This window comes from Vibrio sp. Vb0349, from assembly GCF_033338975.1.
Genome location: NZ_JAWOTS010000011.1, coordinates 57,672 through 144,285, shown reverse-complemented (window position 1 = coordinate 144,285; position 86,614 = coordinate 57,672). Strand labels below are relative to the sequence as shown.

The 86,614-nt window shown below is 44.7% G+C and carries 81 protein-coding genes and 1 tRNA gene (1 of these 82 running past the window's edge); 43 read left to right on the top strand and 39 right to left on the bottom strand.

Features of this window, described 5'->3' with window-relative positions; all coding sequences use genetic code 11:
* Positions 1 to 5: 5 nt before the first annotated feature.
* The 9 genes from rsxA (at position 6) to R7Q47_RS14245 (ending at position 7,947) form a co-directional block, all read left to right on the top strand.
* Positions 6 to 584, top strand: a complete 579-nt coding sequence (gene rsxA, locus R7Q47_RS14285; RefSeq protein WP_005380762.1) for an electron transport complex subunit RsxA — start codon at positions 6 to 8, stop codon at positions 582 to 584.
* Positions 585 to 587: 3 nt separating this feature from the next.
* Entirely contained in the window at positions 588 to 1,184 is a 597-nt protein-coding gene (gene rsxB / locus R7Q47_RS14280; RefSeq protein WP_005380760.1) for an electron transport complex subunit RsxB, read from the top strand.
* An 8-nt stretch (positions 1,185 to 1,192) separates the two neighbouring features.
* On the top strand, positions 1,193 to 3,829 hold the full coding sequence (rsxC, locus tag R7Q47_RS14275) for an electron transport complex subunit RsxC (RefSeq protein ID WP_248486880.1): 2,637 nt from the start codon (positions 1,193 to 1,195) through the stop codon (positions 3,827 to 3,829).
* Positions 3,829 to 4,875: an electron transport complex subunit RsxD gene (gene rsxD, locus R7Q47_RS14270; RefSeq protein ID WP_005390256.1), complete on the top strand. Its 1,047-nt coding sequence runs from the start codon at positions 3,829 to 3,831 to the stop codon at positions 4,873 to 4,875. The genes rsxC and rsxD overlap by 1 nt, the downstream gene beginning before the upstream one ends.
* A 7-nt stretch (positions 4,876 to 4,882) precedes the next feature.
* On the top strand, positions 4,883 to 5,515 hold the full coding sequence (gene rsxG / locus R7Q47_RS14265) for an electron transport complex subunit RsxG (RefSeq protein WP_047103464.1): 633 nt from the start codon (positions 4,883 to 4,885) through the stop codon (positions 5,513 to 5,515).
* Entirely contained in the window at positions 5,515 to 6,207 is a 693-nt protein-coding gene (locus R7Q47_RS14260) for an electron transport complex subunit E (RefSeq protein ID WP_005380745.1), read from the top strand. The genes rsxG and R7Q47_RS14260 overlap by 1 nt, the downstream gene beginning before the upstream one ends.
* Before the next feature lie 64 nt (positions 6,208 to 6,271).
* Positions 6,272 to 6,913, top strand: a complete 642-nt coding sequence (gene nth, locus R7Q47_RS14255; RefSeq protein ID WP_005380743.1) for an endonuclease III — start codon at positions 6,272 to 6,274, stop codon at positions 6,911 to 6,913.
* Between the two features lie 32 nt (positions 6,914 to 6,945).
* Positions 6,946 to 7,362 carry a lactoylglutathione lyase gene (gene gloA / locus R7Q47_RS14250; RefSeq protein ID WP_005380739.1) on the top strand — a complete coding sequence of 139 codons (417 nt, stop codon included), beginning with the start codon at positions 6,946 to 6,948 and terminating at the stop codon, positions 7,360 to 7,362.
* A gap of 150 nt (positions 7,363 to 7,512) precedes the next feature.
* The gene (locus tag R7Q47_RS14245; protein ID WP_005384886.1) at positions 7,513 to 7,947 is read left to right on the top strand and encodes a DUF2753 domain-containing protein; all 435 of its coding nucleotides are present in this window, start codon (positions 7,513 to 7,515) and stop codon (positions 7,945 to 7,947) included.
* A gap of 120 nt (positions 7,948 to 8,067) precedes the next feature.
* Here the strand turns inward: R7Q47_RS14245 and motY are convergent, their stop codons facing one another.
* The gene (motY, locus tag R7Q47_RS14240) at positions 8,068 to 8,949 is read right to left on the bottom strand and encodes a flagellar protein MotY (protein ID WP_005384887.1); all 882 of its coding nucleotides are present in this window, start codon (positions 8,947 to 8,949) and stop codon (positions 8,068 to 8,070) included.
* A gap of 341 nt (positions 8,950 to 9,290) precedes the next feature.
* Here motY and rnt point away from each other — a divergent pair, with 341 nt between their 5' ends.
* Positions 9,291 to 9,935, top strand: coding sequence for a ribonuclease T (rnt, locus tag R7Q47_RS14235; RefSeq protein WP_005384888.1), 645 nt, complete (start codon positions 9,291 to 9,293; stop codon positions 9,933 to 9,935).
* A gap of 28 nt (positions 9,936 to 9,963) precedes the next feature.
* Positions 9,964 to 11,289: a Na+/H+ antiporter family protein gene (locus R7Q47_RS14230; RefSeq protein WP_248486882.1), complete on the top strand. Its 1,326-nt coding sequence runs from the start codon at positions 9,964 to 9,966 to the stop codon at positions 11,287 to 11,289.
* 78 nt (positions 11,290 to 11,367) lie between these two features.
* Here the strand turns inward: R7Q47_RS14230 and R7Q47_RS14225 are convergent, their stop codons facing one another.
* A complete protein-coding gene (locus R7Q47_RS14225; protein WP_132936849.1) occupies positions 11,368 to 11,997 on the bottom strand; it encodes a DsbA family protein in 630 nt (209 codons plus the stop codon).
* A 74-nt stretch (positions 11,998 to 12,071) separates the two neighbouring features.
* Complete coding sequence (locus R7Q47_RS14220) at positions 12,072 to 12,407, bottom strand: Grx4 family monothiol glutaredoxin (RefSeq protein ID WP_017635833.1); 336 nt, start codon at positions 12,405 to 12,407, stop codon at positions 12,072 to 12,074.
* A gap of 285 nt (positions 12,408 to 12,692) precedes the next feature.
* On the opposite strand from R7Q47_RS14220, the gene sodB reads away from it, so the two are divergent.
* From sodB to R7Q47_RS14205, 3 genes are all read left to right on the top strand, one after another.
* Entirely contained in the window at positions 12,693 to 13,277 is a 585-nt protein-coding gene (gene sodB, locus R7Q47_RS14215; RefSeq protein WP_005396533.1) for a superoxide dismutase [Fe], read from the top strand.
* Positions 13,278 to 13,431: 154 nt separating this feature from the next.
* Positions 13,432 to 13,935: a VC2046/SO_2500 family protein gene (locus tag R7Q47_RS14210; RefSeq protein WP_033907342.1), complete on the top strand. Its 504-nt coding sequence runs from the start codon at positions 13,432 to 13,434 to the stop codon at positions 13,933 to 13,935.
* A 134-nt stretch (positions 13,936 to 14,069) separates the two neighbouring features.
* On the top strand, positions 14,070 to 14,813 hold the full coding sequence (locus R7Q47_RS14205; RefSeq protein ID WP_065274723.1) for an SDR family oxidoreductase: 744 nt from the start codon (positions 14,070 to 14,072) through the stop codon (positions 14,811 to 14,813).
* A gap of 144 nt (positions 14,814 to 14,957) precedes the next feature.
* Here the strand turns inward: R7Q47_RS14205 and adhE are convergent, their stop codons facing one another.
* A complete protein-coding gene (gene adhE, locus R7Q47_RS14200; RefSeq protein WP_005380731.1) occupies positions 14,958 to 17,660 on the bottom strand; it encodes a bifunctional acetaldehyde-CoA/alcohol dehydrogenase in 2,703 nt (900 codons plus the stop codon).
* 650 nt (positions 17,661 to 18,310) lie between these two features.
* On the opposite strand from adhE, the gene R7Q47_RS14195 reads away from it, so the two are divergent.
* Complete coding sequence (locus R7Q47_RS14195) at positions 18,311 to 18,949, top strand: YchE family NAAT transporter (protein WP_065274724.1); 639 nt, start codon at positions 18,311 to 18,313, stop codon at positions 18,947 to 18,949.
* 35 nt (positions 18,950 to 18,984) lie between these two features.
* Positions 18,985 to 19,848 carry an ion transporter gene (locus R7Q47_RS14190; RefSeq protein ID WP_005380728.1) on the top strand — a complete coding sequence of 288 codons (864 nt, stop codon included), beginning with the start codon at positions 18,985 to 18,987 and terminating at the stop codon, positions 19,846 to 19,848.
* Between the two features lie 57 nt (positions 19,849 to 19,905).
* Here the strand turns inward: R7Q47_RS14190 and asd are convergent, their stop codons facing one another.
* Entirely contained in the window at positions 19,906 to 21,021 is a 1,116-nt protein-coding gene (gene asd / locus R7Q47_RS14185) for an aspartate-semialdehyde dehydrogenase (RefSeq protein WP_005380727.1), read from the bottom strand.
* 431 nt (positions 21,022 to 21,452) lie between these two features.
* Here asd and nhaC point away from each other — a divergent pair, with 431 nt between their 5' ends.
* The gene (gene nhaC / locus R7Q47_RS14180; RefSeq protein ID WP_005380726.1) at positions 21,453 to 22,886 is read left to right on the top strand and encodes a Na+/H+ antiporter NhaC; all 1,434 of its coding nucleotides are present in this window, start codon (positions 21,453 to 21,455) and stop codon (positions 22,884 to 22,886) included.
* Positions 22,887 to 22,976: 90 nt separating this feature from the next.
* Here nhaC and R7Q47_RS14175 read toward each other — a convergent pair whose 3' ends face one another.
* The 3 genes from R7Q47_RS14175 to yejK form a co-directional block, all read right to left on the bottom strand.
* Entirely contained in the window at positions 22,977 to 24,140 is a 1,164-nt protein-coding gene (locus R7Q47_RS14175; RefSeq protein WP_017821147.1) for a hypothetical protein, read from the bottom strand.
* A gap of 104 nt (positions 24,141 to 24,244) precedes the next feature.
* Entirely contained in the window at positions 24,245 to 25,573 is a 1,329-nt protein-coding gene (locus tag R7Q47_RS14170; protein ID WP_154205124.1) for an Hpt domain-containing protein, read from the bottom strand.
* An 82-nt stretch (positions 25,574 to 25,655) separates the two neighbouring features.
* Entirely contained in the window at positions 25,656 to 26,654 is a 999-nt protein-coding gene (gene yejK / locus R7Q47_RS14165) for a nucleoid-associated protein YejK (RefSeq protein WP_154205123.1), read from the bottom strand.
* An 85-nt stretch (positions 26,655 to 26,739) separates the two neighbouring features.
* Between yejK and R7Q47_RS14160 the strand changes: the two genes are divergently transcribed.
* The 3 genes from R7Q47_RS14160 to R7Q47_RS14150 all read left to right on the top strand — a co-directional run bounded on the left by R7Q47_RS14160 (position 26,740) and on the right by R7Q47_RS14150 (position 29,043).
* Positions 26,740 to 26,967, top strand: a complete 228-nt coding sequence (locus tag R7Q47_RS14160; RefSeq protein WP_005380722.1) for a YejL family protein — start codon at positions 26,740 to 26,742, stop codon at positions 26,965 to 26,967.
* Positions 26,968 to 26,989: 22 nt separating this feature from the next.
* Positions 26,990 to 28,798 carry a DUF3413 domain-containing protein gene (locus tag R7Q47_RS14155; RefSeq protein ID WP_154205122.1) on the top strand — a complete coding sequence of 603 codons (1,809 nt, stop codon included), beginning with the start codon at positions 26,990 to 26,992 and terminating at the stop codon, positions 28,796 to 28,798.
* A gap of 154 nt (positions 28,799 to 28,952) precedes the next feature.
* A tRNA-Ser gene (locus R7Q47_RS14150) sits at positions 28,953 to 29,043 on the top strand.
* 193 nt (positions 29,044 to 29,236) lie between these two features.
* On the opposite strand, the gene R7Q47_RS14145 is transcribed toward R7Q47_RS14150, so the two are convergent.
* Positions 29,237 to 30,160: a histone deacetylase gene (locus R7Q47_RS14145; protein WP_053304185.1), complete on the bottom strand. Its 924-nt coding sequence runs from the start codon at positions 30,158 to 30,160 to the stop codon at positions 29,237 to 29,239.
* Positions 30,161 to 30,431: 271 nt separating this feature from the next.
* Between R7Q47_RS14145 and R7Q47_RS14140 the strand changes: the two genes are divergently transcribed.
* Positions 30,432 to 31,121 carry an SDR family oxidoreductase gene (locus R7Q47_RS14140; RefSeq protein WP_005384911.1) on the top strand — a complete coding sequence of 230 codons (690 nt, stop codon included), beginning with the start codon at positions 30,432 to 30,434 and terminating at the stop codon, positions 31,119 to 31,121.
* Positions 31,122 to 31,304: 183 nt separating this feature from the next.
* Positions 31,305 to 31,511, top strand: coding sequence for a hypothetical protein (locus R7Q47_RS14135; RefSeq protein ID WP_005380717.1), 207 nt, complete (start codon positions 31,305 to 31,307; stop codon positions 31,509 to 31,511).
* A 44-nt stretch (positions 31,512 to 31,555) separates the two neighbouring features.
* Here R7Q47_RS14135 and R7Q47_RS14130 read toward each other — a convergent pair whose 3' ends face one another.
* Positions 31,556 to 33,523 carry a DNA topoisomerase III gene (locus R7Q47_RS14130; protein WP_017821143.1) on the bottom strand — a complete coding sequence of 656 codons (1,968 nt, stop codon included), beginning with the start codon at positions 33,521 to 33,523 and terminating at the stop codon, positions 31,556 to 31,558.
* A 103-nt stretch (positions 33,524 to 33,626) separates the two neighbouring features.
* A complete protein-coding gene (locus tag R7Q47_RS14125; protein WP_005380711.1) occupies positions 33,627 to 34,175 on the bottom strand; it encodes an NAD(P)H nitroreductase in 549 nt (182 codons plus the stop codon).
* A 173-nt stretch (positions 34,176 to 34,348) separates the two neighbouring features.
* Between R7Q47_RS14125 and R7Q47_RS14120 the strand changes: the two genes are divergently transcribed.
* Positions 34,349 to 35,665: an MFS transporter gene (locus R7Q47_RS14120; protein ID WP_318089174.1), complete on the top strand. Its 1,317-nt coding sequence runs from the start codon at positions 34,349 to 34,351 to the stop codon at positions 35,663 to 35,665.
* Positions 35,666 to 35,724: 59 nt separating this feature from the next.
* On the opposite strand, the gene R7Q47_RS14115 is transcribed toward R7Q47_RS14120, so the two are convergent.
* Positions 35,725 to 37,737, bottom strand: coding sequence for an NADPH-dependent 2,4-dienoyl-CoA reductase (locus tag R7Q47_RS14115; RefSeq protein WP_213901806.1), 2,013 nt, complete (start codon positions 37,735 to 37,737; stop codon positions 35,725 to 35,727).
* A gap of 224 nt (positions 37,738 to 37,961) precedes the next feature.
* Between R7Q47_RS14115 and sppA the strand changes: the two genes are divergently transcribed.
* On the top strand, positions 37,962 to 39,812 hold the full coding sequence (gene sppA, locus R7Q47_RS14110; RefSeq protein ID WP_005380705.1) for a signal peptide peptidase SppA: 1,851 nt from the start codon (positions 37,962 to 37,964) through the stop codon (positions 39,810 to 39,812).
* Between the two features lie 164 nt (positions 39,813 to 39,976).
* On the top strand, positions 39,977 to 40,990 hold the full coding sequence (ansA, locus tag R7Q47_RS14105) for an asparaginase (protein ID WP_005384922.1): 1,014 nt from the start codon (positions 39,977 to 39,979) through the stop codon (positions 40,988 to 40,990).
* Between the two features lie 99 nt (positions 40,991 to 41,089).
* On the opposite strand, the gene R7Q47_RS14100 is transcribed toward ansA, so the two are convergent.
* Entirely contained in the window at positions 41,090 to 41,374 is a 285-nt protein-coding gene (locus R7Q47_RS14100) for a YeaC family protein (protein ID WP_005384924.1), read from the bottom strand.
* Positions 41,375 to 41,475: 101 nt separating this feature from the next.
* Here R7Q47_RS14100 and R7Q47_RS14095 point away from each other — a divergent pair, with 101 nt between their 5' ends.
* Positions 41,476 to 42,297, top strand: a complete 822-nt coding sequence (locus tag R7Q47_RS14095; protein ID WP_005384926.1) for a DUF2989 domain-containing protein — start codon at positions 41,476 to 41,478, stop codon at positions 42,295 to 42,297.
* 117 nt (positions 42,298 to 42,414) lie between these two features.
* On the opposite strand, the gene msrB is transcribed toward R7Q47_RS14095, so the two are convergent.
* Positions 42,415 to 42,822, bottom strand: coding sequence for a peptide-methionine (R)-S-oxide reductase MsrB (gene msrB / locus R7Q47_RS14090; protein ID WP_005380698.1), 408 nt, complete (start codon positions 42,820 to 42,822; stop codon positions 42,415 to 42,417).
* 337 nt (positions 42,823 to 43,159) lie between these two features.
* Here msrB and gap point away from each other — a divergent pair, with 337 nt between their 5' ends.
* From gap to R7Q47_RS14040, 10 genes are all read left to right on the top strand, one after another.
* Positions 43,160 to 44,155 carry a type I glyceraldehyde-3-phosphate dehydrogenase gene (gene gap, locus R7Q47_RS14085; protein WP_005380697.1) on the top strand — a complete coding sequence of 332 codons (996 nt, stop codon included), beginning with the start codon at positions 43,160 to 43,162 and terminating at the stop codon, positions 44,153 to 44,155.
* A gap of 156 nt (positions 44,156 to 44,311) precedes the next feature.
* Positions 44,312 to 45,196 (top strand): D-hexose-6-phosphate mutarotase, encoded by an 885-nt coding sequence (locus R7Q47_RS14080; protein WP_025767193.1) that lies wholly within the window; start codon positions 44,312 to 44,314, stop codon positions 45,194 to 45,196.
* A gap of 199 nt (positions 45,197 to 45,395) precedes the next feature.
* Positions 45,396 to 47,432 (top strand): methyl-accepting chemotaxis protein, encoded by a 2,037-nt coding sequence (locus tag R7Q47_RS14075; RefSeq protein ID WP_151515028.1) that lies wholly within the window; start codon positions 45,396 to 45,398, stop codon positions 47,430 to 47,432.
* 96 nt (positions 47,433 to 47,528) lie between these two features.
* The gene (rlmA, locus tag R7Q47_RS14070) at positions 47,529 to 48,356 is read left to right on the top strand and encodes a 23S rRNA (guanine(745)-N(1))-methyltransferase (RefSeq protein ID WP_005380691.1); all 828 of its coding nucleotides are present in this window, start codon (positions 47,529 to 47,531) and stop codon (positions 48,354 to 48,356) included.
* 98 nt (positions 48,357 to 48,454) lie between these two features.
* The gene (locus R7Q47_RS14065; RefSeq protein WP_318089172.1) at positions 48,455 to 49,402 is read left to right on the top strand and encodes a ChaN family lipoprotein; all 948 of its coding nucleotides are present in this window, start codon (positions 48,455 to 48,457) and stop codon (positions 49,400 to 49,402) included.
* 251 nt (positions 49,403 to 49,653) lie between these two features.
* Positions 49,654 to 50,013: a hypothetical protein gene (locus tag R7Q47_RS14060; protein ID WP_318089171.1), complete on the top strand. Its 360-nt coding sequence runs from the start codon at positions 49,654 to 49,656 to the stop codon at positions 50,011 to 50,013.
* Between the two features lie 398 nt (positions 50,014 to 50,411).
* Positions 50,412 to 51,989 (top strand): alkaline phosphatase, encoded by a 1,578-nt coding sequence (locus tag R7Q47_RS14055; protein WP_318089169.1) that lies wholly within the window; start codon positions 50,412 to 50,414, stop codon positions 51,987 to 51,989.
* A 136-nt stretch (positions 51,990 to 52,125) separates the two neighbouring features.
* Positions 52,126 to 52,425 (top strand): ribbon-helix-helix domain-containing protein, encoded by a 300-nt coding sequence (locus R7Q47_RS14050; RefSeq protein WP_213960456.1) that lies wholly within the window; start codon positions 52,126 to 52,128, stop codon positions 52,423 to 52,425.
* A gap of 140 nt (positions 52,426 to 52,565) precedes the next feature.
* A complete protein-coding gene (locus tag R7Q47_RS14045; protein ID WP_005380685.1) occupies positions 52,566 to 52,961 on the top strand; it encodes a VOC family protein in 396 nt (131 codons plus the stop codon).
* 17 nt (positions 52,962 to 52,978) lie between these two features.
* Positions 52,979 to 53,263 (top strand): putative quinol monooxygenase, encoded by a 285-nt coding sequence (locus tag R7Q47_RS14040; protein WP_025767189.1) that lies wholly within the window; start codon positions 52,979 to 52,981, stop codon positions 53,261 to 53,263.
* Between the two features lie 69 nt (positions 53,264 to 53,332).
* Here the strand turns inward: R7Q47_RS14040 and R7Q47_RS14035 are convergent, their stop codons facing one another.
* Positions 53,333 to 55,012: a mechanosensitive ion channel family protein gene (locus tag R7Q47_RS14035; RefSeq protein WP_005380681.1), complete on the bottom strand. Its 1,680-nt coding sequence runs from the start codon at positions 55,010 to 55,012 to the stop codon at positions 53,333 to 53,335.
* 191 nt (positions 55,013 to 55,203) lie between these two features.
* Positions 55,204 to 55,644, bottom strand: coding sequence for a YcgN family cysteine cluster protein (locus R7Q47_RS14030; RefSeq protein WP_005384948.1), 441 nt, complete (start codon positions 55,642 to 55,644; stop codon positions 55,204 to 55,206).
* A 188-nt stretch (positions 55,645 to 55,832) separates the two neighbouring features.
* Here R7Q47_RS14030 and R7Q47_RS14025 point away from each other — a divergent pair, with 188 nt between their 5' ends.
* The 3 genes from R7Q47_RS14025 (at position 55,833) to aqpZ (ending at position 57,395) form a co-directional block, all read left to right on the top strand.
* Positions 55,833 to 56,081 (top strand): GlsB/YeaQ/YmgE family stress response membrane protein, encoded by a 249-nt coding sequence (locus tag R7Q47_RS14025; protein ID WP_005380625.1) that lies wholly within the window; start codon positions 55,833 to 55,835, stop codon positions 56,079 to 56,081.
* Between the two features lie 137 nt (positions 56,082 to 56,218).
* Positions 56,219 to 56,467 carry a YkgJ family cysteine cluster protein gene (locus R7Q47_RS14020; RefSeq protein ID WP_017820793.1) on the top strand — a complete coding sequence of 83 codons (249 nt, stop codon included), beginning with the start codon at positions 56,219 to 56,221 and terminating at the stop codon, positions 56,465 to 56,467.
* Between the two features lie 229 nt (positions 56,468 to 56,696).
* Positions 56,697 to 57,395 carry an aquaporin Z gene (aqpZ, locus tag R7Q47_RS14015; protein ID WP_005384951.1) on the top strand — a complete coding sequence of 233 codons (699 nt, stop codon included), beginning with the start codon at positions 56,697 to 56,699 and terminating at the stop codon, positions 57,393 to 57,395.
* 51 nt (positions 57,396 to 57,446) lie between these two features.
* Here aqpZ and recR read toward each other — a convergent pair whose 3' ends face one another.
* The 7 genes from recR to R7Q47_RS13980 all read right to left on the bottom strand — a co-directional run bounded on the left by recR (position 57,447) and on the right by R7Q47_RS13980 (position 63,192).
* A complete protein-coding gene (recR, locus tag R7Q47_RS14010) occupies positions 57,447 to 58,046 on the bottom strand; it encodes a recombination mediator RecR (RefSeq protein ID WP_005380619.1) in 600 nt (199 codons plus the stop codon).
* A 30-nt stretch (positions 58,047 to 58,076) separates the two neighbouring features.
* Entirely contained in the window at positions 58,077 to 58,406 is a 330-nt protein-coding gene (locus tag R7Q47_RS14005; RefSeq protein ID WP_005380618.1) for a YbaB/EbfC family nucleoid-associated protein, read from the bottom strand.
* Positions 58,407 to 58,488: 82 nt separating this feature from the next.
* Positions 58,489 to 60,594, bottom strand: a complete 2,106-nt coding sequence (dnaX, locus tag R7Q47_RS14000; RefSeq protein WP_213871950.1) for a DNA polymerase III subunit gamma/tau — start codon at positions 60,592 to 60,594, stop codon at positions 58,489 to 58,491.
* Between the two features lie 8 nt (positions 60,595 to 60,602).
* Positions 60,603 to 61,148 carry an adenine phosphoribosyltransferase gene (gene apt / locus R7Q47_RS13995; RefSeq protein WP_005380615.1) on the bottom strand — a complete coding sequence of 182 codons (546 nt, stop codon included), beginning with the start codon at positions 61,146 to 61,148 and terminating at the stop codon, positions 60,603 to 60,605.
* A 162-nt stretch (positions 61,149 to 61,310) separates the two neighbouring features.
* Entirely contained in the window at positions 61,311 to 61,697 is a 387-nt protein-coding gene (locus tag R7Q47_RS13990; protein ID WP_372584779.1) for a YbaN family protein, read from the bottom strand.
* 33 nt (positions 61,698 to 61,730) lie between these two features.
* Positions 61,731 to 61,862 (bottom strand): hypothetical protein, encoded by a 132-nt coding sequence (locus R7Q47_RS13985; RefSeq protein WP_005380608.1) that lies wholly within the window; start codon positions 61,860 to 61,862, stop codon positions 61,731 to 61,733.
* A 223-nt stretch (positions 61,863 to 62,085) separates the two neighbouring features.
* Complete coding sequence (locus R7Q47_RS13980; protein ID WP_203345859.1) at positions 62,086 to 63,192, bottom strand: response regulator; 1,107 nt, start codon at positions 63,190 to 63,192, stop codon at positions 62,086 to 62,088.
* A 289-nt stretch (positions 63,193 to 63,481) separates the two neighbouring features.
* Between R7Q47_RS13980 and R7Q47_RS13975 the strand changes: the two genes are divergently transcribed.
* The gene (locus R7Q47_RS13975) at positions 63,482 to 64,357 is read left to right on the top strand and encodes a LysR family transcriptional regulator (RefSeq protein WP_005380599.1); all 876 of its coding nucleotides are present in this window, start codon (positions 63,482 to 63,484) and stop codon (positions 64,355 to 64,357) included.
* 66 nt (positions 64,358 to 64,423) lie between these two features.
* Here R7Q47_RS13975 and purF read toward each other — a convergent pair whose 3' ends face one another.
* From purF to fabB, 10 genes are all read right to left on the bottom strand, one after another.
* Positions 64,424 to 65,938: an amidophosphoribosyltransferase gene (purF, locus tag R7Q47_RS13970; protein ID WP_005380592.1), complete on the bottom strand. Its 1,515-nt coding sequence runs from the start codon at positions 65,936 to 65,938 to the stop codon at positions 64,424 to 64,426.
* A gap of 36 nt (positions 65,939 to 65,974) precedes the next feature.
* The gene (locus R7Q47_RS13965; protein ID WP_005380590.1) at positions 65,975 to 66,466 is read right to left on the bottom strand and encodes a CvpA family protein; all 492 of its coding nucleotides are present in this window, start codon (positions 66,464 to 66,466) and stop codon (positions 65,975 to 65,977) included.
* Between the two features lie 61 nt (positions 66,467 to 66,527).
* Positions 66,528 to 67,121 (bottom strand): SPOR domain-containing protein, encoded by a 594-nt coding sequence (locus tag R7Q47_RS13960; protein ID WP_017820797.1) that lies wholly within the window; start codon positions 67,119 to 67,121, stop codon positions 66,528 to 66,530.
* 14 nt (positions 67,122 to 67,135) lie between these two features.
* Entirely contained in the window at positions 67,136 to 68,398 is a 1,263-nt protein-coding gene (folC, locus tag R7Q47_RS13955) for a bifunctional tetrahydrofolate synthase/dihydrofolate synthase (RefSeq protein WP_053349561.1), read from the bottom strand.
* A 46-nt stretch (positions 68,399 to 68,444) separates the two neighbouring features.
* Positions 68,445 to 69,371, bottom strand: coding sequence for an acetyl-CoA carboxylase, carboxyltransferase subunit beta (gene accD, locus R7Q47_RS13950; RefSeq protein ID WP_005380583.1), 927 nt, complete (start codon positions 69,369 to 69,371; stop codon positions 68,445 to 68,447).
* A gap of 197 nt (positions 69,372 to 69,568) precedes the next feature.
* Entirely contained in the window at positions 69,569 to 70,363 is a 795-nt protein-coding gene (gene truA / locus R7Q47_RS13945; protein WP_005380566.1) for a tRNA pseudouridine(38-40) synthase TruA, read from the bottom strand.
* A 142-nt stretch (positions 70,364 to 70,505) separates the two neighbouring features.
* The gene (locus R7Q47_RS13940) at positions 70,506 to 74,801 is read right to left on the bottom strand and encodes a FimV/HubP family polar landmark protein (protein ID WP_248486904.1); all 4,296 of its coding nucleotides are present in this window, start codon (positions 74,799 to 74,801) and stop codon (positions 70,506 to 70,508) included.
* A 197-nt stretch (positions 74,802 to 74,998) separates the two neighbouring features.
* Entirely contained in the window at positions 74,999 to 76,012 is a 1,014-nt protein-coding gene (locus tag R7Q47_RS13935; RefSeq protein ID WP_005380562.1) for an aspartate-semialdehyde dehydrogenase, read from the bottom strand.
* Positions 76,009 to 77,142: a 4-phosphoerythronate dehydrogenase gene (locus R7Q47_RS13930; protein ID WP_017820801.1), complete on the bottom strand. Its 1,134-nt coding sequence runs from the start codon at positions 77,140 to 77,142 to the stop codon at positions 76,009 to 76,011. Before R7Q47_RS13930 ends, R7Q47_RS13935 begins: the two co-directional genes overlap by 4 nt.
* A gap of 340 nt (positions 77,143 to 77,482) precedes the next feature.
* Positions 77,483 to 78,694 (bottom strand): beta-ketoacyl-ACP synthase I, encoded by a 1,212-nt coding sequence (gene fabB, locus R7Q47_RS13925; RefSeq protein WP_005380557.1) that lies wholly within the window; start codon positions 78,692 to 78,694, stop codon positions 77,483 to 77,485.
* Between the two features lie 128 nt (positions 78,695 to 78,822).
* Between fabB and mnmC the strand changes: the two genes are divergently transcribed.
* Positions 78,823 to 80,841, top strand: a complete 2,019-nt coding sequence (mnmC, locus tag R7Q47_RS13920) for a bifunctional tRNA (5-methylaminomethyl-2-thiouridine)(34)-methyltransferase MnmD/FAD-dependent 5-carboxymethylaminomethyl-2-thiouridine(34) oxidoreductase MnmC (protein WP_262651798.1) — start codon at positions 78,823 to 78,825, stop codon at positions 80,839 to 80,841.
* A gap of 75 nt (positions 80,842 to 80,916) precedes the next feature.
* Here mnmC and R7Q47_RS13915 read toward each other — a convergent pair whose 3' ends face one another.
* The 3 genes from R7Q47_RS13915 to R7Q47_RS13905 form a co-directional block, all read right to left on the bottom strand.
* Positions 80,917 to 81,441 (bottom strand): NADPH-dependent FMN reductase, encoded by a 525-nt coding sequence (locus tag R7Q47_RS13915; protein ID WP_005380552.1) that lies wholly within the window; start codon positions 81,439 to 81,441, stop codon positions 80,917 to 80,919.
* Positions 81,442 to 81,587: 146 nt separating this feature from the next.
* Entirely contained in the window at positions 81,588 to 81,851 is a 264-nt protein-coding gene (locus tag R7Q47_RS13910) for a YfcL family protein (protein ID WP_017635933.1), read from the bottom strand.
* A gap of 25 nt (positions 81,852 to 81,876) precedes the next feature.
* Positions 81,877 to 82,407 carry an elongation factor P hydroxylase gene (locus R7Q47_RS13905; protein WP_005380546.1) on the bottom strand — a complete coding sequence of 177 codons (531 nt, stop codon included), beginning with the start codon at positions 82,405 to 82,407 and terminating at the stop codon, positions 81,877 to 81,879.
* A 332-nt stretch (positions 82,408 to 82,739) separates the two neighbouring features.
* Between R7Q47_RS13905 and R7Q47_RS13900 the strand changes: the two genes are divergently transcribed.
* Positions 82,740 to 83,363 (top strand): trimeric intracellular cation channel family protein, encoded by a 624-nt coding sequence (locus R7Q47_RS13900; RefSeq protein WP_005380544.1) that lies wholly within the window; start codon positions 82,740 to 82,742, stop codon positions 83,361 to 83,363.
* A gap of 223 nt (positions 83,364 to 83,586) precedes the next feature.
* Here the strand turns inward: R7Q47_RS13900 and aroC are convergent, their stop codons facing one another.
* On the bottom strand, positions 83,587 to 84,672 hold the full coding sequence (aroC, locus tag R7Q47_RS13895) for a chorismate synthase (protein ID WP_017820803.1): 1,086 nt from the start codon (positions 84,670 to 84,672) through the stop codon (positions 83,587 to 83,589).
* A gap of 179 nt (positions 84,673 to 84,851) precedes the next feature.
* On the bottom strand, positions 84,852 to 85,784 hold the full coding sequence (gene prmB / locus R7Q47_RS13890; protein ID WP_005380541.1) for a 50S ribosomal protein L3 N(5)-glutamine methyltransferase: 933 nt from the start codon (positions 85,782 to 85,784) through the stop codon (positions 84,852 to 84,854).
* A gap of 62 nt (positions 85,785 to 85,846) precedes the next feature.
* Here prmB and smrB point away from each other — a divergent pair, with 62 nt between their 5' ends.
* Positions 85,847 to 86,377, top strand: coding sequence for an endonuclease SmrB (gene smrB / locus R7Q47_RS13885; RefSeq protein ID WP_248486908.1), 531 nt, complete (start codon positions 85,847 to 85,849; stop codon positions 86,375 to 86,377).
* A gap of 96 nt (positions 86,378 to 86,473) precedes the next feature.
* Here the strand turns inward: smrB and sixA are convergent, their stop codons facing one another.
* A protein-coding gene (gene sixA / locus R7Q47_RS13880) for a phosphohistidine phosphatase SixA (protein ID WP_005380537.1) crosses the window boundary here: on the bottom strand, positions 86,474 to 86,614 show its end. Its footprint extends 324 nt past the window's final position; the window shows 141 of its 465 coding nt (coding positions 325-465); the start codon falls outside the window, past its right edge; it ends in the stop codon at positions 86,474 to 86,476.

The following is an 86,614-nucleotide window of genomic DNA, read 5'->3' as shown; positions in this document are numbered from 1 at the left end:
TAACTATGACCGAATATGTTTTGTTGTTGGTCGGCACTGTGCTGGTGAACAACTTTGTACTGGTGAAGTTTTTGGGCCTATGTCCTTTTATGGGTGTGTCCAAAAAACTGGAAACAGCAATAGGTATGGGCTTAGCGACAACTTTTGTGCTAACGCTCGCGTCAGTGTGTGCGTATTTAGTGGAAAGCTACATCCTTCGTCCACTGGGTATTGAGTACCTTCGAACCATGAGTTTTATTTTGGTGATAGCCGTTGTGGTGCAGTTCACCGAAATGGTTGTGCACAAAACCAGCCCGACGCTTTATCGCTTGCTTGGCATTTTCTTACCGCTGATCACAACAAACTGCGCAGTATTGGGCGTGGCACTTCTTAACATTAATGAAAACCATAACTTTATTGAATCGATCATCTACGGCTTCGGCGCCGCTGTTGGTTTCTCATTGGTGTTGATACTTTTTGCATCCATGCGAGAGCGCATAGCCGCCGCCGACGTTCCTGTACCTTTTAAAGGTGCATCAATAGCAATGATTACAGCAGGTTTAATGTCACTCGCCTTTATGGGCTTTACAGGTTTGGTGAAGTAAGCGATGAGTACGATTTTAATTGCGATTATCGCGTTAGCGGTTCTGGCTGCGATTTTCGGCGCGATACTTGGTTTTGCTTCTATTCGCTTTAAAGTTGAAGCGGACCCTATTGTGGATCAAATCGACGCCATTTTACCGCAAACTCAATGCGGTCAATGTGGCTACCCTGGTTGCCGCCCTTATGCTGAAGCAATTGCAAATGGCGACCACATCAACAAATGTCCCCCTGGTGGTCAGGCAACAATCGAAAAGCTCGCCGACTTAATGGGTGTTGAGCCAGAAGAATCTGCGCACGATCTCGACAGCAAAATTCCAACCGTTGCGTTTATTCATGAAGACATGTGTATTGGCTGCACTAAGTGTATTCAGGCGTGTCCGGTGGATGCAATTGTAGGCGGAACAAAGGCGGTCCATACCGTAATCAAAGACGAATGTACGGGCTGTGACTTGTGTGTTGCCCCATGTCCGACTGATTGTATTGAAATGATTCCTGTGGCAACGACCACAGAAAGCTGGAAGTGGCAACTTCACTCCATTCCGGTACTTAACATTACGGATGCTGCCGACAATGCAGCGAACGTGAAAGATTCAATTAAGTAAGGTTTCACATGTTGTCTTTGATTGAACAAATTCGTACAGGCGCGCTTTGGGATTTCCCAGGTGGTGTGCATCCGGCAGAAAATAAAAAGCAGTCCAACAAAACTGAACTCGCTCATGCGGCTATCCCGTCAGAAATTGTATTGCCGCTAAAACAGCACATTGGTAAAGCGGGTAACCTACTGGTTGCCGAAGGTGACTACGTATTAAAAGGTCAGCCATTAACGCAATCGGAGACCGGCTTTACGGTTCCAGTGCATGCTCCAACATCAGGTACGCTCACCGCGATTGAGCCACGAACTGTCGCGCACCCTTCTGGGTTAAGTGAATTGTGCGCTGTCATCACGCCTGATGGTAACGATGCATGGTGTGAAAGAAACCCCGTCGCAGATTACCAACAAGAAACCTCTGACGCACTGATTGATGTTATTCGTCTCGCTGGTATTTCTGGTATGGGTGGCGCAGGCTTCCCTACTGCAAAAAAAATCCAATCAGGTTTTGCTCGTACCGAGATTCTTATCGTTAATGCAGCAGAGTGCGAGCCATACATCACGTCTGATGACAAGCTCATGCAAGAACATGCCGAAGAGCTTATTCAAGGTATCGAAATTGTCGAACATATCCTGACACCAAAGCTCACGATTATTGGCATTGAAGACAACAAACCAGAAGCAATCAAAGCGCTAGAAGCTGCGGCTATAAACAAAGATATCGTTATTCGCGTTATCCCAACTAAATACCCTTCTGGCGGTGAAAAACAGCTGATCAAAATTTTAACCAATAAAGAAGTGCCAAGTGGCGCGATTCCAGCCGATATTGGTATTTTGGTCCAGAATGTTGGTTCTCTTTACGCTATAAAACGCGCAGTCATCGACGGTGAGCCGATGATAAAACGCATCGTGACTCTCACTGGTAAAACCTTCAAACAACCACGCAACGTTTGGGCATTATTAGGGACACCAGTACAAGCACTGTTGGATGAGTTTGGCTATAAAGCAGATAAGAAGTTACAGCGTTTAATTATGGGTGGGCCAATGATGGGCTTTACCCTTCCTCACTCCCAAGTGCCGATTACCAAGACAGCAAACTGTATCCTTGCTCCGACTCGTCGTGAGATCTCTCCGCACCAGTATGAGATGGAATGTATTCGCTGTAGCCAATGTGCCGAAGCATGCCCTGCTTCGCTGCTGCCTCAACAACTGCAATGGCATGCGAAAGCTGAAGAGTATGACAAACTCGAAGAATTAAACTTAAAGGATTGTATCGAGTGCGGCGCTTGTGCGTTTGTATGTCCAAGTGAAATTCCGCTTGTACAGTACTACCGCCAAGCGAAAGCAGAAATTAGAACTAGAACACAAGAAGCGGAAGCTGCAGAGCGAGCAAAACTGCGTTTTGAAGAGAAAAAAGCGCGTATGGAACGCGAAAAAGCAGAACGTGAAAATCGCTTCAAGAAAGCTGCCGATCAACGCCGAAAAGAGATGAAGTCTTCTGGTAGCGATGATGCGATAGCAGCAGCGATCGCACGAGTGAAAGCTCAAAAGACAGAAACCACTGAAAAAGCAGAGCCAGCAGTAAAACCAGCCGTAGCGGCAGCCATTGCCAAAGCGAAGGCTAAACAAGCGGCAGCAGCTAAAGCAGGCTCTAGTGAACCTGATAACTCAGAAATGGCAAAACTGCGCGAAGAACGCAAACGTCTTGCTCGCGAACGTAAAGCGCAAAAAGAACAAGGCGAAACGCCAGACAATAACGCTGATGATAAAAAATCGGCAGTTGCGGCCGCCATCGCCCGAGCTAAAGCGAAAAAAGCACAACAAGAAGATTCAACTGAATCTGTAGAATCGGAAACGTCTGCGCAGCAAGACGGCGATCCGAAAAAAGCCGCGGTTGCTGCTGCCATTGCACGTGCCAAAGCACGTAAAGCGAAGCAAGCAGACTCAACTGAAGCGGAAGAAGCTGACGCACCTGCTGAGCAAACCGACGATCCGAAAAAAGCCGCAGTTGCCGCTGCAATTGCTCGAGCCAAAGCGCGCAAAGCGAAGCAAGCAGACTCAACCGAAGCGGAAGAAGCTGACGCACCTGCCGAGCAAACCGAAGATCCGAAAAAAGCCGCCGTGGCTGCTGCGATTGCACGTGCCAAAGCACGAAAAGCGAAGCAAGCAGACTCAATTGAAGCGGAAGAAGCCGAAGCACCTGCCGAGCAAACCGAAGATCCGAAAAAAGCCGCCGTGGCTGCCGCGATTGCACGTGCCAAAGCACGTAAAGCGAAACAAGCAGACTCAACTGAAGCGGAAGAAGCTGAAGCACCAGCCGAGCAAACCGACGATCCGAAGAAAGCCGCAGTGGCTGCTGCCATTGCACGTGCCAAAGCGCGTAAAGCGAAACAAGCAGACTCAACTGAAGCGGAAGAAGCTGACGCACCTGCCGAGCAAACCGAAGATCCGAAAAAAGCCGCCGTGGCTGCTGCCATCGCTCGAGCCAAAGCGCGCAAAGCGAAGCAAGAAACGCAAACAGAGCCTGTTGAAGAAGCAACCTCCGAAGAACCAGAAGTGGATCCGAAGAAAGCCGCGGTTGCCGCAGCAATTGCGCGCGCGAAGGCACGCAAAGCGCAACAAGAAGCTAATAAAAATAATACTGAGGAGAACGAGTAGTGTCGTTTTTTATTGCCAGTTCACCGCATACCCACAGTCGTCGTAGTACGCCAGATTTAATGAAATGGGTGGCACTTTGCGCACTTCCAGGTTTAGTAGCTCAAACCTACTTCTTTGGCTGGGGTACGCTTATTCAGCTGATTTTTGCCATTGCAGTCGCTGTATCCCTTGAAGCCTTAGTCATGATCTGTCGTAAACGCTCACCAATGAGAGCGCTACGTGATAACAGTGCAATAGTTACCGCTTGGTTGTTAGCCGTTGCTATACCACCATGGTCTCCGTGGTGGATTATGGTGATCGGGCTTATTTTTGCGATAGTAATCGCTAAACACCTCTATGGTGGCCTTGGACAAAACTTATTCAACCCTGCAATGGTCGCTTATGTGGTCTTGTTGATCTCTTTCCCAGTACAAATGACGAGTTGGAGTGCACCGACATCACTCATACCTGATCATGTAAATTTTGCAGATACACTCTCTTTAATTTTTACGGGCTATGATTACGACGGCTTATCACTTCAGCAAGTTCGCTCAGGTGTTGACGGCGTGACAATGGCGACACCACTTGATGCATTTAAGACTGGCATTCTTACAGGTGCCACTCCAAGCGAAGTAATGTCGCAGCCGATATTTGATGGCTTAGGTGGTATTGGTTGGCAATGGGTAAACCTTGCTTACCTTCTTGGCGGCATAGTCATGATCAAAAAGCGTATCATCCAATGGTATATTCCAGCAGGTTTCCTTGCGAGTCTGACTCTGTTTAGCCTAGTGTTCACGTTGCTGACGCCAGGGGAAACTGCGTCGCCAGTTTTACACTTGTTATCTGGTGCAACCATGCTTGGCGCATTCTTTATTGCAACCGATCCCGTTTCGGCGTCTACCACCGTCAAAGGACGTTTAATCTTCGGTGCGCTTATTGGTGCTTTGGTTTTTATCATTCGCAGTTGGGGCGGTTTCCCAGATGGTGTTGCATTTGCAGTGTTGCTTGCAAATATGTGTGTGCCACTGATCGATTACTACACCAAACCTAGAACTTACGGTCACTGAGGTAAACATGTTAACCGCTATTAGAAAAAATGGTCTGACACTCGCGATATTTGCATGTGCAACAACCGGATTAGTCGCCCTTACTCAGTACCTAACAAAAGACCAAATCAAGGTACAAGAGCAAAAACAATTACTTTCTGTTTTGAATCAAGTCATTCCAGAAAACATGCATGACAACGCACTCACGCAAGCTTGTACAATGGTCACGTCTCCAGATCTGGGGACATTACGTGCGATGCCAGCCTACCTCGCCACGAAGAATGGTGAACCAACAGCAATCGCAATAGAATCTATCGCGCCAGATGGCTACAATGGTGAGATAAAAGTGATTACTGGGATTGATAATCAGGGCAATATTTTGGGGACACGCGTCCTAAACCACCAAGAAACCCCTGGTCTGGGCGATAAAATCGATCTTCGTGTCACCGACTGGATCCTGAGCTTTACAGGAAAACAAGTCACGGAAAACAATTGGAATTCTTGGAAAGTTCGTAAAGATGGCGGCGATTTCGATCAATTTACTGGTGCAACGATCACGCCAAGAGCCGTCGTAAAAGTGGTGCGAAATACCGTTAACTACGTAAACCAATCTCGTGAAGACATTCTTAACCAGCCGTTAGGCTGTGAAGGAGAGCAGTAATGAATGAGAATAAATTACTGATGAAAAACGGTATGTGGAGTAACAACCCCGCTCTCGTACAACTGCTGGGCTTATGTCCACTGCTAGCGGTTTCTTCCACGATAACCAATGCATTAGGTCTTGGTATTGCAACCTTACTCGTGCTAGTTGGATCCAACGTAACAGTTTCTCTTATTCGTAACTATGTGCCAAAAGAGATCCGTATACCTGTATTCGTTATGATCATTGCCTCACTCGTTACCTGCGTTCAGTTGTTAATGAATGCCTATGCGTACGGTTTGTACCTGTCTCTAGGTATCTTTATTCCTCTGATTGTAACGAACTGCATTATTATTGGCCGAGCAGAAGCTTACGCGTCAAAAAATGATGTTGCACCCGCTGCGCTAGATGGTTTGTGGATGGGCCTTGGTATGACGAGCGTCTTGGTTGTTTTAGGTGCCATGCGCGAATTGATTGGTAATGGCACACTATTCGACGGAGCAGACCTTCTCCTAGGAGACTGGGCTTCAGCTCTACGGATTCAAGTTTTCCAATTTGACAATAGCTTCCTGTTAGCGCTTCTCCCACCTGGTGCATTTATCGGTGTTGGGCTGTTGATAGCGCTCAAAAATGTCATAGATAATTCAATTCAGGCACGTCAACCAAAAGAAGAAAAACCAACCATAGAACGTGCTCGCGTCACTAACGCATAACAAGATAAGGCTCTGTCATAGGAGCCTTTTTCATAAACCGCAGAGACGGTATTGGAAGTCAGCAATGAACAAAATAAAAAGAATCGAAATTCTTGAGCGATTACGAGAAAACAATCCGAATCCTCAAACTGAGCTTAACTGGAGCTCCCCTTTTGAGCTGCTAATCGCTGTATTACTATCAGCTCAAGCAACCGATGTAAGCGTCAATAAAGCCACCGACAAGCTTTTCCCTGTAGCGAATACACCTCAAAGCATTCTTGATTTGGGAGTCGATGGCTTAAAAGAATACATAAAGACCATCGGTTTGTTTAACTCAAAGGCAGAAAACACAATCAAGACTTGTAAGATCTTGTTGGAAAAACACAATGGTGAAGTTCCTGAAGATCGTGCCGCGTTAGAAGCGCTACCAGGCGTAGGTCGCAAGACCGCAAACGTCGTGCTCAACACCGCTTTTGGTTGGCCAACTATTGCCGTCGATACGCACATTTATCGCGTGTCGAATCGCACTAAATTTGCGATGGGAAAAACGGTTGATGATGTCGAGCAGAAGCTATTAAAAGTTGTGCCAAAAGAGTTCAAACTCGATGTGCACCACTGGCTCATTCTTCATGGTCGTTATACGTGCGTAGCAAGAAAGCCTCGCTGCGGTAGCTGTATTATCGAAGATTTGTGCGAATATAAAGAGAAAGTATACCCAGATAGCTAATGCTATTTGTAAATCAAAGCTAGGAGCAAAAAATGTCAAACGGTCGAATTCTCCACACTATGCTTCGCGTAGGTGATCTAGACAAATCCATCAAGTTTTACACTGAAGTTATGGGCATGCAGCTGCTTCGTACTAACGAAAATAAAGAGTACGAATACACGCTAGCGTTTCTTGGTTATGGTGACGAATCCCAAGGTGCAGTGATCGAACTGACTTACAACTGGGGTAAAACTGAGTATGACCTAGGTACTGCTTTTGGTCATATCGCCATTGGTGTTGATGATATCTACACAACTTGCGACGCTATCAAAGCGGCGGGCGGTAATGTGACGCGTGAGCCAGGTCCAGTAAAAGGCGGAAGCACGCACATTGCATTCGTAAAAGACCCAGATGGTTATATGATTGAGCTTATTCAAAACAAGCAAGCTTCAGCAGGTCTTGAAGGCTAAGCGGCACTTCTAATAATCACTTGTACTGCAAGTTGAACTCCGATTACAGGCAGGTCTGCGATCTGCCTGTCCTTTTATAAACAAAACCCTTTACTTGATAATAGTTATCGTTTAGATTTGTCCGCAACTTCGATATGCGGGATTACGATAATGATCAGTGAATGGGAAAAACACACACTTCTAGCCGATACGGCACTTCAACTAGATGACCCTGTTCGCAGTATTCTTCATTACCAGCAAGCCCTAAGCCTGAGTGAAGATATTAGCGAATGTGTGGAAATTGAGGCGGACGAGCGATTATTAATTTCTGTGATTTCTTGTCATAACTTAGCTCAGTTCTGGCGTTGGGCTGGAGATACTGACTATGAACTCAAATACCTTCAACTGGCCTCTGAGAAAGTCTTAACACTTATCCCACAATGCCCAAATAAAGAGTGTGCAAGCTTTATCGACTCGATAGGATGCTGTACTAAGGCGTTGATAGACTTTATGAAGCGTCACCCTAATCCAGCTATTGCCAAACAGGTTGAAAAAATAGATACCGCAACCAATTGCGAAGTCATTGCCAAATTCCGCTTAAACTAACATTCAAATTATACAGCAGGAATCACCGAAAGGTGCTTGGCAAAATACCACTAAAATATTATTAACAACGTCAGTAAATCAAAAACGCCGAAGCTTTCAGCTTCGGCGTTTTTATATGCATCACACTTGGGTTCGCCCTAGAGATATCACGACTCGGCGGTTTTTGTCTTTTCCTATTGGGGAACCGTTATCTGCAATAGGACGACGCTTGCCGTACCCTTGCACTTGAATTCGATCTTCCGGTAGCCCTAGAGACTGAAAATAGTCACGAAGTGACTCTGCACGTCGCTCTGATAAACTTTGACTCGCACTTTTACCATCGGTTGAATCTGTGTAAGTCGCCACCAGCACGAGATCGATATCTTGATTATGTCGGATATAATCTGCAATTTGTGATAAACGCTTTTTAGAAGCCTTGGTTAACTGATCACCTTGTCTTTCGTAGTGCAAAATCGTAAAAGCAATGTCCTCAAAACTGTATTTCAATAAGTTTGAAATACAGTCGCTAAACGCGTTGTACTTGTTTTGAAATAGTACTGATGACAATGCGACTTCAATTCTCTGATCTCGGCTCTGCCAATCTTGGTAGCTAAAAGTCGGATAACGGCCTTTTTCCAGCTCAGACAAAATGCCCCATGCTGTTTGCCCTCCGACATAACCATCAAACTGTTTAAAAAACTTTAGGTTTGTAATTCGATCGGCGTGTTCACCTGGTCGCCAAGGTGGCGGCATAGAAATGAGACTGACGTTACGTGTTTCTCCCATCGGGCGACGCATTTTTAACTCAAAGTCTAAATTGATTTTTTTATTCGCACGAGATGAAAATACCGCATCTCCAAAGCTTGGAATGGGGTGTACAAGCTGACATTCTAATGGTGTATTGACCACCATTTCCCATTGAGATTGCTGTGGAGTCGCAGCATAACGTTTGCCCATCAAAGCGAAGCTGCTTGTGCTAAACAACGAAAATACAACACCACTGGTAATCAGCCATTTCTTCATCTAATACTGTCTCTTAAACGGCAGTCTGTTGCCGTCAATTTGCATCAATAAAACCACTTCAACCGGCATGCAAAAATCTCGCCAATATAGGGTTATCTGTCACACTGCCATTAATGTGAGCCACCGTGTTCCAATCACCTTAACCGCCACTTAGCGTTTTACTTCCTCATGTTTTATCGGTTTACATGATGCAAAGTATGGCGAATAAACGTCTACATAATATGCAATACAAACTTATTGATTGGATGCAAAATAGAATTCCGGTTTTCTCTTAAATTGCGGTTTTTCTCATCGGTATAATCTGCAATAATGCAGCCTTCGTCACACAAAAATAAGCCAACATGACACTAGAAAATGAAGCTCTAACCTTGAAAAAACGCTTTCGTGGTTATTTCCCTGTGGTAGTAGACGTTGAGACCGCTGGTTTCAATGCTCAAACTGATGCACTTTTAGAAATCTGTGCCGTTACGTTGAAAATGGACGAACATGGCGTGTTGCATCCGGCCTCCACCATTCATTTTCATGTGGAACCATTTGAAGGCGCTAACTTAGAAAAAGAAGCGCTTGAATTCAATGGTATTCGTGACCCTTTCAGCCCTCTTCGAGGTGCTGTTTCTGAGCAAGAGGCGCTAAAGGAAATTTATAAGCTTATTCGCAAAGAACAAAAAGCCGCAGATTGCTCACGTGCAATTATGGTTGCTCATAACGCAGCATTCGACTTGGGTTTTGTAAATGCAGCAAATGAACGCTGTAAACTAAAAAGAGTCCCTTTTCATCCCTTTGCTACTTTTGATACGGCTACATTAAGTGGCCTTGCTTATGGCCAAACAGTTCTCGCTAAAGCATGCAAAACAGCCGGGATGGAATTTGATAACCGTGAAGCACACTCTGCGCTTTACGATACACAAAAAACAGCAGAATTATTCTGCGGTATTGTCAACAAATGGAAGGCCCTCGGCGGTTGGCCGCTTGTCGACGAAGAATAATAAGTAAACACAACATATTAGGAAAAGTATGAATCCTGTCGTTATATCAGTGTGCGTCATGCTCGTGTTAGCATTGATGCGCGTAAACGTGGTGGTTGCCCTCACGTTTAGTGCCATCGTAGGCGGCCTAGTCGCAGGCATGAGCCTTGGGGATACGGTTGCCGCATTTGAAAGTGGTCTAGGTGGCGGTGCAACTATCGCGCTAAGCTACGCCATGTTAGGTACTTTCGCTGTTGCCATCTCGAAATCAGGCATCACGGATCTACTGGCCAAAAGTGTTATCAAGCGCTTAAATGGTAAAGAAAACTCGGCGTCAACTACCGGGTTAAAGTACGCGGTGTTAGTCGCGCTCGTTCTTGTCACTATGTCATCTCAAAACGTAATTCCGGTCCATATCGCCTTTATTCCAATTTTGATTCCACCTCTTTTGGGCGTATTTGCGAAACTTAAGCTCGATCGACGTTTGGTCGCGTGTGTTCTTACCTTCGGTTTGATCACACCTTACATGATCTTTCCTGTTGGTTTCGGCGGTATTTTCTTAAACAACATTCTGTTAAAGAACCTACATGACAACGGTTTGGAGAATGTGGTTGCAAGCCAAGTCCCAACCGCCATGTTACTGCCTGGTGCAGGTATGCTGTTTGGTCTATTACTGGCTATCTTTGTTAGCTATCGTAAACCGCGTGTCTACAAAGAAACTGAGTTGACTGTCGTTGACGAAACCGATCATGTCATCAATAAAAAGCACATCTTGGTTGCGGCACTTGGTATTGTCGCTGCATTGGGTGTTCAGCTTTACACGGGTTCAATGATTATCGGAGCTCTAGCTGGCTTTATGGTGTTTACTTTCGGCGGCGTTATTGCATGGAAAGAGACGCACGACGTGTTCACTAAAGGTGTACACATGATGGCAATGATTGGCTTCATCATGATTGCAGCGGCAGGTTTTGCAGCAGTAATGAAGCAAACTGGCGGTGTTGAAACACTAGTACAATCGCTATCAACCAGCATCGGTGACAATAAGCCTTTAGCTGCACTACTGATGCTGATCGTTGGCCTGTTGGTAACAATGGGCATTGGTTCATCGTTCTCTACGATTCCAATCCTTGCAACTATCTATGTGCCTCTTGCGCTAGCATTTGGCTTCTCGCCGATGGCAACGATTGCACTGGTAGGTACTGCGGCTGCGTTAGGTGATGCAGGCTCTCCAGCTTCTGACTCTACATTAGGCCCTACATCTGGTCTAAATGCCGACGGTCAACATGAGCACATTTGGGAAACAGTCGTTCCAACCTTTATCCATTACAATATCCCTCTAATCATCTTTGGTTGGATTGCAGCAATGGTGCTTTAATACTATTGTTTGGATGGATATACATTTAGTTACGAAAAAGCCGCTCAATGAGCGGCTTTTTGTTATTCATAACTGTGGTTATTGCGCTGGCATATTGTCAATAATACGCTCACGAATCAGCTTCAAGGTTGGTTCTGTCGACAGGTAATCGATGGCAATCGGAAAATAAGCGTCGTTAATTTTAAGAACCAAGCTAGGGTAAGAGCTCACACCTAGGCTCTTTGCAAGGCTCAATTGATCTTCGAACACACCTTCTAAGAAAGAGCCATCCATGTCATTCTTGAATTGCTGAACATTCAAGCCAATTTCTCTCGCTAGTTGCAAGTGAGTGGCTTCTTCATGAGGAGGCATCGCACGTAAGTAATACGCATGCTGAATCGCTTCTAGCATCTGCTCATAAGAATCTTGAAAGCCCGCTGCAATAACCGCACGACAAGATTGGTAAGTGCTTCTTACTGGCGTACAAAGCTTCCAGAAATCGTAGTTAAACTTAGTGCCTAACTGGCGCTCAATCTGCTTCCAAATACCTTCGAGTTTTTGTTGCATCTCGGGCGGCATCGGTAAATTAGTATCTGGCGCAAGACCACCAACCACATACTCAAACTGAATCACACCTGGCAGTTGCTGTTTTAGTTTATCCAGCGTTGGTTTGTAACCCCAACACCAACTGCACATTGGGTCATGCACGTAGTAAAGCTTTATGTTCATTCCACTAACCTAAAAAGAAAAAGGAGCCAGTACGGCTCCTTCGTATTCTATCGCTAAATGTGAGTATTTACGAATTACTCAGCTTGATCTTCAGCGCGCGCTGCTGCTTCTTTGATTAGAGGCTGCAGTTCACCTTTTTGGAACATTTCTAGAATAATGTCACAACCGCCGATAAGCTCACCTTCAACCCATAGTTGAGGGAAAGTTGGCCATTGCGCGTACTTTGGTAACTCAGCACGGATATCTGGGTTTTGCAGAATGTCTACGTAAGCGAACTTCTCACCACATGCCATTAGTGCCTGTGACGCTTGAGAAGAGAAACCACAGCTAGGTAGTTTCGGTGATCCTTTCATGTACAGCAGGATTGAGTTTTCAGAGATCTGCTGTTTGATTTTGTCGATAGTTTCCATCGCTTCCTCATTCATGGGTTTGAACTTTATTTATTTGCCACATTCTACTCAATAACGACAGAATAAAAACCATATAATTAATAAGGCTTAATTTTAGGTTGCTCATTGGCGAGCAATGCAGCACTTCACCACTGCTAACCTCTTAAAATATTTTCATATCGGGGTTTTAATAAAGTAAAAACTTGCTAAAATACTTAGCAAGTCAGCCTTAAAGGCGACATAGCTATAAAAAAACACTGGAAGCAATCGAAAGGTCATCCTTTCAAATCAATGGAGAATCGAGTAATGGCATTTGAACTACCAGCTCTTCCTTACGCGAAAGACGCACTAGAACCACACATCTCAGCAGAGACTCTAGACTACCACCACGGTAAGCACCACAACACTTACGTTGTTAAGCTTAACGGTCTTATCCCTGGTACTGAGTTCGAAGGCAAAACTCTAGAAGAGATCATCAAGACTTCTACTGGTGGCGTATTCAACAACGCAGCGCAAATCTGGAACCACACGTTCTACTGGCACTGTCTTGCTCCAAATGCGGGCGGCGAGCCAACTGGCGCAGTTGCAGACGCAATCAACGCAGCATTCGGTTCTTTTGAAGAATTCAAAGCGAAGTTTACTGATTCAGCAATCAACAACTTCGGTTCTTCATGGACTTGGCTTGTTAAGAAAGCTGACGGCTCTCTAGAGATCGTTAACACTTCTAACGCTGCTACTCCTCTAACAGAAGAAGGTACAACACCACTTCTAACTGTTGACCTATGGGAACACGCGTACTACATCGATTACCGCAACGTACGTCCTGATTACATGAACGGCTTCTGGGCTCTAGTAAACTGGGACTTCGTAGCTGAGAACCTAGCGAAGTAATATACTTCCCCCTAAGTTCAATTTAGTCTTATTCAAAAGCTCGCTATTTAGCGGGCTTTTTTGTTTCGCCTTCCCTAGCACCTTTAAATAATTCCCTCTTTTACTAAAGTTCTTCTTATCCACGCCGTTAAAAGAGCATCGAGCGAGGAACATCATGCAAATTCATACGTTAGACAAAGCTGCAATTATCAACGAACTTCAGTTCGGTAATGGTATTAACCATGCCGTACACGAAGGTCGTCGTGCGGATTTCTCGCTGATTCTGTCTATGTTCTCTAATGATGTTCGCGATGTGGTCCCGGTTGAAGAGGTCCAGGAAGTCATCACCAGTGACAGTATTCTTCGCCAACAATTGGGTTTATCGCAACCTCAAGCTCTTCGTTCTGATAGCAGCAGCTATGAACTCGCAGCTGAACAAGCGAAACAGTTTCACGATGCAGGATTGCCTTCCGCAAAGCTGAGCCATTACCTAAAACCAGATGCGCTGACTTACCTGCCTGAAGACACATTCAACCTACCAGAGGAGGTTTATCACAACCTATCTGGTCATGAGCGACGCAGATTGGGCGAACGAAACAAACAACTGATCCCAGATGCTGGGCTATATAATCAGCTAGTGACGGCTCAACGTCAGCATCAAATTCAAGCTAAAGCATAGAGATCCGCTTTTTATCCAATAGCTTGCAATACCTACACGTCAGAAATGTGACGTCTTACAAATTACCGCACAATAGTCCTCACTCGAAAGCGTTAGTTTGAAGCCTTTCACACTGAACCCAACGAATTTCAACCATGCTATTAGCACAAACCACTGGTGTATTGTTTTTCACATATGGATACAGTGAAGGTGCTATGGATATCAAAGAATCAATTATTCTCGTCACGTCTGCAGGTTCGGTTATAGGAAGAACCTGTGCAAATCACTTTGCTCACCTTGGAGCAACGTTGATTCTTTGTGACCAAAATTCTAGCGCTTTGAGAGCGAGCTATGAGCAAATCAGCGCTTTCACTGACAAAGTGTATGCGATGAATGTGTGTAGTGATAACACAACGTCCATTAACTTATTGTTTGACCAGATAGAATCACAGCTACGTGCGACACCAGATGTGATTGTTAATTGCTGGACCAGCTCCCCTATGCCTGGCTTAATGGCGCCAGAACCGATGAGTACTTACATTGATCACTTGTCGTCTGCGGCACGCTTCCTTTATACCTACGGCCAAGTAGGAGCAGAGCGCTTTCGAGCCAGAAACAAGAAAGGCGTCATTGTTAACGTCATTTCTCATGACAACCATGAAGACTTTACGGGAGTTGAAAGCATGGCGGCGTTGGTGTCAGGTTTTACTTACAGCTGGGCAAAAGAACTCACACCATTCAACATTCGAGTGGGCGGCGTTATTCCCTCGGTAAATCATACAAAAGAAGAGCTCAACGAGAGGCACTGGGCTGAGATCCAAGACGAACTAGTCCGCAACACAGCATACATCGTCGCGAATGAATACTTCAGTGGCCGAGTAGTTGCGACCGAAGTGTAAGCATACACAGCAACTCTGTTTTCCCAAGCCAGATGTAACTCCTGCACCAAAATAAAAAAAAGCCCCAGTCATTTGACTGGGGCTTTAACCTTTTCCCGATTAAGGTTCCGTGCTAGCGAAAACCTTGCTCACTCGATTTTTTAATTACGCGTCAGCTTTTTCTTTCTTTGCTTTAGGTGCTGCTTTTGCTGCTTCTTGGTCTGCTTTCTTCTTGATAACAGTTGTACCTTCGAAAGTTTCGCCTTCAACAAATGCTTTACCGTAGTAAGAAGCCATCAACACATCTTTAAGTTCGCTGATTAGAGGGTAACGTGGGTTCGCACCAGTACATTGGTCATCGAACGCTTCTACCGCTAGCTCATCCAGTTTCGCTACGAAATCTGATTCAGCAACACCTGCCGCTTGGATAGACATTGGGATGTCTAGGTTCACTTTTAGTTCATCCAACCATGCTAGTAGACGTTCAATCTTCTGAGCAGTACGGTCACCTTCTTGGCTTAGGCCTAGGTGGTCAGCAACTTCAGCGTAACGACGACGTGCTTGTGGACGGTCGTATTGAGAGAACGCAGTTTGTTTAGTTGGATTGTCGTTCGCGTTGTAACGTACCACGTTAGAGATAAGTAGTGCGTTAGCTAGGCCGTGTGGCAAGTGGAACTCAGCACCCAGTTTGTGAGCCATTGAGTGACAAACACCTAGGAATGCGTTCGCAAATGCAACACCAGCGATAGTAGCTGCGTTGTGTACTTTCTCACGAGCGATTGGGTCATTTGCACCGTTCGCATAGCTTGATGGTAGGTACTCTTTTAGCATCTTAAGTGCTTGAAGAGCTTGGCCATCTGAGTATTCGTTAGCAAGAACTGATACGTAAGCTTCTAGAGCGTGAGTTACTGCATCGTAACCACCAAATGCTGTTAGAGACTTAGGCATGTTCATTACTAGGTTCGCATCAACGATTGCCATGTTTGGCGTGATTTCGTAGTCAGCTAGTGGGTATTTCGCACCAGTCTTGTCGTCAGTAACAACCGCGAATGGAGTAACTTCTGAGCCAGTACCTGAAGTTGTAGTGATACATACAAGCTCAGCTTTTTTACCCATTTTAGGGAACTTGTAGATACGTTTACGGATGTCCATAAAGCGCATTGCTAGTTCTTCAAAGTGAGTTTCTGGGTGTTCGTACATTACCCACATGATTTTCGCTGCATCCATTGGTGAACCACCGCCTAGCGCTAGGATAACGTCAGGTTGGTAGCTAGCCATTTGAGCCGCACCTTTTTCTACTACAGACAGTGTTGGGTCAGCTTCAACATCGAAGAATGTTTGAACTTCCATGCCTTGAGCTTTTAGTAGGCTTACTACGTCATCTGCGTAACCGTTGTTGAATAGGAAACGGTCAGTTACTAGGAATGCACGTTTCTTACCTTCTAGGTCGCCCAGTGCGATTGGAAGGCTACCACGACGGAAGTAGATTGACTTAGGTAGTTTATGCCACAACATGTTTTCAGCTCGCTTCGCTACAGTTTTCTTGTTGATTAGGTGTTTAGGACCTACGTTCTCAGAGATAGAGTTACCACCCCAAGAACCACAACCTAGCGTTAGAGATGGCGCAACGTTGAAGTTGTACAAGTCACCGATACCGCCGTGAGTAGTCGGGATGTTGATTAGGATACGAGCTGTCTTCATCTTGTCACCGAAGTAACGGATACGGTCAGCGTTAGTATCTTGGTTAGTGTAAAGACCAGATGTGTGGCCGATACCACCAATCTCAACCATAGTTACCGCTTGAGCAACCGCGTCTTCGAAGTTGTCAGCACGGAATAGACCTAGAGTTGGAGATAGTTTCTCGTGAGCGAATGCGTCATCGTGAGATACTTTGCCCAGACCTTCACCAACAAGAACTTTAGTGTCTGCTGGAACTTTAACGCCTGCCATTTCAGCGATTGCTGCTGCTGGCTGACCTACGATTTTCGCGTTTAGCGCGCCATCGATAAGAAGCACTTTACGAACTTTATCAGCTTCTGCTTTGCTTAGGACATAAGCTTTGTGAGAAGCAAAACGCTCTTTCACTTCGTCGTATACTTCATCAACTACGATTGCCGCCTGCTCAGAAGCACATACTACACCGTTGTCGAAAGTCTTGGACATAAGGATAGAAGCAACAGCACGTTTGATGTCTGCTGTTTCATCGATAACAACAGGAACGTTACCTGCACCTACACCGATTGCTGGCTTACCAGAAGAGTAAGCGGCTTTAACCATGCCTGGACCACCAGTTGCAAGGATAAGCGCGATGTCATCGTGTTTCATTAGAGCGTTTGAAAGCTCAACAGAAGGCTGGTCGATCCAACCGATGATGTCTTTTGGTGCGCCTGCTGCTACTGCTGCATCTAGAACGAGTTTAGCTGCATCGTTAGTTGAGTTTTTCGCACGTGGGTGTGGTGAGAAGATGATACCGTTACGAGTCTTCAAAGAGATTAGAGATTTGAAGATCGCTGTAGAAGTTGGGTTAGTCGTTGGTACGATACCGCAGATGATGCCTACAGGCTCAGCGATAGTCATAGTACCTAGGTTGTCATCCTCTTCTAAGATGCCACACGTTTGTTCGTCTTTGTATTTGTTGTAGATAAACTCAGAAGCGAAGTGGTTCTTGATTACTTTATCTTCAACAATACCCATACCAGATTCTTCTACCGCTTGTTGAGCTAGCGGGATACGGGCCTGGTTAGCTGCAAGCGATGCTGCACGAAAGATTTTATCTACTTGCTCTTGAGAGTAAGTAGCGAACTCTTCTTGCGCTTTCTTAACGCGAGCAACCATTGCATCTAGTTCAGCCATATTAGTTACAGGCATAGGGAATCTCCTAAAATTAACAAATATTAAAAACTTTTTACTAAGGCTATTACTTATCGTTTTTACTGTTTATCAGTCACTTAGAAAACAAACGTCTTAGTAAATTGCTTTCAGGACTGAGTATAATATTTCAGAGTGTGAAAAAAATTGACTTGGATCAGTTCTCACCACCTAAATACTACCAAAGTGGTGCCTCATCACACCAAAATTACATAAATCACTGATAAACAAATAAATTAACTTTCATTTTTTATTGAGCAAAAAAGAAGCAAATGGACAAATAAATAAAAGAAACTACAACAATCTGTAAAAAAGTTTCATTTTTGACCAACAAAATTACATGTAGGCCCAATTCTTTGTGCTACTGAGAGTATATCGAACCGAATACATCTCTCTACAAACCACCTTGGTTTTTATCAAAAATGTGCGAATGTTAACGTTTATGTAAAACAGTGCAATTTATCAGCAACTTTATACATAACATTTCCTTTCCAGATTAGATACAGTTTATTAAAGAATTAGTTTTTCTCACTTAAATGGCAGGGAATGCGTTAGTTTTTTTCATTTCTTACAACCTAACTTTTGCCTTACATTACGCCCAAATTACCCCTTCTCCTTTTCACTAATGTGAACTTTGATGAGTACGCAACATGCAAACTTTTGAACTTGCTATCTTCTTGCAGTTTTTTCTCGGTTTGGTCGCCGCAGTAAACCCTGTTGGTATCATGCCTGTGTTTGTGTCACTAACCGGGCATATGACACCAGACGAAAAGCGCAATACGGCAACAACAGCAAATGTGGCTGTTGCGATCATCCTGATCATTTCGCTTTTTGCTGGTCAGTTACTGTTAGACATGTTCAGTATTTCTCTGGATTCGTTTCGTGTGGCTGGCGGGTTGCTATTACTTAGCATCGCATTCTCGATGATGAGCGGTAAACTGGGGGAAGATAAGCAGAACAAACAAGAGAAAACGGAATACGTCAGTCGTGAACAGATTGGTGTGGTCCCTCTTGCAATGCCTTTAATGGCAGGTCCTGGTGCAATCAGTTCGACTATTGTTTATGGTGCACGCTACCCAAGCATGTTCGATACCTTGGGCATTAGTATTACGATTGGTTTGTTCTGCCTTTGTTCATGGCTATTGTTCCGCTCTGCCCCATTGATCGTACGATTTTTAGGTCAAACTGGAATCAACGTCATTACTCGTATCATGGGTTTGATATTGGGCGCGCTTGGCATAGAGTTCATTGCGAATGGCTTACGCAACTTATTTCCAGGATTAGCCTGAGTTTCTATAAAATTGTATGATAGAGCGATTCAACAATGGATCGCTTTGTCATGACGACTGACTCTCTTAAACATACTCTATATGTCACCATTTTTGGTACTCATACCAAAGCTGGTAAAACGTTCGATATTGCTCTCATTATCGCGATCATCAGTTCGTTAATCGTACTGGTGTTAGATTCGATACCCTCCGTTCGGGCCGAGTGGGAAAAAGAGCTGAAGTTTATTGAATACACATTTACTGGCCTATTCACGATTGAATACCTTCTAAGGCTTTATTGCTCCCCCAAACCTGCCGCCTACGCAAAGAGTTTTTATGGTGTCGTCGATTTACTTGCGATTTTGCCCACTTATTTAGCACTCTTCTTCCCATCCGCTTCGTTTATGGGTGTGATCAGGGCGCTGCGAGTGATGCGAATATTCCGCATACTCAAGTTAGTCCGATACCTCCAAGAGTCCAATATTCTCTTACGTTCACTGCTTATGGCGCGCAGAAAGATTTTTATCTTCTTTAGCTCCGTCGCCATTATGGTAACGATTTTCGGCTCATTGATTTTTATCATTGAAGGACCTGAAAACGGATTTACTAGCATTCCTAAAAGTATTTATTGGGCGATCGTGACCATCACAACGGTTGGGTATGGTGACTTGGTCCCTCAAACAGACCTAGGTAAAGGGCTTGCATCACTCACCATGTTACTGGGTTATTCCATTTTGGCGGTACCTACAGGTATTTTCACGGCCGAACTGCACCAAGAGATGCAATCGCACAAAGTATTGGTGAAATGCCCAAACTGCTCCCACGCAGGGCACGACTCTGACGCAATTTACTGTAAACATTGTGGTAGTGAACTAGCCGATCCAGACAAAAGAGTCGTTCGAACGGAAGACGACGCATGAAAAAAGAGCTCCCTAAGGAGCTCTTTTATTTTGTCATCAAATAAAGGATTGATGTGATTATGCTTTCTCAGACAGAATAATTCGCAGAGTACGACGCAATGGCTCCGCAGCACCCCAAAGCAGTTGGTCACCAACAGTGAAAGCATTTAGGAAATCATCACCCATTGCCATCTTACGTAAACGACCCACTGGTACAGACATTGTGCCCGTAACTTTTGCCGGTGTTAGCTCTTGAGCAGTGATGTCACGGTCGTTAGGAATCACTTTCACCCAATCGTTATGAGTGGCGATGATTTCTTCGATTTCGTCCATTGGTACATTTTGTTTAAGCTTGATAGTAAGTGCTTGAGAGTGACAACGCATCGCGCCAATACGCACACAAGTACCGTCAATTGGGACAGGTGAACTTTGAGAACCCAAAATTTTATTCGCCTCGGCGCCCGCTTTCCACTCTTCTTTACTCTGACCATTATCGCGCTTCACATCGATCCATGGGATCAACGAACCAGCTAGTGGCACACCGAATTTATCGGTAGGGAAAGAGCCGCTGCGCATTGTATCCGCGACTTTCTTATCGATATCTAGGATAGAGCTTGATGGGTTTGCAAGTTCAGAGCTAACAGAGTCATTGATAACGCCCATTTGCGAGATCAACTCACGCATATTTTGCGCACCAGCACCAGATGCGGCTTGATAAGTCATTGCGCTTGTCCACTCAACAAGGCCTTTCTCAAATAGACCACCTAGCCCCATTAGCATTAAACTAACCGTACAGTTACCACCGACAAATGTGTTCGTGCCACCGTGGATGCCTTGTTGGATTTGCTTTAAGTTCACTGGATCAAGTGTGATGATCGAATCTTCAGCCATACGTAGCGTAGAGGCCGCGTCAATCCAGTAGCCTTTCCAACCAGCCTGACGAAGTGCAGGGAAAACTTTTTCTGTGTAGCTACCACCTTGACAGGTGATTACCGCATCAAGCTGTTTTAAGCTTTCAATATCATACGCGTCTTGCAGTAAGCCTGCGTCTTTTCCTAAGTTAGGAGCAGGAATACCAACTTGAGAAGTACTGTAGAATACTGGTTCGATTAGGTCGAAGTCTTTCTCTTCAACCATACGCTGCATAAGGACTGAACCAACCATACCGCGCCAACCAACTAAACCAACTCTCATCGTATTAACTCTCCATGTATTAAAAAACCTACCCCATAGTTAATTTTTCACAGCAAAATCTCAACCCCTATTTTGTAAATAAGCGCGTTTTTTAACCTTTTCCTCTGAAAAACCGGGTTACACGAGATTTTTTAGTGTTTGGTTTGCGGTTTTAACCATTTTTCAAGTAGGGAAAGCACTTTAGTCCCCTAATTGGTCTTACCACTCAATGAGAAAATAACACATGAAGCACAATAATTTCACATTACACAACATTTAAAACCAAAAAAGTTAAAACAAACTAACAGTTAATTTCACAAGCAAACGTTTTTACCGACGAACATCAAGATAAAACACCAAATGTTCGAAATATAATTTTTGTTAATGTATGTTATGCGCGATTACAACAAGGAGCGCCTTCCTCTATTGCTCCAAGATTGACAGAGGCACATATGAAGCAAGTTACACCACGCCTACCAAGCTTGATACAGGTATTTATCTCGCTCGGTTTATTTCTCCTGCTGGCATTTTCGTTCACAGCCAAGCTAGACCTACCGATTCAGCTAGCGCTATACATCGGTTGGTTCATTGTCATGATATTGGGCATAAAGCTTGGCCATCAGTATAAAGATCTGGAAAAAGCAGCACTAAATGGCATTTCCAATGGACTTGGAGCCGTTTTAATCCTTTTGGCCGTTGGCGCGCTTGTAGGTACTTGGATCTCTGGTGGTATTGTTCCAACCATTATTTACTACGGCCTTAAAGCAATCCACCCTTCCATCTTTTTGCTCGCGACCATGATCATCTGTTCATTGACTGCGCTAGCGACTGGCACATCTTGGGGTGCGGCTGGCACGGCAGGTATTGCAATGATGGGTATCGGTCAAGGTCTTGGTGTTCCTGCGCCAATCACTGCAGGTGCCGTACTTTCAGGCTGTTACTTTGGTGACAAAATGTCGCCTCTATCGGATTCAGTAATCCTTGCTTCATCTATGTCTAACGTTGAAGTGATGGAACATATTAAAGGCATGTTGCCGATAGCACTCATTAGCTACATTATTACAGGCATTATGTTTACTGCATTTGGCTTCCACTACGCAGGTCAAGTTGACATGAGCCAGGTAGACTCTGTCATTAAAGCGATGGAACAGCAGTTCTACATCACCCCTTACTCATTTGTTCCTGTGATCATCGTATTGTCACTTCTAGCGATGCGTATGCCTTCATTCCCAGTGATCAGTTTTGGTTCTCTGCTAGGTATTATTTGGGCAGTGATGATCCAAGATGTCGATTTCCTAACCGCGTTCAACACGGCTTGGGCTCCGTTTGCAATCTCATCTGGCGTAGATTTCATTGACTCAATCCTTAACCGTGGCGGCATGTCTTCAATGCTTGGGTCGGTAGCGGTTATCGTATTCGGCCTTGGTTTTGGCGGTCTACTAGATAAAGTAGGCGTGCTAGAGACTATCGCGAAGCTGTTTGAAAAACGCGTTCAAAGTGCAGGTTCATTGGCAACAAGCACAATTGGTACGGCCTTTATGGGCAACGTATTTGGTTCAGCGATGTACGTTTCACTTATTCTGACCCCAAAAATCTGTGCGAAGAACTATGACCGTCTAGGCTACAAACGTAAGAATTTGTCTCGTAACGCAGAATTTGGCGGCACGCTAACCTCAGGTATGGTCCCTTGGAGTGACAACGGTATCTACATGGCCAGTATTTTGGGTGTTGCTACACTGTCTTATGCCCCGTTCATGTGGCTGAGTTTTGTATGTATCATCGTAACGATCTTCACTTCTTACATGGGTTGGTTTGTTGATAAGTGCGAACCAACAGCAGAAGCAGTTGAAGAAGCTGAAGGCGAATTAAAGCAGCAAACCGCTTAACTTCGCAGAGATAGGAAGAACCTCCCTTCCGAATTCAATACTAAAAAAGAGCGCTTTAAAGCGCTCTTTTTTTATTTCCAAAACAAATCGTTAGCTTTGTTTGACTGGCGTTTTCACGGCTGCACGCTTCCCAAACCAATAGCCCAATCCAAGCGGTGCAAAGAATATAACGGCAATGAACAGAATAAAGTAGATGATGGTACTTTTGACAAGTTCAATCAGCTTAGTCATGGCGAGATTCACAACCTCTTGCGACACTCGATCCATATCTTGAGCAAACTTCTCGCGCTCATGGGTAATGATCTGTGCGATTTCTTGGCGCTCTCTGGCAACCATCAGCTCTATAGCTTGGCGTTCTTCACCCAACTGAGATAAACGCGCCTCCGTCCTTTGATCGATATCGTCAACCAAAGGTTGTAACTCCAGCGCCATTTGTTCTGCCAAATAGCGCATGTACTCTGGGTTGTTATCGATAAAATCCCTCATCGAATCAGCGGTAACTTGCAAACTATTGAGCGCCGCATTGACTTTTTCGATACTGGCAGAGCTATTCAAGGCCAACAACTGCGCTTTCCACGTCATAATTTTTGGTGTCTGCTCTGATACCAGACTTAGACGATCAGAGACATCCCCGAGTGCTTCTGGCATCGTGCCTAGCGTTGTAACGGCTTCCTCTTCGCTAATTTGGTTTGCATCTAACCACCTACGGTAAGCCGGAGTCCTAATCATGCTTAAATCAGCGAATGGATGCTGCTTGGCGAACTCTGCAACAAACGTTTTTGTCTTGATGTATGCTTCTTTCTTCAATAAAGATTGAGCCAGTTTATCTACCTCTTTCGCTAAATAAACGGAAACTAACTTGGCCTCATCAGACGCAAAGAGCTCATTACCAGAAGCGGTAATAAAAAACTGTTCCATTTGTAGCGTGAAAGTCCATGTATCAATCAGTGCAGCCATTGGGGACACTTGGTATGCAGAAGCTTGGATGCCTTCTTCAGCATTTATCTTCCAAAGTAAAATATAAGATTGATGAACTTTATCATGAGGCTCATATTGTTCGTGTAGTGCATCTGCTGCTTGCTCAACCTGAGCAAAAAACTGCTGCGCGTACTCACGAGTCAAAAGACGCATATTGAGCTCTTGTTTTGTAAGAGGGACGGTTTGACTCTCGATCTTGACTTCGAGCAGGGAGCACCCTGAAAGCATCATAACCAGCCCTATCAACATCATTGAAGACATTCGGCGAACGGACATGAAAACACCTTTAACAAATTGTATAGAACAGGAATAAAGCGAACTAAGTCATATAGTTCGAGCCTTTATTACCTCAACTCTTATGACATTAAGTCAGAGCAATATCAATCTGTTAGCGCTTCTGTTATCTTTTCACTATTGAGAACATTATTAGCAAAAAGTATGGTTTGTTTTAGGACATCATCTAAACATGCCAACTTCTCTTCCGGCACTTTTTGCCCTTGTTTAATCAACAGTTCAATATCACCCGAAATACAGTGCAGTGGCATTGCACCTAAACTCCCTGAGACCCCTTTAAGGCTGTGTGCGGCTCTTTGCGCTTGCTCTTTATCCTCTTCTAACAGCTGATACATTTTAGTGCCATCGCCAGAGTGGTCCTGAATAAAGACCTCCAGTAACATCCGCACAGCGCCCTCGTCACCAGACAGAGAATCTAACATTTTATTGATATCTATGTACGGCTCACGTTCCACTACTTCCACTTGTGATGAATTCACCTCATTACAACTTTTTTCGTTCATTTGGACGTTTTGAAAATTTTCTGACTGATCTGAGGGAACAATGTTAGCTCCATTTTCATCATCGCCAACTTGCTCTGACTTTTTATCATCGGTTCTGGGTAGTGGTATCGGTTGAATCGTTTTTGGGGAGAAGGCTCCCCATGAAATGAGGAAAAGGAGCAAACCACTGATTACAGACAACCAAACAATAAAAGTCATTAGCTTCTGTTCCAACTGATCATTTATCGAAGTTAACTGGTTCGGGAAATCTGGATTAAGCAGTTGATTAGATAAATAACTGCCCTGTGCCTGAGCAGATAGTGCGCTTGAGGTTTGAGCAAGCTGGCGCTGAAGAGCGCTTCGCTCTTCGGGAGAGAGCGTCTCTGATTCAATAAAAAGTCGGTCTAAGTCACGGTAAGTATCGCTATTCGTTGCAGAGTCACTAAAGACAGACTCAAAAACAAGCGCACCTAAGCGATAGTACATTGCCTGAATTTGCTCAGAGTTTTCTGTTCGAGCACGGCTGCTTCGTAACTGTTCTGCTAACGAAACCAATTCACTGTCACTTCTTACAAAAGCTCGAGCACTTTCTAAAAATCGGTCGGTCGTATAAAGTAATTGAGTGATGTCTGGTGTGATTTTCCCTTCAGAAAACTCACTTTCAAGCTGTAAGCGAACTGCATAAGCCAACTGAAGTTTCAGTGAAATTTGGTCGACGTGTTTAACACGGTAAGGCAGATCGAAGTTAAAAAAGTGCCTGACTTCTTCAACTTTACTTCCTAACTCATTTACAGTCGAAATCGTTTGAATCGTTTGTTTGGCTTGCAGCCAAATGCCAAGTGCTAAAACACTCCACAAAACGAACCAGAACCAAACAAACCGCCGTATTCCTTCTTTTAGCTTCAGCAACACTTGCCCCTCGCATATCTCCATTAATTACAAGCATATACTATGGATGTTTCTTATTCACATAAAAAAAGAGAGCCGTTTGCTCTCTTTATTTAACGATATGATTTTAATTGCGACTTAACTGATCTTTTAGATTTGGAGGCGTCCCTTTAATCGTTAAGGTATCCGTCTCTGGATCATAAAAAATACGCTCACCAAGTAAGAGACTATCGAAGCTAATATTCAAACCACCACCAGCTCCAACAAATTTAGTCAGTTTGCGAACCGTCGCACGATCACCTGGGAAAGACTCTTCAAGTTCGTACCCTTGCTCTTTGGTGAAATCCATAAAGCTCGTGCCATCTTGGCTTTGAGGAAGCTCTCCGGAAAGTTCTGAGATTTGAACTTCATCACCGGATTTAATTTGCTCATTGCAGTAGTCGTAAACTTGTTTCTTGTACTCGTTCACTTCTTGCTTTTCTAGCTTCGAGTCAGCACAAAAATCATCCACCGCCTGCATCAACACTAAGTTTTGTTGTTTAGTATCTAAGCCAATATCCGCTTGCAGAAAATCTAGGAAGAAGTCCGCCACTTTACGGCCAACGCGTCCTTTAATGTATTGTAGATAACGATTGGATTCCTTGTCGGTCTCGTAGCTCGACAGGTCGATGCGTGCGGCAATATCCATTTTGGTGATATCTAAGTAATCTGTCGCACTGATGTCCAAACCTTCGGTCACTTTTAAACTTTGATTCATTGGTAGGATACCGATGAACAAGTAGTCCGTTGCTAAACTCTGATACTCAGCGAAAACCAAGATACCTTCATCCGAAAATGGGTACTTAATCAACTCTTCTTTCAAGCGATTTGCACTAATTTGTGAGAAGTCGTAAAAATCTCGCTCTCCTTTGCGCATTTCTTGAAGCCAAAATTGAAATTCGCTGTCTGACTGGAAAGCGCCAAAACCTTTACCAGCTTTAGAATGGAATACTCGGTGAAGCTCAGCGACTAAGTTTTCTGTAGATGCATCGTTCTCTAATGATGCTGGACGAAAGTTTACAACCAGCTCGTCCTGATCGTTTTTGCACAGTTGATGCAGAATAACGTTTGAAAGATGAAGACTCATAGTGATTTTATCTTGCTACAAGGTTTTAGTTGATGGGCATTGTAGGTTATCATAAGCCGCTTTTACTATCATTATTAGAGTCTTTATGCCGATTACATCTAAATATACTGACGAGCAAGTAGAAAAAATTCTTGCTGAAGTAGCAACAGTTCTTGAAAAACACGCTGCTTCTCCTGAGTTGACGCTAATGATTGCCGGAAATATCGCAACCAATGTCTTAAATCAACGTGTTGCTGCTTCACAACGCAAAGCGATTGCTGAAAAATTTGCTCAGGCGCTGATGTCTTCTTTAGAAACACCAAAAACACACTAATCACGGACAATAGAACACATACATGGTAGACAGCGGAAACTCATACGGCGAACGTGTATCTCGACTAGTTGGTTGGGGTCACTGGTTTGCATTCTTCAATATCGTTGCATCGATGTTGATAGGCACACGCTACATTGTTCAGTCTCCTTGGCCCGAGACGTTACTTGGTCAGTTTTATCTGGCGGTTTCTTGGGTTGGTCACTTTGGCTTTCTAGTTTTCGCACTTTACTTGCTTGTTCTATTCCCGTTGACGTTTATCCTGCCATCGCGGAAATTGTTCCGTTTGGTGGCAGTGATTTTCGCAACCGTTGGGCAAACCATATTATTAATTGATACCCAAGCGTATCAGTCGATCAATTTGCACTTAACTCCCGTTGTCTGGGAGTTACTATTCAGCGAAGACAAAAGTGCACTCAGCACTGACCTACAACATTTATTTGTTGTGATGCCGCTGATCTTCCTTATTCAACTCGCACTATCCGAATGGGTATGGCGAAAACAGCGCAAACTATCTCATAAGCACGTAGGACGCCCTCTCGCGGCCGTCTTTTTCCTCAGCTTTATGACCAGCCATTTGGTTTACATTTGGGCAGATGCGTATTTTTATAACCCAATTACTAGCCAGCGTTCAAACTTCCCGTTGTCTTACCCGATGACGGCGAAGAGTTTTATGGAAAAACATGGTCTACTTGACCGTGAGGAATACCTAAAACGTTTAGCAGAAAACGAAGGCAACGTAGAGTTAGTCAACTATCCTCTTGAAAAGCTTGAGTTTAACCGCCGAGTTAATAAGCTCAATGTGTTGATGATCAGCATAAACAATTTACGAGCGGATGCGCTTAACCAAGAAGAGATGCCTAACCTCTATGAGTTTGCTGAAAACAATCAGAACTTCCGTAATCATTACAGCTCAAGTAATGATACATACGGGGCCTTTGGTTTGTTCTATGGCTTACCGACTAGTTATGCATCAAGCATCAAGGCGCAAGGTGCGTCCCCAGTATTGCTCGATGTACTGAAAGAGCAGGGCTACAACTTTGGTTTATTCAGTGGCAGTGGGTTTGAAGATGATCTCTACTCAGAAATTATTTTCCGCGACTTGAACTTAGCGGAAGACCTAGATGGCACGCAAGCTCATACCGATAAACAATCTATCGCAAACTGGAATACATGGTTAGCAGAGAAAGCAAGTCAGCCATGGTTTAGTTACATCGAAGTCACCACCGTTGATAATTTTGAATCGATTCCTTCAAATAATGACGAAGAAATGCCCGCAAGTGAGCGATTCAAAAAAGCTTATGAATATGCAGTGAAGTCGGCGGATAGAACTATCGCCGGTATTATTGATGAACTAGAAACGACGGGACAACTGACAAACACCATCGTAATCATCACTTCTAATCACGGTAGTGAATTTAACGAAACCAATACGAACAGCTGGGGAGCAAACAGCAACTACAGCCGTTATCAATTACAAGTTCCGATGGTGATCCATTGGCCTGGAATGCTGGCTGGCGAATTTAATCACAGCACAAGTCACTTGGACCTCTCGGTTACACTGTTGCAAGATATGCTCGGCGTATCTTCCAACCCATATGATTACAGTAGTGGTCGCAACCTATTCGATGAAAGTCGTCGTCGCTGGATCTTGGCGGGCGATACTCGCGAGCTTGCCTTAATTACTAGCTCGCAAACCACAGTGATCGATAAGTTTGGCAACTACAAGCTGTATGACAAAAACTACAAACGACTTCGAGATGATGCACCTAAGTTGCCAGTTTTGATGCAAGGTTTAACTGAGTTACAGCGTTTTTATTCTAAAAACGATTAATACCTAGCAATCCATATACTATTCAAACTCCCCTTTTTGGGGAGTTTTTGTTTATTTAAACAACACAAACCACAAATTTGCGCAGTAAACATCCAATCAGTTCAACTAGGGGTTTACAACATTTTCAAAGCCTTATATTATGCGCCTCAACAACGGAGAGATGGCTGAGTGGTTGAAAGCACCGGTCTTGAAAACCGGCATACGTTAATAGCGTATCTAGGGTTCAAATGCCTATCTCTCCGCCACTTTTAGAAAAAGCCCGCTAAGAAATTAGCGGGCTTTTTCGAATCTCCAGACTTAAAAGATTTGTACAAATCACTTATCACTTCTTGAACGCAACTAAGCACTCCGCCACACTCCGAAAGAACCCACAAAAAATTAATGCCCTTTTCGTTCGTTCCAGTGTTGAATCAATTTGATATTTACATCTAGTTGTATCTACTCATCAATAAAGACTTCTTTAGCGGCATTGATAAGCTGCAAATGGATTGGGACGAGGTCAGCATGATTCGTTCGATATCCACCTCCAACGACAGCTGCGACAGGGATACCTCGAGATTTCACTGTTTGCATTAAAAATCTATCACGTTCTAAAATCCCTTGAGTCGACACATCAAAATATCCAAGCTCATCGTCTTGATGTATATCGACACCAGCATCGTAGATAACTAAATCAGGGCGATGAAGATTAAGTGCCATATCGACCACTTCTTTAAACGCCATTAAAAAATCCTCATCACCTGTCCCTCGCACCAAAGGCACATCGAGGTCAGACTGAGGCTTCCTCGCTGGGAAGTTTTTATCACAGTGGAAAGAAAGCGTGATGATATCTGGCTCATCGTCACATAAAGTTGCTGTTCCATCCCCATGGTGAACATCACTATCAATGATCAATACTTTATCGACATGCTCGACTTCGAGCGCTTGCCTGGCCGCGATCACTAAGTCATTAAATAAACAAAAACCACTGCCAAACTCTTTGTGTGCGTGGTGATACCCACCACTCAAATGAATGGCCACACCGTACTCAAGTGCCTTTTTTGCGGTCAGAGCCGTGCCCGCTGCTGAAGTTAGCGTTCTGGTAATGAGAGACTCACTCCAAGGAAAACCTATTCGGCGCATCTTCGCAGCTGGCATGTTTCCACTAACAAGTAACTCGACGTATTCCTCGTCATGAACACGTTTTACTTCCCCAACAGTTAATGCTTCGGGCTGGAAAAACTGCGCGTGCTCTTTCCAGTTATCTTTCTCTATATGCACCAATACCGATTCATAGAGGTACTGGTATTTCATAATTGGGTAACGATGCCCCTCTGGCAACTCAAGTTGAGAATAAATCGGGTGGTAGATAAATGGCAGCATGAGAAATTCTTAATAACAATGGTAACGAAATAGTATCAACTTCAAGGGTTGAATAAAACGCAATTTAATTGATAATGATTTTCAATATTAATTAAATTTAATATACATATGAATTCTACTTTCTTTGCTATTCTCGGCGCACTGTTTGGCTCTCTTTGTGCTCTGTCCCTATTTTCATCTCTTGTTGTTAGTGCGTGGTGGTTGGTTGATTTTATTGTGCTTAGCTAACACAATGACTTTCAACTGAAATCAAAAAAACATAGGTGTTTGTATGAGTCAAACCGTCTTTATTACCGGAGCAAATCGCGGCATTGGCCTTAGCTTAACTGAGCTGTACCTGAAGCAAGGCCACCAAGTACATGCTACTAGCCGTTCCTTAGAGAACAGTTCAGAACTACAAACTCTAGCCTCACAATTCAGCAATCTGGTTTTGCACGAACTGGATGTCACGCACTACGAACAAGTCGCTAAGCTTGCCGATAAACTCCCTGCCATCGACTTACTCATCAATAATGCAGGATATTACGGTCCCAAGGGATATGGCTTTGGAAATACTGACGTAGAAGCATGGCGTAAAGTCTTCGAAGTAAACACCATTGCTCCGTTAAAACTGGTTGAGTACTGTTACCCTCGCTTACAACAAGGCAAGATGAAAAAGATTGCTTGTATCTCATCAAAAGTCGGCAGTATGACCGAAAATACGTCCGGCGGCGGCTATATTTATCGCTCATCGAAAGCGGCGCTTAACTCGGTTGTGAAAAGCTTAAGTAATGATTTAACACCTGAAGGATTTACCGTTTTAGCGCTTCACCCTGGTTGGGTAAAAACGGCGATGGGCGGGCCAAATGCTTTGATAGATACGCAAACCTCCGCGCAAGGCCTAGCGAACGTGATAGAACTGAGCACACCGCAGCTTTCAGGTCGATTTATTAACTACGATGGTACTGAGTTACCTTGGTAGCAGCATTAAGACACAACCATCACTAAACCAAATACCATCAAAGCCATGCTTCATAATCGTGACTTGGTTGGCAAACATAATGTTCATCAGTGATCCACCAGCATAATTCGCGCAATCTAACTTGAATTTATCTACATCCAATCCAGACTTAGGAAAAAGTAGAACAAATAAGGAGAAAGCACGATGGCAGCAGATAGGGATTTGGTTAATTTTAGCGAAGAGCACGAACTAAATTACTGCTTGAGAAGTGCTGGTAAACGCCAAACTCAAGCGAATCGAGATACATTAGTTGACTTGGGCAACCAGGTGAAAGAGGTACTGGACAAACGCGTGTTAACTCAAGGTGAAGTAAGAGGCGCGATCCAAAACCACGGTGATCTGTTCGAGTAATCTATTTTCAAGCATGCGCGGAGTTTAATTACGCCGCGCTTGTCCTATGCCTGCTTACCTTTGGTTGCACGAGATTTAGTCGCGCCACCGTTCTTTGAATAACTGCGCTTTTTACGTTTAAACGCAGGACGTTCCACCTTGGGTAGATGACGTAATGAATCAGGGATAGGCCCTGCTTTTACTTGTGCCATCAAGCTATCAATGCGTTGTTCCAGTGCTTGCATGAACGGCTGATATGCTTGATTTCTCTCTGCCATACCTTGTAACTGGTGCTCCCAATGAGCCGTCATATCAGGGTATGTTGAATCTTCTGGCAAGGCATGAATGAGACCTCTTCCCGCAGGAGAACTGAGAATTGACTTACCTTGACGCGTAAGCAGTTGGCGTTTGAACAGCGTGTCCAAAATACCAGCGCGAGTCGCTTCCGTGCCTAGCCCATCAGTGTCACGAAGGATTTTTTTCAGTTCTTTATCCGCAACATAACGGGCGATCCCGGTCATCGCTTGCAACAGCGATGCCTCGGTAAAATGCTTTGGTGGCTCGGTTTTTCGGTCTTTTATTTCCCCTTCACGACAAGTTAACACGGTGCCTTCGGGTAGCGGTGGCACGGCATCAATACCTTCATCTTCCTTGTCAGTTTTGCCCATTAGCGCTTTCCAACCCGGCGAAACTAACTGACGACCTTTCGCGACAAACGTACCACCAGCGATATCGAAAACCAATTTCGCTTCTGCGTAAACCGCCGCCGGATAGAACTGCATGAGGTACTGGCGCGCAATCAATTGATACACTTTCATCTCATTGCCGGAAAGCGCATTCACATTAGCTTGCTTCGGTGTAGGGATAATCGCATGGTGCGCATCCACTTTTTTATCGTTCCAGGCTTTGGACTTTAATGTTAAGTCTGCTCCCTGAACGGCAACTTGCAACTCTTTTGCGTTATTCGCAATAGCAGTTGTCACCGTCCCTGCTTGTGAGTAGTGTTCCATTGGTAAATAGCGACAATCTGAACGCGGGTAAGTGATCAGCTTGTGCTTTTCATACAATGCCTGACAAGTATCTAGTACTTGTTGCGCACTCATACCATAGCGCTTCGCGGCATCGATCTGTAAGGCAGATAACGAATAAGGTAATGGTGCTGATTGCTTGGTTTGCTTTTGTTCCGACTCTGTTACTTTTGCGGGTTGATTTGCGATACGGTTTGCAACATTTTCCACCAACTTACGGTTTAATACTCGACCTTCTTCGTCCTGCCAAGGCTTGCATGCCTCACTTGGCTTCCAACGAGCACGAATATCAAAAGTACCATTGGCATCTTGATATGGGATCAGAGCATGTAGGGTAAAATAGTCCTTCGGGACAAAGTTTTCGATTTCTTCATCACGACGCACCACTAAGCCAAGAACTGGCGTTTGCACTCGCCCTACCGAGAGAACACCTTGATACCCTGCTTTTTGACCAAGCAAGGTATAAGCACGAGACATGTTCATACCATACAGCCAATCAGCCCGAGAGCGGGCCAATGCTGAAACTGAAAGTGGGATAAACTCGCGATTACTGCGCATAGAACTGAGAGCACGTTTAACCGCAGGTAAGTTCAAGTCGGAAATCAACAAACGCTGTGTAGATTCCTTCTTGGTTTTAGATAACTTGCAATAGTCCAGAACTTCATCAACTAACAGCTGACCCTCTCGATCTGGGTCTCCTGCATGAATGACTTCGTTAGCTTCTTTGAGCAATTTACGAATCACTGTTAATTGCTTACTTGCACTTTTCCTCGGTCTGAGCTGCCATTGCTGCGGAACAATTGGTAAATCTGCCATATTCCACTTTTTATAACGCTCATCGTAAGCGTCGGGTTCGACTTGTTCGAGTAAGTGGCCGATACACCAAGTAACGATATCCCCGTTCCCACAGCGGATGAATCCTTGATCTTTCTTTTGAGGGTTTGGCAGTGCAGCGGCAATCGCACGGCCTAAACTTGGTTTTTCAGCAATAAACAGACGAGACATAACGTTTTGGAAATAAATATAATTAGGGCCACATTATCGAATGTAGCCCTAATAAATCAAGAAACACTGTATAAATAAACAGTCAGTTTATTTAAGTTTTTAGTTATAGGAATTCAACAAACTGAGAAAGGTCACGCTCAGGAACTTTCATCGGTGTACAACCAGGCGTGCCTAAGTACAAGAAACCAACAATCTCATCGTCACCCTCTAAACCAAATGCTTGATGAACTTCTGGATGGAACATCCACTTACCTGAGCGCCAAAACCCTTGAAAGCCTTGCGCTACGGCTGCCATTTGCATCGCTTGTACAGCGCATCCCGCAGATAAGTGTTGCTCTAGTGCTGGTACTTTCTCATGTTCTGTTACTTTAGCAATCACCGTGATCACCATTGGTGCGCGAAATGGGGCATTCTTTACCTTTTCGACCACCGCTTCATCACTATTTTCAGCTTCTGCCGCTTTTACCAATATATCTGACAGTTTTTTCAAACCATCGCCCTGTGCGATAACGAAACGCCAAGGGGTTAATCCCGCATGGTCAGGCGCACGAAGGCCAGCACGAATGATGTTCTCAAGTGCTTTACCTTCTGGTGCAGGCGCGGATAACTTCGCGATAGATCGGCGATTGAGCAAAAGATCGAGAGCGTCCATGAAAGAATCCTTATTGAAGATCGTTGTTATTTTGTTTACGCCACTTTAGCACAATCTGCTCCTGCGAATAACAACCGGTTCTCTGTGGGCTTGATAACGTGCTTCACTTAACATCAATCTGGGTTTAATGTTAATTTATTCGCGAAATGAATAAGTTAAACATAGGCAGGTTGATGAACAAGGACAAACAAAACAGCATTTACGAAAAGATCGTTAATGACGAAGATGCCCGTGCCTGTAAGGCGATTCCTGAATCAGCTTGTCATCAAGTTCCCGGCAACTTTCTTAAAATCATTCTCGCTCAGTTTTTAACGAAAGTCGGCGATGCGTTAATCAATCCTAAAGTCACGTTGCCGTGGATACTACAAAGTCTCGGGGCTCCGGTTTACTTAATTGGTTGGCTGGTTCCTATTCGTGAGTCAGGCTCCCTTATCCCACAACTTAGCATCGCGCACTACATCCGACGCATTCCAGTAAGAAAATGGGTCTGGGTAATTGGCAGCATCTTGCAGGCTCTTTCCATATTTGCAATCGGATTGGTCGCATTAACTCTAACAGGAGCAGCTGCGGGTTATGGTGTGATTGCATGTCTTGTGATCTTCAGCCTCTCACGCGGTTTAAATTCCGTCGCATCAAAAGATGTATTGGGCAAAACCATCCCTAAAAACCAACGAGGTCAAGTCAACGGCTGGTCTTCAAGCGCTGCTGGCCTGGTTACGCTGCTTTTCGCTAGCCTTCTGGCACTAGCCTGGTTATGGGACGTAGAGCCGACAGAGCGCTTTTACGGTCTGAGTTTAGGCTTAGCGGGCGTCATATGGCTCATCGCGGCATTAGTCTATGCGCGAATTAATGAGTATGCCGGTGAGGTAGACGGTGGTCGAAATGGCGTCCTCGAAGCATTTAAACAACTCGCGTTACTTAAGACAGACGTGACCTTTCGTCGATTCGTTATCACGCGGACACTATTTTTATGTTCTGCGCTGAGTGCACCGTACTACGTTGTGCTGGCACAGCAATCTCTGGGTGGACAGCTCTGGGTGCTAGCTCTCTTTATGTTTGCGAGTGGCTTAGCCTCCTTTGTGTCAAGTCCTTTCTGGGGAAGAATGTCCGATCGCTCTAGCCGCAGTGTGATGGTCATAGGCGCAATGATGAGCGCGCTACTTGGTGTTGTGTTATTTGTTTACGATACATGGGTCACCGCTAGCCAAAGCTTCCTATTCGTGATTCCTCTGCTTTACTTTTGTGTTTGTATTGCCCACGACGGAATACGAGTCGGACGAAAAACCTATTTAGTTGATATCGCAGAAGGTGACAAACGGACGAGCTATGTAGCCGTGAGTAACACAGTGGTTGGGATAATGCTGCTTCTAATGAGCTCTCTTGGTGTTATGTCGAACTTCTTGAGCCTTTCAGCTGTGGTGTTAGTGTTCTCTTTTATTACTTTTGCTGGCGTGGTAATGGCCAAACAACTGCCAGATATCAGTGACTAGTTCTATACAAAAAAGCTGCGCTCAAAGCGCAGCTTTTATGGTAAACACACATTAAAAGGCTAGAGTTTTACCGCCAATTTAACACCTTGACGAATCGCACGCACAGCATCAAGTTCACCCGCATGGTCAGCTCCGCCAATGATATGAACCTTCTCTCCAAGTTCAGACCATTTATCTTCAAACGGACGTACAGACTCTTGCCCAGCACAAATGATAACTTTGTCTGCATTAAGTACCTGCGCGCTTCCGTCTACATGAATGTGCAAACCTTGATCATCAATTTTATCGTAAGACACACCACCGACTAAATGTACGCCCCGTTTTTCAAGGGTACGTTTATGGATCCAACCTGTCGTTTTACCCGGACCTTTACCTACACGACCTTTACGACGCTGAAGTACCCAGACTTCTTTATCGCTAACCGCATCAGGGTAAGGGTATAAACCACCCGGCTGAGACATCTCCTTGTCGATTCCCCATTCATGCAACCAGTCATCCAACGTTTGTCCAACTGGCTCTGTGAGCATGGTCGCGACATCTACGCCAATGCCACCAGCACCAACGATAGCCACTTTCTCACCGACTGGCGTTTTGTCTCGAATGAGAGTTTGATAGTCGACGACTTTCTCTGGGTTATCAATTCCATCAATATTGACTTTACGTGGCTCAACACCCGATGCCATCACTATCTCATCGTACTCTGTGAGTAAGTCATAGTTCGCTTCCGTCGATAAGTGCAGATTTACGCCTGTTTCATCAATACGGTTAGCGAAATATCGTATCGTCTCTCGAAACTCTTCCTTACCAGGGATCTGCATCGCAAGACGGAACTGACCACCGATGCGGTCGTTCTTTTCGAACAAATCAACCTTATGGCCACGTTCAGCCAGTGTGGTCGCACAAGCCAAGCCCGCAGGTCCAGCACCAACAACTGCAATGTTTTTCTTTTTAAAGGCTGGTTCAACAACAATTTCGGTTTCATAGCACGCTAGAGGGTTCACTAAGCAACTGGCGCGCTTACCTTTAAACACGTTATCTAGACACGCCTGATTACAACCAATACACGTATTAATAAGCTGCGCTTTTTCCTGTTCGGCTTTAGCAACAAAGTAAGGATCGGCCAAGAATGGGCGCGCCATCGAAACCATGTCGGCATGACCTGAAGATAAAATACGTTCTGCTTCATCTGGCGTATTTATACGGTTGCAAGTGATAATAGGAACCGAAACGTGAGGTTTAACTTTTTCCGTAACCCATGTAAACGCACCACGTGGTACTTGAGTCGCAATGGTCGGAATTCGAGCCTCATGCCAACCGATACCCGTATTAATAATCGTGACGCCAGCCTCTTCAAGTGCTTTCGCCAATTCGATAACGTCTTCAAAAGTGCTGCCCTGCTCGACAAGATCCAGCATAGAAAGACGGAAGATGATGATGAACTTGTCACCCACCGCCTTGCGTACCGCTTTAACAATTTCTAGCGGAAAACGCATACGTTTTTTATAGCTGCCACCCCATTCGTCGTAACGCATATTAGTACGTTTACATAAGAATTGGTTTATCAAGTAACCTTCCGAGCCCATTAACTCGACGCCATCATAACCAGCAAGCTGTGCTAACTCCGCACTATTAGCAAACGCGTCGATGGTTTTCTTTATCTGGCGGTCGCTCATTTCACTCGGAGCAAACTTTGCAATCGGCGCTTTAATGCCAGATGCACTTTGCGAGAATGGATGCATTGCATAACGCCCAGCATGGAGAATTTGCAACGCAATTTTACCACCGTGCTTGTGCACCGCTTCTGTCACAACTTTATGGGCTTTAGCATGTTTTGGCTTGCTGAATTCAGCACTCAACGGGTGTAAACGACCGCGTAAGTTAGGAGAAAAACCTCCGGTTACAATCAGTCCGACACCGCCTTTCGCGCGTTCTTCATAAAAAGCAGCGAGCTTCTGTAATCCTTCTTTGTGCTCTTCTAAGCCAGTGTGCATTGATCCCATCAGAACTCGGTTTCGTAATTGTGTGAAACCGAGGTCCAGTGGCTTTAATAGGTTTGGGTACATGGCAGACATCACTTAACATCCATTGTTATTATCATGGTCTGACCAGATTAAGCCTGCTCAACCAAAAAATCAAACAAGCGTTTACATTTTTGTAACACCGATCAATCTCGTGTGAAAATATGCCAATTGTTGAGTGGTCGTGATAAGCTAAAAAAATGTTATCTTTTGAGATCTTAGAGATAAGAACCCATACTTTGTTAGACTCGGCGTAACTATCTCGTTATGGAGACAAGATGAAAAAACTCTTCAAATTTATTGGTTTGATATTTAAAGGGATATGGAAAAGTATCACTTTCATCAGACTCGCACTAGCAAACCTAATTTTCTTGCTGATGATTGCCGTTTTCTACTTTGCCTTTACTTATACCGGAGACGGTCAACCTGTCGTCGAAAAAGAATCGGCATTGGTGATGAACCTTTCAGGCCCAATTGTCGAACAAAGACGTTATGTAAACCCAATGGACTCTTTTGCTGGTTCCCTTTTGGGTAATGAGCTACCGAAAGAAAACGTCCTTTTCGATATCGTTGATACTATTCGCTACGCGAAAGACGATCCTAAAGTGTCTGGATTAGTGCTAGCACTGCGAGACATGCCAGAAACAAATCTCACGAAACTACGTTACATCGCGAAAGCGTTGAACGAATTTAAAGCATCAGGCAAACCCGTTTACGCCGTAGGTGATTTCTACAACCAAAGCCAATATTACTTGGCAAGTTACGCCGATAAAGTTTATCTGGCACCTGATGGTGGTGTATTGATTAAAGGTTACAGCGCTTACTCAATGTACTACAAAACGTTACTTGAAAAGCTTGACGTTTCTACTCATGTTTTTCGCGTAGGTACTTATAAATCCGCTATCGAACCTTTTATTCGTGATGACATGTCCGATGCGGCGAAAGAGTCAGCAACACGTTGGGTTACTCAATTATGGAGTGCTTTTGTTGATGACGTAACAACAAACCGAAACATTGATGCGAAAGTGCTTAATCCAACCATGGATGAACTGATTAACGAGATGAAGTCTGTAAATGGCGATATTGCTCAGCTCGCAGTCAAATTGGGGCTAGTGGATGAACTTGCGACACGCCAAGACATTCGCACTCTATTCGCAAAACAGTTTGGTAGCGACGGCAAAGACAGCTACAACGCGATTGGTTACTACGACTACCTTGCAACGATTCGTCCCGATTACACACTACCTCAGCACGACATCGCCGTTGTTCTAGCAAGTGGCGCGATTATGGACGGGCAACAACCTCGCGGAACTGTTGGTGGTGACACAGTCGCAAGCTTGCTGCGTCAAGCACGCAATGATGAAAAAGTGAAAGCGGTCGTATTACGAGTAGATAGTCCAGGAGGCAGTGCCTTTGCTTCTGAAGTGATTCGTAACGAAGTAGAAGCTCTGAAGCAAGCAGGTAAGCCGGTTGTTGTATCCATGTCGAGTTTGGCTGCTTCTGGTGGTTATTGGATTTCAATGAGCGCAGACAAAATCGTTGCTCAGCCAACAACCCTGACGGGCTCCATTGGTATATTTAGTGTCATCACCACGTTTGAAAAAGGCTTTAGCAAGTTAGGTATTAACACTGATGGCGTTGGCACATCGCCGTTCTCAGGTGACGGTATTACCACTGGCCTTTCTGAAGGCGCGTCTCAAGTGTTCCAATTAGGTATCGAACACGGTTACAAGCGCTTTATTTCTCTAGTTGGCGAGAATCGCGATATGTCTCTAGAGGAAGTTGACAAGGTTGCTCAAGGTCGAGTTTGGACTGGCCAAGATGCACTATCCTTTGGTCTTGTCGATCAAATGGGTGACTTTGATGATGCTGTAGAGCTAGCGGCGAAACTAGCGAACGTAACCGATTACGGCATTTACTGGGTAGAAGAGCCTCTTTCACCTACTGAACTATTTCTACAAGAGTTTATGAAACAGGTGAAAGTCTCTCTAGGTATTGATGCAACAAGCTTGCTACCAAAAAGTCTTCAACCCGTAGCTCAACAATTCGAACAAGACGCAAGCTTGCTCCAAAGCTTCAACGATCCTAAAGGTCAATACGCATTTTGTTTAAACTGCCAAGTGCAGTAGTTTTTCCATCAATATTACAAAGGGCACTTCTACTTGAAGTGCCCTTTTTATTAGGCTTTGCATCTCCTCAGATGACTTTCTGATGCTGTGCGTATAGCCTCGCATCTCAAGGTTATTTAGGTATATAATCCCCGCCTCTGTTCCCCTACACGAAAGAAAAAACGATGACTAGAAAACACATCTACATCGCTTACACCGGTGGTACCATCGGAATGCAAAAATCCGACCACGGCTATGTGCCTGTTGCTGGCTTTATGGAAAAGCAATTAGCAAGCATGCCAGAATTCCATCGTCCTGAAATGCCGGATTACACCATCCACGAATACGACCCTCTGATTGACTCATCAGATATGACACCTGCTGACTGGCAGCAGATTGCGAATGATATTCGTGACAACTATGACAAATACGATGGTTTCGTTATCCTACATGGTACTGACACCATGGCGTACACAGCGTCCGCATTGTCTTTCATGCTTGAAAACCTTGGTAAGCCAGTGATTGTAACGGGTTCACAAATCCCTCTCGCAGAGCTGCGTTCTGACGGCCAAGCAAACCTATTAAACGCGCTACATATTGCGGCAAACTACCCGATCAACGAAGTAACTTTGTTCTTCAATAATCAATTGATGCGTGGTAACCGCAGCACAAAATCTCATGCAGACGGTTTTAATGCCTTTACTTCACCAAACCTTCCTCCACTATTGGAAGCTGGGATCAATATTCAAGTTAGCAACAGCATAACCGTTGGTGCACAACCAGAAGGTGAGTTTAAGGTTCACAACATCACGCCACAACCAATCGGCGTGATCACCATGTACCCTGGTATTTCACACGAAGTTATCCGCAACACGCTTCGTCAGCCCGTGAATGCGATGATTCTTCTGACTTTTGGTGTCGGCAATGCTCCTCAGAACCCTGAGCTGCTTGGTCACCTGAAAGAAGCCTCTGAGCGCGGCGTTATTGTTGTCAACCTGACTCAGTGTTTGGCAGGTAAAGTGAATATGGGCGGATATGCCACAGGTTGTGCGCTCGCAGACTCTGGTGTTATCAGTGGCTTTGACATGACGCCCGAAGCGGCGCTGGCAAAACTACACTACCTTCTAAGCCAAAACCTTTCATACGAAGAAGTAAAAGAGAGAATGCAACAAGTACTGCGTGGTGAAATGAGCCTGTAAGTAAGTTCAAGCTTTCTACGATCTAAAAAGCCCAATACAATTTGGGCTTTTTTCTTTCAAAATCAAAATAATAAAATTTTGAGAAATAAGGCGAAAGGATTAATCAATGTTCGGATTGACACGAACAATATCGCTCTCTTCTCCGCTGAATTGTTTTTTAAGCTCTTGTTTTGATTTAAAACTGATTTCACCACCGACTGCAACCGTCATATGCTGCGCATCAGTATTATGTTTTGATTGATACAACATCACAGCTTGCATACACGAATCTCGCTGCTCTTTAGAAAGTGTTGTACCCTCAGGCCATCTTCCCGTTTCTACTGCATACACTAAGCGATCATAAACTTCTGGAGTCATCGCTTGTAATAGTTGTTCTGCGTCCATAGTGTACCTTCTTATTACATTCTATTTACAGAACATAACGGGTTAAGAAACTGAGTCAAGAATACGAAAATGAATTGGTGTAACGGATCACAAGCAAAGCCATGAAAAGAACAAACTGGTTACTTCTCAGCCTCGCATGTTTTGTGCTATCGGGCTGTTTTGAAGGTAACGTGACAACCGAAGAGTTGTGCCAAAAAACACCAGAACTGCGTTGCGAGCAGCTCAATATGGATGACGGCCAATGTCGAATTCCAAGAACAAATTTGGTTTGGCATCGGTTTGAGCAATTGAAAAACCCATCGGAAGCAAACCAAATCATCGAATACGGTCTGGTCGCTGAATATAGGAAATGCTTAGAACTCGCCTCCCAGATCACCCCTATTGATCAAAGTGCTCTCAAAAGACAACGCTTTAATGCATTGGTACACAGTATTGATGAGCTAGAGCGCATTGTAAACGAGTTAAAAGGCTCAGAAGACCCGGCTACTTTGTATTTCTTATGGTCTCAAACGGGAGATACTCAAGCTCGGCGCGCATTTTTACAAATGGAAGGGTCTCCCCAATTAAATAATGCTGAGATGCAATATGCATTAGCCACTTTTTATACCAACCGAGATACCAAGAAAACCCTGGAGCTTCTTAATAACGCGTTGTCTTTATCTGATGAAGACAACATCAATCCGGTCATTCTCAAGTCAATGGCAAGTATTCATCAGGGGCTTGGAGACAAAGAGCAAGCGTATCTATGGGCAATGGTCGCGAAGAGATTCGACGTACCGCTTGCTGATGAAAAGCAGCTCCAACGTATGTTCAATTTCAGTCATCCAGAGCGATATAAGCAGTTGGATGAATTAGCCGAATCGGTGGCGAAAGCCATAGAGAAAGGTATCTATTCCCCAGCAATGATACCCAGTGAGATATAAACGAAAAACTCCCGCAATGAGCGGGAGTTTTTATTTAAGTCGAGCGACACTCAGATCACTGTTGAGCATGAATCATCCTGAAAGGATAAAACAATCTCGAGCACAATTTTGTCGTTATTATTCTGATTTGTTGAAAATTAACGACACAGAATTAACACAAAAACGCTCTCCTGTGGTCTGTGGACCATCTTCAAAAACGTGCCCTAGATGGCTATCACACGTTGCACAACGAATCTCTGTACGTACCATTCCGTGACTTAGATCTTCTAAATAGCGCACCGCTTGATCGTTGATAGGCGCATCAAAACTTGGCCATCCGCAGCCAGAGTCATACTTGTTATCAGAGACAAAGAGAGGGGCATTACAACAAGTACAAGCATAAACACCAGTTTCCTTATTATGCAGTAGCTTACCGCTGAAAGGAGGCTCTGTACCTTGCTCTCGGCAAACACGGAACTCTTCATCAGACAGTTGCTCACGCCACTGTTCATCTGACTTCGTCACTTTTTTCCCGCTTTGTTCCACGACTTTCGGCTCCTTATTTACTGTTCTTGGTATTGACTTTTTTAGCAAAAAACTTGCTTCTCTTAACAGTTGTAGCACATACTTTCTCACCAGGACACCATGCGTAATTAATTTGATAAGAGCACTTATCTCACCAGTTATATTACGCCAACTGGGCTACAGAAGAATCAGTTAAAAGTTTAAAAAACGTACATTTGCAAAGAATTGTTAAAAAAAGCGTCGCTTTTTTTTGACTTTAAACAAGTTAAGTCCGATTATCACTTGCAGATGTTTACTGGATTCTGTAATTTTACTACCAGTTATCTTTAATCAGAAATTAAGTTGTGGAGCAACTATAATGACTATCAAAGTAGGTATTAACGGTTTTGGCCGTATCGGTCGTTTCGTATTCCGTGCAGCGCAAGAGCGCAACGACATCGAAGTAGTAGGTATTAACGACCTTATCGATGTAGATTACATGGCATACATGCTTAAGTATGACTCAACTCACGGCCGTTTCAACGGTACTGTTGAAGTTGAAGGCGGTAACCTAATCGTTAACGGTAAAACTGTACGTGTTACTGCAGAGCGCAACCCTGAAGACCTAAAATGGGACGAAATCGGTGTTGACGTTGTAGCTGAAGCAACTGGTCTTTTCCTAACTGACGAGACTGCACGTAAGCACATCACTGCTGGCGCGAAAAAAGTTGTACTAACTGGTCCTTCTAAAGACGCTACTCCAATGTTCGTTAACGGCGTAAACTTCGACACTTACGCTGGTCAAGACATCGTTTCTAACGCTTCTTGTACTACTAACTGTCTAGCGCCTATCGCTAAAGTTCTTAACGACAAGTTCGGTATCGAATCTGGTCTTATGACTACAGTTCACGCAACTACAGCAACTCAAAAAACTGTAGATGGTCCTTCTGCTAAAGACTGGCGCGGTGGTCGTGGTGCTTCTCAAAACATCATCCCATCTTCAACTGGTGCTGCTAAAGCTGTAGGCGTTGTACTTCCAGAAGTAAACGGCAAACTAACTGGTATGGCTTTCCGCGTACCAACTGCTAACGTTTCTGTAGTTGACCTAACTGTTAACCTAGTTAACGGTGCTTCTTACGAAGACATCTGTAAAGCGATGAAAGAAGCTTCTGAAGGCGAACTAAAAGGCGTTCTAGGCTACACTGAAGATGCAGTTGTATCTCAAGACTTCATCGGCGAAGTTTGCACTTCAGTATTCGATGCTAAAGCTGGTATCGCGCTAACTGACAAATTCGTTAAGGTTGTATCTTGGTACGACAACGAAATCGGTTACTCAAACAAAGTTCTAGACCTAATCGCTCACATCTCTAAGTAATTAGAAAGTTAGCAATTAGCGAATAACTTCGTTAAAGAAAAGGCGGCTCTAGAGTCGCCTTTTTTGTATCTGGAATTTGAGAGAATGCAGGCTCGATGTTGCATTTAATGTGCGAAGCGCGTCTAAAAGCTCTCCCCCAGCGATAGGAAACTACACATGGATTTAAAAACTCTCCCAGCCCTAACGGTGCTATCTGATAACGTCACTATCGTTGAAGTTGATCAGATAAAAATCGTCCGCGTGATTCATGACAAAGCAACGGCAGGCATCTCGCTACACGGTGGTCATGTCGTGTCGTTCACGCCTGTAGGTCAAGAAGATCTGATCTGGATGAGCGAAAAAGCTGTCTTCGATGGTAAAGCTGCTCTTCGCGGTGGTATTCCGGTTTGTTGGCCTTGGTTTGGGCGTATTGCTGCTCCAGCTCACGGCTTTGCCCGCACCGCAGAATGGGAGTTGGTTGAACATCGTGAGAACCATAACGGTGTGATTGTTGAACTTGCTCTGTTCCCGACAGAAGAAATCCACGATATTTGGCCCCATATGTTTGACGCTCGTTTGGTGATTGAAGTGGGCGATGAGCTAAAAGTGACGCTCAAAGTCATGAACATTGATGACGAGGCTTGGACCTTCTCTGGCGCATTACATACTTACCTAAACGTTGGAGACATTAAGCAAGCACAAACGACAGGCATGGGTGCCGAGTACATTGATAGCTTGAAAGCTGATGCGGTATGCCAAGGTGGTAATGTTCTACAACTAACTGACACGATTGATCGCGTTTACACGCAACCAGAAGCGAAAATTTTGGTAAAAGACCCGGTATTGGATCGTACGCTAAGCGTACACAACCAAGGCCACAACTCAGCAGTATTATGGAACCCTTGGGCAGAAGGTGCGCAAAGCATGGGTGACATGGCTGACGATGGTTATCAAACCATGTTGTGTGTGGAGTCTGCTGTTCATGCACCAAGTATTGAGCAAGGTCAAACGCTCCAACCAGGTGAGACACATGAACTTGTCACTGTCATTTCAGCGCAGTAAGAATCACCATATAAAGGCCGGGGATACCCGGCTTTTTTTTGTAATAAAAGCTCTGCTTAGATGGTCCTATCTTTACTAACTTATTGGTTACTGGTCACTTTTGACGGTTTCATTAATAAATATCAAAAAAATTGATCATATAAACCGATAGCATACCGATACAAAACTCATAAATAATAAAAATATCAGGAATTAGTCTATGTTAGAGAGATACCGAAATCAAAGTGTCGGATTCCAGTTGAAACTGGTGATCACTTTGTGCCTATTCATTGCTTTCAGCAGTATTGCCGCGCTTGTTTACCGCAACGCTTCCGATGTTCTATTGGAAAGCACACTGAAAGAACACCAATCTAAAGTAGAATCAATGGCAAAAACCATTGCTGGCCAATTCGATGCTTACCTGCACACCGCTAAAGTCCTCGAATCTACTTTTCGCAATGGCTACCTTGCCGGTGTCTATGTCGAAAATTACACGGTTGACTTCATGGGACATGAAGTACCAAACATCACTCAATACAGTGAAAGCTTAATTAATGACACCAAGTTGGTCGACAGTTTCACACGTGATACCGGCGCTATAGCAACGCTATTCGCACCGTTGGGTGACGACTTTATTCGGGTGTCCACCTCCCTAAAAGATCCACAAGGTCAACGAGCGGTCGGAACCACGCTAGGCATCAACCATCCTGGTTATCAGCAACTTAAAGCAGGACAACCGTATTACGCTCAAATTAAATTGTATGGCGAGCGCTACATTACCTACTATGCCCCAATCAAAGATGCGACAGGAAAGGTAGCAGGCCTATCGTTTATTGGCTTACCAGTAGACCAAGCGACACAAACCTTGTTCGATGCACTCGAAGAGATAAAATGGGGCGACACTGGTTACACCATTATCGTTGATAACGACGAAAACAATCTTGGTAAATACCTACTTCATCCAGCAAAAAGCGGCTCAGATTCGTCAATACTAGAAGTCGCCGACTACAATGGTCACAAGCCTTTTGGTCAGATTTTCGAACAATCTAGTGGATTAATTCGCTACCCTTTCGAGTACCAAGGTAACGTAGGCGAAAAGTATCTTGTCTACACAGAGGTTCCAGGTTGGAATTGGAAACTGCTAGGCGGTACGTTTATCAAAGAAGTGACAAAAGGTAGCGACACGCTTCTCACACTCATTGCCATCATTTCTTCGGTTGCAGCGATCATTACTTTTGTTGTATTGACGCTTTTCTTGAATCGCAGCTTACAACCTCTCACGACTCTAAACTCATACATGACTCGCTTAGCCGGCGGCGAAGTCAGCTTGAGCATCCCAGCGTCTCGTAAAGCATCAAAGAATGAAATTACGAACCTGAGCTCGGGTGTCGCCAGTATGGCAAGTCAGCTCAATGAACTTGTTGGTAAGATCCGTTCAACAAGCGACTTAGTGGAGAGCAACTCCACCAGCGTTGCCAACGATGCCCATAGCAATTTGACCCAAGCCGACCGACAACAACAAGAAGTCGAGCAAGTTGTGACAGCGATTGAAGAAATGGCCTCTTCCGCTCAATCTGTCGCACAACAAGTCGAAAGCATTGCGGAAAACGTACGCTCAGCAAATACCGATAGCCAGTCTGGTCTCGCGATTGTTGAAGGCGTATGTATCGACGTTGCTCAACTTAACGATCAATTGGATCAATCAGCAACGGCTATCGAGCAAGTAAATCGCGATAGCGAGAGTATTCAAACCGTCACGAAAATGATTGATGAAATTGCTGAGCAAACCAATTTACTTGCCTTGAATGCCGCCATTGAAGCAGCACGAGCAGGTGAACAAGGTCGTGGCTTCGCAGTTGTAGCAGATGAAGTGCGCACACTTGCGCACCGAACCCAAAGCTCAGTTCAGGATGTCGTGGAAATTATCGAGAAACTAAAAGGGTCGACTCATAATGCAGTTAATATGATGACAGACAGCCAACGCAGTGCAAACCAGGTCTTGGACAAAGCACAAGACGCGGGCACAGCATTAGAAGCCATCGCAGTACAAGTGCAGTCGATAGCCTCTCAAGCCGACGCCATTGCAGCGACTTCAGAAGAACAAGCTCAAGTTTCACAAGAAATTGCAGCAAATGCCCATTCTATCAGTGAACTTAACCGAGAAAGCCGCAACACGAGCGCAAAAACCTCGCAAAGTGCCATTGAACTTCAACAACAAGCACGAAACTTGAAAGAGCAAGTCGACTTCTTCCACTAATACTTAATAAGAGCCGACCCAGTCGGCTCTTTTTGTTTCACTTGAGACCATGCTTTTTGATAGAATTTGCCGCCCTACTTTCTGTTCGAGATCGTCATGAACTATCAATGCCCTCTATGCCACCAAGCTCTAGCGTTAAATGAAAAAACGTTTAAGTGCGAAAACAATCATCAGTTTGACTTAGCAAAAGAAGGCTACGTTAACTTGATGCCAGCGCACCACAAACGTTCTAAAGATCCTGGTGACAACAAAGAGATGATGCAAGCTCGTCGTCGATTCCTCGAAGGAGATTACTACAACCCAATGCGCCAAGAAGTGGCGCAGCTGTGTGCAACATACACTGAGGGGAGCACCCATCAATTATTAGATATTGGTTGTGGTGAAGGTTACTACACAGATCAAGTACAAAAGACGATAGAAACACAAGCGAACCATGCCACGATTTATGGCTTAGACATTTCCAAAGTTGCCATTCGTTACGCGGCGAAGCGTTACACGCACTGCAACTTTAGTGTGGCTTCTAGTCACCGACTTCCCTTCGCAAATGAATCCTTAGATGCCATTTTGCGCATTTATGCCCCGTGTAAAGCTGAGGAGCTGCAGCGCGTTGTAAAAAACGACGGCGTTGTTGTCACGGTTACTCCTGCTAGCCGCCACTTATACCAACTGCGTGAGCGCATTTATCAAGAAGTTCGTCTTCACAATGAAGAACCAGAACATATTGAAGGGTTTGAATTAGAGCACCAGCAGCATCTTAACTATGTTATGGACTTGAAAAACGGAGCCGCAATCGATTTATTGCAAATGACGCCATTCGCATGGAAAGCAACCGATGCTCTTCGTGAAGAGTTGAAATCCGCTACACTTTTCCAATGTGAGGCTGATTTTATGTTGCGTGTATATCGCAAAAAAACACTCAATTAATAAGTCAAAAAAAACAACAAACGCAAATAGTTATCATTTATATTGATTCATTGCTCAGCCTCCATTAATATCATCCGGACATTTTTGGAGGCTTTTCAATGCGCTTTTCTACTTTGAGCTTGCTCTTTGCAGGCTTACTTACTGGTTGCTCTTCATATACGCAAACCAACTCTCACGCAACCTCAGCGGAAGTCACTAGTTTTTACGACTACCAACTATACACCCCTTCTGGCGAGCATATCGCTCTAAGCAAACTGCCAATTGAGCTGCAACAAGCAGATGTCGTTCTTATTGGTGAATGGCACACACACGCCGGCGTTCATCGCTTTCAAACCGATATGCTCAAACAACTTACGTCCTACGACCGCTCACTCGCGTTATCTATGGAACAATTTACCCGCGACAAACAACCTGTTGTTGACGCTTACCTACGTGGGGAGATCGGCGAACAGTACTTAATGAAACAAGCCAACGCTTGGCCCAATTATGAAAGCGACTATCGCCCTCTCGTGGAGTTTGCTAAGCAGAAAAATCTCCCGGTCATTGCAGCAAATGCACCAAAGAGCATTGTTCGATGCATTGGTCGACAAGGGCTAGATTACATTAACAAGCTCGATGATGATCAGCGGATGTTCATTGCACAAGCCATCAACACTGGTAGTAGTCCGTACAAAGAAAAGTTCATGGCATCCATGCATCACGGTAAGCCAGAGCAGACGGAAAAACAGTTTGCAGCTCAAGTTACTTGGGATGAAACTATGGCGGAATCTATCGTTAGCTATCTAGACGACAACCCAGGCGCTCAGATTGTCCATGTTGCGGGCAAGTTTCACACCGAGCAAGGGTTGGGTACGGCAGCATCAATCTTAAGCCGCAACCCGAGCTTAAAAGTGGTTGTAATTAGCCCAACAGATAACGTGCTTTCTGATAATACAGACTATCAGTTAGAGGTTCTCGCACCACCAGTACGGTATGTACAAGATGCTCACCGCATGGCGGCATATCAACATCTAACTAAACGCAATAACGATCTTCAATGTAAGTAGCTGGTCTTCAATTTAAGTTACTACCTTGTCGTTGCGTTGCATCATCACACCGCTCCGAGTTCATAGAGTGACAACGGTCTGCTTCCTGCTGGTCTATTTTTTGCTAAAGATCACCAATAGAAACTAGAAGCGGCAAAAGCAGACCTGTTTTTATCCAAATAGCTTCAGAAATAAACTTTGCCGCCGATAAAAATATAACTGCTTTTTACCCGCACTCAGTGACCGAGTGTCGATGTTCCAAGGAGTATTCGATGAATCCAGTAGGAAGCACTTCTGTTAATAGCTATGCCAAACAATCTGTCGCCTCTAAACAAGCAAGTATTGCACAAGAAGAAACTAGTGCTTCGCCGCTGAAAGTCGAACACAATAAGGTAACGCTTTCGACCGAAGGCAAAGCGCTACTTGCCGCTCTGCAACAAATCGAGCACGACAGCAAGAAAATAGAAGCAGAAGATAAATCTGTTGGTGAAAAGGTCGAATCTTTCACGCATGGTGCGCTTGGCATGGATCACCCCGATAAAATCGAGAAAGAAGAGGATGGCTCATATTCTGCGGGTCAATACCTTTCTGCGGCATTTACCGTTGGTGGCATCATACTGGCATTAGTCTGATAACCAGTCTGATAATCGTCACGACAACAAATCCTATTTGAACCAAACACTTACTGCAGCCCATAATTTAATAAGCCAAAGAACGATATGATGCAAACGTAAGTGAATTCGACCGCTCTTGTGGCCCGATAATACATGCTCGTTTATTGCTCCCTAAACTAGGTTTCTTGTGAAGGCACTGAATGGATAACTTTAGTCCATGCTTTCAACTCCTAAGCGTAATCCAAGCCCACGTTTGTGGGCTTTCTTCTTTCCAAACTAACGAACGTTAGAGAGCGACTCATTTTTTCTGCAAAACCAAACAAAAACGACAATTTGGTTAAACTTTTATTACCGACACAAAACCTTCATAAATCATTGCTTTAATGCCTGCGCTTTCAATAAACAAGGAAAATATAATGAAGCGCTTAGTATCTCCAATCGTTACGGCAGTGGCTGCATCTACCCTCTCTTTCAACGCACTCTCAGCTGAAATCAAAAACGTCATTTTGATGATCGGCGACGGCATGGGTCCTCAACAAGTTGGTTTACTCGAGACCTACGCAAAACACGCACCTAACTCGGTTTACAAAGGCGAAAGCACAGCGTTATACAAACTCGCTCAAGAAGGTGTGATTGGATCATCACTAACCAATCCAGAAGATGCAATTGTCGTCGACTCTGCGTGCTCAGCTACGATGCTAGCGACAGGAATCCCTACCGCTTCTGAAGTCATTGGCATTGATAGCCAAGGCAACCATGTCGAAACTATTTTGGAAAAAGCCAAAAGTAAAGGTAAGGCAACTGGGCTCGTCTCTGATACGCGTATGACCCACGCAACGCCAGCAGCATTTGCCGCTCATCAACCACATCGCTCCCTAGAAAACAGTATTGCGGCGGATATGCTCGAAACAGGCGTAGACGTGATGATGTCTGGTGGACTTCGTCATTGGATTCCAAAGTCGACAAACGACAAAGGAGAGACATACGAGCAGCTTGAAAAGCTCACTGAAGGAAATGTCTACCTAAAATCGAAACGCAAAGACGAACGCAACTTGCTTACTGAGGCGCAAGACCAAGGTTACAACCTGGCTTTCAGCCGCGATATGCTCGCGCAAGCTAAAGGTGACAAATTACTTGGACTTTTTGCTTACTCGGGCATGAACGATGGTATTGCCTACAGTCAAAGCAAAAACGATCCAAAACGCACGCAGCCATCGCTGAAAGAAATGACCATCAAAGCAATCGACATTCTTTCAAAAGACAAAGACGGTTTTTTCTTGATGGTTGAAGGCGGCCAAATTGACTGGGCTGGCCACAGTAACGATGCAGGTACGATGCTGCATGAAATGCTTAAATTCGATGAAGCGGTAAACTCAGTTTATGAGTGGGCAAAAGGCCGTGATGACACCCTGATCATTGTTACTGCTGACCACGAAACCGGCTCTTTTGGCTTTAGCTACTCATCAGCAAACTTGCCTAAACCACAAAAACGCGACGGCGAAGCATTCAAAAATCAGGATTACGCGCCAAACTTCAACTTTGGTCAGTTCGAGATCCTCGATGGTTTATACAACCAAAAGAAAAGTTACTACGGCATGATCAGTGAATTCCAAGCGCTTAATAAGAAAGAGCAAACTCCAGAGAAGTTTGCGGAAGTCGTGAACGCAAATAGCGATTTTTCGATTACGCCTGAGCAAGCAGAACGCGTATTAGCAAGTAAACCAAATCCATACCGACTTGCTGGACACAAATACTTAAGCGAAGAGAACGTACCGGCAATCAATGACTTTGATGCTTTCTTTCCTTACAACGACCGTGGCAACTTGCTAGCGCGTGAGCATGCAACAAAGCAAAACACAGTATGGGGGACGGGTACTCATACGCATACTCCTGTCAACGTATTTGCTTGGGGACCTGCAGAAACTATCCTTCCAGTATCAAAAATCATGCACCACTCGCAACTAGGCGAGTACTTGAAGCAACAAATTAAATAATCAACTTGCACTTACTTCACAACTCGTGATGTTTCAACGCTCTCGCAAGGGAGCGTTTTTTTATGCATGAAAACAGTTGACGTTTTAAATCGTACACCACAATAATTATGGGTCTTTAATTATATGAATAAAGAAAATGTGCGAAATCTTTGCTAAGCAACCCCAAGACAACTATCAGTTCATCACCCGCTCTATCCGTATTGATGGTCACGCGACCAGTGTAAAACTTGAAGCGAGCTTTTGGACAATTCTTGAGGAAATCGCTAGTGCTCAAAACATGACGGTTCCTAAATTCATAAGCACTGTTTATCAAGAAGCACTCGAATACAATGGTGAAGTGAGCAACTTTGCCTCCTTACTTCGATGCGCTTGCCTCACTTACGCCCGCCAACCTCAAGAGACCACTCGTCAAGCACTTGCGCAACTTAACAGTTAATAGCAACCAACCGAGCAATAACCATCCTAGGCTATGCATCCGTATTATAAACCCTTGAGCATCTTCTAATTTGTCGTACTAGAGTACTACCCAGACTCCTTTTGAAATCGCTAACCTATGCGGACTATCAAGGAGTACCTATGACAAAAATGATTCACACCATGATCCGAGTAAGTGATCTGGACCGCTCTCTACAATTTTACTGTGACGTACTTGAACTAGAAGTCGCTGATCAATACATCTTTGATGGCTTTTCTCTAACCTATCTAGCCAACCAAGAAACTGGCTTTGAATTGGAACTGACGCACAATCACGACCAAAGTGAGCCCTACACTCACGGCTCAGGTTACGGCCACCTTGCCGTCAGCGTGGAGGACATTGAACAAGCCCACAAACGCATTAAATCTCTCGGCATTGAAACTGGTGACATCAAAGCCTTTGACCATCAACAAAAGCATTTAGCAACGTTCTTTTTTGTAACCGACCCTGATGGTTACAAAATTGAGTTCCTGCAACGCCAAGGGCGTTACCTATAACAAAAAGAGTAAACATTATGATTCACTTGACGGCTACCTTTCATGCACAACCGGGAAAAGAACAAGAGTTGAAAGAGGTACTTACCCGAGCGCTTGAACCTACTCGCAATGAAGAAGGTTGTGTTCGTTATCAATTGTTCCAAGATAAAGACAATGCATGCCACTTCGTTTTTCAGGAGCAATTTAAAGACCAACAAGCATTTGAGCTTCATGGTAAAACAGAACACTTTGCTCTTTTGATTAGCCAGATCGACAATTTGTTAGAATGCGAGCCGAAACTGGTGTTCTTTAACGAACTGTAACTATAGCGCTAACCGAAGATCAAAAAAGGCACTCTATCTAGAGTGCCTTTCACTAGTTGGGATCTGTGATTAAGCGTCTTGCTTCTCCACCATATGCAAATGCACATCTTGTTGTGGGAAAGGAATCGAAATACCTTCTCGGTCGAAGCGTAGTTTCACTTCTTTAGTCACATCCCAGTATACATCCCAGTAATCATCCGTTTTTACCCAAGGACGCACAATAAAATCTACAGAAGACGTATTTAATGTATGAACTTTGATCATTGGCTCTGGAGTGCGAAGTACCGAAGGGTGAGAGGTAATGATATCAGACAATACTGACTCCGCTTTTAAGAGGTCATCCGCATAGCCAATGCCAAACACCATATCCACGCGGCGAATGCGTTCATGCGTGACGTTCTTAATAACATCTCCCCAGATTTTGCTGTTAGGCACAATAATAATTTGGTTATCAAACGTACGGATTGTGGTGTTCACCAAACTCATATGGCTTACCTTGCCATCCACACCGCCAGCATACACAAAATCACCAACATCAAATGGGCGATAAATAAGCAGCATCATACCCGCCGCGAAGTTGGATAACGTGTCTTGCAACGCGAAACCAATAATCACACCAGCAATACCGAAACCGGTTAGGATTGGCGCTAGGTTCAAACCAAGCTGAGATAAGCCCACCATGATACCGATCACCCACACGAATTTGCCGGACATCGAGATAAAGAAGTCCTGCATCAAGTGGGAAAGTTTTAAGTTTTTCGATGCAACTGCTTTACGGACGACTTTGCGCGTTAACTTAGCCAGTCCGCGAGCGATCAATAAAATCAGCGCAAAAACAAACAACTGGAAGATATGCTGCGGTGCATTCTCGGCAAACCAATCCAGTGCCGAGTTGGACCAGTGACTCAGTATTGACCACACAACTTTGGTATTTAGTAAATCATGGGTGATATTACCCGTCACTTCAAAAATTTGGCGTTTGTATTCAGACGTTTCTAAACCGACTTTATCACCAATTGAAATCAGGTTGCGTAAGCTTTCTGTCGCAATATTTAGCCTTTGTTTAGTAATGAGCTGACTAAGTTGCAACGACGCTTTTTCCGACTCTGGGCTAGACGAAAGTTGGGAGCCAATGATCTCACTTTGCTGACTCAAGTACTCAATAGAAGCAGACAGTAAGCGCATACGTTTATCAATTTTATCTTTTAGTTCCGCTTCTGCGCGCTCGTTTTGGGCCCCTAGCTCCTTCAACCAAGCGAGATTTTGCCAGCTCGAATCGAAGCTAACATCAAGATAACGCTGTAGCTCTCGATAATCATTAACAAGAGCAAGCTTCTCTTCATCCTTAGCCTTATTTAAATCCTCGACGACTTTCTTTATTTTTTCCGATAGATAGTTCGTCGCGTCCTCAGAGTATTGTTCTTGTTTTTTAACTAGCAAGATCAGCTTGTCGCGAGAGATAGTTTCACGTTCAATCGCTGACGCTAACTGGCTTCTTAATTCTTCATTCTTTTGGAATAGTTGCAGTTGAAGGGCATCACGCTCGTCGCCACTCGCTTGCGAGAGGCTTTGGGATAAATCCACAATCTCTCGGTTCAAGTTGTCAATCGAGATTTCGGCAGCAGAAGGCTCTTGGATATCGTCAGTAGCAGTCGCATGAACAGCCATTGGGGAGAACATAATGACGGCAAGTGCGAATAATGTCACCCAAGATGTCAGGCGCAGTTTCTGGGGGAAATGAAACGTCATGTTTACCTCATAGGAAACAATCCTGATCAAAACAATCAGGAATAGAAGTGTAAAGCGTTGAAATCATACTCCTAAGTTTACAACACTAAATAATAAACTGAGCAGCATTTCGTTAGCGAGACGTCAAAGTTGGGAGCCCCAATAGCAAACAAGCCTTTCATTTAATCAATGAAAGGCTTGTTTTTATTCGACTAAGGACGGTTGGGATGATTTAAAATATGGTCTTCCCAATCCACCACATCAATCTCGTAAACAACTTTGTTACGGACACTTTCCCCTGCCGCATGCATTGCGGACTTAGAGCCTGTAATCAACGGATGCCATTCTGGTAAAGGCTGCTTTTCAGCCAACAGACGGTAAGCGCACGTGTGTGGCAGCCAAGTAAAATCGTCGATGTCTTCTCGGGTCAGCTTGGTGCACTCTTCACCCGAAGTGAAACGGTTTGGGTAATCCTTACATGAACACGTTTTACTGTTCAGCCAGCTACAAGCCACATTGGTATAGTAGATTTCATCGGTATCTTCATCCATCAGCTTATGCAAACAACATTTGCCACAACCATCACAGAGAGATTCCCATTCCTCTTCTGTCATCTGCTCTAACGATTTACTTTGCCAAAATGGAGTGCTCATACTTCAGGTCTCACCAAGGGAATTTAGGGGGCGATTTATACTCTTCTCAACGCAAAAGTTCAAGTTTTGAGAAGATCTTGCATCCTTCCCACATAACGGTGGAGATATTCAACTACTTTCGTTTTACTGTTCTATCCTTAAACAAGTTTCCATTACTCAATTGATCAAGAAGGCATTAAGGAGTTTTCATGGGTATTATTTCTTGGATTATTTTGGGCTTAATCGCCGGCGCACTTGCTAAATGGCTCATGCCAGGAAAAGATGGGGGCGGTTGGATTGCAACAATGTTACTTGGTATTGCAGGGGCATTTGTCGGTGGCTTCCTTGGCGGCATTCTCGGTTTCGGCGGAGCCACTGGCGTCAACATTGGTAGTATCATTACCGCAACACTAGGCGCATTTATTCTGTTGTTTGTTTATAACCGTTTCTTAAAATAATCACGATGATTTAAAAGCAAAAAACCAAAAAGGGAGCGTAATGTTAAGCGCGCCCTTTTATTTTTTTCTTTCTTCACTCTTCCAATCCACGTCAAAATGACCATAATTGCCCCCTTAATTTTTAAGAGGTTTACATTATGGATTGTCGATTAGGATGTGGAGCGTGCTGTATTGCGCCAAGTATCTCTTCACCAATACCTGGAATGCCCAAGGGCAAACCTGCAGGTGTTCGTTGTGTGCAACTCAACGACGACAATTTGTGCAAGCTATTTGGTAAGCCTGAACGCCCTAAAGTCTGTCACGATTTTAAACCGTGTCCGATTGTATGCGGCAACACCAATCAAGAAGCACTCGACAACATCACTGAATTAGAACAATTGACGTAATGCGACTCTAGACCACACGTTTAAAGTTAGTACCTCGGTTGTTTCTCTCCGAGGCAGTAATCAAAGCAAACTCAAGATTTAGCACTTTCCCCCTCTGCTTTTTATCTCACCCTTGAGAACTCTTGCCACATAGCGTTCCATTTGCGGTTTTTTCGCGATCTCCCTCACAATTTATTGACAATTCTCGACTATGTTCAGCGGGTCATTTAATTAAAGATCAGGAAAGAACATGAATAAGTATTTGGCTGAGGCTTTTGGCACGTTCTGGCTAGTGTTAGGCGGCTGTGGTAGCGCGGTGTTGGCTGCGGGTTTCCCTGAAGTGGGTATTGGTCTGTTGGGCGTTTCTTTGGCATTCGGTTTAACCGTTCTGACGATGGCATTTGCTATCGGTCATATTTCAGGTTGTCACTTGAACCCTGCAGTGACAGTTGGCCTTTGGGCTGGCGGTCGTTTTGAGACAAAAGACGTTGCTCCCTACATCATCTCACAGGTTATCGGCGGGCTTATCGCAGGTGGTGTGCTTTACGTTATTGCATCTGGACAAGCAGGATTCGATGTTGTGGGTTCTGGCTTTGCCGCCAATGGTTATGGTGAACACTCTCCAGGCCAATACTCGATGATCGCTGCACTTGTGACTGAAGTTGTCATGACGATGATGTTCCTGATTGTCATTATGGGTGCAACAGACAAACGTGCGCCACAAGGCTTTGCACCTATCGCAATTGGCCTGTGTTTGACTCTCATTCACCTGATCAGCATTCCTGTCACCAATACGTCAGTAAACCCTGCTCGTAGCACGGCAGTCGCAGTATATGTGGGTGACTGGGCGGTTTCTCAGCTATGGCTGTTCTGGATTGCTCCTATTGTGGGTGGCGTGCTTGGTGCGGTTATCTACAAAAATCTTCTTGGTAAAGAATCGAACGATTAATCGTTCCTAACTCCCAAAATCAAAAAAGCCGCTGAATTCAGCGGCTTTTTATTAAATTCTGTGTCGACCTAATAGCGAATGTGACAACGTCGTGCCATCAACAAGCTCTAGCTCCCCACCGACAGGCACACCATGCGCGATGCGGCTGGCATCAACTTGGTGCTCTTTACATAGCTCTGCGATGTAGTGGGCAGTGGCTTCACCTTCAACTGTTGGGTTTGTCGCCAAAATCACTTCGGTAATATCACCGCGACGTAAGCGGTAATCAAGGACATCTAATCCAATATCACTTGGACCAATACCATCTAATGGCGACAAATGCCCCATAAGAACAAAATACCGACCAGAATATTGGCCTGTTGCTTCAACGGCTGCGATGTCTGCCGGGCTTTCTACCACACAAATTTGACCATTTTCTTGGCGTTTTGGGTTGGTACAAATGTGACAGACTTCTTCTTCGGTGAAGGTTCGACACTCAGTACAATGACCTATTTCTGTCATTGCCTGACTCAGCGCATCTGCAAGCTGCAAACCGCCTTTTCTATCGCGCTGTAACAAATGAAAGGCCATACGCTGCGCTGACTTGGGGCCAACCCCAGGTAGACAACGTAAGGCCTCCATCAATTGCTCCAGCATATGACTGGTACGCATTAAAAGTCCGCTTAATTAAATATCAGCAGATTAGAATGGCATTTTCATGCCTGGTGGTAGTTGCATACCGCCAGTTACAGAAGCCATTTTCTCTTTTTGAGTTTCTTCAACACGACGGGCTGCATCGTTGAACGCCGCAGCGATCAGATCTTCAAGCATTTCTTTGTCGTCTTCCATCAAACTTTCATCGATGTCAACACGACGTACGCTGTGACTACCAGTGATAGTAACTTTAACTAGGCCAGCACCAGACTCGCCAGTTACTTCCATATTCGCGATTTCTTCTTGAAGCTTTTGCATGCGATCTTGCATTTGCTGGGCTTGCTTCATTAGGTTGCCCATACCGCCTTTACCAAACATGTTTATCTCTCTGGTTTAATGAGGTGTTGCATCAATTAATGGGGTTATACCTTTGGGTTTTCAACCCCATTCCATTCGATTATTAGATAGGGCGCACACTATCTTTATCAAGCTCTGCAGCAAAACGACGTTCAATAAATTGAACATTTGGATCGTTTTCTAAACTGTTCAGCGCTTGCTGTAATTTCTCTTGGTAGAGCCTATCTCTCAGTTCAAGTGGTGTTTCTCCACTCTCCCCTATTTCGATGCTCATGTGGCACTCTTCACCTAACACGGTATTAAGTGCTTTGAGCAATTCGGCTTGAGCTCTATCAGTATTCAAATGAGCTTGGCTGCTTCTCAATAGTAACGAAACGGTTGTTCCTTCCTTACTATAATGAGAGTTTAGCGCAAGTTGCTCTACCAGCTTAGGGATCTCCATTAAGCTGATTAGCTTCGCCCATTCATTATGTTCTAATGACTCATCGATGAGCTTTTGTGCCATTTCAGGCGTTTTCTCATGCTCAAGTGCCTGCTTGAGCTGCGTAGGTGTCAGTTTTGTATTTACTTTTGTCTCAACAGGCTTGCTTGGACGCCAGCGATACGCTTCCTCAACTTGTGGCTCCGTCGACTTCGGAGCTGAGTTTGGCGACACCTGCGCGGAATTGCCATGCAATTGCGCTACTCGGTCGATAACCGATTCTGGTTGTGCAGATGCCGCTTTAGGCTTTTTTGAGCCACCATTTTGAGGAGTGTTCTGTTGTAGGCCTTGACGCTGAGAACGTAATTGGTGACGTAAACCGCTTAGACCACCGCGCGCCGGTGTTGAAACGCTCTCTTGCACTTGTTGAGGTGGCGTTTCATGTTGCGGTGCAGGGTTTTCGCTCATCGGCGGCGCCATATCATACTGTGGCGGAACCGTCTCATATCCACTCGCGTGATATTCAGGTTGTGAATTGGATGAAGGTTGAGGCGCCACTTGTGGTGAGCTTTGTGCTGGACTCGGCTGCTGAGCTCGAGGAGCTGCTACTGTCCGAGCTGGTGCAGTCTTTGATTGACTGGCACTTTGAACTGGGGCTGAAGCTGATTCGCAGTTACTGGAAACAACATTTGCCCCACTGTTACTTGATGGGCGGAACGCCATCATACGCAGCACAATCATTTCCAGACCGACTCGCCCATTTGGCGAGAGAGTCAAATCTTCACGACCTTTCAATGCAATTTGGTAGTAAAGCTGAACGTCTTGCGGACTTAGTGCTTTACTCAACAACTCGATTCTTTCTGCATCTGGCTGCGCTCGGTCTAGCGACGCTGGCAGCGCTTGATACATCGCAATTCGATGAAGCTGTGTTGCGACTTGCTGCAACAAACCATCCCACTCAACACCATTTGCTGCTAATTGCTGGATTTTATCCATGGCTTGTTGAGGTTGCTTGCTGCTGATTGACTCTAGTAAGTGAATCGCTTGGTCGGTATCAATCGTCCCCAACATGTGGCTGACAATATCGGCTTGCACCGCACCGTTACCTAAAGCAATTGCTTGATCAGTCAAGCTAAGAGCATCACGCATACTGCCATCTGCAGCATGTGAGATCATACCCAACGCTTTTGGCTCTGCTGAAACTTGCTCTTGACCTAGGATGTAATCAAGTTGCTGGTGAATCTCATCAACGCTGATTGGTTTCAGATGAAACTGAAGACAACGCGACAATATAGTGACAGGCAGCTTTTGTGGATCAGTTGTTGCGAGTAAGAACTTCACATACTCTGGCGGCTCTTCCAGGGTTTTCAACAACGCATTGAAAGAGTGACGCGATAGCATGTGCACCTCATCGATGAGGTACACTTTAAAACGTCCACGAGCAGGTTTGTATTGAACGTTGTCTAACAGTTCACGAGTGTCTTCAACTTTAGTACGTGATGCTGCGTCGATTTCAAGAAGATCGACAAAGCGACCTTCATCAATTTCACGACAAGTATCACACTTACCACAAGGTGTCGCGGTAATGCCGGTTTCGCAGTTCAAGCCTTTGGCAAACAGCCTACCGATACTCGTTTTACCCACACCACGAGTCCCGCTGAACAGATAAGCATGGTGTAAACGGTTTTGCGCCAGTGCGTTTTCCAACGCCGTCAGGACATGTTTTTGTCCGACAACTTGGTCAAACTGATTAGGACGCCATTTTCGCGCTAAAGCTAAATAACTCATTGAATGTATTAATGTCCTTCAAAATCGCAGATGCTGTACACGTTTAGACCTAGTGCTTCTAAACGTTTATCGCCACCGATTTCTGGTAGGTTGATAACGAACGCAGCGTGCTCAACTTCACCACCCAGTTGGCGAATCAGCTTAGTCGTCGCTTCAATAGTACCGCCCGTTGCCAATAAATCGTCGACAACCAGTACTTTGTCGCCTTCAACGATGGCATCTGTATGGATTTCTAGTGTATCAACGCCGTATTCAAGCTCATAAGATTGAGCAACAGTAGGGCGTGGTAGCTTGCCTGGTTTACGCACTGGTACAAAACCAACACCTAGCTCAAGCGCTAAAGGCGCGCCAAATAGAAAGCCACGAGCTTCCGTACCCACAACCTTGGTAAAGCCCATATCTTTGTAACGTTCAACAAGTAAGTTGATCGTTGCTTGGTATGCTTTCGCGTCTTCAAGAAGGCTCGTCACATCACGAAATAGAATGCCTGGCTTTGGGTAGTCTTGGATGCTTTTGATGCTAGATTTGATCAGTGAAATTGTTTCTGTAGTCATAATACCGATTTACTTAGATTGGCTCATCGCCCTCTCTAATCGCAGTATCACGAGGGCAACGAACAATAGGTTTTCACCACTATGTGCTTATTTTCGTAAAAGTCACAGGCGCTGAAAATACAAACGCCCACTCGAAGAGCGGGCACACTATTCTCTACAATCTTAGTGATTTTCTTCTCGGTCAGCAACCAACTCAATCACAGGCAGACGCATAAACCAGCTGAGTAAAACGATTAGCATCACTAAAAGACCAATTTTTGCCCAAACGAGGGGGACAACAACGATTGAAACCATGAAACTAAGCGCAATAAAAATCGCACCACGCTTTTTTACTTTTGAAGTAACAGCCCGATGCTTATGCCAATTGTCGAGAATGGGTCCAAACGTTTTGTGGTTATGTAACCATTGATGAAATGCGGGGCTACCACGCATAAAACATGCGCTAGCAAGCAAAATAAAAGGTGTGGTGGGTAAAAGTGGAAGGGCTATGCCGGCTATGCCGAGCACAATACAGAGTCCACCAACAGTATTGAAAAAGTAACGCTTAATACGAATGGTGAACTCCGGTACAAAATAGCTAGATTAAAAGCCTGCGTAACCATTCATTACACGAAGCCAGGTTAGCGTTGCAGGAAGTGTTGGGATCAAAAGAACTGCAATAAAACCTAAAAAGTAAAAAATATTATAAGGCTCTTTAAAATCTTTGTCTGCCATGATGTGTCTTCTCACTAGTTGACTTTGCTTCTCCCAAGGCACAGCGTTAAATTATCGTTGCACAAATGGGTCATTATTGTTTTAAGCGCTGACTATACATTAAACAGCCAAATCTAAACACCAGTAAAAAGTAAGGTTATTAAACTAAACGTATGTTGTTTTGGTGGTTCTAAAAAGATAATAAGCAGCGTAAGGACGCTGCTTATTGGTTTGCAAGTCATAATTATACTAGTCGGGATTTCCGGGTAATACTTAAACTAAAACTTGAAGAACCTAAACACCCGATAGACAACTGTCCTGCAACACTAAGCGGTAAATCGCGGGTGATGAAGTTTTTCATACTTCCTCCCCCTAAACGGTTACCTGCTGCGATGTGTTGATTCATATTTCCGTCAGACCAATGGCTATCTAAACCCGCAGGCAATATAGAGACCGAGGATGAAGCGAGGTCGGCGACACCAAACACAGCATTGACTGCACCCGCACACTCCGAACACTCAATTCCTTTTTCAATGATCCCTACCATGTCCTTAAGATCAGCACTGAAACTTTTCAAGTTACGGAGATAGTCGTCAAACAATGCCCTAACGAGCAATGTCGTCGCAACTCCATCATTAGCTTGGGAAGCAGAATCAACTAGATAAAACGCAAATTGACCATTCATTAACCAACGATAATCGAAAACCAAGGGCATCACATCCGTCGATTGCAATAAACGGTACGAGCAGCGCCAATCTCCCTGAGCAGCATCCTTCTCTGGCAATAGCGCTTGCAGTAAATCTCTTGCCGCACTCGGATTCTGTTGTAAATATTCCAGATGCCAATACAGCTCTTGTTCATCTGGGATTTCACCACCATCATCAACCCTGAACCACTGACTTGAAAAGTCACGTTGTTCTGAGAAGTGGCTATCGGTATCTTCTAGCGTATTCTCTATCGCCTGAGATAGGTGCTCATAATTACCTATCGGTTTAGGAAGAAAATCTTTAATACCAAATCGCAACGCTTTCGCGACATCGGACATTTCATCCGTGCCTGATACCACGATAAGCGGCATATATGGGTATTCGAGACTAACTTCTTCGACGAACTCGATACCATCTAAGACCGGCATCGATAAATCACATAAGATAAGATCGGGTTGGCATTCCCTGAGTTGTTGAAGCGCTTCTAGGCCGTTTTCTGCTTCTACTACTTTAAAACCCTGACTTTCTAAATAGGCATTGGTTACTTTACGAAATATTGGATCATCGTCCACCAACATTATTAGTTTTTGATTAATCACTTCCTGTGCCGAGACCATTGCCGTTTGACTGTGAGTCTTAAACATACCTTTATCCCTCACAAAGCTCAGTCAAAAAAACAGATTTATTATTAAGTCATTATTTTTGTTGTGTTTACTTCCAGCAAAACGTGTCACAGCAAGACCTGAGGCCGCTTTGCCTTGTTATAAAACTTAGCTCGGAAACTGCATTAATACAAATATTACGGCGTATAACAGTATTTACTCAAACAGGGTTGCTGTGTTCAAATGATGCAACATGTTGACTTAAAGCAAGCTTTGATCACAAAGTTAATTATAAATTAACCGTAATCGGTAATTTAATGTGTCTGGAAATATGAAATTAGATGACTTAAACCTGTTTCGACTGGTTGTCGAAAATGGGAGCTACACCGCAACTTCGCGAAAAACCATGATCCCGGTTGCGACCATCACCCGACGCATTCAAGCGCTAGAAGACTCTGTCAATCTTCGACTATTGAACCGTCATGCTCGCAAACTTTCGCTCACTGAAGCAGGGGAACGTTTTTACCATGAGTGCTCTCCTTTACTACAAAGGCTAACAACCGCAGCAGAGGAAATCACTGACGACTGCCGAGGAGCATCCGGCAAGATTAAGATATCCGCGCCTTACAACTTAACTAAACGAATGATGATGCCGATGTTCAACAGCTTTATGAAGCAGTACCCGGACATCAACATTGAGCTAACGACAGAGAATAATGCGGACAAGCTTGACCCTACTGAATGGGATGTAATTTTTCGAGTGGGACCTCAACGCGACTCTAGCCTCATCGCGCGTAAGATTGGCGAAGTGAAGGATATTCTCGTTGCAAGCCCTGACTATCTAACCTCGAATCCTGCGCCACATCATGCAGAAGAGCTCTCTAACCATTCATTGCTAAAAGGGTACCCGCTTATTAAGTGGACCTTAATTAATAGCAAAGGCGAGTCTGTGGTGAATGTTGATCGTGGTCGTTTTCAAGCAAACGCGCTCAATGTGGTGCGCAGTGCTTGTTCCGAAGGTTTAGGCATCACACTAATGCCAGATGTCATGATCAAAGAGTACATCGAGAGCGGCGATTTGGTACGCATACTGCCAGATTGGAGTGCAAACCCGCGCGACATTTATATGCTTTACAACCACAAAGACCACCTGCCAGAGAAAGTTCGCCTCTTTATTGACTTTGTGATCGCTTATAACATTCACTAACTAGATAGCGAAAACAAAAAACCAGAGCCAAAGCTCTGGTTTTTTTACGACTTAAGAAAGCGCATCCTATGCGCCTTCGTTATGAAGCTCTAGATTTGCTAAATCCTGTTGGATTTCAAGTTGTGTTTTCGCATCATCATTACGAAGACCATCTAAAAAATCTAGGTATTGTTGGTCAATATCACCCGTTACGTATTCGCCGTTAAACACGGATGTATCGAACTGAGTAATATCTTGGTTTCCAAGACCTACCGCCTCTACCAAATCTTCTAGACGTTGATAAATAAGCGCATCGGCACCAATCTGCTTACAAATTGTATCGTTGTCACGGCCATGGGCAATAAGCTCTGTAGCACTTGGCATATCAATGCCGTATACGTTCGGGAAACGAACTTCAGGAGCCGCTGAGACCATGTACACTTTCTTGGCACCAGAATCACGAGCCATCTCAATAATCTGCTCTGACGTTGTACCTCGAACAATAGAGTCATCCACCAGCAACACATTCTTACCTTTGAATTCCGAACGAATAGCATTCAACTTGCGACGTACTGATTTCTTACGTTGTTGCTGGCCAGGCATGATAAACGTACGTCCAACATAACGGTTTTTCACGAAACCCTGGCGATAAGGGATATCGATCGCTTGAGCGATTTGCAGTGCAATGTCGCAAGACGTTTCAGGGATAGGAATGACAACATCGATATCAAGGTTTGCGTAATCTTCACGAATACGTTCGCCCAGCTTTTTACCCATTTCAACGCGAGCACTGTATACCGAAATTTTATCGATGAACGAATCTGGACGAGCAAAGTACACGAACTCGAAAATACAAGGGTTCAGCTTAGGATTATCTGCACACTGCTTCGTGTAAAGCTCACCGTCAAACGTTGCGTAAATCGCTTCACCAGGTGCAACATCACGGACGAAATCAAAACCGACCGCATCCAATGCCACCGATTCAGACGCAACCATGTACTCTGCTCTGCCGTTAACTTCACGCTTACCTAAACAGAGCGGGCGAATACCGTGTGGGTCACGAAATGCAATCATACCATGACCAATGATCATGGCGGTCACAGCATAAGCACCGCGAATTGTGCGATGAACATTGGTGACTGCGCGGAATACGTCTTCGGTCGTGACATTTCCTTTTACTGAGTCAATTTCGTGCGCCAGTACATTTAGTAATACTTCAGAGTCTGAAGTGGTATTGATATGACGGCGATCTTTTTCAAACAGCTTCTGACGAACTTCGTTAGCGTTAGTCAAGTTACCGTTGTGGGCAAGTGTAATACCGAAAGGAGAGTTTACGTAGAAAGGTTGAGCTTCTGAAGCGCTTGAACTGCCTGCTGTAGGGTAACGAACATGACCAATTCCGACCTCGCCTTGCAGGCGTTGCATGTGTCTTGCTTCAAATACATCCTTGACTAAACCGTTCGCCTTACGTAGACGAAAACGATTGCTTTCTATGGTACAAATACCAGCGGCATCTTGGCCACGATGCTGTAACACCGTTAACGCGTCATAAATAGACTGGTTTACAGGCGTTGTGCCCACGATTCCAACAATACCACACATGTCCTAATCCTCGATTTGCGACAGTAGCTGGCACTACTAGATAGTGCCAGACAGAAAACTTGATGTTGCTTGTAAATGCTCGAAGAATGGGGCGATGATACGGCTGAACTCAGGGATCAACTGTGAATCTTTCCACCAATCCGAGCTTGGGAATGCAGTAAACGCATCCATAAAAAACAGCACCGCAGAAACAATTAAGACTCCGCGTAGACCACCAAATACAATCCCGAGAATTCGGTCCGTACCTGATAGCCCTGTTTTTTGTACCAGTTGACCAATGACGTAATTCACCACTGCACCAACTACCAAGGTTGCGACAAATAACGCCGCAATCGCCGCTCCGTTACGAAACATATCATCTTCGATGTTGGTGAAGTACACCGCCAATTTGGCATAGTAATTACTGGAGATAAAAAACGCTCCAAACCAAATCACCAAAGACAAAGCTTCTTTAGCAAAACCGCGAACTAAACTGATCAGAGCTGAAAATCCGATCACACCTAAAATGATAAAATCTATCCAATTCATCTTTTCTTCATCTTAAGTTGGCGCGCATTTTAACAGAAAAAATGCTGACGCAAACGTTTTCTTATGGATTTAATGGCTTAAATTTAAGCAATTGACCTTTTGAACCTGTAATTTTTTGTAATTCTTGAACTTGTCGTTCAAGTTTACTTTTTGACACATCAGGGCCAACAATCACTCTCGTAAACTCGTTTTCTTTCTTTGTGTGAGCTTGATAACCACGCTTTTGCAAATCCGCGACAAGCGCGACAGCATTTTCGTGATTCTTAAGTGCCATCAACTGAATGATCCAAGCTGAATCTTCATATTGATTTTTCTCTTGAACAGGACGAGTGACGACCTCAACTTGCTCTGGTTGTTTGATGACCTCAGGTTTAGATGTTGGCGCTGGCTCGGGCTCAGAAACGGCTACTTGAGCATCCTCACGTTCTTGCACTACAGCTTCAACCGGAGAATCCGGTAACGTAATGTCGTCTTCCACTGGCTCTAATATTTCGAAGTTTTCCACATCACTATCAAGTTCTGGTTTGATAGGAATACTGGCAAATTCTTCTTTGTAGTGCAGTTTCTTACCATCTAGCACATCGGGAAGAACAATGACTCCGACTGCGACTAGAATGATGGTGCCGACTAAACGACTTTGGAATTTACTTGCCATCAAAATACCTTTACTTATTTATTATTTGATTGCCAATGTTCCAATACCTCTCCGACGGTATGGAATGAGCCAACCACCAGAATAACGTCTCCTGTCTTTGCGTGGCTTCTCGCACTCTCGAAGGCGTCAACAGGGTTTTCAAAATGAACTTGCCCATCAGGTAAGTATTGGCACAATTCATCAGCGGTCGCCGCTCTCGGTCCAGTAAGCGACGCTGGATACCATTGTGTTGCAACTGGAGTTAGAGCTTCAATGGTTGCTTTAATGTCCTTGTCATGCAGCATTGCAACCACAATATGGATATTCTTACCCAGATATTGTTGCTTCACTCTCTCTACCAAATACTCAGCAGAGTGCGGGTTATGAGCGACATCAAGGACTATTTCAGGTTCGTGATGCAGTACCTGCATACGCCCCGCCAAACGAGCATTATTCAAGCCATTGACAATATTTATGTCAGTGATTTGCAATTCCGAAGCCCCTAGTGCCATCAGTGCAGTGGCTGCATTTTGTAATGGTAGCGATGGGATTGGTAAATCCTCTAACTCAAATGCCCCACTGCTCCATTTCCAACCATTATCAGTTAGTTGGTAATCGTACTGAATACCTACTTGGAAGAACTCAGAACCAATATCGTCAGCATGAGCCGCCACGGTCGCTGGTGGCGTTGGTTGACCACAAATTGCTGGCTTCCCTGAACGGTAAATGCCCGCTTTTTCAAAGCCAATAACATTGATGTCATCACCAAGCCAATCCACATGATCGATCGCTAAGCTCGTAATAACAGAAACATCATGGTCAACAACGTTAGTGGCGTCTAGACGACCGCCAAGTCCTACTTCAAGTAAGACAACGTCAACTTTCTCTACTTGGAAAATACGTAGCGCAGCAAGTGTACCGAATTCAAAGAGGCTAAGGCTAATATCACCACGCTGCTTTTCTACATAATCGAATGCTTCACAGTGCTTTGCATCTACAACATCGACGCCATTAATGCGTACACGCTCGTTGTAACGAATCAGGTGCGGAGAACTGTAAACACCGACTGAATAGCCAGCATCAAGTAAAATGGCTTCCATTAACGCACACGTTGAGCCTTTGCCATTGGTTCCGGCAACGGTGATTACGGTTGGAGCTGGTTTGGTAAGATTGGCTTTGTTTGCTACCGCTTGGACACGGTCTAAGCCTAGATCAATTGCTGAGGAATGAATATTTGCTAAATAATCAAGCCACATCTCTAATGAAGATGTGGCTTGAGGAGTTGGGTTTTGGGTCATCTAACTTTAACCATTAAATTCTTTGGTTTTTATGTTAGTTGATACTTTACCCTTTTTCGTCCGCTTCTGGTACAGAATATGGCTCTTCATTTGGAGATTCGTTAACCGAAACCACCAAAGGAGACTTGTGGTTAGTCATCTTAGCGATAAGACCACCCACACGCTGACGCATTTCACGACGGTCAACGATCATATCAATAGCACCGTGATCAAGTAGGAACTCACTACGCTGGAAACCTTCAGGAAGATCTTCACGTACAGTTTGCTCGATTACACGACGACCAGCAAAGCCAATGAGGGCCTTAGGTTCACCGATGTTGATATCACCCAACATAGCCAAACTTGCTGATACACCACCCATTGTAGGGTCAGTTAGAACAGAAATAAACGGCAGACCTTTTTCTGATAAACGCTCAAGCGCAGCACTGGTTTTTGCCATTTGCATAAGAGACATTAAAGCCTCTTGCATACGAGCACCACCACTTGCTGAGAAACAAACAAGCGCACAGTTATTTTCAATGGCTGCATCCACTGCTTTCACAAAGCGAGCACCAACGACTGAACCCATTGAACCACCCATAAAGGAGAATTCAAACGCACACGCCACAAGCGGCAGACCAAGCAATTCACCCTGCATCACAACTAGCGCATCTTTCTCACCGCTATTTTTTTGTGCAGCAGAGATACGCTCTTTGTATCGTTTAGAATCTTTAAATTTCAGTTTATCCTGTGGCTCAAGTTCAGAACCTAATTCAACTCGATTACCTTCATCTAAAAATGTTTCCAAACGACGACGCGCTTTCATACGCATGTGATGGTTACACTTTGGACAAACTTCTAAGTTACGCTCTAGTTCAGCATGGTATAAAACCTGTTCACAAGAGGTACATTTAGTCCACACACCTTCTGGGATAGAAGCTTTGCGTGAACTTACTAGATTGCTTTTCTCTAAAATCTTTTCAAGCCAACTCATGGAAGACCTTTTCTCTCAACTCTTCCGCTTCATTGCGAAAGATATAAATTCGACATAATACCGACGGATTAAACCATATCTTGCAGCTACTGTAGATAAAAAACTGGTTGTACCTATTTTTGATATCGTAAATAGCGTATGTTTTCCGTTCACATTCAATGTAAACACTACCGATATTTTGAAATAAGTTTGTAAAATTAGTTCAAATTATCTGGTAAAAACAGTGGACCGATCGGCACTTCAGGTAACCCAAACTCTTCTGGGTAGTCTACATCTACCAGGTACAGACCTTCCGCTTTCGCTGTCGCACCCGCTAGTTTGCGATCTTTGGCTTCTAATAACCACTTGATCCATTCAGGACTCTCTTCGCCACGTCCAACTTTTATCAAGCTACCCGTGATATTACGAACCATATGATGCACGAACGCATTAGCTTTAATATCAATAACCACATAGTTCCCATGGCGCGTAACGTTCAGATGCATCAAGTTTCGAAATGGGCTGCGAGACTGACAATGCGCCGCGCGAAACGACGTAAAATCATTTTCGCCAAGTAGGAACTGCCCTGCTTCATGCATTTTTTTCTCGTCGAGCTCACCATGATAGTGACTAACCCCCGAGTTTAGGATGCCTGGACGTAAAGCATGATTGAAAATAATGTAACGATAACGGCGAGCTGTCGCTGAGAATCTTGCATGGAAATCATCTGAAACTTCCTTAGCCCAACGAACCGCTATATCGCTTGGCATGTTCGCGTTTGCGCCCATGGTCCAAGCTACCATTTTTCGAGTAACGTTGGTATCAAAGTGCACAACTTGTCCCGTGCCATGCACGCCTGCGTCTGTCCGACCAGCACACTGAACTTCAACTGGGTGATTAGCGACGACGGACAATGCTTTCTCTAGCTCTTCTTGGACACTTTTCACTTCTCTTTGGCGCTGCCAACCAAAGTAGTTTGTACCGTTGTACTCGATACCTAATGCGATTCTCATCTTAACCTTCGAACTCTAAAATGGGGCGGGAAGTATATACTCAAGTCACCTCAAGTTGCCAGTTTCACCAAGGGTGACATAAAGGTAGCATCCTACTAACGGGACACAAAAAGGGTAGCAAACGCTACCCTTTTGTTTCGGTTTATCGGCCATTAATGGCGTCAATCAGGCTTTTTGCTTCGCGGCGAATATCATCCTCACCGTAAACAATCGCCTCTTCTAGTAGTTTAATCGCCCCTTGAGAATCGTTCATCTCGAGATAGATTTTAGCCAAATCCAGTTTCCCAGCCGCTTCAGCATTGTTATCTACGTCAATATCGCCGATCTCGCCGATAACATCTGGAAACTCGTTCAATCCGACATCGAGCTTAAGGTCTTCTTCTTCGAACTCACCACCTTCTCTGTCGACCTGAGCCATCAATTCATCAATCGTCATAAATTGATTTTTCTTCGGGTCGAAGTCATCCAAGTCGCTTTGCTCTGCCCAGTTTTCTTGCGCGATCTCTGGCTGACTTAGTGCATCACTCGAATTCCAAACATCACGCTGGTCCTCAGGCACTTCTTCAGTAGAACTTACGTTATCAGCAGCGGGTTTAAAGCCATCCCAATCATCTCCAACATCAAGCATGGTTTCAAAATCCATACCTGCACTTGCGATGGTGTCACTGTCTAGTTTACCTTCAAATACTTCTGAGTTTGCGTCTTCCGCAAGAAGGTTAGCCATTGATGATTCATCATCCAAATTACTGAGCGGCTCACCCTCTGTCGCTGTTGGCTGCACTTCTGGGTCAGTATCAAAGCCGTTTTGCTGCGCAAATACTTCAAACAAAGCATCATGATCGTTATCGGCTTGAATAGCTGGTCTCGATGTCTCTGCTTCAACCTTAGGGCTCTCTGGCGCACCCTCGTTCATTGACGCGAGAACATCTTCCTCATTGAACTCTGGAAGATCTTGGTCGTCAAAACTTAACTCTTCATCCTCACCGGAGATTGGTTCTATATCTGCAGTCTCAGAGCTCGGTAATTCTGGCTCTTCTTCCATCGACGCCAAGGCATCTTCTTCGCTGAACTCTGGCAAATCGAGCTCATCAAAATTGAACTCTTCTTCGGACTCAGCTGGCAAGTCGGCTTCAACCTGTTCTGGCTCAACGGACTCGGACGTTTCTAACGCAGGTTCGCCAGCCATAGACGCCAGTGCATCTTCTTCACTGAACTCTGGCAAATCGAGCTCATCAAAATTGAACTCTTCTTCGGACTCAGTTGGCAAGTCGGCTTCAACTTGTTCTGGCTCAACGGACTCGGACGTTTCTAACGCAGGTTCGCCAGCCATAGACGCCAATGCGTCGTCTTCACTAAACTCAGGAAGATCCAGCTCGTCAAAATTGAACTCTTCTTCGGACTCAGCTGACAAGTCGGCTTCAACTTGTTCTGGCTTAACGGACTCGGACGTTTCTAACGTAGGTTCGCCAGCCATAGACGCCAGTGCATCTTCTTCACTGAACTCTGGCAAATCGAGCTCATCAAAATTGAACTCTTTTTCGGACTCGGTTGGTAAGTCAGCTTCGACTTGATCTGGTTTAACGGACTCGGACGTTTCTAACGCAGGTTCGCCAGCCATGGACGCCAGGGCATCTTCTTCACTGAATTCTGGAAGATCCAGCTCGTCAAAATTGAACTCTTCTTCGGACTCAGCTGGTAAGCCTGCTTCAACTTGTTCTGGTTCAACGGACTCGGACGTTTCTAACGCAGGTTCGCCAGCCATAGATGCTAGAGCATCTTCTTCGCTGAATTCTGGAAGATCTAGCTCATCAAAATTGAATTCTTCTTCTGAATCGTTGGTCGACTCAGTTTCCAGCTCCAATTCAGGCTCATCCAGTAGCCAATCTTCTTCTTGTGGAACACCGAATTCATTTTCTATTGTATTTGGTGTCGGCGTGAAGGCTGGAATGTCTTCCTCTTGCTCAACGTGAGGCTGTACCTCAGCACCGGACTCCACGGATGGTTCTTGTGTTGAATCAGTATCGGTAGCCTCTTGTTGTAGTGATGAAGCTTCCTCTATCTCCGTTTGTGTTTTTTCAACTTGCTGCGGTAAATCGTCTTCACTATCAAATAGAGCGTCAAGTTCAGCAGAAAAATCCGCTTTTTCTTGTTCTGTTGGCAGAAGTTCTTCACTGTCTGACTCAAATAGGTCGTCTAGCTCGCTCATTAAAGGATCATTCTCTGGTGAGAGGTCCTCTAAATCACCAAGAAATTCATCGCTGCTAAATGGCTCTGAAGCAGCCTCTGGCTCGGTTAATGGTTGCTCTTTTGCAGCTTGTTGCGTGTCTGGTTGGCTTTCACTTAATAAAGCGTCGATGTCCAATCCAGACTCAATGTCCTGATCTTCATGAGTTTGTTCTGACTCAACTACGGAAGATGGCTTTTCGTCGGCGTCTGGCTCACCAAAACCAAGTGATTTCAGTAACTCTTCCTCTTCCGATTTATTCAGCTCTGGGCTCTCGTCCTCTCGAATCAGATCATCAAACGGATCTAAATCAGCTTCAGTCTCTTCATCAAGTTCAGAGGTAACATCATCAATGAGTTCATCCAGTAAGTCTGTGCTATCTGCGTCTAACTCTTCGATCGAGTCATCACCTTCAAAACCAGAGATTGCTTCTAGCTCGTTTAGTGGATCAAACTCGTCTGTGTCATCTTCATCAAAATCAATGAGTTCATCGAGTAGCTCTGTACTGTTTTCATCTAGAACAGGACCTTCATTGGCGTCAGCTTCTCGAACTTCCGATTCACTAGCCGGTTGTTCATACTGGGCCAATAGCTTATCGATATCGTCGTCAGATGCCTCTCCTACACTAAAGTCATCATCCGAAACGGGCTGTTTTAACTCAGGCTCATCAGTATCTAAATCGAAGTCATCGTTGCCAAGTTCAGCAAACAAGTCATCAAGCATATCCTGGTCGACAGTGTCACTTGGTAACTCTTCTGACGGCTCATCGGCTGCAAGTAACTCGGCAAATGCGTCGTCTGAAAGCGAGTCTGATTTCTCATTCACATCATCCGAAAGATCGAAGCCAGACTCATCATCATCGAGCACTTCTAGTTCTGGAGCAACCTCATCTAAGGCTCGCTCCATTTCTTCTAAACCAAGCGCTTTTTCTTCGCCGTTGACTTGGATACCATTGTTCGATGACTCAAACTCATCCAGACCAACATCTAGGTCACCGTCATCGCCAATATCTGCAAATGGGTCATCGTCCCCTTCCAGATTGAAATCAAGTTCTTCATCGTCGAGGTTAGCAAAGACGTCTTCTTCTAAATCTGACTTCTCTTCTTGTAAAGACTGTGTGTTGATATCTTCATCTGCAAACAATTCATCATCAAGCGTGAGCTCTTCATCCAGCTCATCCGCCGCCTCTAAACCGATTGGCGCCGCAAGAGGATCAACGTTTTGCTGTTCCTGTGCAGCCGCATGTTCCTCTTTCGCTTTAGATCGTCGACCAAGAAGCATAACAACTAGCAACGCAATCAAAGCACCAGGAATTAATGCCGCAAGACCAACAAGCCAACCATTCGACAAAATTTTGTCCATGGTGCTTGGTTGCATGCGTTGTTGTTCAGCAAGGCGCTGGCGCTCTTCTGCAAGCAGCTTCTCGACTTCTGAGCGAATGCGTTCTTCGTCATTCAGCTCGCTTTTCAAAGTTTCGACTTCGCTTTGCACTTCTGACAGCATCAATCGAAGACGATGGTTCTTCTCTTCTAATGAGTCTAATTCACTTTGTGAGCCTTGAAGTTTGTCCTTTAGCGCACTGACCTGCTTTTCACCCTGCGGAGAGGTGGTTACTGGTGGCGCAGGGATGACGGGTATTGTTTTCGGAGTTGGTTTTGGCTCCGTTGCTGCCACTGTCTCTGGCTTAGTCGCAGGCTTGGGTTCTACTTTAATTTGTGGCTTTGGTTGCTCGGTGACTCGTTGTGCTGGCGTCACTCTATTTGTCGGCTTCGGCTGTTTTAACTTAGCTTCATGCGCCTTCATAATCGCAACAGCTTGCGCTGTGGTCGCGCTTTGCACTTGCTCTAGAGAAGGTACTCGTAGCCGACTACCTGGGATCAATTCATGAATGTTTTGGTTCTCAAACGCTTGAGGGTTAATTCGGTAAATGGCAAGAAGCGTTTGTTGAACGGTAACACCGCGTGAAGGTCGTAATTCTGAAGCGATCGACCATAGTGTTTGATTTTCACCAGTCGGACCAAAGAAACGTGACGGTTGAGTATTCGCAGGAGGAGCAGGTAATGCTCGCTCAATATCTTCAGCATAGCTCGGAGATGATTGCACTTCACCAGACGGTCCAACAAGACGAATTCCTTCGGCTTGAACCACTGATGATGTCTGAGTCGCGATCATCAACACAAGGGCTGCTAACAAACGCTTATAATTTTGACGCATAGAAGGCTCAGTTTTGTGCTAAATACAATTTGAAATGGTGATCGGTTAAATATATCGGATATCGCATGCAAAACTATAGCGTTGAGAATAAAAAATGTGTGGCTCTCGCCATATTCGTACTAATCTCACACTATTTTGTTTCGTTCGTACAAAAAAGCCTCGCACTGTGCGAGGCTTTGAAATGAACTGTAAGCGACTTAGTAGTAATCGCGGATCAGAACTTCTGCGATTTGCACCGCGTTAGTTGCCGCGCCTTTACGCACGTTATCAGCAACAACCCACAGGTTTACGCCGCTATGATGGCTGATATCGTTACGGATACGACCAACCATTACATGGTCCTTACCGCCCGCATCGCGAACTTGTGTAGGGAAGTCTTCACCGTGGAACACTTCGATACCGTCAGTTTGTTCAAGCAAGTTAACGACTTCTTGTGCATCGATAGGTGAACGAGTCTCAATGTGGAGTGCTTCTGCGTGACCGTAGAATACAGGAACACGTACACACGTTGGATTGACTGTGATTGATGGATCGTTAAAGATCTTCTGTGTTTCCCACACCATTTTCATTTCTTCTTTGGTGTAGCCGTTTTCCATCATTTGATCGATTTGTGGAATACAGTTAAACGCGATCTGTTGAGAGAATTGCTTCTTGTCTGCAGGCAGACCGTTTAGCAGCTTCGCCGTTTGACCTGCTAGCTCATCAATACCCGCTTTTCCTGCACCAGATACCGATTGGTAAGTTGATACGTTAATACGCTCAATGCCCACCGCATCGTGAATTGGTTTTAGTGCCACCAGCATTTGGATGGTTGAACAGTTCGGGTTCGCGATGATGTTACGGTTACGAAACTCTGCAATCGCTTCTGGGTTTACTTCTGGCACAACAAGAGGAATGTCGTACTCGTAACGGAAGTGTGATGTATTGTCGATAACAATCACGCCTTCATCAGCGGCAATTGGAGCCCACTTGGCTGATAGCTCACCACCAGCAGAAAACAGTGCGATATGCGCTTGAGACCAATCGAACTCTTCTACGTTTTGAACGCGTACCGTTTTACCATTGAAGCGGTAAGTCTTGCCTTCGCTGCGCTCACTCGCGAGTAGGAAGATTTCGCCTACTGGGAATTTGCGCTCTTGAAGCACATCCAAAATTGTTTCACCGACCGCACCGGTCGCACCTAAAATGGCAACATTATATTGCTGGCTCATTGACTTACCTCAATCTGAAAACCTAGTTCTGCTAATGGAGCAAGGTTACATGTTTTGTTACCCACTAGCGTGACAGCGCTGTATTCACGGCGATCCCAGTAGTTTTTACGCATCAGGTCAAAAGCGCCTGGCTTACTGATTTCACGGCGGAAAAGAGCGTCATCTCTACGCACATCATAGATTAACTGCGTGATGTTATGCAGTGTTGCTTCGTCCCAAGCTCTGTCCAATACCATAGTAGGAACAGGCGCGGTTGGCAGTAAATCGCTGGCATGCGCACGTAATTCGTTATTTAAGAACTCACAGTAGCTGTTGAAAATCATCGTTGTACCGCGAGCTTTCCCTTCCAAGCCGTAGCCTGCAACGTGAGGGGTTGCGAATGCTAGCAGAGGCAGAAGCTCCATATCAACCTCTGGTTCAAATTCAAATACGTCGAGTGCCGCTGTAAAGCCATCATTTTTCAAAAGACGTTGCTTCAAAGCAGCGTTGTCAACGATGGGACCTCGAGCCGCGTTAATCAAAATTTGATCGCTGCGGAGACCATTTAATACCTTCTCATCAATCAAATGATGCGTTGGGTATGGGCCATCTTTGGTGATTGGCGTATGTAGTGTAATGATGTCTGAGCTTTCAATCAGTTCTGTCAACGGAGTAAAGCTACGAGGATCACCAGACTCTTGTTTGAATGGGTCATTGATGAGAACTTTCATACCCATGCCTTTCAAACATTTCTCTAGGTAGCTACCTACTTGGCCTGCACCAATAATACCTACCGTCTTGTCAAATACCGAGAAACCTTGTTGCTGAGCGAGCACCATCATCACGCTGAACGCGTATTCCGCCACACCCACTTTGTTACACCCTGGCGCCGCAGTGAAGAAAATGCCTTTCTCTTTTAAGAGTGCTTGGTCAACATGATCCATGCCTGCCGTGGCCGTACCAACAAACTTCAGCTTGTTTGCTTTGCTGATCAGGTCAGCATTAACTTTGGTGACTGAGCGAATCATTAGGGCATCAACATCCACTAAATCATCGGCGGTCAGTGTACGACCTGGTTTTAGAATTACGTTACCGAGTTGGCTGAATAGCTCTTCAGCATACGGCATATTTTCATCAACAATAATTTTCATAGCGCCAGCGTTCTAACATCCATTTGTAAGAGTTCGTTTATTCGCAAGATGCGAAACTAAAGCGATTGTGCCCTTTTCCCGAAAAATCTCAAGATATAACACCAATAAACCTCAAGGAGGTAACTCCTATAGAATCGATTGACGGGAAGCCTAGAGAAAAGCAGAAACAGAGAAAAGAAAAAGCCCGGCTAAATAGCCGGGCAAAGTTCCAGAACAAAAGGATCCTATCCCGCTCTCCATGGGATAGAGTCTGCGTCTGTTCGATCAGTGTGACTGATCAAGCTCTGGAAACTGGATTGTTGGCGTTTACAGTACTCTCGCAAGGCGCCAACAAATTCAGTTAACCTTGGTACTTTTTAATAACCAAAGTTGCGTTTGTGCCGCCAAAGCCAAAGCTGTTTGACATTACGGTCGTTAGCTCTGCATCACGTGCTTCTGTCACGATGTCCAGACCTTGTGCTGCTTCGTCCAAGTTTGAAATATTGATGCTTGGAGCAATGAAGTTTTTGTCTAGCATAAGTGTTGAGTAAATCGCTTCGTGCACGCCCGCTGCGCCGAGTGCGTGGCCAGTCATTGCTTTTGTTGCAGAGATTGCAGGGCTGTTCTCACCAAACAATTGTTGGATAGCACCAAGCTCTTTCACGTCACCAACTGGTGTCGATGTGCCGTGCGTGTTGATGTAATCCACACCATCAACGTCTTGCATCGCCATCTTCATACAACGAATTGCGCCTTCACCTGATGGCGCTACCATGTCGTAGCCATCTGATGTCGCACCGTAACCTACGATTTCACCGTAGATTTTCGCACCACGTGCCAGTGCGTGCTCTAGTTCTTCAATAACCAGCATGCCGCCGCCGCCCGAGATAACAAAACCGTCACGGTCTGCATCGTATGTACGAGATGCTTTGTCTGGCGTGTCATTGTATTTGGTTGACAGTGCGCCCATCGCATCAAACATCATAGTTTGAGACCAATCTAGCTCTTCGCCGCCACCAGCAAAAACAATATCTTGTTTGCCTAGTTGAATAAGCTCCATAGCATGGCCGATACAGTGTGCAGATGTTGCACATGCAGAGCTCATTGAGTAGTTCACGCCACGAATCTTAAATGGCGTAGCAAGACAAGCAGAAACAGTAGAAGACATAGTACGAGGAACCATGTAAGGACCAACTCGCTTTACGCCTTTGGCGCGCATCGTGTCTGTCGCTACCGTTTGATTGTATGCAGAAGCACCGCCAGAACCTGCAACGATACCGGTACGATCGTTTGAAACCTGCTCTTCTGTAAGACCAGCGTCTGCGATTGCCTGCTCCATTGATAGGTATGCATAAGCAGCCGCATCACCCATAAAGCGCATCTGCTTACGGTCGATGTGTTCCGCCGGGTTGATTTTTAGATCACCCCATACTTGCGAACGAAGACCGTGTTCTTTGAACTGCTCAGATGCAGTGATGCCAGATTTGCCCGCTTTAAGAGACGCTAGAACTTCTTCGACGTTGTTACCGATACTTGAAACAATACCCATACCGGTGATTACGACTCGTTTCATTATGACATTCCTATAATTCAAAAATCCGCTAGATGATAACTAAGATAGTCAACAAAAGTGGTCAGCTTTCCCATAAATTCGTACAATCGCCCCATTCTTACCGCGCCAAATCACAAATTTGCACCATTATGACTTCAATAAAAAATGCAGAACTTGGTTGGAACGAAGCTGGTACTCCGGTTTCAGACCAATTTGATGATGTTTACTTCTCTAACGTAAACGGTCTTGAAGAGACACGCTACGTTTTCTTAAAACAAAATCATCTCCCAGAAAGATGGCAGGAATTTGACCAAAGACGTTTTGTCATTGGTGAAACAGGATTTGGCACGGGATTAAACTTCTTAGCAGTATGCCAGTGGTTTAGTGAGTTTCGTCGTCAGCATCCGGACGCAACATTGAAAGAGCTGCATTTTATTAGCTTTGAAAAATACCCATTAAGCAAAGCCGATTTAAAGAAGGCGCATGAAGCTTGGCCTGAGCTAGCTGAATACGCGGAAAAGTTACAAAAGCACTACCCTGCCGCTGTGCCGGAGTGTCATCGCATCGTTTTAGAAGACGGCGCAATCACACTCGACCTTTGGTTTGGTGACATTAAAGACTGCATGCCGCAAGTCCCATACAACCAACAAGGTTTGATTGATGCTTGGTTCTTAGATGGATTCGCGCCAAGCAAAAACCCAGAGATGTGGAACCAAGGCCTGTTCAACAACATGGCAAAGCTAGCCAAGCAAGATTGTACAGTTGCCACGTTTACCGCAGCAGGCTTTGTACGTCGTGGTTTGAACGAAGCTGGCTTTACAATGAAAAAGGTGAAAGGTTTCGGCACTAAGCGAGAAATGATCGCCGGCTCTATGGAGCAACGTGAAAAGCAGTCGAACCATCTCCCTTGGTTCAATCGCACAGCATCTAGCAATCTTGATTCGATTGCCATCATTGGCGGTGGTATAGCCAGCGCGGCGTTAGCGAAAACGTTAGTTCGTCGTGGCCAAAACGTCACCCTTTACTGTAAAGACAAACAACCAGCCAAAGGAGCGTCGGGTAATCGTCAAGGGGCCGTGTATCCATTGTTGAACGGTCCCCATACTGGCGTTTCGCGTGTGTTTGCTCCTGCATTTTTGTTCGCACGTCAGTTTGTTGAACAAGCAGCACAAGAGATCGATTTTGATCATGACTGGTGTGGCGTAACTCAGTTGATGTGGGATGACAAATCCACAGACAAACTGGAGAAAATACTTGCGGGTAACTTCACACCAGAGCTCATTCACAAGCTGTCCGCCGAGGAGACTGCGAACACTATCGGGTTACCTATTGATATGGCATCTGTGCACTACCCAATGGGAGGGTGGCTGTGCCCTGCCGAGTTAACTCGTGGGTTAATAAAACAATTGGAGAAGACGTCGTTACTCTCAACGAAGTTTGAACACCATGTTGAGGCATTAGATTGGGATGAAAAGCGTCAGCTCTGGCTACTAACAGCGAGTGGTCAAACATTTGAGCACTCAACGGTTGTGATTGCGAACGGCCATGAGTTCCAGACATTGAGTCAAACCGCTTCCCTACCAATGGGACAAGTGAAAGGACAAGTCAGTCATGCGCCAGCAACCGAAACGCTGAGTCAGCTGAAAACGGTGTTGTGTTACGACGGTTACATGACACCTGTTAACCCAAGTAATCAACACTTGTGTATCGGTGCAAGCTACGACCGCAGTCACCTTGACTACGAATTTGATGAAAACGCCCAAAAAGATAATGCGGAAAAGCTAGTGAAATGTGTACCGAATCAAACATGGGCAAAAGAGGTAGATATCACTGGTAATCAATCTCGCCAAGGTATTCGTTGTGTTAGCCGAGATCACTTACCATTTGTCGGAAATGTGGGTGACTTTGAGACGATCAAAACGCAATACGCCAACTTACAAAATCAAAAAGAAGAAGAGGTAGAAACCATTCATCAGTACCCTAACCTATTCTGCTTCTTAGGTTTAGGATCTCGTGGACTGAGCTCTGCACCATTATTAGCTGAAGTGTTGGCCTCCCAGATCTGTGGGGACCCGCTGCCATTACCGGTTGATGTATTGACCGAACTTCACCCAAGTCGAATGTGGGTTCGTAAACTAAGAAAAGGCAAAGCCATTACCGAGCTGTAAGAGTATTCTCTGTTTTGATTCCCGACACAGATACGTGTCGGGAATCGCTAACTCATTAAGTCGCTCGTACTGAGATTACTTCAGCAGTGCAACTGCCTGTTTCACTTGCTCTGCCACTTCTGGGTTTACAACCTTACCCGATTCCACGTCAAAATTTTCGTAGAAGCTCGGCACAGATAACGATGCCTTTACATCCGCGCCAAAAAATTGTGCAGAACCTGTCGCCGCCGCAAGAACACTTTGCGCACCACCGGGACCTGGGGAAGTTGCTAAATAAACGACAGGTTTGTTTTGAAATACATTACGCTCAATGCGCGTCGCCCAATCGAACAAGTTTTTATAGGCCGCTGGGTACGAACCGTTGTGCTCTGCGAAGGAAACAACGAGAGCGTCAGCCTCCGCCAAGTCACGTAAAAACGCGACAGCCCCTTCAGCTTGACCTATTTCTTTCTCTTTGTCCTCGCTAAACATTGGCGCTTGATAATCGTTTAAGTCTAGAACATTCACTTGAGCGCCTTCGACTTGATTTGCTGCGTATGTAGCAAGTAGTTTGTTGATTGAGGTAGAGCTGGTAGATGCACCAAATGCGACAATTTTCATGGTTGTAATCCTTTGTTCACGTTTTATGCTGATCAGAATAAAAGTTGAACAGTTTCGCTACAACCACAAAAATTTTATGGAGAGGTTCGAATTTTTCGAAGTAGTAAATGACTAGGATTAAATAAAGGGAGAACGCTGCTTAGGGACTAAGCCTGAGCCTGGAGCTCCTGCCACAAATCACTGACAATCACGCGATCGGCCGGGCTTAACTCGGTACGCGCATTTTCTAAGCTGCTCTCAATGCGTGACTTCAGCTCAGTAATATCGCTAATCCCTTCTTCTTCACAAGACGCCGCGGATAAAGAGATGTGACCACGTAAATAACCACCAGCAAACAATTCATCGTCAGATGCTGTTTCAATTCGAGCATCAATCAGTTCCAGTAGTTTTTCTTCAAATTCAATAATCATGGTGTATCTCTGAGGTTATTAGTGGTTATTTAACGCAAAAGTCCGACGCTTCCAGTGGCTTAGTTTGATAAAATGCGCGCAGGGCATCAGAAAGCATTTTCACTCGCAAAGGCAAGCCAACGTCCAAAATACCTAGCACTTCTTTATGCACTTTTTTCATAAAGCCGAGCCTATCTGGTTCAAAATCGCCGTGTAGATTGTCACAACTCACCGTAAAAGGGAAGCCAGCGCTTTGTGCCAGAATCCATTCATAAGCTTGAGGTCGCACTTCAACTTTCTCAAACTCCGCTTGAACTTCTGCTGTTCGCCCATCAGGTTCATACCAATAACCAAAATCTTCCAGCAAACGACGCTCTGGACCAGCCACACACCAATGCGAGATCTCGTGTAAAGCAGAGGCGTAAAAACCCCGAGCAAAAATAATCCGATGATGAGGGTGTTCATCATCAGCAGGAAGATAAATAGGCTCATCACCACCTAACTCTAATTTCGTATTAAATTGTTCTAAAAAGGTGTCATTAAAAATGGTGATTAAGTCTTGGTATTCGTGGGTCATCGTCGAGTTTGTACTTCAGTTTGACATGCGCTGCATATTGTCGCTGTTTTTAGCTATGAGGTAAAGGCAACCCCACATTTTTGGTTATTAGTTGAATTTATCTGAACATCGCTTTCTCCATACAATTTCTCATTCGTCAGCGTACTTATTTACCACTACACTCTCGCCTTATTTTGATGCCGTTCAAACCGCTATTTTTAAGCCGTTTGATTACAAGCATGTTGCTGGTTTTAATCACTTTTTAAGAGAGATAGAACCGTTTGTAAGTGTTGTTACTTCGCCTACGCTGATTCTCGTAGAACGTAGTGACTTTTTACGTTGAGTGTTTCCCTATGTTGCTAAGTGTGTTGTATATCATTGGTATCACGGCTGAAGCCATGACAGGTGCGTTAAGTGCTGGTAGAAGAAAGATGGACTGGTTTGGTGTTATGTTGGTGGCCAGCGCAACGGCCATTGGTGGTGGCACCGTACGTGACATTCTATTAGGCCACTACCCTCTTGGTTGGGTAAAAAACCCAGAGTTCCTTGCAATTACGTGTGTTGCAGGTGTGCTAACAACAGGTTTAGCGAAATGGGTGATTAAGCTGAAAGGTCTGTTCATTCGCCTCGATGCACTAGGTTTAATCGTGTTTAGTATCATCGGAACAAAAATTGCGATGGGCATGGGCTTGCACCCTGGTATTTGTATGGTTTCAGCGTTAGTAACTGGTGTATTCGGTGGGCTACTTCGTGACTTAATCTGTCGCCAAACACCATTGGTACTGCATGAAGAGCTTTACGCTTCTGTCGCTCTTATCGCATCAGGAATGTACTTAGCGCTATTAGAATTTAATGTTCCCGATGTCACTGCCACGATCATTACACTGGTTACTGGTTACATGCTGCGTATGGCTGCAGTGCGCTTTAAGTGGCGTCTGCCTTCTTTCCATTTGGAAACCGAAGGCTCGATTCATTAAGCAAAAACTACTTAAACAAAAAAGGTTGCCTGATAAAATTGTGCCACCCGCGATTCAGTGAGTGGCATAATTTTATATTCAGTCATCCTGAACAGCGACGAAGGAGCATGATTCAGGATCTATTATCCGAGCACTCTGTTGTCAGAGATGTTTCTTTCTCTTTTCATCGTGCTGAAATTAGATTCCTAGTCTCGCTATAGCTCGCTGGAATGACACAAAGCTCTTAAATCTTCGGTGTTTCAGTTGTTACGCCATGGTTTTGACCACGGTGGCGTAGTAAATGATCCATCACCACAATTGCCAGCATCGCTTCTGCGATAGGCACAGCACGAATACCCACACATGGGTCATGACGACCTTTGGTGATCAACTGAGTTGGTTCACCTTCTTTTGTGATGGTCTCACCCGGCACAGTGATACTTGATGTTGGCTTAAGCGCAATGTTAGCGACAATGTCTTGACCAGTCGAGATACCGCCAAGAATGCCACCCGCATGATTACTACCAAAACCTTCAGGAGCAAGCGTATCACGGTGCTGACTGCCTTTTTGGTTTACCACGTCGAAACCGTCTCCGATTTCCACGCCTTTCACCGCGTTTATGCTCATTAGTGCGTGCGCGATGTCTGCATCCAAACGGTCAAATACGGGTTCCCCAAGACCAACAGGCACGTTAGTTGCCACAACCTGGATTTTTGCGCCAATAGAGTCGCCTTCTTTTTTCAGGTCACGGATAAGTTGGTCAAATGCTTCTACTTTGTCAGCATCAGGGCAGAAGAATGCATTGTTCTCGATTTCGTTCCAATCTACCTTGTCGATAGATACATCACCCATTTGTGACAAGTAAGCACGAATCTCAACACCAAACTCATCTTTTAAGTATTTCTTCGCGATTGCACCAGCAGCCACACGCATTGCGGTTTCACGAGCTGAAGAACGGCCGCCACCGCGATAGTCGCGGATGCCATATTTTTGGTGGTAAGTGTAATCAGCATGACCCGGTCTGAACTTATCTTTGATGTCAGAGTAGTCTTTTGAGCGCTGATCGGTGTTTTCAATTAGCAAACCGATCGATGTGCCCGTGGTTTTGCCTTCAAAAACGCCAGAAAGAATTTTAACTTCATCCGGTTCACGACGTTGTGTGGTGTAACGTGATGTGCCTGGACGACGGCGGTCGAGATCAATTTGTAGATCTGCTTCTGTAATTTCCAACCCCGGAGGACATCCGTCTACGATACATCCCAGTGCGATACCGTGACTTTCCCCGAATGTCGTCACTCGGAAATGTTGTCCGATACTGTTTCCTGCCATTACTTCCTCAAGTTTTTATCGCCACGCTCTCTCAAAACAGAGCATAGCTGCTTTCCAATTCTTCGTGGATTCATAGTGGCTTTATTACGTTTTGATGTAAAGAGTTAATATCGGCGAGGTATGCATAAAAAAACACCGAGCATAAAGCTCGGTGTTTTGATGTTTAGTGCAAGACTCTATTAGTCTTTGTACAGTTTAAACTCTTCTGCACACTCAACCAGCTGGTCACGCGTTAGCATAAACACGCCATGACCGCCGTTCTCGAACTCAATCCAAGTAAATGGAATCTCTGGGTACTGTTCCATCATATGAATCATTGAGTTTCCGACTTCACAAATAAGAATGCCGTTATCTGTTAGATAATCTGGCGCGTTAGCAAGAATACGACGCACTAGTTTTAGACCATCCGTACCCGCAGCTAGCCCAAGCTCAGGCTCATGCGTGAACTCATCTGGCAGGCTGTTCATGTCTTCTTCATCCACATATGGTGGGTTGGACACGATTAGATTGTATTTCTCTTTTGGAAGATCACGGAACAAATCAGAGCGAATTGGGAACACTTGCTGCTCCATGCCGTGATCTTGTACGTTTTGCTCAGCCACTTGTAGAGCATCTGTAGAGATGTCGATAGCATCCACTTCTGCTTCAGGGAAAGCGTGCGCACAAGCAATCGCGATACAACCAGAACCCGTACATAGGTCCATGATGCGCGTAGGCTCTTCCACCAACCAAGGTTGGAATTCCGCTTGAATCAATTCGCCGATAGGAGAACGTGGCACAAGTACACGCTCATCAACGAAGAACTCAAGACCGCAGAACCATGCTTTGTTTGTTAGGTATGCTGTTGGCGTACGCTCGTTGATGCGTTTTACTACGCGCTCAACAATACGCAGACGCTCGCTTGTCGTTAGGCGAGAGTTCAATACGTGCGGAGGCACATCAATCGGCAAGTATAAGGTTGGCAGGATAAGCTGAACTGCTTCATCCCACGCATTATCAGTACCATGACCGTAAAACAGGTTCGCTGCATTAAAGCGGCTTACCGTCCAACGAATCATATCTTGAAGGGTATGCAGCTCCGATACCGCTTCTTCTACAAAAATCTTATCCAAAATTGCCTCCGAAAAGCGCTACAATACTGCCAATAAAGTTTATTAATGAAATTGTTTACCTAATGAGCAAAAAAGACACCGAGAGCGATGACGATTTCGCCTTGTTTCAGGAAGCAGTACAGGGCGTAAAAAAGTTGCGACAGGATACCATAATCCAGCAACCAAAAAAAAATACTAAGCAAAAAGAAATCAAGCGCTCCAACCGTGAAGCGAGTGACTCTGAATTTTACTTTTCAGACGAGTTTGTCCCTCTATTAAACGATGAAGGTCCAACTCGTTATGCACGTGACGACGTCTCCACTTATGAAGTCAAACGTCTACGTCGTGGCGTGTATGTACCGGACGTGTTCCTCGATATGCACGGCATGACACAGCAAGAAGCAAAACGCGAGCTTGGTGCGATGATAGCCTATTGCATCAAAAACGAGATTCATTGTGCGTGTGTGCAACATGGTATTGGGAAACACATCCTGAAACAGAAAGCCCCACTTTGGTTAGCACAGCATCCTGACGTAATGGCTTTTCACCAAGCGCCACTAGAATTTGGTGGTGATGGTGCGTTGTTAGTGTTGCTTTCAATTCCTGAAAAGTAACAGGCTTACCGTAGACACGATGAAACGAAAAGGCAGGGATATCCTGCCTTTCTTATTCGGTCTCTAATTTGCAAACGCTTATTTTGGTTTAGACACTTATGGCGTAATATGCCATAGCACTTCACCATTTTGTGTTTGTAAATCATATTCAATGCACACTAGGCCTGATGTAGGAAACATCGGTGGTGTCATGTCTTTTACAAACTCTGAAGTCAGATAACCGACCAAAGGCAAATG

Coding starts and splice junctions, on each gene's coding strand:
- rsxA (WP_005380762.1), top strand. CDS start 6: ATGACCGAATATGTTTTGTTGTTGGTCGGCACTGTGCTGGTGAACAAC.
- rsxB (WP_005380760.1), top strand. CDS start 588: ATGAGTACGATTTTAATTGCGATTATCGCGTTAGCGGTTCTGGCTGCG.
- rsxC (WP_248486880.1), top strand. CDS start 1,193: ATGTTGTCTTTGATTGAACAAATTCGTACAGGCGCGCTTTGGGATTTC.
- rsxG (WP_047103464.1), top strand. CDS start 4,883: ATGTTAACCGCTATTAGAAAAAATGGTCTGACACTCGCGATATTTGCA.
- R7Q47_RS14260 (WP_005380745.1), top strand. CDS start 5,515: ATGAATGAGAATAAATTACTGATGAAAAACGGTATGTGGAGTAACAAC.
- nth (WP_005380743.1), top strand. CDS start 6,272: ATGAACAAAATAAAAAGAATCGAAATTCTTGAGCGATTACGAGAAAAC.
- gloA (WP_005380739.1), top strand. CDS start 6,946: ATGTCAAACGGTCGAATTCTCCACACTATGCTTCGCGTAGGTGATCTA.
- R7Q47_RS14245 (WP_005384886.1), top strand. CDS start 7,513: ATGATCAGTGAATGGGAAAAACACACACTTCTAGCCGATACGGCACTT.
- motY (WP_005384887.1), bottom strand. CDS start 8,949: ATGAAGAAATGGCTGATTACCAGTGGTGTTGTATTTTCGTTGTTTAGC.
- rnt (WP_005384888.1), top strand. CDS start 9,291: ATGACACTAGAAAATGAAGCTCTAACCTTGAAAAAACGCTTTCGTGGT.
- R7Q47_RS14230 (WP_248486882.1), top strand. CDS start 9,964: ATGAATCCTGTCGTTATATCAGTGTGCGTCATGCTCGTGTTAGCATTG.
- R7Q47_RS14225 (WP_132936849.1), bottom strand. CDS start 11,997: ATGAACATAAAGCTTTACTACGTGCATGACCCAATGTGCAGTTGGTGT.
- R7Q47_RS14220 (WP_017635833.1), bottom strand. CDS start 12,407: ATGGAAACTATCGACAAAATCAAACAGCAGATCTCTGAAAACTCAATC.
- sodB (WP_005396533.1), top strand. CDS start 12,693: ATGGCATTTGAACTACCAGCTCTTCCTTACGCGAAAGACGCACTAGAA.
- R7Q47_RS14210 (WP_033907342.1), top strand. CDS start 13,432: ATGCAAATTCATACGTTAGACAAAGCTGCAATTATCAACGAACTTCAG.
- R7Q47_RS14205 (WP_065274723.1), top strand. CDS start 14,070: ATGCTATTAGCACAAACCACTGGTGTATTGTTTTTCACATATGGATAC.
- adhE (WP_005380731.1), bottom strand. CDS start 17,660: ATGCCTGTAACTAATATGGCTGAACTAGATGCAATGGTTGCTCGCGTT.
- R7Q47_RS14195 (WP_065274724.1), top strand. CDS start 18,311: ATGCAAACTTTTGAACTTGCTATCTTCTTGCAGTTTTTTCTCGGTTTG.
- R7Q47_RS14190 (WP_005380728.1), top strand. CDS start 18,985: ATGGATCGCTTTGTCATGACGACTGACTCTCTTAAACATACTCTATAT.
- asd (WP_005380727.1), bottom strand. CDS start 21,021: ATGAGAGTTGGTTTAGTTGGTTGGCGCGGTATGGTTGGTTCAGTCCTT.
- nhaC (WP_005380726.1), top strand. CDS start 21,453: ATGAAGCAAGTTACACCACGCCTACCAAGCTTGATACAGGTATTTATC.
- R7Q47_RS14175 (WP_017821147.1), bottom strand. CDS start 24,140: ATGTCCGTTCGCCGAATGTCTTCAATGATGTTGATAGGGCTGGTTATG.
- R7Q47_RS14170 (WP_154205124.1), bottom strand. CDS start 25,573: ATGGAGATATGCGAGGGGCAAGTGTTGCTGAAGCTAAAAGAAGGAATA.
- yejK (WP_154205123.1), bottom strand. CDS start 26,654: ATGAGTCTTCATCTTTCAAACGTTATTCTGCATCAACTGTGCAAAAAC.
- R7Q47_RS14160 (WP_005380722.1), top strand. CDS start 26,740: ATGCCGATTACATCTAAATATACTGACGAGCAAGTAGAAAAAATTCTT.
- R7Q47_RS14155 (WP_154205122.1), top strand. CDS start 26,990: ATGGTAGACAGCGGAAACTCATACGGCGAACGTGTATCTCGACTAGTT.
- R7Q47_RS14145 (WP_053304185.1), bottom strand. CDS start 30,160: ATGCTGCCATTTATCTACCACCCGATTTATTCTCAACTTGAGTTGCCA.
- R7Q47_RS14140 (WP_005384911.1), top strand. CDS start 30,432: ATGAGTCAAACCGTCTTTATTACCGGAGCAAATCGCGGCATTGGCCTT.
- R7Q47_RS14135 (WP_005380717.1), top strand. CDS start 31,305: ATGGCAGCAGATAGGGATTTGGTTAATTTTAGCGAAGAGCACGAACTA.
- R7Q47_RS14130 (WP_017821143.1), bottom strand. CDS start 33,523: ATGTCTCGTCTGTTTATTGCTGAAAAACCAAGTTTAGGCCGTGCGATT.
- R7Q47_RS14125 (WP_005380711.1), bottom strand. CDS start 34,175: ATGGACGCTCTCGATCTTTTGCTCAATCGCCGATCTATCGCGAAGTTA.
- R7Q47_RS14120 (WP_318089174.1), top strand. CDS start 34,349: ATGAACAAGGACAAACAAAACAGCATTTACGAAAAGATCGTTAATGAC.
- R7Q47_RS14115 (WP_213901806.1), bottom strand. CDS start 37,737: ATGTCTGCCATGTACCCAAACCTATTAAAGCCACTGGACCTCGGTTTC.
- sppA (WP_005380705.1), top strand. CDS start 37,962: ATGAAAAAACTCTTCAAATTTATTGGTTTGATATTTAAAGGGATATGG.
- ansA (WP_005384922.1), top strand. CDS start 39,977: ATGACTAGAAAACACATCTACATCGCTTACACCGGTGGTACCATCGGA.
- R7Q47_RS14100 (WP_005384924.1), bottom strand. CDS start 41,374: ATGGACGCAGAACAACTATTACAAGCGATGACTCCAGAAGTTTATGAT.
- R7Q47_RS14095 (WP_005384926.1), top strand. CDS start 41,476: ATGAAAAGAACAAACTGGTTACTTCTCAGCCTCGCATGTTTTGTGCTA.
- gap (WP_005380697.1), top strand. CDS start 43,160: ATGACTATCAAAGTAGGTATTAACGGTTTTGGCCGTATCGGTCGTTTC.
- R7Q47_RS14080 (WP_025767193.1), top strand. CDS start 44,312: ATGGATTTAAAAACTCTCCCAGCCCTAACGGTGCTATCTGATAACGTC.
- R7Q47_RS14075 (WP_151515028.1), top strand. CDS start 45,396: ATGTTAGAGAGATACCGAAATCAAAGTGTCGGATTCCAGTTGAAACTG.
- rlmA (WP_005380691.1), top strand. CDS start 47,529: ATGAACTATCAATGCCCTCTATGCCACCAAGCTCTAGCGTTAAATGAA.
- R7Q47_RS14065 (WP_318089172.1), top strand. CDS start 48,455: ATGCGCTTTTCTACTTTGAGCTTGCTCTTTGCAGGCTTACTTACTGGT.
- R7Q47_RS14060 (WP_318089171.1), top strand. CDS start 49,654: ATGAATCCAGTAGGAAGCACTTCTGTTAATAGCTATGCCAAACAATCT.
- R7Q47_RS14055 (WP_318089169.1), top strand. CDS start 50,412: ATGAAGCGCTTAGTATCTCCAATCGTTACGGCAGTGGCTGCATCTACC.
- R7Q47_RS14050 (WP_213960456.1), top strand. CDS start 52,126: ATGTGCGAAATCTTTGCTAAGCAACCCCAAGACAACTATCAGTTCATC.
- R7Q47_RS14045 (WP_005380685.1), top strand. CDS start 52,566: ATGACAAAAATGATTCACACCATGATCCGAGTAAGTGATCTGGACCGC.
- R7Q47_RS14040 (WP_025767189.1), top strand. CDS start 52,979: ATGATTCACTTGACGGCTACCTTTCATGCACAACCGGGAAAAGAACAA.
- R7Q47_RS14035 (WP_005380681.1), bottom strand. CDS start 55,012: ATGACGTTTCATTTCCCCCAGAAACTGCGCCTGACATCTTGGGTGACA.
- R7Q47_RS14030 (WP_005384948.1), bottom strand. CDS start 55,644: ATGAGCACTCCATTTTGGCAAAGTAAATCGTTAGAGCAGATGACAGAA.
- R7Q47_RS14025 (WP_005380625.1), top strand. CDS start 55,833: ATGGGTATTATTTCTTGGATTATTTTGGGCTTAATCGCCGGCGCACTT.
- R7Q47_RS14020 (WP_017820793.1), top strand. CDS start 56,219: ATGGATTGTCGATTAGGATGTGGAGCGTGCTGTATTGCGCCAAGTATC.
- aqpZ (WP_005384951.1), top strand. CDS start 56,697: ATGAATAAGTATTTGGCTGAGGCTTTTGGCACGTTCTGGCTAGTGTTA.
- recR (WP_005380619.1), bottom strand. CDS start 58,046: ATGCGTACCAGTCATATGCTGGAGCAATTGATGGAGGCCTTACGTTGT.
- R7Q47_RS14005 (WP_005380618.1), bottom strand. CDS start 58,406: ATGTTTGGTAAAGGCGGTATGGGCAACCTAATGAAGCAAGCCCAGCAA.
- dnaX (WP_213871950.1), bottom strand. CDS start 60,594: ATGAGTTATTTAGCTTTAGCGCGAAAATGGCGTCCTAATCAGTTTGAC.
- apt (WP_005380615.1), bottom strand. CDS start 61,148: ATGACTACAGAAACAATTTCACTGATCAAATCTAGCATCAAAAGCATC.
- R7Q47_RS13985 (WP_005380608.1), bottom strand. CDS start 61,862: ATGGCAGACAAAGATTTTAAAGAGCCTTATAATATTTTTTACTTTTTA.
- R7Q47_RS13980 (WP_203345859.1), bottom strand. CDS start 63,192: ATGTTTAAGACTCACAGTCAAACGGCAATGGTCTCGGCACAGGAAGTG.
- R7Q47_RS13975 (WP_005380599.1), top strand. CDS start 63,482: ATGAAATTAGATGACTTAAACCTGTTTCGACTGGTTGTCGAAAATGGG.
- purF (WP_005380592.1), bottom strand. CDS start 65,938: ATGTGTGGTATTGTTGGAATCGTGGGCACAACGCCTGTAAACCAGTCT.
- R7Q47_RS13965 (WP_005380590.1), bottom strand. CDS start 66,466: ATGAATTGGATAGATTTTATCATTTTAGGTGTGATCGGATTTTCAGCT.
- R7Q47_RS13960 (WP_017820797.1), bottom strand. CDS start 67,121: ATGGCAAGTAAATTCCAAAGTCGTTTAGTCGGCACCATCATTCTAGTC.
- folC (WP_053349561.1), bottom strand. CDS start 68,398: ATGACCCAAAACCCAACTCCTCAAGCCACATCTTCATTAGAGATGTGG.
- accD (WP_005380583.1), bottom strand. CDS start 69,371: ATGAGTTGGCTTGAAAAGATTTTAGAGAAAAGCAATCTAGTAAGTTCA.
- truA (WP_005380566.1), bottom strand. CDS start 70,363: ATGAGAATCGCATTAGGTATCGAGTACAACGGTACAAACTACTTTGGT.
- R7Q47_RS13940 (WP_248486904.1), bottom strand. CDS start 74,801: ATGCGTCAAAATTATAAGCGTTTGTTAGCAGCCCTTGTGTTGATGATC.
- R7Q47_RS13935 (WP_005380562.1), bottom strand. CDS start 76,012: ATGAGCCAGCAATATAATGTTGCCATTTTAGGTGCGACCGGTGCGGTC.
- R7Q47_RS13930 (WP_017820801.1), bottom strand. CDS start 77,142: ATGAAAATTATTGTTGATGAAAATATGCCGTATGCTGAAGAGCTATTC.
- fabB (WP_005380557.1), bottom strand. CDS start 78,694: ATGAAACGAGTCGTAATCACCGGTATGGGTATTGTTTCAAGTATCGGT.
- mnmC (WP_262651798.1), top strand. CDS start 78,823: ATGACTTCAATAAAAAATGCAGAACTTGGTTGGAACGAAGCTGGTACT.
- R7Q47_RS13915 (WP_005380552.1), bottom strand. CDS start 81,441: ATGAAAATTGTCGCATTTGGTGCATCTACCAGCTCTACCTCAATCAAC.
- R7Q47_RS13910 (WP_017635933.1), bottom strand. CDS start 81,851: ATGATTATTGAATTTGAAGAAAAACTACTGGAACTGATTGATGCTCGA.
- R7Q47_RS13905 (WP_005380546.1), bottom strand. CDS start 82,407: ATGACCCACGAATACCAAGACTTAATCACCATTTTTAATGACACCTTT.
- R7Q47_RS13900 (WP_005380544.1), top strand. CDS start 82,740: ATGTTGCTAAGTGTGTTGTATATCATTGGTATCACGGCTGAAGCCATG.
- aroC (WP_017820803.1), bottom strand. CDS start 84,672: ATGGCAGGAAACAGTATCGGACAACATTTCCGAGTGACGACATTCGGG.
- smrB (WP_248486908.1), top strand. CDS start 85,847: ATGAGCAAAAAAGACACCGAGAGCGATGACGATTTCGCCTTGTTTCAG.